Below are 115,343 nucleotides of genomic sequence, written 5' to 3' on the forward strand. Positions count from 1 at the left end.
GCGGCGTACACACCGTAGTTCCAGTTGAAGGACTGGTACACCAGGGGCATCACGGTGCTGCGGCGTCCACCGAAGATGAAGGCAGAGATCGGCACGCCTCTGGGGTTGTCGTACTCGGGGTCCACAGAGGGGCACTGGCTGAGGGGCGCAGTGAAACGGCTGTTGGCATGGGCGGCTTTGCGGCCACAGTCAGGGGTCCAGTCCTGTCCGGTCCAGTCGATCAGGTGGGCAGGGGCCTCTTTGGTCAGACCTTCCCACCACACATCACCGTCGTCGGTGAGGGCCACGTTGGTGAAGATGGTGTTTTCCTGGATGCTGGCGATGGCGTTGGGGTTGCTGTCCACGTTGGTGCCAGGGGCCACACCGAAGAATCCGGCTTCGGGGTTGATGGCGTAGATCTTGCCGTCATCGGCAGGTTTGATCCAGGCAATGTCGTCTCCGACGGTGGTGACTTCCCATCCTTCTTCCTGGAAGGCTTTGGGGGGAATCAGCATGGCGAAGTTGGTTTTGCCGCAGGCACTGGGGAACGCAGCAGCCACGTAGGTTTTTTCACCGTTGGGGTCTTTGACCCCCAGAATCAGCATGTGCTCGGCAAGCCAGTTCTGTTCGCGGGCAAGGACCGAGGCGATGCGCAGGGCGAAGCACTTCTTGCCCAGCAGGGCGTTGCCGCCGTAGCCTGAACCGTAACTCCAGATCATGCGCTCTTCGGGGAAGTGCACGATGTATTTTTCGGTGTTGCAAGGCCAGGGCACGTCTTGCTGGCCGGGCTCCAGGGGTGCACCAACAGAGTGCAGACAGGGCACGAAGTCGCCATCACCGAGGGTGTCCAGCACGGCACGGCCCATGCGGGTCATGATGCGCATGTTGACGGCCACGTATGGAGAGTCGCTGATTTCCACCCCGATGTGGGAGATGGGTGAACCCAGGGGTCCCATGCAGAAGGGAACCACGTACATGGTGCGGCCCTTCATGCAGCCATCAAAGAGGGGGGTCAGTTTGGCTTTCATTTCGGCGGGGGCCATCCAGTTGTTGGTGGGGCCTGCGTCGGCCTTGCTGAAGCTGCAAATGTAGGTGCGGTCTTCCACGCGGGCCACATCGCTGGGGTGGGAGCGGGCAAGGTAGCTGTTGGGACGTTTTTCAGGATTCAATCGAATGAAAGTGCCAGCGCGAACCATCTGGTCGCAGAGGTAATCGTACTCTTCCTGAGAGCCATCACACCAGTGAACAGCTTCAGGTTTGCACAGGTTCACCATTTCCTGCACCCATTGAGACAGCTTGCGATTTTTCACGAAGTCTGGCACTGGTAAGTTGGGTTTAACAATCATGGTCTGCTCCTTTGGGAGGGTTTGTGTGCCCTCGACACCCACAAAATACGGGGACCTGATTACTGAACCATTACCGGCGTAACTTTCTGGGAGACAGGTGGTCTGGACAACTTGACAGAAACCATCTCGGTGCCGATGCCTGAAGCAAGACCACCACAGCCCAACTCGACAGTCCATCATCGTGAAATCACACCCAGCAGCAGCTGAAGGGGGGATTGAGGCATGCCAGATGGGTCCACGTGTGTCCTGTCAGGCTCTCAAACGGGCAGGACACATCAAAAGACCCTGCAAATGCAGGGTCTTTCTGAAAGCCTTGATTCAGCGAGTAGGTTTGGTTTGTCCAGGGGTGAAAGACATGGTTTTGGCTGCCCCCTGCCTCAGGAATCCCGTCTGCCCCGGACAGTCCAGTGTAAAACTGGTGTAGGGTCCAGCGAAGTTCCCCACTTTGTTCACCAGGGCAAGCTGTCCGGTTTCACTGTCCAGGTTCAGCACATGCCACCAGGTCCCTTGCTGGTTTTCTGGCACCTTGATTTCGGCAACCATGCCCGTCTCGTCGATCACCTGCACCACTGCGTTGGTCAAAGGCCCTTCAAACCAGTAATAGTTGTTGATCCAGTACTGGTACTGGCCCTGCCCAATGCGCTTCGAGAGGTGCACCACTTCCGGACCGAACTGGTAGGTGTCGTCCACATCCAGCGTGGCCCCATGACAATCTCCTTCGGTGCCCATGTTGTTGTAGAACACCACATAAGGGTTGGATTCCGGGAAGAACAGGTACGAATCCAGGTCAGAAGGCCTTTCACCCCAGCGCAGGACCAACCGCACTTTGCCAGTGACTTGCAGGGTGGGTTTGCGCACAGTCACCGGAATGCTGGCCTGCAGGCTGTGGTCTTCCACCGAAGTGGCAGTCAGGGTGTAACTGCCCGGGGTGGAAGGGGCCGTGTACTCCACACTGTTGTCAGACAGGGTGTTGAGGGTTCCGGCGGTGGCATTCCAGGTCACCCTGCGGCTTTGCAGGTCCTTGCCGCTGACCACGGCCCCCACGTTCCATTTGCTGCCGGTGAGGAGGTCAAGTTTCAGGGGGTTCAGGGAGATCTGCCGCACATTCGGGTCCACCCCGGCCACGATGTAAGCCCACCCGGGATCTCCGGTGGTGGCCACATCAATGGTGCATTTGACCAGCAACACCTTGCTGATGATGCCTGCATCCACACAGGTCTGGTACGCAGCCTCCCGCTTTTCAGGATCGAGTTTGGCCGTGCTCATGTAATCCCTGGGGAACAGGCGGTTGGTGAACGTGTGGGTGTTCTCCCCTGCTTCGTAATCAAACAGAGATTCACCGTCCCGGACCCGCCAGCTTTCTCCAAACTGTCCGTAGAGTTCCTGCAGGGTGGGGTTGGAGGTAGCAAACGTCAATCCTTCGCGGGTCACGAAGTCGTTGTGCTGACCATCAAAGTTCCCCAGCAGTCCAGCGACCTTCCCTTTGCGGTGCCCGGGGAGGTTGACACTGACGCTGCCCCAGTTTCCGGCATACAGGTCGATTTCGGCGGAGGTGCCGTCCAGCCAGGTGACGGTGCCGAGTTTGTCTTTGAACACCACCAGGCCCCCGAAGTTCAGCGGCTGGTAGAGTTCATGGTTGATCATGTTTTGTACCCGGCCGTTGATCTTGACCACCGGGTAGCCGTCCTGTCCAGCATAAAAACCCACCCGGTCCTGGCCAACTTGCATGGCCACTGCGCGGGTCAGGGAGTAATCGAGGTTCCCGGCGAGGTAACGGGTCTGAATTTCGAACTGGTTTTCTGGGGTTTGGGAGGGATCGGTGGACTTGCTGAGGATAAACTCACCCACGGCCTGGAAGTCAAACACCCAGCCGTCGAAACTTTTCAGGTGTGGATCTCCGAAGCTGGCTCCCGTGCCTGCCTGTGGGGGGTCTTGCAGGGCAGGGTCCGGCTCTGCAGGGTTGTTGGGGTCGGCAGGTGGGTCACTGGGGTCGCCACCGCCTCCACCTGCTTTGGGTTCAGCACACAACTCAGGATGCACATTGCCAGAAAATCCGACGTTGGCAATGATCAGCAGGTATTCCTGACCGGGTATCAGGTCGCTGAAGTCCAGCCCATCCTCTCCCCCATCTGTGAGGGCGGAGCAGTCCACGTTGCAAGGCAAAGGATAGGCTTTGTACCGCAGGTTCTGACCGGCCACTTTGAAATTCACCCCTGCTGGCAGGGGGCCATCGATTTTGATTCGCACTGCGCGAGCAGAAAGGGCAGGAATGGTGAATGCGTCTCCCAGCAGGTTGCACTGCCTCTGCCCACTGGACAGGTTCAGACTCAGGGAAGTGAGCATCGGCTGGCCATCTGCACCTTTGCCGAGGGCCTTTTCATTGAGGGTGCATTTGCTGCCTCCGTGCACCGGGATGGTGTTCTCAAACAGCTGGTTCTTCACAAAATCCCAGTACATGCCCCCATAACCATCGGCAAATCCCAGGCCTTTGAAGAATCGGTCCAGATCGTCTGAAGTGACATCTGTGTTGGGATCTCTGGGTGAACATTCCTGTCGGGCAGATGCATTGATGCCCACCCAATGGCAGACGGTTCCCACGCCTTTCTCAGGGGAATAGAAATCCCGCAAGATCTGGGTGGGGTCGCTGTAAATTCCTGCCTCCTGAAGTTTTTTGCCCGCATACGTCCAGAAATCCTGGGTCTCATAACTGAAATCATCCAGACACTGGGCGGTTGCTGCATCGACATGACACCCTTTGTCCAGGGCGGCAGTCACTGGGAAAGGTTCATATCCTGGGTAAGAGCCCATCTCGCCATCTCTGGAGCGCATCATGTTTGAAGCGGTGCCTTCAACGATGGGGGTTGGGCTCCGGACTCCCGCAGCTTTCTGGTACTGGTGTCCCATCTCATGACGCATGGTGTCTTCCAGGGGGGGTTTCAGATCAGGTGGGAGTTCACCTTCTGCATTCAGACAGACAGCAAATCCATAGCCAGCAGCCACACCTCCTGTGTCCGCATCCCGACAGGGTGAACTGCCAAGTGGCACAAAATCGAGGTATGCACTGAGCGCATTGAATTCCCGCAGGACATCAGGATTTTGAATGCCCTTTGCATACTCCTGGCGAATCTGATCAAAGAGTTCCTGCGCCCTGGCCATCATGGCTGGATCACATCGCTCCACCCCGTCAACCATGTACCTGCATCTGACCCGGGAGATTGAGAGGTCCTGCTTCAGGACCTCAGCTTTTTTTTGGGGCGAAAGCGTTCTCTTTTCAGGATAAAAGGCGAAATACACCCCTTCCGCAAAGATGGAGTCCTGAGCAAGCACCATGAAACCATCCTGAATGTCTCCCAGGCCATACTCCTGTTTGAATCCAGAAGCGTCCCTGCCTGGCCCTGAGAAGTATTTTCTGGGGGACCAGGTCAGGTAGGTGTAGCCCAGGCCATTGCGGTCATCTCCTGCTGGAAGTTCAATGGTCAACCTGGGTCGAAAGTGGTACGTGTTGCCCATGGTGATTTTGTAAAAGACTTCCGCCTGTTCCCAGATGCTGCCAGCATCCCTGTCTGGTAAAAAAGCCACCTCATTGCGGGTGAAACGCTCAATCTTGATGGGCAGAGGTCCAGGGACATTTGCAGGCAGGGTGATGCGCATGCCATCTGGACCTTCAAAAGGCTCACCCTGTCTCAGAATGCCTTCGCTGACTTTCGGAGACAAATCAGGGTTCTGGGCAACCTCCAGAGGGGCATTCACCGTCAAGTCTCCACGGGTCATGATGCTGCCTTGCAGTTCCAATGCCTGATGCACAGTGGTGTTCTCTCCAGCCCACAAGAAAGCTTTGAGCGGTGCAGCGCTCTTGAAGTGCAATTGAATCGACTGGGGGGTCACCACCGAGAGCTGACCCTGCGGGGTGGAAATGGGCTGATTGAGCTGAATGGCTCCACCTGAAGCCAGCAGGCTCTGTCCCTGTGCGGTGATGGGGGCCGTGACATTGAGGGGTTGTTCTGAAATCCATTGACCCTCTTTCAGGTGCAGGCTTTTCCAGTTGCTCTTTTGCGTCCACACCACAGTGTCTTTCAGGGTGAGGCTTTCTCTGGCCTGAAGGTTTCCCTGCACAGTGATGTGGGTGTGGTCCAGGGTGAGGGGGACCTGAATGTCCAGATTGCCCTGAATCAGCACCCGCTGACCTGAACTGAAAAACTGGGCGGCATCTGCAGCGGTTTTGATCTGCAGGTTTCCTTTGATGGTCTGGGTGTAGGCAGAAGGTTGCAGCAAAGCCTTCAGTGAGGCAAAATTCAACACAGGCACAGCCTGTGTCCCCTGACTGACGGCTTCACCCTGAACCAAAGTGGGGTTCTTGATCCCTCCATTGATCTGTCCTCGCAGGGGCGAAGCCAGGGTGACCCTTTGCTGGTTGTTCAACTGTCCCCCCACAAACAGACCATGCCGTACAGCGGTGAAAGCTGCACGTTGTGGGGTGAGGTCTTGTGAACTGGCTGCCACCTGAATCCCTTCTGGGGTTTCCTGGCGATGGGTGGGCGAAGAGGGAACAGGTTGCGGTGAGGGGGCTTGGAAACAGGCAGTGAGCAACAGGGCGATAGGGGATATTTGAGCAAACGTTTTCAAATGGACCTCCTCCCTAAATGTATTCTGAAACACCTTTCAAAACCACTCTTGTTTAGATCTCATGACCCTTTGTTACAAAAATGACTCAATCACATGACTTTTCGTCTGAGAACAGGGAAAAGGGCAACGCTCAACCAGAGCATGAAGGAATTTTACAAATGGGCAGCTGCAGAACACTGTCAAGGGTCTGCAGCATCAAAACGGCTTCAAAAATGGCCCTCTCTGTGCAATCGAAAGGATTTTTGAGGCCCCTGGTTACAAAACGACCGCAAACTTCTTCCTCCAGCCGCATCAACAGTTGATCACTGAACGGCACACTGGACCCAGTGGGGAGGTCTTCTGCCACCAGAACCATTTTCTGGTGCTGATGAAGGTGTGGGGCGTGTCGAGAAAGTCAGGGGTTCAGCAAGGACAAAAGTGCCGTTGAGGGAGTCCACAATGGGACAGAACACCCTGCGCGAAGGAGCCCTTATGACCTCACCTCATCCCCTCAGCGAAATCACCCGCATGCTGTCCCTGACCCCCATCTTTCAGGGCTTGCAGGACAGCGACCTGATCGACCTTGCAAAAGCCATGCGGGAGCAGCATTTCGAGAAAGGCAGCCCAATTTTCCTGCAGGGAGACCCGGTGGAACGGGTCAACATCCTGATTCGTGGGTGCCTGAGGGTCTTCAAGGAGGGCTCCAGAGGCAACAAGCAGATCACCCTGCACCTCGAAAAACCTTACCGCGCAGTGGCCCTGGTGGCGGTTTTTCTGGACCACCCGGTTTACCCAGCCTCCTGCGAGGCCATTGAAGACAGCACTGTGCTGGTGATGGACCGAAAGGCATTCATGGAGATGGTCACACACAATGCTGTGCTGGCCCAGTCGGTGATTCGCTACCAGGCCCGCAAGCAGGGAGAACTGATGCACCTGCTGGACAGGCTGTTTTTCCGGGAAGTGGGTTCACGGGTGGCAGAAACCCTGCTGACCCTGCAAGAAGAACTGGGCAACGGTTTTGTCCTGCCCACCAACGGCATGCTGGCCGCACAACTGGGCACCGTGCCAGAGCTGATCAGCCGCAAACTGGGTGAGTTTTACCGCCAGGGGCTGATTCATCTGGAGGGCCGCAAGGTGTGGGTGCTGAAAAAAGAAGACCTTCAGGAGCTGGCAGTGGAGTAAACCATACATGTCCAGATGCCATATTGGATGGCAGGAATGAACGTGATCAGCATTCTGAAGTTCCTCATGGAGCAGCACGAGATCACCCAGCTGAAGCTTGCCGACGCCACAGGCATTGACCAGGGAAACATCAGCAAACTGTTCAGGGCAAACGGGAGTTCTCCAAAGATCACATCCGGGCTTTCAGTGCATTCTTCAAAGTTGACCCAATTGTATTTCTTTGATTTATCATCTTGAAGTCAAAGCAATGGAAATTGCACAATGCAGACAGAGGACACCTTCATCATTCAGTAATGGGAAGGACTTCTTTACCCAGGAACATCATCATTTGAGCGTGATATTGTTCATTCTGCACATCCATAGAATCTCTTTCTTTTAGTGTATCACCAGGACTTCGATTAAACCTCAGGGCATGCTCTGCGTTTTGATCTTTTTGATGGAAATAAAAAGGGGTGGCCAGAATATGCCTTCCTTCTTCTGTGACATCATGAAAATAAACAAATGCATTCGGATCTCCAGTCTGAAACACCAAAGGTTCAATAACCAAAAAATTCGCAAACAGCTGGGCTTTAAAGAGAATCTGTCGCTTATTGATTTTAAAAAGCACATCGGTTCCAAATGCTTCCTGATTGTAGGCCATAAATCCCAATTTGACCTGCAGAGCATCAAGAATATACCTGAATGCTTCATAATATCCCTCTTCAAGAACCTGTGGAGTTCTCTTGGAGTCTTTTGCCGTTTCCAGCCAGAGAAACGCCAGGTTTGTATTTTCATACATGAAATCATAGTAGTCCGCCACCAGACGGATTATTCCAGACACCTTATTGAATTGAAAGATCAAGATAATATTCAGGTCACCGGGAGAAGAAGTTGCCGACTGATCTTGAAACTCCCATCCCGTAAACCCCGGAGGAGATTCAGACAGGTTTTTTATCCCATTTCTGATGAAAGAGTGCGGTACCAGAAGACCCATTGCAGGTGTTGGACGCATGACATATTTTAGACTTCGGACAGATCCTCTGAACATGGCAATGGCTGATCTGCTTTGATCGCCTGGATTCCGTAAAACCATTGACAGTGTTTCAAGAAATCCCCAGATGGTGCTGGAGCCCCATCCGCATGCGACCTGCGGCTTCCATCAGGAAAATCGCACTCTGTTCTGGCAGGGTCTGTTCGCAGGTGTGTTCCCACACGGCAAGCCAGCGGTTGAAGTGGTCGCTGGAAAGGCCGAGGGGCATGTGGGCCATCGGAGGGGAGCCCCTGAAGTTTTTGGGTCCACCCAGCACCCCCACCCAGAAATCGGTGAGCTTCTGGATGTGTTTCTCCCACCATTCTGCTGCAGGTTCCTCGACCACCTGATCAAAGACGGCCTTCATCTCGGGAATCTGATTCAGGTTCACATAGAAGGTGCGGACCAGCTGTTCCACGGTGGCGCGGCCACCAATCATGGCGTAATGGTTTTCGAGGGACATCATGTTACCTCCATCCCAGCTGGCGTTTGCCTTCCGGGGTGATGCGCTCAGGGGTCCACGCGGGTTGCCACACCAGATCCACCTGCACCTCTTCAATGCCCGGCATCCGTTCCAGTGTACGCCGCACCGCATCGGTGAGGGTGTCGTGGAGGGGGCATCCCGGAGTCGTGAGGGTCATGGTGACCCTCAAGGTGCTTTCTTCGATGTCCACCCCGTAAACCAATCCCAGATCGACGATGCTGATGCCCAGTTCGGGATCGAGCACATTCTGCAGGAGCATACCAGCAAGTTCCTTAAGGTTTTCTGCGGACATACATGACCTCCGTGAGGACAGAGAGATAGGGAACGAGGCCCGCAGCGATCAGCCAGAGACCTGCAGGGTGAAACACTGTGGCCACAATCCCGAGGGCGAAGATCACCATCGCGGCATCTGCGGTTTTCTCGTTGAACATGTCTTTCAGGGTCGGGACCTGGGTTTTGCCCACCTGATCGGCATACCTGTGCAGCCACACCAGAAAAGGCAGGATCTTGTAGAGCATTCCGGTGATCACCAGCAGCAAAAATCCTGCAAAGAGGGTGAGGGCCATCGTCCACAGGCCACCCAGGGCCAGCAGAATGCTGGCGACCAGGAACCCCATCCCCAGCACGTAATGCCTGACCCCGACATCCAGTTGCTTCTTGACCCTTTTTGCAATGAGGTTTTTCGCATCCAGGGCCATCAACAGTGCAGCAAGCAGCAACAGGGGCAGGGTTGAGGCAGGCCAGATCAGGTCACTGAGAATGGCGATGTTGAGCACCCACAGGTTCAGGCCCAGCACTCTGGGTTTCACCCCGTGCGACAGCGTGAACATCCCCACCAGTTTGTGCCCCACCCCGGCAATGGAAATCAGAAAGACTCCGACCAGACCGAGCACTGCATGGGTCTGCAGCCTCACCGGGTCATAGTTGCCAAATTGCATGCTGAGGGCCTGAAGCATGCCCACTGCTGGCGTGGTCAGCAGGTGAAGCGTGACCCACACCAGTGAAGTGGCGACCACACTCCATTTCCGGGTGCTTCTGAAGACCAGGAACATGTGCACGGCAAACCAGATCAGGGCAACACTGACCAGACCCCCTCCCATGGCAATCAGGACAGGCTGATACTGCAGGAAGCCGAAAACCTGGATCGGCACCCCCACAGCCCACAGGCCCAGCACAGCGTAACCCCACCAGGCCCGCACCAGACCGACCTCCAGAATGACCGGAACGAGCTGGTGCATGCTGCCGATCAGAATGCCTGTGCCAAAACCCAGCAACAGCAGGTGGGTGAAAGCCAGGGTCACAGGATGGCGGTAACTGCTGAAACCATCCGGGTGCAGGGCAAGCAGCAAAACGGCACCCATCAGAAAGAGGGTGGAGGTCAGCACAAAACCAGCGGGAACCTGATAAGGAGCAGTGGTGCTTTTGGCGGCTAGGGCAATCATGGTTCCTCCTGCGTTCAGTCTAGAAAGGACCACCACCCCACAGCCATGACCCAGGTCATGGTCAGGGCCGGCATGGAAGGTGCAGACTCAGAGACAGGAGAAAACCATGCCAGAAACCACCCTGCAAGAACTCGATGTGCGCACCATCCACCCCAGAGAACGCCACCCCAGAATCTTTCATCTGTTTGACAGCCTGGAGAGCGGAAGCAGCTTTCAACTGGTCAACGACCATGATCCCAAACCCCTTTTCTACCAGTTCCAGATCGAGCGTCCCGGCACCTTTGAATGGGAGTACCTCGAAAATGGCCCCCGGGTGTGGCGGGTCAAGATTTCAAAAGCCTGAATCCCCTGGCCTGTGCAGCGTGCTGACAGGCCGGTCTTTTTTGGAGGCACCATGATCACCGCCCAGACCCGCATCAGCGAGGTGTTGCAGCAGCACCCGGAATTGCTGCCCGTGCTGATTTCTGCAAGCCCTGCCTTCGAGAAGCTCAAAAACCCCATGCTCAGGAAGGTCATGCCAAAACTGGTGACCGTTCAGCAGGCTGCGGGCATGGCGGGACTTCCGGTGGATGACCTGCTGGGAAAACTGCTCGCCGCCCTCGGCCATGATGCTTCTGAATCGCAGGGTGTTTCTGTTTCTGGCTCGCTGCTCGGGACCCCTGCTCCAGTGTGGGTGGATGCTGTTGTTGCTGCTGAACTGGATGTTCAGCCCCTGCTGCAACGCGGTGAAGAGCCCTTCAGCCAGATTCAGAAAGTGGCCGCTGCTGTGCCTGCAGGACAGAAGTTTCTACTTTTGGCCCCATTTGAGCCTGTTCCACTGTACCAGGCCCTGGGCAAGAAAGGCTTTGCCGCATGGTGTGAACACGCTGGAGAGTTTTTCAGGGTGCATTTTTACCGGGGGGCAGCAGTTCAGGGTTTCCCCGAGCAGGAGAAACCTTCTTCTGGTTCACCTGCAAACTGGACCTTCAATCTGGAAGTCACCATCCCGGAAACCCTGGAACCCCCGGAGCCCATGATGCGGGTGCTTGGTGCACTGGACCAGCTTCAGCCAGGACAGGCTTTGCTGGTGCACCATGTGCGCAGGCCCATCTACCTGCTGCAAAGGCTGGAAGAAATGGGCCATCAGGTGGAGGTCATGGAAGAAGGACCCCGTGTGGAGATCCTGATCCAGAAGAAACCCCCCCAGACTTCCGGGTCGGGCACTGCATGAGGCCATGAAAAACGTTACCCTGAGGCCATGAAAAAAATCATGCTGTTTCTGATGCTCGCTGGTGCTGCACAGGCCACCGAACTGCGCATTTATCCCGGATTTGCCGAGGTGCTGACCCCCATCCATCCCCAGAATCACCAGTTTGAATGGACGGTGGGGCAAGAGGACCTGTGCCAGGTCATTCCATCTTCACTGGCAGTGCAGGGGGCAAAAGTTGCGGAGTACACGCTGGCTTTTCAGCAGAAATCCTGGCTGGATCAGCTGATCGGGAAGCAGGTCACGGTCCGAATTGGGGATGAGCTGCGTGAAGGCACTGTGGAACGCATTGAGGACCAGACCCTGTTCGTGAAGGAGCTGGAAACAGGAAGGTACCTGATGGTGGGTGCAGACCAGCTTGAACTGCATGCCCTGCCTCCCCTCACCCGCAACCGATCAGAATTGCAATTCAAATTCACCCTGCAGAGTGAAAACAAACCCGTCCTGAGGTACTTCACCCGCAACATCCAGTGGACCCCCAGATACACCCTGGAGGTGAATGGGGGCACGGCACGCCTGACCGGATGGGCCGATCTGCAAAACAACTCCCGTGAGAAACTGACTGTGAGTGAGGCGGACCTGTTCAGCGGGAATTTCAATTTGCCCTCTGGACAGTTTGAGTTCTGCAATCCGGTGCAGAACCAGCAGATGTACAACATGGCACCCCCTGCACCCATCAGTCCAACGGCTGTGGCAGATGCATCAGAAAGCCGGGTTGCCCTCCCCACCCTGACCTCTGGAGGGCTTTACCGCCAGGAGGTCAGGCGTCCTTTTGAGATTCCAGCGCAGGGGCACCTCAATCTGGCCCTCAAGGATGCCCAGATGCCCATCAAGCAGGTGCTGGTGGGTGCGCAGGCTTTCTCCCAGTACAACAGTGCGAATCCTTTCATCCGGCAGTACCGCTTTACGGCACCGGAGTTTTTGCAGCAGGCTCCCATCAGCGTGCGGGATGATGGCGTCTTCGTCGGTGAAGCCTACCTGCCCGAAACGGCCAAAGGGGACAAAACCACCCTGAACATGGGCACCGCATCGGATGTGACCTACCAGAGAACCGTGCAGCTCCTGAATGAGACCAGAAAGGACAATGAGGTGACCTCCAGAACCTATCAGGTCAACCTCAAATTCAGCAATTTCCGCAGCAGTCAGGCCACCGTTGAATACACCGAAAGCCTGTTCCGGGGCCGAAAAGGGCAAATCACCCACCTGGATCAGGGCTGGGTGAAAACGGGCAATGACCTGATGTTCGCAGGACCCCTGAAAGCCGGAGAGGTCAAAACCCTGATGTTCAAGGTTCGTTTTGATGTGAATTGATGGAGGTCTGAATCTGGAGAGCATGCGGCCAGCACGCCCGTGCTCTGTTTTTTTGCTGTGTGTATTTTTTTGATGAAGGTGAGGCCCTCACTTCAGTAATGGGTCGGTAACTCCCTCCTCCTACCTTGAAGGCACCAGAAACCCACAGGAGGAACGTCCATGAAAGTTCGCGATGTCATGACGCCGCATCCCATCACGGTGTCTCCAGAAACGTCTGTGCCAGAGGCCATGCAGCTGCTCAAAAACCACGGTTTCCGCCGTCTGCCTGTTGTGGAGCACGGTGAACTGGTGGGCATCGTGACCGACAGGGACCTCAGGGAAGCCATGCCCTCCCGGGCCACCACCCTCTCCATGTGGGAACTGCATTACCTGCTCGCAAAACTGCAGGTGTCTGAAGTGATGACCGAAGAGGTGATCACCATCCGTCCGCACATGGAACTCCGTGCTGCTGCAGAACTGATGCTGGCCCACAAAATCGGGGGCCTTCCGGTGGTCAGTGTGCTGGGCCATGTGATCGGGATCATCACCATCACCGAGGTGCTCAGGGCTTTTGTGCAGCAGGACATTGCTGCGGTCTGACCCTCAACCTCCATCCTGAAAAGTCCTCGAAAGGAGGCCACCGATGAAAGTTGCTGACTGCATGAGCAGAAACCCCCTCACCGCCCACCCCTCCATGACTGCCAGCGAAGCGTGGTACAAACTGAAGACCAGTGTGCTGCATGTGCTTCCGGTGGTCGATGACACGGGCCTGATTGGCATCATCAAGCTGGCAGACCTTGAAGAATTCGCCCAGAAGCGCTCCAGCTACCATGCCCCGGAATTCCTGGTGGGTGAGTACCTGCTGGAAGGCCTGCTGGTGGGAGACGTGATGCGCGCTCCGACAGCCACAGTGCATCCAAGCGACGCTCTGGAAACCGCTGCCCAGGAGATGCTGCGCCACAAGATTCTGGGCCTTCCCGTGGTGGAAGACCACTGGCGTCTGGTGGGTGTGATCACCGTGTCAGACCTGCTGGAGGTGTTTGCCACCCACCGTTTTCTGTCCCTTCCGGGCTAACAGAACAGTTTGTGGGACCAGGGCAGAACATGTTGCAAAATTGAACCTCCAGAAAGATGTTCTGGAGGTCTTTTTGTGTTGCAAACAGAAAGAGGTCAGCGCACGAACACAAAACGCCAGCTCTGGGCCGGGTGGTTGTTCACGCTCCAGGTGCGCACGTCTGTTCCCGGAGCGGTGCCTGCACCTGCGTTGTCCATGGCGAGCCCTGTTTGCTGTCCGACCAGCCTGAAGTAACCTGCACCCATGTCGTCCAGTCGCCAGTTCTGGGAGAAGAGGCCATTGCAGGTCCACAGCCGGACATCTGCACCCGGGGTGCTGGAGCCGTTTTCGATGTCCAGGCACAGGTCTTTTGCACCAACCATGCTGCGCAGGCGGTAGAATCCGGAGGTCACACTTTCCACCTTGAATTCCTGGGCGGCATTGCTGTTGCAGGTCCACTGGCGCACGTTGGTTCCTGCAGTGGTCCCTGCATTCTCCACATCCAGGCACAGGCGGTTCACCGAGTTGATCAGCCTGTAGTTGCTGCCGACCTGCACGTTCACTTTCTGTTCGTTCTCCAGGGGCCAGCCGTCTGCCGTCCAGTCGAGCCTCCTGAGGGCCATTTTGGGGGCTCCTCCTGCTGTGGTGTCGTAATAGTGGTGCAGGAAGTAGTCCACACCCCCTTCCTGGTACACGTCACCGCCGCCCTGGCCGCGCTCGTTTCCCTGATCGGCCAGCAGCAGGGTGCCTCCGCCCTGATCGAGCCTCACGCCATTGCGGTCGTAATAAGGTCCAGTGATGGAGGTTGCGCGGCCCATTGCCGTTTTGTAGGTGCTGTCCAGCAGTTTGCAGCACAGATCCCAGGAGACAAACAGGTAATAGTAGCTGCCCTTCTTGAAAATGGAGCTGGCTTCCACAGGGTTTCCAGAGACGTTGGTGCGGTTGGCGATGGTGTAGACGCTGCCGGTCAGTGAGGTCATGCTGCTCATCTTCTGGATCTTGATGCCCGAAAAGAACGATCCCCAGGACATATACCAGCCCACACTGCTGTCCCAGTGCACGTTGGCATCGATGGCGTTGAAGTCGGTGGTGGTCTCCGAGGAGCGCAGAATGGCCCCGTGGTCGGTCCAGGAGGTGGGGCTGCAGGGGTTGGTGCTGCTGGCCACCCCGATGGCCGAATTGCGGGTCCCGAACTGGCTGGCGGAATAGTACAGGTAGTACCTTCGGTCGGTTCCGTTGTAGACCACTTCGGGGGCCCAGATGTTTTTCACCTGGTACTGGTCCCTGGTCCACTGGGGCACCGGGATTTCTCCGATGGTGCTCCAGCTTCCGGTCATGCCGCCACTGGAGCGGTGCACCAGCACCCCTCCGGGATTGCTGGTGGTGCGTTCAATTCCGGTGGAGAAGCTGCAATAGGTGCTTCCCGCCTTGATCATTCCAGGGTCATGGGAACCCAGGTCTCCGGTCAGTACCAGACCAGTCTGGGGGGTGATCTCCTGTGTGGAGGGGGTCAGGCTGGCGCAGGACACCAGTGCGGACGTCAGCAACAGTAGAGGGTGCAGTTTCATGTGGTCCTTTCTGAACACACAGGACCGTCCAGAGCAGAGGACAGCTTCATCTTCTGGAGGACCTGTTCAGGATGGAGGGGCTTCACGGAAACGGAAGTCCGGAAGCTTGAGGAGATTTTGTGAACGATAACAGCCTAACATGGCCTTTTAACAGTGTCAACAGTCCAAACCTTCATGGAAAAAAGTTGTTCCAAAGCATATTTTTTCAAACTGGCCCCAGAAGCAGATGGTTTGATTTTGCAAAAAATCATGTTAATATTGTGATCGCTCACTATCTGTCATCCTGAGACTTCAGGGGTTCAGTCCCCATTTCCCAGTCCTGTACGCTGGACATTTGCAAAGACCCCACATCCTGCAGGAAGGCATCCTGATCAGGATTTCCTGTTACACCTGCACCAGAAAGGAAAGATCATGCAAAAAAGAACACTTGGCCGCACCGGCCTGCAAGTCACCGAAATTGGATATGGGGCCTGGGGCATCGGACAGAGCATGTGGATCGGTGCCGAGGACGACGAAAGCCTCAAGGCCCTCAGCCGTTTCGTGGAACTCGGCGGCAACTTCATTGACACTGCCCTGGTCTATGGCGACGGACACAGCGAACGGCTGGTGGGACAGGTGGTGCAGCAACACCCCCATGTGCTGGTCGCCACCAAAATCCCACCCAGAAATTTCCTGTGGCCCGCCCGCAAAGACACCTCTGCACAGGAAACCTACCCTGCAGAGCATGTGATTCAGTGCACCGAGCGCAGCCTGAAAGACCTGGGGCTGCCCCACATCGACCTGCAGCAGTTCCACGTCTGGGATGATGGCTGGACCGATGAAGGCGACTGGAAAGACGCCATTGACCAGCTCAAGAAAGACGGCAAAATCCGTCACTTTGGCATCTCCATCAATGACCACCAGGCCAACAATGGGGTGAAACTGGTGGAGTCCGGGAAGGTGGACACGGTGCAGGTGATTTACAACGTGTTTGACCAGAGCCCGCAGGACCGTCTGCTGGACGCCTGTCTGGAGCACAATGTGGGGGTCATTGTGCGGGTGGCCCTCGATGAAGGGGGCCTGACGGGCAAAATCACTCCTGAAACCGTGTTCCCCGAAGGGGACTGGCGCAACCACTACTTCGGTGGGAACCGCAAGGCCGAGCTGCAGGAGCACCTGCAGGCCATTGAAAAGGATCTGGGCATCCGTACGGACCAGCTTCCTGAAACAGCCTTGCGTTTTGTGCTGTCCCACAAAGCGGTGTCCACCGTGATTGTGGGCATGCGCAGTGTAGGCAACGTGGAGCGCAACGTGACCATTGCAGATGGCAAGGGGCTTCCTGCAGATCAGGTCCAGAAGCTCTACAACCACCGCTGGGACCGCAACTGGTACATCTAGTGCATGTTCACAGCTGAGCGTTCACAGCAAAAAAAGACATTCTGAACGGGAAAAATCATCCAGAGTCACCCATCAAAAGGCAACAAGGTGCTCTGGGGTGAACTGCACAGCAGGAGGCTTCTTGTGAAGCCTCCTTTTCAAAAACCAGCTTGACCTGCCAAATGCTTCGTGCTTCTCTGCCAGCCCTCTGAAACGGACACAAAAAAAACCTGTTCCAAACCCTATAATCCCTGATAGGAGTGATCAGGCCATCCATGTCCATCCCAGAATCCCTGTCCGGTGAGGTGCTCCGAGCAGCCCTGCTTTCCCTGTTGACCCTGTGCAAAAAACCTGTGATTCTGCTGGTGGCCCCTGGTGGTTACGGCAAAACCGTGGCTGTGGCCCAGTGGATGCGCACCCAGAAGGACCCTTGCGTGTGGGTGACGGAGCGTGCCCTCAGCACAACCGGGGAACGTTTGCTGCAGGAAATCTGCAGGCAGTTGCGAGGCCTCCAGAAGTTGCCCCCTGTGGACTCCCGTGTCACCCTGGAAGATGTGCTTTTGCTGCTGGACAGGCAGCGGGATGTGCCTGTCAAACTGGTGTTTGATGGCCTGGATGGGGCCTCCCGAGAAACGATGCTGCTGCTGGCCAGACTGTGCAGGGGCATGCCAGCAGGGCATCAGGTGGTGCTGTGTTGCCGTTCTCCCAGGCTGGAGGGCTTCCAGCAGCTGTTCATCAAGCAGCAGGTGGAGGTCTTCACGGCAGAACACCTGGCTTTTTCTGTGCAGGAATGCACACGGGTGGTGGGACGGCCTTACACGCAGCGTGAGTACGAAAGAAGCCGGGGGTGGTGCCAGGAGGTCTGCCACCAGCATCAGTCCCAGTTTGTTTATGACCCGAAAGCCTACATTGAGGAACTGGCCCTGGAACTTGATGAAGCAGTGGCTCCGGCCCTGCCTTTGCTGCTGCAGAGAGACGTTTGGTGCGAATCGGATTTTCCGCAACCCGAAACCCTGTGGAAACTGCTGGAGTCTGGGGTGCCGCTGCTTCCTGTGGATCTGCTGCACTACCAGTTGCATCCCCTCTTGCAGGAATGGCTGCTGGACCAGCATCAGGGGGACGCGGACCTCCCCACCGGAGACCTGGATCTGGGGGTGGCTTTGCAGATGGTGCGACGTCTGGTGGCCAGTGACCAGCTGGAAACCCTGATGCCGTGGCTGGACCGAACCGTGCGGGAGTGGCTCAGGCAGGACCAGTTCGATGCCATCGTGACGGTGCTGGAAACCCTGGACGTGCAAACCCTCTCGCCTTTTTTGCGCACGGCCCTTGCAGAAGCCCACCTGAACCTGGCCCATGTGGACCTCAGTGAACGCATGCTGCTGGATCAGGTGCAAGATGGGCTTCCCACTTCACGCACCTTCGCCAATCTGGCCCTGATTGCCCTGCGCCGGGACCGCCTGGATGAAGCAAAGTCCATGCTGGATCAGGGAAAACTGGTGGCGATGGATGCAGAAGATGAACTGTGGGTCACCGGACTGGAAGTGTACCACCAGTTGCGCATTTCCAATGTTCAGCGGGCCGTGGAGCTGGCAGATTTCTGCGTGACCCTGGCCCGCAGCACCGGACTGCAGGAAATGCTGATCCTCAGCCATTGCCGCATGGCTTACGTGGAGCGCATCCGGCAGAACCCCAGAGGGGTGGAGTACCACACCGGAGAGGCCCTGCGTTTCGCCCTGCATCAGGGTCTGGTGCACAAGGCCGCCATTGCCGTGAATGCCCTGGCAGACCAGCAAAAAGACCTCGGGCTCTACCAGAAGGCCCTGGAGAACATCACCACCGCCATTGGGGGCATGCACAGCAAACACCCTTACACGGGGGTGATGTACGGCACCCGTGGGCTGATCTTCACGGAGATGGGCAACTTTGAAGAGGCCCTCAGGGACCTGCAGGAAAGCCAGCGGCTCCTTCACCTGCACCACAACCACCATGCAGCCATGCTGCCTGCGGCTTTCATCACGTACTGCCTGTACAGGCTGGGACATTTTGAGGAGCTGAACCGGCACTTCCAGGCTTTCGATGACCATGTGCAGCTCAATCCCAGCCCCAACAACCAGGATGGCAGGCTGGATTACCACCCGCTGGCAAGTTGCATCTGCCACTACGCCAACGGCAAGAAGCGTGAAGCCCTGCAGGCCCTGGAGGAAGTGGTGGTGTCGGAGCGCAACAGCTGGCTGGACTCGGTGCTGCTGGCCCAGTTGTTCCGCTGCAAGATCAAGCATGAATTGAAAGAGGTGCACCAGAAGGACGCGGACCTGCTCATGCGGATCATCGAAAGCCGGGACACCGGGGTGATGGTCGGCATGTACTACGATGAATTTTCTGGAGTGCTGGACCATTTCATTGAGCGGGGATGGCATGCCCGGACCCTGCAGGAACTGGTGCAGCACCGCCAACCCCACTTCAACCCCATCCAGAAGATCCGCATTGAAATGCTGGGCAAACCCCGCCTTTTGATCGGGGACAGGGAAGTCAAGATCCCCAACAATTATCCGGCCATGGCCCTGATCTACCTGCATTTGCACCGGGGGTCTTTTTCCACCACCCTGCGCATGACCGACCACCTGTGGCGCGAGGACCTGCAGGAACGCAAAGCCCGCAGCAACCGGGCGTCAGCGGCCTGTTCCATGCTCAAGAAAGTCCTGCGGGACTTTGACGCCACTTATGAAGACCTGGTGATCAAGGACCCCAGGGAGGGATTGCAGCTCAACGAAAAGTTCGAGGTCACCTCCGACCTTGATCCCTACCTTCACCCACAAAACCTGGGGCTTGATGAGCAACTGGAGTTGCTGCAAAAACTGGTGGAATTGCACAGGTTGCCTGGCATGTTCTTCGGGACCATCACCACCGACTGGGCTGAATCCGTCCGGGAGCAGATCCGCGAGGCGGCCACCGACATGGCCCGCATGCTGGCCGAGGACCGCGCCCTCAGGGGAGACCACCTTCAGGCCCTGGAGTTGCTGGAAATGGGCCTGCAGATTGATCCTCATGCCTTCGAATTGATGGAACAGGCCATCAACTACGCCCGCACAGCAAGACAATTCGAACGTGCTGCCGACCTCGGCCAGCGGCTCAGTGAGGTTGTGGGAAAGGACCTGTCCCTGCGTCATCAGCTGGTGCACCATCCTGTGGAAGTCCTTGGCACTTTCACCCTTCACCAGTTGCTGCTGGGGATGGACCTCCGGTTGCAACCTGACTGCAATTCAGGCACGCTGGTGTCCAATGAGCTGGAAAGTGCACCTTTCACCTCCATGATCCTCTCCTGGAATGGTGCAGCACCTGCAGGGTCCACCCTTGAAGTTGCAGTGCGGGTCAAAATCGCTGGAGAGTGGAGCGGCTTTTACTCTTACGGCCAGTGGAGTGAAGCCAACCGGGCCAGCACCCCCCCCAGAAAAGACCCGCATGGTCACATGGACACCGATGTGCTGAAACTGTACAGTCCGGCCACCTGCTACCAGTACCGGGTGACTTTCAACCGACTGGAAGGTGCTCCCTCCCCTGCCCTGTGGCAGATGACCGTGCTGACCACGGGGGAGGAGCCTCTCCCCTCCAGCCACACTTCCGACCAGACCACCTGGGGAACAGAGCTCCAGGTGCCCTCCATGTCTCAGTTGACGTTTGAGGAAGGGGCTGGATGGTGCAGCCCCACCTGCCTGAAAATGGTCTTTGGGCACCACGGGGTGAAGGTCAGCGTTCCAGAACTTGCCCAGCGGGTGTACGACAGCACCTACCGGGGCACAGGCAACTGGGTATTCAACACGGCTGCTGCAGCGGCGTACGGCCTGCGCGGGTATGTGCACCGCCTGACGGGCCTGCCTGAAGCCGAACACTTCATTGCCCGGGGCCTCCCTCTGGTCCTCAGCCTCAGCTGGAAAGAGGGGGAACTCACCGGTGCACCCCTCACCCGATCCACCGGGCACCTGATCCTGCTGGTGGGCTTCACCCGTGAGGGGCACCCCATCGTTCATGATCCTGCCGCACTGCGAATTGAGGACGTGCGCAGGGTGTATGACCGACTTGAGCTGGAGAAATTGTGGCTCAGACATTCACTGGGCATGTGTTACGTCATTGAACCCGTGGGGACCTCCCAGAACCAGAAAGCCCATCTGCTGCGCTGAGAAAGACACCATACGGATGCCTCAATTGGATGATCAGGTCATTCCCTCTGCGCTTTGAGACAGCAACAGACAAGGGAACCCAGAATCCACCCTGTTTAGAGGCCCCTGATGTCAGAACGGTCAGAGGTACAGTTCGCATTCATCTGGGAGAAACAGCAAGGTCTTCTTGCCTTTGGGGTCTGATTTGTTCCGTCTGACACAGCTTTGTGACCCAGTAATGCTCTCGTAATGCACACCCCTGAAACTCAATGCATCGAAAGAACCAATGTGGTGAGATCCCTGAGGTTCGGTTCGTGTTGCTCCACTGCCCTGTGCAGCAGAGCACCCAGGAGGCGAGAAACATGCTGGTTCGAGAGCGCATGACCCAAAATCCAATGACTGTTGCACCTTCCACCCCCGCTCTGGAAGCCGCCGCTCGCCTGAAGGTCAGCCGCCTGCATGTGCTGCCCGTGGTTGAGAACGGCCAACTGGTTGGGGTCCTCAAAGACCGGGACCTGGAAGAGGCTGCAGCAAAACGTGCACAGGAACAGGGCGACCACCTGCCTTATCTGGTGAGCCGCTTCCTGCTGCAGGACCTGAAGGTTCAGGACATCATGGCCCACAGCACCGCTGAGCTCTCTCCAGGCATGACCCTCCCTGAAGCTGCACGCCAGATGCTCAAGCATGGCGTGATGGGTCTGCCCGTGGTGCAAAACGGTGCGCTTGTCGGCGTGATCACCGTGACAGACCTGCTGGGTGCACTTGCAGAGCAGGAGAAAACCGAACAGACCCCCCAGGTGAACGCATGATTGCCACACTTCACGAAAGGACATCCAGAACCCCCATGCACAAGACCCTCTTGCTTCTTCTGATTGCCTCTGCCACCTCGATGGCCCTGGCCGCTGACCCCAAAGGCAACGCGGCCAGCGGAAAAAACCTGTACTCCTCCACCTGCCAGATGTGCCACGGAGACAAAGGACAGGGGATGGTGGGCCCCAAACTGTCTGGCCCTGTGTCCAAATGGAAATTTGCGGACTTCAAGAAGACCCTGGTGAAAGGGGTGAATCCCAGCAAGAAAACGCTGGCAGCCACCATGCCCAGGTATGACAAAACGCCTTTTATGGGCACAGGCAAACCCCCAACAGACCAGCAGATGGCCGACGTGCTTGCCTACCTGAAAACCCTGAAATAACGCCCCTGATGCCCAGAGACCCTGGGCTTTTCAACTGTGGAGGAAGAAATGGAAGAGAAATCCCCCAAAGGAACCCTGCTGGTGATCGCCGTGCTGCTGATCGCCATTGTGGGCATGTGGCTCCTGGTCTACACCCAGATGTTGAGGCAGGGGTAAGCCATGGACCACCGCATGATCGAGAAGTACGAGAAGGGATGGCTGTACCTGGCCTCCCTCCTGATCGCCCTGCTGGTCATCATCACCATTGTCAACGTGGTCAAGAGCACCATTCCCTCGGTGACGGCCCACCACGGACACGAAGTCAGGACCATCAACCTGCAGAACATTGCCAGCACCCCCTTTGCCACTCCCGGTCTGAAACAGAACGAGATGGGGCAGTACGAGCTGTACATGATCAGCATGGCCTTCATGTTCAACCCACCTGAAGTGAAAGTGCCCGCCGGCAAACCCATCACCCTGTACGTGACGGCAACAGATGTGCTGCACGGGCTGCAAATCGAGAACACCAACGTGAACATCCAGGTGATTCCTGGAGAGGTCGCCAAAGTCACTTACACCTTCAAGAAAGCTGGAACCTACCGCGTGGGCTGCAATGAGTACTGCGGTGCGGGCCACGCCAACATGATGTCCAAAATCATTGTGGAGGACACCAAATGACCACCAAGACCTTCACCCCATCCCAGGACCGGGCTTACGACACCCATCCTGAGAAGAAACTCGCGCTCTACTACACTGTCACGGGCCTGATTTTCCTGCTGGTCGGCGTCTTGATGGGTCCTCTGCAGGCCCTGAACTACGCGGGCATCGACATCTACAAGTACATGCCCTTCCTGAAGTCCTACTACCAGGGCCTCACCCTGCACGGCGTGCTGAACGCACTGGTCTTCACCACCTACTTCATCTGTGGGATTTTGCTGTACATTCCTGCCCGTGATCTGAAACTGCGTCCCAATCTGGGTTTTGCGTGGTTCACCTACTGGCTGATGAATTTCGGTGTGGTGCTGGCCGCCATTGCCATTCTGGGCAACAACGCCAGTGTGCTCTACACCTTCTATCCACCCCTCAAAGGATCTCCTCTGTTCTACATTGGTGCAGCCATTCTGGTCGCTTCCAGCCTGCTGGTGGGCGGACAGGTCATCTACATGTGGACGGGCTGGAAGAAAGCCAACCCCGGCAAGATCACACCCGTCACGGCCTACATGAGTGTGGCCACCTGGTTCATGTGGATGCTGGCCTCTCTGGGCATCGTGGTGGAAGTGGTCGTGTACCTGATCCCCTGGTCCCTGGGCTGGACCCCTGCTGTGGACCCCCTGCTGGCCCGCACCCTCTTCTGGTTCACCGGACACCCCATCGTGTACTTCTGGCTCCTGCCTGCTTACGTGAGCTGGTATGCCTTCATCCCCAATCAGGCTGGAGGCAAGATTGTCTCTGAACCCCTTGCCCGTCTGGCTTTCGCCATGTTCCTGCTGGTGAGTGTGCCTGTGGGGCTCCACCACCAGTTCACCGACCCTGGCATCTCCAACCTGTGGAAGATCATCCACATGGTCCTGACTTTCATGGTTGCCGTGCCCAGCATGTTGACCGCCTTCAGTGTGGCCGCCAGCATGGAGTATGCTGCAAGGCTGAAGGGAGGAAAAGGGCTGACCAAATGGATCGCCAAGCTGCCCTGGAACAATCCTTCCTTCACCGCCCAGGTGCTCGCCATGATCAGCTTCATCTTCGGGGGTGCAGGAGGCATCGTGAATGCCAGCATGTCCCTGGACTACGTGGTGCACAACACCGCCTGGATTCCCGGTCACTTCCACATCACCGTCGGTACCGCTGTGACCCTCACTTTCTTCGGAATGACCTTCTGGCTCCTGCCCCACCTGACAGGCAAGAAACTTTTCAACCCGAAACTTGCTGTGGCCTCTGCCTGGTGGTGGTTTGTGGGCATGATGGTTTTCGCTCTGGGCATGCACTGGGAAGGCCTGCTGGGCATTCCCCGCCGCGCCCACATCTCTGCCCTGCCTGTCGAATTGCTGGACCAGTACGCCAAAAACGCCCAGATTCCCATGGCCCTCACTGGCATCTCTGGAATGATCCTCTTGATCGCCTCCATCATGTACTACGTTGTGGTGGCCGGAACCCTCTGGGGCAACCAGCGTGATGTCAAGAACGCCCCTGAAATTCCCTTCAGTGAGTCCCTGGCTCCCGTGGATCACCGCAAGAGCGTTCGCGTCATGGACAACCTGTGGGTGCTGTTCCTCATCGCTTTCGTGATCGTGCTGGGCGTGTACCTGCCCGTGATCGTGCCGATGCTGCAAAGCCCCAACCTGGTGCCCGGAATGCGCCTCTGGTGAACCCCATCAACAGAGAAAAGAGGACCCGAAGGTCCTCTTTTTGATGCTTTTCCATCTGGATTTTCCATCAAAGAAGGCCAGGTTTTAAACCTGGCCTTCTGGCTTGCAGGTGAATTCAGTTCACATCTGTGCGACTTTCAGACAAATCCAGAAAGAACTCCGGGCACTGCCCACTGGGTGTGAACGGGCAGTTGCTCGTCATGCTGGCTTCCTGTGCGTCCCCTTCGTGTTTGCGTTTGCAGATGGCCTCGCCGTCCTTGATGCGCTGGGCCAGAGAGACCGTGTCTTTCATGGGGGTGTCCTGAAGTTCATTTTTCAAAAAGTGGATGAAGCGGCGGTAATGCTCGATGGCGGCATAGCGGTCTTCCACCACCGAGAGGCAGGTCATCAGCTTCTGGTGGTAATTTTCGCCGATGAACGGATCGGCTTTGAGGGCACGGAACAGTGCGTGCACAGTGTCCTCGCACTGTCCTTCGGTGCAGTACAGCATGGAGAGTTCCAGCAGGGCACGCACGTAAGCGGTGCGGTGTTCTTCTCTGGCCTGCTGAACCCACTCCTGGTCCATCCCTTCCAGGTAATTTCCGGTGTAGTACGAGAGGGCTTTTTGCAGCTCCTTCAGTCTGGGCTGTCCAGTGAGGTGCTCGGCCTGACTGAGGTGGGTGTAGAAGTGGAAGAGGTCACTAGATTGCAGCACTTCACGGGAAATCTGGTAGCGGCCATACTGTTCATGCACCCCATCAGAAACCCCGAGGGCGGTACGGATGCGGTGCAGGGTCACCCGGAAACGGTTGTTGACGGCGGGAGACTCCTCTTCGTCCCACAGGTCATGCAGGATTTCACTCTTGCTGCGCCCCTCCACGAAAGACAGCAGGTAGAACAGCAAAGCTCGAGCAGGTTCAGAGTGGAACTGGGCTTCCTGGTCTCCCAGTTGCACATGCACCTGGCCAAGGGTCCTGATTTTGAGGGTGTTTGGGTTCATGTGCGCTCCTGAACGGCAGAAAGGGATGCTGCCCGTATGAATGCATGGTCAGTGGAAGCCATTACCAGCCCATTACTGAAGTCACCCTGAAGTCCTCCGTAATGACATGGTAACACCGGTGCGTAGATTGGAGGTACAGATTCAGCATCTGGAAGGTCTGTGTGATCCTCCGGTGCTGAAGTGTAGATCTGCTGGATGAAAACCCGCCCCGCAGCAGGTCCTGCCGCCACGGAGGCTCGAAGTATGCTGAAGACTGTCCTTGTGCCTGTTGATGATGACCCATGCAGTGAACACTGCGTGCAATACGCTTTTGACCTGGCCCGGCTGCTGGGCAGTCAGGTGGTGATCTTGCATGTTGCCACCTGTGCAGACGGACTGGATCGCGGAAAAACCATCCTTGAACGGCTTGGTCATGGTGGGCGCTTCCCGGCCAGAATGCTGCTGATCCAGCACCCATCGGTCCCAGAGGCCGTCTTGAAGGTCATTGAAAAACACAAGGCTGACCTGCTCTTGCTGGGACGCTGTGCAGGAGATGCTTTCACGGTGCGGGAAGGCATCCGGGAAAAGCTCCTGGAGCAAAGCCCCATTCCCGTACAGGTCGTTCCCATCCAGATGAAAACCAGACCCAGTTATCTGGACCGCTTCCAGACTGGGGTGTAAACGGCCATCAGAACGGGCTGTCCCACGACTTCTCACAGTTCTGTCATATCATCCTGCACATGGATGGATGTCCCTGACAGTTGTCCTGCCTCCACACCCACAAAGAGAGAACCCGGCCTGGCCGGGTTCTCTCTTTGATACAGAGTTTGACTTCAATGCAGGAGTGTGGATTGGGTGTGTTTTCAGTTCATACGGCACTGCTGGTGGATCTGTGCTCTGCCTCTGTTCTTCGTGTCCCTGAAGACCAGCTTGCAAATGCCATTGGGTGTCCATCCATACCTACAGATTCAGTGAAAATGCAGAGAGGACCTTCAGACAGAGACCAGCGACAAAGCCCACCAGAAGCAGTATGCCATGAGGGTTTTAATTTGATTTAATGGTGGTCCTGCATGGTGTTTTTACCATCAGGAGTGAATGCATGGTCTTGAAATCGAACCCTTTTGACAGGTTTGAAGCAGCCAGTGTTCAATCAACACGACAGGCTTTTTCCAGGGTTCCATTTCATCTGGTGCTTTTGTGATTCTAAACCACCCCATCACAGGATGGGAAGCCCAGGGAAGTCACCTATCCGGTTTTCTTCGCAGCTCCGGCTACCCACAGGTAGACTGGAGGGCAGGCAGCTTGCCAGAATCCTATGTTTTTCGATCAGGAGACCCATGAAAAAACAAATCCTCACCACCCTTGCCCTTTTCAGCAGTGCCACTGCAGCCTCCCTTCCGGGGGTCCTCTCTGGCGCACAGATCGGGGACTGGACCACCTTTGATCCGGCCTATTGTTACGAAAACCAGTGCGGTGAAGTGCTGCAGAACACCCTGGACACCCTGATTTTCTATCAGGGGGAAAGCAGCAGCCGTTTTGTTCCAGCCCTCGCCCAGAGTGTCCCCAGCAAACAAAACGGTGGGATCAGCACGGATGGGAAAACCTACACCTTCAAAATCAAAAAGAACCTGAAATTTGCGGATGGCACCCCGGTCAGGGCCAGCGACGTGGCTTACAGCTTCAAACGCCTGCTGGTGCAGAATGGTGGAGCAGCGTACCTGCTCAGCGAAGCCCTTTTTGGGGACAGTGACGGCCTGTCTCCCGACAACAAAAACCTGTCTTTCCAGGATGTGGAACGGGCCATCGAGGCCCCGGACGATTTCACTGTGGTGTTCCGCCTCAAGCGGCCTTTTGCTCCCTTTCTGGCCATTCTGGCGTCTCCGTATGTGGGCTCGGTGTACGCAAAGGCAGCGGCCATCAAAGCAGGTGCCTGGGATGGGCAGGCCTCAAGCTGGCAGAAATTCAATGCCCTCGCAGACAAAGACAGCCCCTTCCAGAAGAACGTTCCTGTGGGCAGCGGTCCGTTTGTGATGGAACGCTTCGATGTGGGTTCCCTGGTGGTGCTCAAGCGCAATGCGGTCCACTGGCGCAAACCCAGCCAGATTGAACGGGTGATCCTGCAGGTGGTCCGTGACCCCACCACCCGCATGCAGATGTTCATGAAGGGGGATGTGGATTTTGCTTCCTTTGACCCCTCGCAGTTTGACCGGATTCTGGCCAGCAACCCGGACTTCAAGGCCACCAAACCTGTGCCTGCGCTGGGCATCGATGGCATTTTCATGAACCACAGGATCAATGGGCAGGGCACAGGTTACCTGGGCAGTGGGCAACTCGATGGCAAGGGCATCCCTGCTGATTTCTTCAGTGATGTGCATGTGCGAAAGGCCCTGGCCTACAGCCTGGATTACAAAACCATCATCAATTCCATCATGCAGAACCACGCCATCCAGATGAACTCGGTGCTGATCAAGGGGCTGTATTCCGCAGCAGGCAAACGGCTGTACACCTTTGACCGGGACAGAGCCACCCGGGAATTCAAGGCGGCTTTCGGCGGGAAGGTCTGGCAAAATGGCTTCACCCTGCCCATCTTCTACAACTCAGGGAACGATGTGCGCAAAAACATTCTGGGTGTGCTGAAGAGCAATGTGGAAAGCCTCAACCCGAAATTCAAACTGGAGATCCGTGAACTTCCCTCCAGCCAGATCCGCGCACAGCGTGCCCAGAACCAGATGACCCTGTGGCTGGGCAACTGGAGTGCAGACTACGCCGATCCCTACAACTTCATTCAGCCCCTCTTGCACTCACAGGGTACGCTCGGGTCGGTGCAGAACATCAAAAACAGCACCCTGGACCGCCTGATCGAGCAGGCAGGTGAGGAGACGAACACTGCAGCCAGAAACAAATTGCTTTCCAGCATCGAGAAAATCGCTTTCGATGAGGTGCTGGGCATTCCGGTCTTCCAGGGCATCAACATCGACATTGAAACCGGGAGGGTCTCGGGCATCGTGCGAAACCCGGTGTACGCGGGGTACTGGTATTACCCGATGGTCAAGAAGTAACCAGACAAAAAGACCTGCCTTCCAGCAGGTCTTTTCTTTTCAGCTGTTAATGGTCCAGCACGTTCTCAAGCTGCCCAAACTGTGCCCGGTGAAGCCTGCTGTACACTCCACCTGCATGGATCAGGTCCCGGTGGTGCCCCTGCTCGGTGATGCCCGACTCGGTGACCACCACAATGCGGTCTGCGTTGCGGATGGTGGCGAGACGGTGGGCGATCACCAGGGTGGTGCGGCCCTTGGCGAGTTCAGCAATCGAATGCTGGATGGCGGCTTCGGTTTCGGTGTCCAGGGCCGAGGTGGCCTCGTCCAGAATCAGGATCGGGGGGTTTTTCAGGAACATGCGGGCAATGGCAAGACGCTGTTTCTGGCCCCCTGAGAGCTTCACCCCGCGCTCTCCGATGAGGGTGTCCAGACCGTCAGGTTGTGCCTGAATGAATTCCGCAAGCTGTGCACGGCGGGCAGCCTCCCAGATCTGCTCTTCTGTGGCGTCAAGTTTGCCATAAAGGATGTTCTCCCGGATGGTTCCGGCAAACAGGAACACGTCCTGCTGCACAATCCCGATGTGACGCCTCAGGGACTCCAGGGTGAAATCACGGATGTCGGTGCCATCGATGGTGATGCGTCCTCCCTGCACTTCATAGAACCTGGGGAGCAGGCTGCACAGGGTGGTCTTCCCTGCACCAGACGGTCCCACGAAAGCAACGGTCTCACCGGCATGAATGGTCAGGTGAATCCCGGAGAGCACTTCACGTTGCCCTTCGTAGCCGAAATGCACATCCTCAAAGACAATGCTGTTTTTCAGGCCCTGCAGGGGTGTGGCATCTTTCCGGTCCTCGATGTCCGGGCAGGTGTCCATCAGTTCCAGGTAGCGTTTGTACCCTGCGATCCCCTGCGGGTACAGTTCAATGATGGCGTTGATCTTCTCGATGGGACGGAAGAACACGTTGGTCAGCAGCAAGAAGGCCACAAACTCACCGTAGGTCAGCTGGCCCTTGATGACGAAGTACGTGCCGCACACCATCACGAACAGGCTGATGAAGCGCATCATCATGTAGCTGATCGAGTTGTTTTTGGCGATCAGCTGGTAGGACCGCAGTTTTGCCGTGCGGAACTTCTGGTTGTTCACGGCGAACTTCTGCCGCTCGTGCTGCTCGTTGGCAAAAGCCTGCACCACCCGGATGCCGCTCACGTTGTCCTCGACCCGTGCACTGAAATCTGCAATGTCGGACATCAGTTGCTGGATGGCCTGGGTCATCTTGCCGTTGAAGTACAGGACCAGCCAGATGATCAGTGGGACCACCACAAAAGTCAGCAGGGCCAGTTGCCAGTTGATGCTCAGCATCAGCGCAAAAGCGCCCAGCAGGGTCATCACTGCAATGAACAGGTCTTCTGGACCGTGGTGGGCCATTTCCCCAATCTGCATCAGGTCGTTGGTGAGGCGGGAAATCAGGTGCCCGGTCTTGGTGTTGTCAAAATACCGGAAAGACAGTTTCTGGATGTGGTCAAAGAGTTTTGTTCGGAGGTCGGTTTCGATGTTGATGCCGAGCATGTGCCCCCAGTACGTCACCACATACCCCATGAAGGTGTTGAGGGCATACAGGGCCAGCAGTCCTGCAGCAGCCACCAGAATCCACCGCCAGTTCTCGGTGGGGAGGAGGGTGTCTACAAGATGGTTGATGACCATCGGGAAACTGAGTTCCAGCAGGCCAAAAAGCACGGCACAGCTGAAATCCAGCAGGAAAAGTTTGCGGTAGGGACGGTAATGGGTGAAAAAACGCTGGATCACTGGCTCCTCCGGGAGCCATGACTTTCAGGATGGTTCAAACGCATGTTGTGGCCTCTCAAATGGGGCAAAAGGAAACGGTTTGGGAGAGGCTTCCTTTTGACGGCTCAGGGTCGGAAAGTCAAATCGGTCAAAGGCAGGCTGAGGAGGGTTAGCACACTTTTCATGGGATTCATTGTGAAGGGGTGAACCCCAAAAAGAATCCGCCAAACAAACTACCTGAGACCTCTGGCCTGTGAACCCGGACCCTGAGCCAGATTGAGGAGCAGACACCTGAGGTCAGCGTGAATGGTTCTCCGGCAGGTCAATTTCCCGTTTGAAACAATTTTTTTCATGTTCATCTACAGTGAACATCACACAGAAATACACGGAGGTGCCTGTCTCCTTCTTGTAGGTGTTCAGGGGAACCCCAAAGTTGTAAACCTTTTTCCCATCCTCCGCATAAGCATCGACGCTGATCAGGCGTTCGGGCAGGGGCTTCTCACACCTGAACTCCAGTTCCATGTGATTGGACCGTTTCCACAGGACATCACAGGCTTTGATGTTGTGGTGCATGAGTGCGCCTTTGCCTTCCTGCATGAGGTTCACCTGGTAAGTCTGACATGCAGCAACGTCACAGGTGTACTTGCCAGCAAGTTGCAGGTCGGACACCCTCGGAGAATCAGGCGTCAGGAGGTCCAGCAGCAAGTAAGAACCAAAGTAGAATGCCAGAGCCAGCAGGGGACTGAACAGCACCAGCAGTCCACATCCAAAGCCAGGTCTGGCCCAGGCTTTTCGTTTGAGTTGCTCTGGAGTCACTGGGTGGACAGAATTCAGGTCATTGTTCATAAGATTCCTTTTTGTTGATCCATTGTGTGTTGGGTTCAGTGTTCTTCTGGGACAATGGACCTGTCGAGCACCCGAGTCTGTCAGTACTCTTGATCCCTTGAGCAGCGAGCTCGTTCACTTGATTGTACTGGCTCGGGTGTCTTTCCTCTCAGGTAGGACGTTATCCAAGGCAAAAAGCCTGCACACAAGACTGTACTGGGGTAAGACACGCTTGGCACAACAACACAGGAGGCCCTGCTATGACTGTGGTTGGAGTCGACATTGCATGTGACACCTTTGTGGCTTATCATCCCGCTGACAAACACCCCAGAAGTTTTGCTAACACCACAGCAGGTTTCAGAACCTTTCAAGACTGGCTGAACAAGCTTTCTGGAGACAGCAACCTCCATCTGGTCATGGAGGCCACTGGAGTGTAATGGTCGAAGTTGGCCACCCATTTTCACGCTCTGGGATTGCGAATCAGCGTGGTGAACCTCTCTCAAATCAAATATTTCGCCCGCACCAAACTAATCCGCACCAAAACAGATCCAGTAGATGCTCGTTTGATTCAGGATTTTGGGACCCGAATGAACCCTGGGATCTGGAATCCAGCCCCAGAGGTTGTCCAGCAACTCAAAAATCACTTGCATGAATTGGATCAGCTCAAAGAAATGGAACGCCTGGAGAAAAATCGACTTCATGCCCTGGAAAAACACGCTGAAAACACCGACACTTTGCAGACCCTCTTCAAAGAGCGCCTGGCCCTGCTCAAAACCCATAAAAAGATCGTTGAGAAGCAATTCAATGCCTTGCTGGACGACGAACTGTTAAAAGAGAAAGTGGAACTGCTGATCTTCATTCCTGGCATCGGCAAACGGACGACGGCCTTCTTCATGGCTGAGACCAGCTTGTTTATGGGCATGACCTCAGGGCGTTCTATTGCTGCTTATGCAGGGCTTTCTCCAGCCCTGAAGCATTCTGGAAACAATACACCCAGAGCACGATTGTCCAAGATTGGTAACCCACGTCTTCGACTGGCGACTTTCATGGCTGCTTTGGGAGCAAGCCGGACAGCATCGCCGATGGGGGATTATTACAGGCGGCTGCGCGCACAGGGCAAACCTGGAAAAGTTGCCCTGTGCGCGCTGGCCAGGAAGCTTTTGTGTGTGGCGTTGGCGATTTTTCAATCCGGTCAAGCTTACGTTGCTGAAGCCCACCAGTCCACATGGCCTGGTGATTCAAAATCAGCAATCCCTGGGTAGAACCAGCGGATCACTTCGACAACGCCATCAATTGTTGTTGAGTGTAAGACAGTTGAAAAGGGGCCTGAGGCTGCTGGGGTTGCCAGCCACCCTGCAGGGCCTGTTGCAGAATTGACCCAACAACACCTGGAGTGATCTGGAGAGGTTGATTGCGCGTCCCTTCTCCAGGGCTTTGGAGCCAGGGGTCCGTCCAATCGGTCAGGGTGACCTGCAAGGTTTGTCCTGCTGTTTCTGGGATCACTTTGAGGATGCTTTGTCTGGCACCTGGGAGCAAAATCCAGCGATAAGCCTGTCCCTGATGGGAGATCTTGCGGTAACCTTTGAGCTTTTTGGGCAAGGCCATGTTTTCAGTTTAAAGGATAGGGACCATCGTTACGGCTTTCCCTTTACAAGCGCGTCAAAACACGTTATCTGGTGACGTCCCTTTCAACAAGGTCTGCATCACCCCTTCAGGGTGCTTCAGATCAAATGCAGGTCTGTTCATGGGGGTTTTCGTGGAGCGGTAAAGCATCAGGCTCCACTTCCGGGTATGATGGTTGTACTGTGCACAATTCTCCTTCACCGTTTCCCCCTCGGTCAGCAGTGGTGCCCCCTCTGGCCCAGGTTCACTGCAACAGGAGCAGAAACCCATGTGCAGAGGTCCATCCATGACGCACACGCCTGATCCAGAAGCGCACATCCCTTCCTCTCTCTTTTCTGCCATGCTGGACCAGCTTCAGGACGGCATCCTGTTGATTCACCTGGGTGCTGAACACCCCACCCCTTCGTACGTCAATCCAGCCCTGCAGGAACTCACCGGACTGGACCGGGAACAGTTGCTGGGCAGCAGACCCCACTGCCTGGAAGGCCTGAACCTGTCTCCAGCGGTGCAGACAGAGTTCCAGCAGCACCTGTGTCAGCACAGGCCCTACGCTTATCAGACATTGATGCCCCATTCCACTGGTCCTGCTTTCTGGGCCGATGTGCGCTGGACGCCACTCGAAGGATGCTGGTGGATGGTGACCCATCGGGACATCACCCAGACGTTGCACCTGCAACGGGAACACATCATGGACCAGCACCACCTGCAGGCCCTGATGGAGCACGCAGACGCAGTGGTGCGGGTGATTTCTCCGAGTGGGCAGACCCTGTATGTGACCCCTTCCATTGAGAAGGTGCTGGGGTACAGCCAGGATGAATTTGCCCGCATGGTGTTTCAGGATTACATTCATGAGGCAGACCTGCCTCCCCTGCTGGACGTCTTTCATCAGATTTCCAGAGGGGGTGAACGCACCCAGTTCGGGCCTTTTGAGTACCGGGTGCGCAAAAAGGACGGGGAGGAACGCTGGATGTCCACAGTGTCCCGCAAAGTGGACACCGAAATGGGCCTGCAATTCCACCTGTACTCCAGGGACATCACCCTGCGCAAGACCATGGAGCTCAAACTGGAAGAACAGGTCCGGCGCTACCGCACCCTGCTGGACCTCACGGCCCGCATTGAATCGGTCAGTGCGCCAGATGAACTGGCTGTGGAGGCCCTCACGTTTCTGCTTCCCCTCACGGAGTACACCTTTGCAGCCTTTGTGAAACCGGAAGAGGACCATGTCAAACTCGCCTGCTGCATTGGTGAGGACTGCGAAACCGCAAGACTTCTCATTGAGAAAGAACTCCCCAGCCTCAGCCCAGATGGTCTGGTGAGGCGGGTCGGGACCTTCAAAGCCATGTTCTTCCAGCACCACACCGAACACCTTGAAATCACCGACCTGGGGCAGTTCAGCCCCTCTCTGGCTGTCTTGCCTTTAAGCAGTGAAGGCCAATTGCACGGCCTGTTTGTGCTGGGGCAACCCGCCTCTCTGGAGGTGAGCCTTGCCACCCGCAGGCTGTGCATTGCCGTTGCAGACCGGGTGAGTCTGGCCTACAGCCGCCTGCTTGACCTGGAGAAGCTGCAGCAGGCCAGAGAGGAAACCCTGCGGGCCATGGGGGTGGTGCTGGAATACCGGGATTTTGAAACCAAAGGCCACACGGACCGGGTGGTCCAGCTCTCCCAGGCCCTCGGGCAAAGGCTGGGGCTGGATCAGGAAGAACTGGAACACCTGCGCCTCGGGGCTTACCTGCACGATGTCGGCAAGGTGGCGATTCCAGACCATGTGCTGCTCAAGCCCGGAAAACTGACCCCGGAGGAATGGGAGTACATCAAAAAACACCCCGGAGTGGGCTTCGAGATGCTGAACCACATCCCCACCCTCAGCCGCGCTTCGCTGGATGTGGTGCTGTACCACCAGGAACGCTGGAATGGCACAGGCTACCCTGCAGGACTCCGAGAACAGAAGATCCCCCTGCTCGCCCGGATTTTTGCAGTGGTGGATGTGTACGATGCCCTGACCAGCGAAAGGCCCTACAAGAAGGCCTGGTCCGATGAAGAAGCACTGGCACAGTTGAAAATTGAGGCAGGAACCCTGCTTGACCCAGAAGTGGTGTCAGCGTTCCTGCCTCTGGTGGTGCAAGAAATGGGGACCTGAAGGTGCAGGTCCCCTCAGACCCCTGAGGATCTCGAATCTTCAGGGGTGCTGTGGTCCCCGCACGGCAAAAACCTGCACTTTCACCTGCCCGGATCGGGTGTAAAGGGAAAGTCTGCTTTCGCCCTGGGGAGGAAAAAAGACCTCTGTGAAAACCTGTTTTCCATCGTTCAGGAAAACCTCCAGCGTGGAGTGGTCAACAATCAGACGCACATGCTGTTCCACAGACTCCAGGGGAGCACTGTGTTCTCCCTGAAATCCAGACTGTTCGATGCTTCCCTGGCGACTCACGGTCACCTTTCTGTCTGGAACATCAAATTCCAGTGTCCATTCCAGTTGTCCTGCAACAGAAAAGGCGATTCCCAGAATGCTTTGCTCTGTGCCCACAAAATGGGCTTGCAGGTCCAGGGCTGCCTCTGGAAGCACCAGCAGGTCATGTTCCTGGTCTGCTTTCACGAGGAGCTCCTGCTGGCAGGGCAGGGCACGCCAGACCTCCTCCCACTCCCTGATGGGGGTCTGGCAGAGGATCAGTCCATCTGCTGTGCGTTGCAGACGGATTTCTCTGGGCAGGGACATCACACCACTGTACTCGCCCTGCACGTGGTTTCGGGCGTACTCCCAGTTGTTCATCCAGCCCAGCCAGACGGTGCGGTCCTGCAGGTTGGCGAAAGTGATGGCAGCGTAAAAATCCTTGCCGTGATCCAGCCACCTCGCCTCCTGGGTGGAGGTGAAGCTCCAGCCATCAAACTGGCCCACAAAGTACTGGCAGCCCGATCCACCAAAGGGGCCTCCGGGATTCAGGTCCACTTTCAGGACCCAGTGGCTTTCTCCAGCGTCGTCCTGCAGCTCCAGCAATTCTGGAACCTCCCAGATGCCTCCAGTGTGTCCCTCGGGTCCGAAAACACTGCGTTTCTCCCAGCTTTTCAGGTTCTGAGAAGCATAAAACACCACCTGATGGTGCGCTGCGAGGACCACAGCCATGATCCAGCACCGGGTCTTTTCATGCCAGAAGACCTTGGGGTCGCGGAAATCAGGAATGCCCTCATCGAGCACCACCCCGTACCTGGTCCAGCTCTGGCCTTCATCGAGAGAATACGCCAGGTTCTGGGTTTGCAAGCCGCTGTCATGGTGGTGTCCGGTGTAGAGTGCAATCAAAGCTGGCCCATCCACAGTGCCAAACCCAGAGGTGTTGTTGGCGTCCAGCACGCAGCATCCCGAAAAGATCATGGTGGTGTCGTCTTCTGCAAGGGCAACTGGACGTTCCTCCCAGTGCAGCAGGTCTTTTGACACGGCATGCCCCCAGCTCATGTGGCCCCAGTCGGTGCCGTAAGGGTTGTGCTGAAAAAACAGGTGGTACTGGCCGTTCAGAAAGACCAGACCGTTGGGGTCATTGATCCAGTTTCTGTGGGGAGCAAAGTGCAACAGTGGACGGTGATGGGGTGCGTAGGGCTGCAGGATGTGCGTGAGCGTGTCAGGATTCATGGGCTTCCTTGTGAAATCGGAGGAGGGGGGGCATAACGCATTGTGGATGACAGATGGCAAAGCCCTCATCCCTTGACGCCAGACCCCACCACGGAGGCGACGAAGTGCTTCTGGAAGATCAGAAAAACGATGATGATCGGGAGCGTCATCAGGACCGCAAAGGCCATGATGTTGCCCCAGTAGGCCTGCTGGGTGCCGAAGAATGCAGCCATCGCCACACCCAGCGGACGGAACTCGGTGCCACGGGTGACCATCAGGGGCCACAGGTAGCTGTTCCAGGCGTCCAGGAAGCCCAGAATGGAAATGGTGGCCACCACCGGGGCACTGAGGGGGAAGGCGATGCGGAAGTAAATCTGGAACAGCCTGGCCCCGTCGATTCTGGCAGCCTCGATGAGTTCCTGGGGCAGTTTCGAGAAGAACTGGTAGAACAGGAAAATCGAGAAGGTGCTGGCAATGAAAGGAACGATCTGCACCTGGTAACTGTCGATCCAGCCAAGTTTGCCGACCAGCAGCAGGAGGGGAATGGTGAGGGCCTCACCGGGAATCACAAAGACCGCGATGATCACCATCAGGTAGATCTTTCGGTACCCTCCCTGACCCCAGGCCAGCGCAAATGCAGCTGCAGAATTGATGAAAATGCCCGCTCCGACGGTGCAGAACACCACCAGCAGGGTGTTCAGCAGGTAGCGGACAAAAGGCTGGTAGGGGTCTTGCAGGACTTCTTTGTAGTTCTGCAGGGACACCGTCTGTGGAATGAAAGCGTGAATGGTGCCCATGCTGATCTGGATGTTTTCCTCACTGGGATTCAGGCTGAGGGTGACCATCATGGAGAGTGGGATGAGCACGCAGAGCAGGATCAGGATGGCCGCCAGGGTTCTGAGGGTTTTGAAGGCACGGGAAGTCATGGCAACTCCTTTACTCATTTTTGAGCAGCACACGCTGCAAGATGGCAAGGGCTCCCACCAGGATCACGAAAACCACGGCCACTGCAGAGGCGTACCCGACCTGTTGTGCGGTGTACCCTTCCTGGACCATGTAACGAACCAGGGTGTTGGTGGAACCGAGTGGACCCCCCCGGGTCAGGATGTCCACCTGGGTGAAAAGCTTGAAGGCCTGCAGGGTGGTGATGATCAGAATGAAGATGTTGGTGTTGCGAAGTCCCGGCAGGGTCACGTAACGAAACATGTGCCAGGGGCCTGCGCCATCCATTTTGGCAGCTTCATAGCGTTCCATCGGAATGTCCTGCAGACCCGCCAGAAAAATCAGCATCTGGAAAGGAAAAGTCGCCCAGGCGGAGAGCAGCACGATGGCAGGCATGGCGAACCTTGCATCTCCAAGCCAGTCCACATAACCCTGAAACCCGAACAGGTGCAGGATGCTGTTCATGAAGCCGTCCGGAATGCGGTACAGGGCGGCCCAGATCACCACAATCACGGTCATGGGGGTCACGAGGGGCAAGAGGCTCACGCTGCGGAACATCGACCTGAGGGGCAGTTCGCTGTTGAGGAGCAGGGCGCACATCAGGGAGAGGGTGCACTGGAACGGCACCACCAGGATCACAAAATAGGCGGTGTTGCGGAAAGCCTGCCAGAAATCGGGGTCCTGCAGCACCTGCAGGTAATTCTGCAGGCCCACAAATTCAGTCGGGATGGGTCTGGGCACCAGCCGTTCATCGGTGAAAGAGAGGTATCCGGCCATCAAAAAGGGCAGAATCAAAAAGGTCAGGAGCAGAACGCTTGCAGGGGCAATCAGCAGGAGTTCGTCCAGCCATTCCTGGGTTTTTCGGGAACGCCGCCGGGGCCTGCTTGCAGCCTGCGCGGCAATGTTGGGGGGGGTTTGCATGGGTCTCACGGCCCCTTTCTGAGAGGGCCAGGGGTGGGAAAGGGAGGATCACCCCTGGCCGGACAGTGGATTTACTTGTTGAAGGGGGGGTAGCCCTTGTTGGAGGCGATGTCCTGATCGATGGCCTTTGCGGCCTTGTCGAGCTCAGACTTGATGCTGGCTCCGCTGAGGATGTTCAGGACGGCATCCCCGAAGGATTTGGAGATCACCGGGTAGGCAGGGTGCACGGGGCGCACCAGGGCAATTTTGGCGGACTGTTCGGCCATGATGGCCCCCTCTCCCCCTTTGCCGTACAGTTTGCTCAGGCGAATGGCGGATTTGCGTGCAGGCACGTATCCGGTGGTGTCGGAGTACAGGGCGACCTGCTTGCTGGACATGGCGAAGTTGATGAAAGCCCCGGCCTCGTCTTTGTTGGGGCTCACTTTCGGGATGGCGTAACTCCAGCCTCCGTTGGGTGAGACCTGCTTGTTGCCGCAGAATTTCGGGGCAGGGATCAGCACGAGATCGTCTTTGAGGCCTTCTTTGTGGGCCCGCCACATCCAGTTGCCGACCCACACCAGGGCTGCAGTTTTGTCTCCATAGAAGCGGTTGTCTCCGGCACTTGCAGGCACGATCCACTTGTTTTTGGCCCAGCTTTGCAGGTGTTCCAGGATGTTCACAGCGGCTTCACTGTTGACGGTTCCGGTGGCCTTCCAGGTTTTGCGGTTGATCAGGTCGGCACCGCAGGCCTGCAGGAACGGAGAAAATCCGTAGCTGAGCCATTCACCGGAGTAATTGAGTTTGAGGTCCAGGGGCCAGGTGACCCCTTTGACTTTTGAGAGTTTCTGCAGGGCGTCTTCAAATTCTTTGAGGGTCCAGGCCTCTTTGAGGGTTCTGGGAATGCGCACTCCGGCTTCCTGCAGGTACTTTTTGTTGCCCCACAAGAGCACCGAGGAGTCGTAGGGGCTCATTGCGTAGAGCTTGCCATCAGGGCTGTAGGTGCCCTGGTCTTTGATGGCAGGCAGGATGTCAGAGAGGGTGCTTTTGCTGAAATAGCTGTCCAGAGGGGCCAGCTGGCCGGACCAGACGTAGTTGGCCATGTTGGGACCGTCCAGCATGAACACATCGGGAAGTTTGCCGCTCAGGAAGCCCGATTGAATGGCGTCGTTGATGCTGGGCACGGGCACGATTTTGGCGGTGAGGCCTTTTTTCTCGTTGGCTTTGTTGAAGGCATCCTGCAGTTGCAGGAAGTAGGGCCTTTCGGAATCTCCATCAATCACCCAGACGGTGATCTGTTTGGCCTGTGCAGAAAAGCTGAGGGCGAGGGTGGTGGCGAGCAGGGCAATGGGCATTTTTTTCATGGTTTCCTCCAGAATCAGGGGCGAGCTTTGAGAAATCGTTATCTTGGGTGGTAGATGACTACTGCATGCAAAACCCTCCAGATGCTCTGGCATGAACCTGTCCAGAGCAGATTTTTGTGGAAGACCTGGGATCAAACCCCAGAGATTTATGTCTGTTTTACTGATCTTAGCATGAGATAACGTTATCTCAAAGCACCCTGTTCAAGAAACTTGCCCAAAATCCCCCCAATCAACCAGAAAGCCTCGGAGGTGCTGTGGATTCCCGCACCACCAGTTGACCCGGGATGCGGTGCAACCAGGGGGTGTTCCCTGGCTGCCCCTCCACACACTGAATGAGCAGGCGGCAGGCCTCATACCCCATCTCGTACGGGGTCTGGGCCATCACGGTGAGGGCCGGGGACATCATGCGCACCCAGCGTTCATCGTCCATACCGATCAGGGAGATGTCCTCCGGGATGCGCACCCCCAGCTGACGGGCTGCACCCACCACACCGGCCAGCATCTCGTTGGTGGTGACCACCACAGCAGTGACAGGCAGGCCACTTCCCACCAGACGCTGGAACGCCCGGTGTCCGCCCTCTTCGGTGAAATCATCGCTGATCAGGAACCTGGGATCAACAGGAACCCCCCCTTCTTTCATGGCCCGCATGAAACCCTGGTAACGCTCCACTTCTGTGCTCACCAATTCGATGCCATACAGGAGGGCGATGTTTCTGTGTCCCAGAGAGATCAGGTGGCGCACCGCCTCCCCCATCACCTCTGCGTTGTTGAGGAGCACCGCATGGCGGCTGTATTCCCCCACTGTGCGGTCCACTTCGATGATCGGGATGCGGGAAGACAGGGTCTCCAGATAAGGATCAGGCGTGCTGGAGGGCACCACCACCATGCCATCCACCCGGTAGCTGTCAAAGAGTTTGGCATAGGTGAGTTGACTCTGGCCGTTTTCCAGGTGGTGGCTGGACCCCAGAATCATGGTGTACCCCAGATCAAAAGCCGCATCCTGCACCCCTCTGGCAAGGGTGGCGTGAAAATTGGCATTCAGTCCGGCGGTCAGGTGGGCCAGAATCCCTGTGCGCTGCTCACGCAGGCTCTTGGCCATGCGGTTGGGCTGGTATCCGAGTTCCTCCACGGATTTCATGACCCGTTCCCTGAGCTCAGGGGCAACGGTCTGCACTCCATTCAGGATGCGACTCACGGTGGGAATCGACACCCCGGCGTGGCGGGCCACGTCTGCAAGGCGAACAATGGATTTCATGGCTCCTCCAGATAACGTTTTCTCAAGAGTAAAGGAGGGACAGCAGGTTGTCAAGCCTGTTCTCTGTTTAGACCTTCATCCCAGACTTCCAGCATCATGAAGACATGGAAATTGACCACTGCACCCGCATCAGAAAACAACACCACCATTCACGCTTATGGTTTTGAAAGCAACCTCACCCTTCCTGTTCCGTCTGGTCACAGCCCAGTCACACCTCCTGCAATACCCTGCCTTCTGGAGGTCAAACCATGAAAGTCCTGATTCAAAACCGTGTGCCTGCACTTCTTGCCCTGCTGTGCGTTCTGGGCCTGGTGGTGCTCTCTTATGGCATCTCCACCCACACGAACAACCTTGAGGACCTGCAGTCCCGACGCATCATCCTGTATTACACCGACACTGGAGAAGCCATATACGGTGAAGAGCCAGCAGCGGGCAGCATCTGAACTGGATGTGCCCCATCCATGTTCCAGAAGGTCAAGAAACACCCATCCTGCAATGCTCACTGCTTTCAGCAGACCTGGGTTGAAGCCAGGTCTGCTTGAGCAAAGCGGCCCAGCACGAAGGAGGCCGTCCTCCAGGCGCGGAGTAGAGCCAGGAAGCGATTATGAGAACCGAGGTTCAAGCAACTTCTGCTGAGATCAGCCATGCCTTAAAATACCAGAGCTCGATTGCAACCAAAATGTTGTTCTCCAGTCTCTAAACCCGTTCAAACAAGGAAAGCAAGCGTAAATCACACCTCCTGTCCCTTTCAAAGACAAATGCATCGTTGTAATTACCTTTGAGAAATTGAAACTTATAACACATGACCCACTGCCCATATCTCCTGAGTTTTCCCCCGAGTTCCACTTCAACAGGGCTTTTCAAACCTGTAGAGGTGAGTCAATGGGAGTCGGTCTCTCCTTCCTGATATCCGGCCTCTCTCAGGAGGTCCTGCAGTGTCCAGACCTGATTGGAAGTGGGCGCGCCATCTGTGTGCAGCTCGGCTTTATCCACAATAAGGGGGACTTTGTGGCGGTACCTTTTGACTGCGGCTTCAGCATAGAGGTGGGCCATGTGTGCTGTTTCTGCCATCCCCTGGGCGATCATTGGGGTGCCAGGTGCGCCCTCCCAGACCTGATAGTGGGTGCGGCTTCCCCCGTGCCAGGCATGGGATTTCTGCAGGGTCTGGATCTGGATGGTGCAGCCGGACAGGGTGTATTGTCTGGTGTATTGTTTCATTTTGGGACCTCACGGTATGAATGGAAACGAAATCACCCGACGTGCTGCTTTTGGGTGCAGCACGCTGATTTGATCCGGGTGTGTTGCCTTCAGCCTAGGTCACCGTGGCTTCTGCATTCTGTGGCATTGATCCCATGACCTGGATTCATGCCTTTATGTTTTCTTTCAATTGTTGCTGTGGTCCGCATCTGGTCCTGAAACCATAAAAAAGCAGTCTGGACTCTCGCGGCCCAGGCTGCTTTCGGTTCCTGATGGCTCAGGGATAGTATCGGATTTGCACGTTGTGGTACCTGCCGTCCTGCTCAGGTTCTGGAAGGGTGATCGGGTACTTGATGCGGAAGGCTTCCACGGAGGTCCAGTCTCCATTCATCCAGGTCTGGTACTCCACGGCAGATTTGCGTTTTTCCATGTCTTGCAGGAGCTTCACCTGCCCATCGGTCAGGTCCACGGTGAAGGTGCCTCCAGCTTTCACCTGAAATGCAGGGGAGGCAGGCATCTCAAAACCCAGTCCGGACACATCGACAATGCGGTCTTTGAAAGGAGGTTCCATCATCCCATGATGGAGCGGGAAGGTGAGAATTTCTCTGGTTTCTGTTGGCCGCTGTCCTTCCTGCGTGCATAACCCTGATACCCAGTGCAGCCAAATGAACCCGTCCCACCCAGGCCCTGGCAGTCCCTCTCCGTCTCAAAGGGAGTCACCTCTCAATGCATCAACCATCGTGAATCGGTGGGTGATGTGCTCTTCTGGGGTTTTCGGATGCCCTCTTGACCCTGACACTGGTGTCAGGGTTTACACTGCTTGCATGAAGATCGGTGCCCTCTCCAGACAGACCGGAGCCAGTGTGCGGTCCATCCGTCATTATGACCGTCTTGGCCTGCTGGCTTCCAGCCGCGAGGAGAACGGTTACCGCACCTTCAGTGATGCAGACGTGCAGCGGGTGCACCTGATCCGTCTTTTTTTAAGTGTCGGCTTTCAACTGGAGGAGATCCGCAATTACGGTCCCTGCTGGCGTGGGGAGGTTTCTCCTCTGGATGACACCCCTGTGGAACTGACCCTGGCTTTCTATGAGCGCAAACTCACCCACATTGACCAGCAACTCCATGGCCTGCAACAGATCCGGGACCGTCTGCAAGACCAGATCGACACCTTGCGCCGTCTGAAGTGACTCCAAACGCCCTTTTGCACTGCTGGCCATCAAGGCCAGGAGGAGGTTGACCCATGCAGCTGAAACTGATTCGAAACGCCACCCTGCGTCTGTCCTATGCTGGACATGAGATCCTGATCGACCCCATGCTGGGGCCAAAGCACAGCCTGCCCTCTTTTGCCGGAAAGGAAGCCAATCCCACAACAGACCTGCCTGTCCCTCTCCTGGACGTGCTACAGGGAGTGGATCTGGTGGTGGTCTCCCACCTGCACCCGGACCATTTTGACGAGACAGCCCAGCAGGTGCTTTCGCGGGATGTGCCTGTGCTGGTGCAGCCTGGAGATGAAAGGACCTTCCAGACAGCTGGGTTCAAGGAAATGCATGTGCTGGAAGACCGGTTCATCTGGCAAAACCTCAGGTTCACCCGCACGCCTGGCCAGCACGGCAGCGGACCCATCTTGCAGCGGATGGGAAACGTGATGGGTTTCATTCTGGAGGCCCCGGGCGAGCCCACCCTCCACTGGCTCGGTGACACCATCCTGACCGACGATGTGCTGAAGGTGGTGCAGGACCAGCAGCCTGAGGTGATCGTCACCCACTCTGCAGGGGCCATGATTGCGGACACCCTGCTCCTGATGGATGCAGAGCAAACCCTGCACCTTGCCCAGGCTGCACCCCAGGCGGTGGTGGTGGCCGTGCACATGGAGAGCCTGGACCACTGCACCGTGTCCAGAATGGACCTCAGGCAGGCAGCAAGAGATGCCGGTTTGAGAGAGGGGCAGCTGATCGTCCCTGAAGATGGTGAGGACGTGCAGGTGGAGGCAAAAGAAGCTGTAAGGGCGTAAACGCAGGTGGGAAAACACCCCTCACTTTTACAGGTGAAGGGTGTTTTCACTTGAAGGTGTTTTGACTCACTGGGTGAGTTTCATGGCTTCAAGGAGTTCTTCGATGAGTTCCTCGGCGTCCCCGCGTTCGCTGGCGGTGGCAACGTGGGCTTCCAGGTGGCCCCGCAACACCACACCTGCGGCACCCTGAAGTGCGCCCTGCACGGCCTTGATCTGTCTGAGCACATCCATGCAGTACACGTTGGGGTCTTCGAGCATGCGCTGGATGCTTTCGAGGTGACCTCTGGCAATGGCCAGACGACGGTTCGCCCGTTTGCGTGCGTCTTCGGGCATACACAGGTGGGTGTCTGTGTGCGTGGGGTGGCAACTGGCAGCTTCGGTTTTCTTGTCCGTCTTGGCGCGGGTCATGGTTTCAGTTTAGCCCCTGACGGTGGCCCCGTAGCCCTCTTCGGTGACGGCGGCAATCAGGGCTTGCACGTCTGCGTTGCCTTCCACGGTGGCGGTGCCCTGGGACAGGTTCACTTCGGCATTCTCGACCCCAGAGACACTTTTCAGGGCGTTTTTAACGGCCTTCTCGCAGTGGCCGCAGCTCATTCCGGTGATGTTCAGTTCGATGGTCATGGTCTTTCTCCTTCCATCCCCTCTAGGGGGATATGTCCACAGTATAGGTCCTTGGTGGCCGTTTCGCAAGAGGTTTTCCAACATAAGAATGGAGACAAATGTCACTATCGCATGGTTTTCTGGTGTGAATCAGGCCCTGTGGATCTCCATTCAGCCCCTTGACCGATCCCCCCCGAGGGGATATAGTGAGGCATACCCCCTCAGGGGGACAGGAGGCAAGCATGAGCACAACCATCGAACTTGGCGTTCAGGGCATGACCTGCGCCGCCTGCGTGAACCGGGTGGAACGCGGCCTCAAAAAAGTGGATGGGGTCGAAGAAGCAAACGTCAACCTCGCCACCGAGCGGGCCGTGGTCACTTTCGATCCTGAAAAAACCACCCCGCAGGCCCTGATTGAGAAAGTCAAAGACATCGGTTATGAAGCGGTGGTCAGTGAACTGGAACTCCCCGTCTCAGGCATGACCTGCGCCAACTGTGTCTCCCGCGTGGAACGTGCCCTGAAAAAGCAACAGGGGGTGCTCTCTGCCTCCGTGAACCTCGCCAGTGAGCGGGCCACCGTGCAGTACCTGCCCACCACCGTCTCCCCTGCCCAGCTCAAACAGGCCATCCGCGATGCAGGTTATGAGGTCATTGAAGCCCAGAGTGGAGCCCAGCAGGAAGATGCCGAAAAAGCCGCCCGTGAACTCGAAGTCAAAAAGTTGCGTTCCAGCCTGACAATTGCAGCCGTGTTCTCTGTCCCACTGTTCTTCCTGGCCATGGCCCCGATGCTCTACATGCCTTTTGAGATGTGGCTCATGGACACCCTGGGTCACTGGGGTGACATCATGGTCATGAATGTCCTGATGCTCCTCCTGGCCACCCCTGTGCAATTTGGCCCTGGTATGCGTTTTTACCGTGGCGGCTGGAAAGCTTTAAAACACAGAAGCCCCGACATGAACACCCTGGTCATGATCGGCACCACCGCAGCTTACGCATACAGCGTGGTCGCCACCTTCTTCCCTGCCATCTTCCCTTCCAACACCGCCCACGTGTATTTCGAAGCTTCTGGAGTGGTGATCACGCTCGTGCTTCTGGGCAAATACTTTGAGGCCATCGCCAAGGGCAAATCCAGCGAGGCCATGAAGAAACTGCTCTCCCTGCAGGCCAAAAGTGCACGGGTGATCCGTGGGGGTCAGGAGATGGAAGTTCCTGTGGACGATGTGCGCCTGATGGAACAGATTCTGGTGCGCCCTGGCGAGAAAATCCCGGTGGATGGTGAGGTGCTGGAAGGCCAGAGTTTCGTGGATGAGAGCATGATCACCGGAGAGCCCATCCCCGTGGAGAAAACGGCAGGCAGCAAAGTGACAGGTGGGACCATCAACCAGCACGGGGTGCTGACCTTCAAAGCCACCCGCATCGGGGCGGACACCGCTCTCGCCCAGATCATCAAACTGGTGGAACGTGCCCAGGGCAGCAAACCCCCCATCCAGGGTCTCGCGGACAAGGTTGTTGCTGTTTTCGTCCCTATCGTGCTGGGCATTGCAACCCTCACCTTCCTGGCCTGGCTGATCTTTGGTGGAGACAACGCCCTTTCTCTGGCCCTCGTGCACACCGTGGCTGTGCTGATCATCGCCTGCCCCTGCGCCATGGGCCTCGCCACCCCGACCTCCATCATGGTTGGAACGGGCAAAGCTGCAGAACTCGGGGTGCTGTTCAAGAACGGTGAAGCTCTGGAGATGCTCCAGAAAGCCGACATTGTGGCGGTGGACAAAACCGGCACCCTGACGATGGGCAAACCCACCCTCACGGATTTTGTGGTGCAACCTGACTTCAATGAACGTGATGTCCTGGCCCTGGTCGCCAGTGCCGAGAAACCGAGTGAACACCCTGTGGCAGAAGCCATTGTAAAAGGGGCCGAACTGCGGGGGGTGGACCTGATCAAAGCGGATGCATTTCATGCAGTTCCTGGGTTTGGTCTGGAAGCCACCGTTTCTGGCCATAAAGTGCAGGTGGGCGCAGACCGTTACATGGGAAAACTCGGGCTCGATGTCTCCAGTTTTGGCGGGCAAGCCCAGGGTCTGGGATCAGAAGGCAAAACCCCCCTTTACGCCGCTGTGGATGGAAAACTCGCCGCGATCATTGCAGTCTCTGACCCCATCAAAGCCAGCACCCCGGAGGCCATCAAAGCTTTACACAGCATGGGCTTGAAGGTCGCCATGATCACCGGAGACAACAAAAACACCGCTGAAGCCATTGGCCGCCAGCTGGGCATCGATCAGGTGCTCGCAGAAGTGTTGCCCTCTGGAAAAGCCGACGCAGTGAAAACGCTGCAGGAGCAGGGCAAAGTGATCTTTGTCGGAGACGGCATCAACGATGCTCCGGCACTTGCTCAGGCGGATGTCGGACTGGCGATTGGCACCGGGACGGATGTGGCTATCGAAACTGCAGACGTGATCCTGATGGCCGGGGACATGCGCGGGGTGCCCAATGCCATCTCTTTAAGCACGTCCACCTTGAAGAACATCAAGTTCAATTTGTTCTGGGCTTTTGCCTACAACATCATCCTGATTCCGGTGGCTGCTGGAGTGCTGCAGTCCAGTCTCGGCTGGTCCCTTTCTCCGGTGCTTGCGGCAGCAGCCATGGGTCTGTCCAGTGTGTTTGTGCTGACCAACGCACTGAGACTGCGCAGTTTCAGGCCGCCTGTAAAAGTCCAGGACGCTCAAAAAGTCCAGAAGGCAACTCAGCCTCTGCAGGTGTAAAGTTTGATTCCCTGAAAATCCATGCAAAAGACCAGAAGACATGTCTTCTGGTCTTTTTTTGACTTCATCACTCTTCCAGGCTGATGGGGAGCCGGACCACGGCCGTGGTGCCCACCCCGGGTTCACTTTCCAGGTGGATCTCTCCGCCGTGCCCTTCCACAATCCATCTGGCAATGGGGAGGCCCAGACCTGTTCCACCGGGGTCCTCGCCACGGTATCTGGAGCGGTCTGCACGGAAGAACCTCTCAAAGACCCTGGGCAGGTCTTCTGCAGAAATGCCCATGCCGTTGTCCTTCACCCGGATCACGGCCTGGTCTGCTTCGCAGTTCAGGCTCAGGGTGATTTCCCCTCCGGGCGGGGTGTATTTCACGGCATTTTCCAGCAGGATGATCCCGACCTGCTTCAGACGGTCGGCGTCGCCAATGAGCTCTGTCGGGCAAAGCCCTTCAAGCTTCAGGGTGTGTTTTGGACTCATGCGTTCAATGTCCCGGAAGGCTTCGAGCAGCACCTCATGCAGCTCCAGGTGGTCCTCGTGCAGGGCCGCACCGGCGTCTCCTCGGGCGAGTTGCAGCATGTCGTGCACCAGACGGCTCAGGCGGTTGGCTTCTTTCTGAACGTCCCGGATGATGTCTCTTTTTTCCTCTTCTGGGATGTTCTTGAACCGCACCAGCAGGTCCATGTTGCCCTGAATGGCGGTGAGGGGGTTGCGCAGCTCATGGGCCGCATCCGCCACGAAGCGCTTCTGGGAGTCCATCAACTCCAGCAGGCGTTTTTCACTGTCCTGCAGGGCCGCCTCGGCCATTTTGCGGTCATGGATGTCGATGCACGCCCCGATGAAGCCCTGAAATTGCCCATCTGGTGTGAAGCGCCGGATGCCCCGGTTGACCAGCCAGCGGTACACCCCGTCATGGCGAAGCATGCGGAACTCCATTTCGAAGTCCGCAACGTCTGCATACGCCTGCTTGCACACCTGTGCGCAGTGGTTCAGGTCGTCCGGATGAACCAGGCTGAACCAGCCGTATCCGAGGTCTTCTTCACGGGAGCGTCCGGTGTAATCCAGCCACACCTGATTCAGAAAAGTGGTTTCCTGTTGCAGACCAGACATCCAGATCATCACGGGGGCACGGTCTGCTATGCGCTGGAAACGGAAGTCGCTTTCCATGAAGGCCTGTTCGGAGAGTTTGCGTTCGGTGATGTCCACCGCTCCCGTGAGGGCCATCAGGGGTCGTCCGTCTGCATCTCTGGAAAAAATGGTCTGCCTGCTGTAAAGCCAGTGCCAGGAGCCGCCCCTGTCCCGGAGGCGGTATTCGCGTTCGATGGTTTCGCCGTCCTGCAGCTGCATGAGTTGCTGGTGGTGGGCTCTGGCCTGGGCAAGCTCATCAGGGTGCATGGAGGCCACGAGGTCCTGCACGGGCATCTGGGTGATCTCTTCCGGGGTGTACCCCAGAATCTCCTGGATGTGCCGGTTGGCGTACATGATCCGCCCCTCATGGAGGTGGTTCAGGTACAGGACGGTGGGCATGGTGTCTGCGATGCGTTGCAGGAAATGCTGGCTTTCCTGCAGTTTCTGCTCGGACACTTTCAGGGCCGTGATGTCCTGCACAGTGCATCCAATGCCCAGCAGTTGCCCTTCCGGGGTGCGAACCGGGTAGTAGCTGCAGAGCCAGGTGAGGTCTTTGCGCATGCCTTCCACATTTTTTCCCGAAATTTCCAGGTTCAGCAGGGGTTCCCCAGTGTCCATCACCTTTCGCATGTGTGCTTCAAGATGGGGACCCGCCTGGGGGAACAGGTCGCTCAGTCGCTGCCCGAGGTGCTCACTGATGCTCTGATGGTTGCTGCGGGCCAGGGCAGGGTTCACCATGCGGAACCTCAGGTCGGTGTCCAGCAGGGCCACCCCGATGGGAACGTGGTCCATCATGCTCTGCAAGGTGGCAAAAGCCTCTTCCCGCTGCTGGGTCAGCAGTTTCTCGCACTGCTGCAGGCGCAGGCGTTCAAGGGCCTGACCGGACTGCTGGGCAAGGGTCGCCATGAACACCCGTTCCTGCGTGGCGAACGTTCTGGGCTGTTCAAACCCGAACATGATCACCCCCAGGGTCTGGTCCTCGAAGGGGATGGGACAGTAGGCCATCGCAGACACCTGGGACCGCAGGTTCATCTCCTTCAGGTGAGGGTAGGCTTCCCAGAAGGCTTCACGGCTCTCAAAGAAGAGGGGTTTGTGGGTGCGAACCACCTCCGACGCTGGAAGAGGAGCAGCCACTGGGAAACGCTGCATCGCCTTCATGGTCTGGGAGGTGAGCCCCTGGTAGGTCATGACCTCCAGTTGATCCCCATTCAGCAGCATCACGGTCGCGGCCACAGTCCCCAGCAGGGGGCGGCTGTGCTGCAAGATGACCTCCGAGAGTTCTCCCGCAGTCTGCACATGCATCAGGCCATTCAGCGCGGCCTGCAAAGTGACACTGTTTTCCACCACCACCTGGGCCTGCAGGGCCGAAGGCGCTGGATGCAGCACGAAAAGTCGGCATGGCTGGTCCTGCAGGCGCATCACGGAAGCCTGCAACTCAAACCGCTGGTCCTGCCCATTCACCTGCACCCTGAGTGGGGTCTGGTGACCGTGTGCAGGATCTGGGTCGTGCAACCAGGATTCCAGACCCTCCCGGCCTGCCACATGCAGGAGGTCAAGGAGGTTTCCTTCCAGGCCAACATGCTGAGACCACAACCCATTGCAACAGATCCAGGTTTGCTCGCCCCACAGGGCGCAGGGCAGTGGGAAGGCATCCAGGAAAGCTTGTGCAGTGGATCGAAAGGCATCTGTGGTCACAGTCATGGGGTCTCCCCTTCCAGTGTAAGCACTGCATGAGGAGAAAACTGTAGTTTCACTGGACAGATGATCAGGCAGGGGGTTCCTGGTCCAGAAGGGCAGTGTGAAAAATCCATTCCAGACCTCCGCGTGCTTCTGCGTGACCCCGCTCCAGCAGCAAGGATGGCGCTCTCGCTGGATGCCAGGACTCCAGGAGTTGTGCCTGTTCATCTCTTCCAAGGGCACGCAACACCACCAGGGCCCGTTCAATGGCTCTGGTGGCGAAGTGCAGCACGCCACTGCTCCCTGCACACTGAATGGCCTCCTGATAGGCTTTCAGTGCGGCAGCGGGCTGGTTCAGGGCTTCATAGACTTCACCAAGTGAGTGCAAGATGTCAACGCCTGCCCAGGTGTTTCCTGCCTGCCCACTCAACTGGAAACCTTCTTCCAGCACCCTGCGGGCCTCCATGTGGTGGCCCAGCACCAGCAGGGCATCTCCCAGGTCTTTTTTGATGTGCAACAGCAGGGTGTGGTACCCCATGTGCTGCGCAAGTGTGGCTCCGGTCCGCAGGGCGTCCAGGGCATGGGCGGAATGCCCTGTGCGGTGTAAAATGCGGCCTTCCACCCAGTAGAGGTAACACCAGTAGGGGGAGCGGCAACCCTTCAAGACCCGCTGGGCGTCCTGCAGGTGCAGACGGGCACGCTCCCAGTGCTCCAGGTCAATCAGGATCAAAGCCATGCCAATGTGGGAAATGGCATTTCTGAAGCGGGCCTGGTCCTGCAAGGCAGGGGCCTTGCTGAAGTGCACATCGTGTCTGGAGAGTTCTTCAGCCTGACCGTACCACTCCAGTGCACGGCCCATGTGGCCTTTTTGCATTTCACAGGAGGCCAGCCCTTGCAGCAGGGTCCAGCAGGCCCAGTGGCTTTCCAGGTCGGTCATGCCCAGCAAAGGGGTGACTTCAGACATTCCCGTTTCCATGCTTGCTGCGATCCATCCGACACGCATGTACAGGTAGGACAGGGCACCCCTGATCTGGGACCTCACCCTGCCATCGGTCTGCCGCAGCAGGGTCCCTTCCAGCAATTGAATGGCTGACAGAAACTGGCCTCGCAACTCTGCATGCTGGGTCAGCAGCCAGCATGCGGTCAGCACCAGGTTTTCCTGACCGTCCACTTGTGCAAGTGCAGCCCGCAGGTTCAACCATTCCTGCTCGATCTGATCGAGGGCTGCTTTGACCTGATGCTGGTCCAGCATGGGCACCTGAAGTTGCTGCAGGGCCTGCAACTGGGACACACAAAACCCCTGGCGGAGGGCTGCTGCATCAGGGTGCTGGCTCAGGTGCTGCTCGCAATACAGGTGAACCAGGGGCTGCATGTGGTACCTGCCATGCTGGTTGAAATGGATCAGGCTTGCATCCATCAGTTGCCTGAGGTCCCGCAAGTGAATCCCCAGGGGAGCTGCGCCCTGCAGGGTCCAGCCTCCCTGGAACACGCCAAGGCGAATCAGGTGGTCTTTCAGGGGAGGGTCCAGCAGGGAAACAGAGTGTTCAATGACATCCTGCATGCTGCGGTGTCGAACTGCAGCGTGGTGTGAAGCAAATTCCAGTTGCATGCTGCCGGTCTGCAGCAGGTGCACAACATCCTCAGCGGTGAGGCACTTCAGCCAGCCCGCCACCATTTCCAGAGCAAGCGGATTGCCTGCCAGGAAGGTGCAGATCTGTTGCAGGGGTGCAAAGTTGCTGGGAACAGCTTCGAGACCCGATTGCTCCAGGCGGGTCTGCAGGAATTGCAGTGCTTCTGAAAGAAGGCCTGTCTGGGCTTGCAGACCCATGCCTTGCAGGGAGTAAATGTATTCCATCTCCAGGTTGAGCACCCGTCTGCTGGTGAGGACCACCTTGAGGTGTCTTGTGGCTCCAAGCAGCACCCTGATCCATCCACGCAAAGGCTCCTGGGGCAGGTGTTCTGTGTTGTCCAGCACCAGCACCACCTGCCGGTCCTGCAGGTACTGCACCACAGGCTGCATCAGGTCCCCGGTTTCGGAGCTCACCAGGGACAGGGCACTGAACAGGGCAAGCTGCACTTCTTCCACTGTGGTCAGGTTTTCCACAGGAATCCCCAACCAGGTGTAGCCTTCCAGGGGCTGGTCCTGCAAGAGCTTTAAAACCAGGCGGGTTTTTCCCACTCCCCCTGATCCGTGCACGGTCAGGAGGCGGCAATGGGGCCGACCCAGCAGGTCCCTCAGTTCCTGCCTCTCTCGTGCCCGGCCCACAAAGCTGGTCATCGGTTCAGGAATCCACTGGGGTCCTTCGGTGGGGACAGGGGCAGGCTTTGCGGTTGAAACCTGAGCGGTCAGGTGAGCAGCCTGCAAGGTTTCCCAGCCCTGTGGATACTGGAGGCCCAGTTCCTGTTGAAAACGCAAGGTCAGTTCCTGGTGCACCTGACGGGCTTCTTGCACATGGTCCTGTTGCAAAAGCAGGTCCATCCATTGCAGGTAGGCATCTTCCAGCAGAGGGTCCAGTTTCAATCTGCATTGCAGCAGACGGATGGCTTCTTTCAACCTTTTCTGTTCCACCTGGGTGGTCACATGGTGTTGCAGGCGGCTGTCCAGTGCCCGGTGCACCTGAACCCGCCGGACCTCCAGCAGTTCTTCCAGGGCACTTTCTGTGGGCATGGAGAAGCCCTGCAGAAAAGGGCCTCTGATCAGGGCCTCCACCTCATCCAGCCCTGCAGGGGTCAGGAGGTGCTGTTGCAACAGGGCATTGAGTCGGTCCAGATCGGTTGAGGGCCTCACGCTCGAATTCCATTGCACCTGTTCGCGGGTGGCAAGCACCAGGGGTTCGCTGTCTGCAGGGATGGCCCGCAGGTGCCCGATGGCCTTGCGCAGCGAAGTGCGGCCCTGTTGCACAGAACCCTGGGGCCACAGCAGGTCAGCCACCTGCTCACGTGCATGCCATCCCGGGTGCAGGGACAGGTACAGCAGCAAAGCCCAGCATTTGCGGGTGGGCACCCGGATGTCCTGTTGTGCGATCTTTGCATTGAAAGGACCGAGATATTGCAAATCGACTGTCATGTGACCTTTCCAGCATTCCTTAAGGATTGTGCACAAAATTGGAATGCAGAGATTCAAATGAAGGTTTGAAGTTGCAGAAGAAAAAGGCACCTCAAAGGGTGTGAGACCATGGTAATCCTTTTCAGGCTGCCCATCAATTGTTTTCGGAAAATTCAAATTTTTCTGCACCCCGTCCAATACAGGTTCACAATTCAAGTCAATGTTGGCAGTTCAAATCAAAAGAGGCAGGGTTTCCCTGCCTCTTTTGATTTGTTCATGGTCCAGATCAGGGCTGCGCCTGAATCTCATCCAGATACACGGTTCCGGTGTTTCCCCCACCGACCTCTGCCTTGTTGACGTAGATTCCAAAATTGCGGATGTCTTTCAGCAGGTCGGCACTGAGGGTTTTTCCAGCGTTGCTGGTGTCCCACGGTGCCACTTTGAAGCTGCTGAAAGGCAGATCCAGCCACCCTGCAGCGGCTGAAGCCAGAGAGGGATAGGCCTCGAAAGCGATGCCACTGGCGTTCACCTGCAAAACCAGTTTGTTGTTGCTGCCATCTGGTTGCAGCCACAGGCGCAGTTTGCTGGCACTGGACCAGTTCACCCCACCCAGATTTTTGACCTGACCGGTGTACCCCTGACTGCCCAGCGTATAAGCAAATTGCAGTCCGTACTTGCCGCTCCCTTTGCGGGTCTCATTCAGGGTGATGGTGCTGGGGTCCCCTGCAGGGCTGTACGCGGTGTCCAGCAGGGCATTGCTGCCCTTGTATCGATCAAAGGTGTCCACAATCAGGGGGTCGGTTTCTCCTGCGCTGTCTCCCACGTACACCGGAATGCTGGTTTCCAGAGGGGCACCCCTGGTGGGGTAAACCTTCACGGTGAGGGTGGTTCCTGTTTCGTCGAGGGCTGCGTCGGGTTGCCACTCGGCAGTGTAATACTTCATCGGGGTGGAGGGGTCCAGAGCCATCTCAAACTCGGTGGGATCATTGCCAATGCGGTAAGTGACCTTGCTCACCCCCACATGCAGCACCTTCACCCGCAGTGTGGTTTGCGTCTTGCTGGAGAGGATGTCCTGCGCATTGGGTGTGGCAATGTGCAGCAGGGGTTTCTCAGGGGCGGTCTGGACGCTTCTGCCGTACACGTTTGCAGCGGTGACTTCCTTGCTGAATGCTGTGGCAGGATCTTTGTGGAATTCGGTGAAATCCATCAGCAGGTCATGGTCCCCCAGGCCTGCTGCGTTTTTGTAGGGCACAAAGAAGTTGCTGGTCCCGAAATTGGCCCAGGTGAGCATGTAGGCCATGCGGCTCGCGTCTCTGTCTGCTTGCAAGGCAGCAAGCAGTTTGGTGAAGAAATTCAGGTCCTGGGTCCCGGTGGGCCGCAAATTGGAATACCCAAACTCGGTCAGGGCAGCGACTTTTCCGCGCTGATCGGCAATTCTGGAAACAAGTTTGGCATCCTGCGCAGTACCGGAATACCACGCTGGAGATTTTCCGTCGTAGTAGGCATCGAGGCCCAGAATGTCCACGTATTCATCGCCGGGGTAGGTCTCCAGGTAGGTGGCTTCACTCTGGTTGAAAGGGACGTTGGGGGAGTAAGCAAAGAGGAAGTTGTGCACCCCCTTCACATCCCGCAGGTATTCCACCGTGTAGCGGTAGATGGCTTTGTACTGGTCTGCAGTGCGGTACGGTGCGCCCCACCAGAACCAGCCGCCGTTTTGCTCATGGAAAGGCCGGAAGATCACTGGGATGGGTTTGCCACTGTCGTCTTTGAGGTTCAGGGCAAAATCGGCAATCATGTCCAGAAACTGGTTGTACTCGGTGTGTTTGCTTCCTCCAGGCAGGATGTGTGAGACCACGTTCCCCTTGGTGTCGTAGAAACTGCCTCCCGTCACGAAATTGGGCATGTGGGCACTGAGGGCCAGCACCCCTCCTGCCTTGTAGGCTTTTTTCATGACCTCAATCAGGTTGTCGCGGCTCTGGGTTTTGTTTCCAGACACACCGGGTTTTTCAAACCCTTCCAGGCTGAGGGTGTCCCATCCGAACATGCCCGGGAAGTCTCCCACGCTGTTTTTCACTTCGGACTGGCTGCCGTCCTGTGCGGTGAGGGTCATGCCTTCGGTGGTGGCATGCTGGTGCCCGAAAATCACTTCTTTCCCCCGAACACTTTGCAGATAATCAAACAGTGATCGGGTGCGTTCATCGGCCTGGGGGTCCACCAGGTTCACTGCAGCTTTCGGAGGGGTCAGGGTGTTGCAGGCTGAGAGGGCAAGCAGGGCAAGCAGGCCAGTGAGGTTCAGGGAGGGGCGCATCAGGGGTTTCACAGCAGGTTTCCTCATTTCACCGAGACGTTGTCGATGTAAAAATCACCTTTGTTGAAATACAGGTGAAGGGCGTGCACTTCACTGAGGTCCGGGGCACTGCCATTGCAACTGATGGTGGACAGTTCAAGGGTGGCCGTGACGGTCTTCCCGGCATCCACCCAGGGCCAGTTTGCCCCTTCGCACCACGTCCAGGCGGTTCCGGTCTGCAGGGCAATGTTGTAAGAGGTGCCAGAGGTGCCCGTTTTCAGGTCGAAACTCAGGGTGGTTTTTCCTGCGAAGGACATGTCCCTGTTGACGCTGAACCAGTCTCCGTTTGCCGTTGTGGAGTGAATCAGCAGGGACTTTGTGCCCTGCGTGTGGAAATCACCTGACACCTCCACACTGCCCCCTCCATCATTCAGGGCCTTCCAGCCTTCAGGGCCGCTCTCGAAGGAGAACAGGGTGTCTCCTGCAGGGGCTTCTTTCTCGGTGAGTTTCACGGTGATGGTGGCGGTTTTTGAGGTGCCCCCACCTGAGTCCCGGACCGTGTAGGTGGCCACCGCTGTTGCCGGGTCTGCCGTTTTCGCGGTGAACTGCACCTTGCCTGCTTTGACCTCGAAGGCGCCTGCAGTGTGCTCCCAGGAGGTCTGGATTCCGGCTGTCTGTGCATCAAGGTCGATGGTGGCAGCCTCCAGGGTCTGGCCTGTGCTTGCAGTGTCGTTGGCCAGCACATCCAGCATGACGGACCCTCCCGTTTCTGCAGTGAGGCTGGCATTGTCGTTGCGGGCGGTGGGAGTGGCGGGAGGTTGTGGCACGGCGGTGTTGCAGGCCACCATCAGGCACATCAGGGTGAGCAAGGCAGGAAAGGTGCGGGACACGGGATTGATCCTCCTGAAACACGACATGAAACGCTGGTTCCAGCAGGCAACCCTGGAGGTTGCCTGCTGGAAGGACAGCAAAGGGCGGGAGGTGGCTGCCCATCAGCAGACCACCCGAACACGACCCGCAGGTGCGGGCTCCTCAGGTTCAGTGAATGTGTCCTGACTATAGCTTTTGTTTAGCAAACTGTCAAACCTCTACCTCAAAAATCATCGAGCCAGCAGGGGCATCATTTCCAGATCCAAAATGTATGTAGCTTTATTCCTCATCCCAGAAGACGAATTTCTCTTTTTACTTTCAGCTGCAGTCAATACGAATTGTCATCATTGTTCACTAAACACTGCAAAGCCAGCAGGTGCAACAGAAAGGCACTGGAAATTTCCAGTGCCTTTCCTCCACACCCCTGTGGTGACGTGATTCAAGGAATGATTTTTGTTGCAGAGATGGTGTTGCCCAGCGCAACAATTGCACTTTGCTGGGTCGCCACCAGCAACTTGCCCTCCAGCGTCTTGTTGAGCCTGCCAGGAGACAGCGCCTGACCAAAACGTGACAGCTCAAAATCTCCGAAAGTGCCATCGAGCACCCCACTCGCACTGTAACGCTGAATGGTGGCCCCACTGAAACGGTAAATCTGGTCATCCAGCACCTGAAAGTTTGAAGTGGCAGGGATGCTGAAGGCCACCACCCGGGCACCCTCTGCCAGATACTTCTGCAGGTCCCCGGCATTGTTGGTGACGACCACACTGTCGTCTGAGAAAGCTTCCAGAACCCCATTTCCAGAGAAATCATTCCCTGCAAAACCGTCGGTGCTGAAAGCGGTGTCCAGGGTTCCTGTGGCGTCAAAGCGGACCAGGCTGTGGTAATTGGTGTCATCTGGACTGAAGAAGCGCTGTCCAGCCATCACGATCTTTCCGGTGGACTGGATCACATGCTGGAAACCATAACTGTCCAGTGCCCCGTCACTGATGTTGCGAATGTCCCCAAAAGCAACATCTGAACTGCCGTTGGCATTCAGACGGCTGAGGAAGGGCAGCGTGTGGGTGAGGGTTGCACCAAGATAAGGCTGCACCGATCCTGAAAGGGTGATCTTGCCATCCGACTGCACATTCATGTCTTCAAGGAAATGGTGGTCCAGGGCAGAGTAACTGAGCAGGGCCAGTCCATCCCCATCAAAGCTGGTGTCGGGTGTGCCATTCGAAAGGAATTTCTCTACGAACACCGTGTAATTGCCATTCACAGCATCCTGACCGTGTCCAGCCACCAGAATGGCATCATCTGCCAGAACCATCACTTTTTTGACGGTGACACCGGTCAGTGCATTTGGAGCAGACAGCACAGGGGTGAACGTCGTGTCCACGGTTCCATCTGCCTGGAGGCGGTACAGGTTGCTGTCGGTCACGGCCACCAGTTGCCCTGTGGACTGGAGCACAGCGTCACGGTAATTTCCAGTGACATTGGGCACCACAGCCCAGCCATCCCCGAGCACATCCGCGTTCCAGCAGGCGTCCCTTTGTCCGGTGCTCAGGTCGGGATTCACCAGGTCCACTGTGGGAGACAGGGGATTCGTGCCTGCCACCCGCACCTGACAGAACTCACGCACATCTGCTGGAACAGCGTATCCTGCAGTGCCATAATTCGTGTTCACCCTGTTCAGGGCACTGGTGTAGTCCTCTTCTGGGCTGATCGCCACCTGGGTGCGGGTGTTTTCCATCACCTCAAACATCAGGCTGAAACTGTAAGGATCATCTTTGGGGTCGGTCTGCAGCGGGTACTGCACCCCCAGGGTGATGACCCCATCGTACTGTCCAGCTGCGGGCAGGGCAGGGAGGGTCCGGCTGCCATCGGTGTTGCGCACCACATAACCGTATGCAAGTGCTGTCTCCCCTGCAGGCAGGGCAGGAAGGGTGGTGAGTTCCTGTTCGGTGTACACCTGAAAGTCTGCCCGGTTGGACTGGACAACCACACCAGAAATCGGATCATGGATGAGGCCGTTGATCGGCAGGATCTGCTCTGCGAGGGCAGAATTTGCCGCAGAGTCGTCGAATTTTTTCAGGCTGGTGACTGCTGTCTCGTTGATGGTGGAAGGGGTGTCCACAGCCACCAGAGACAGGTTGGTGCGGTCCACCGGAGAGGGGGTGCTGCCATCCTGACTGGCATTGCGCACCTTCCAGGTGGCGGTGATGTAACGCTTGCCACTGGGCTGGCCTCGCGTTCCCAGGGTGAAAGAGGAGCGAGACAGCAGGTCAATTTCAATGCCCATGCCATCCACATTTCCGAGGTCCTGTTTGCTGATTCCTGAAGCTCCATTTCGGGGCACAAACCGTGCAGTGACGGTTGGTGTGGCCGAACCTGCATCCTGGAACCGCACTTCCAGCAGCCCCAGCGTGCGGGGTTGGATGGGCTGTGTTGTGGGGATGGAAGTGTGCTGGGCACAGGAAGACAGCAGGACCGCCGTGATGGCACTGTAAATCAACCAGTTGCGTCGTTTCATCACATCACCCCTCTCCCAGTGGAAAACTCTGGGCCAGCATGACCGTTTGCCAGTTGCCGTGACGCTGCAGCACGGGACGCTCATAAGGGAGCTTTTCTGAACTGGGCTGAATGGGGCGATCTTGAGTCTGCTGCATGATTCCCTCCTGAATTGCAGAACCTTCAGAAAAAAACGAATTCTGGCTCATGCATTCAGCGTAAGAATCCAGCGTCCCAGCACCGTGATTTGACCGAACCCTTTTGAGGTTGTTTTTTTCACGATGCAGGTACGCTGCAGAGATGCGGTTTCAGGCCACCACGATCTCAGGCACCAGATCCTTCCAGCCTTCCACTTCCTGGTCCGTCACCAGCACATCAATGTCCGAGGTGGGAGCAATGAAACTAGAGGAAACCAGACCGAGTTTGGTGTAATCGGTGAGCACCATGCGCCTGACACTGCTGGCAAAAATGGCCCTTTTCACGAGTGCATCTTCCTGATAGGGGGTGGTGTTTCCGGCGGTGGGGTGCAGGGCTGCTGCCCCAATGAGGGCCACCTCTGCCCGGAATTCCTGAATGGCCTGCACGCAGGTGTGCCCGTAAAAGTGGGCCAGGGTGCGGTTCCAGATCCCTCCGGTCACAATGAGCCGGACTTTCTCGCTCCCATGAAAGATTTCGGAAACCTCCAGGGAGTTGGTGATCACGGTGAGGGGAATGTCTCTGGCATGCAGGCTGCGGGCCGCAGCGAGGGTGGTGCTTCCGGCATCAATGAACAGCGTCTGGTCCGGGTGAATGAGGGCGGCAGCAGCGTGCCCGATGCGGATTTTGTCGGTGTTGAGCACATCTGCCCGTTGCTGGTAGGTGAGCCTCGGGGTGTCAAGCATCACGGCCCCACCGTGGGTTTTTTGCAGGTAGCCGTGGTCGGCAAGGTGTTTGAGGTCGCGCCTCACGGTGTCTTCGCTGACCTCAAGTTGCTCTGAGAGGTCCTGCACGGTGACCCGGCCCTGACGGATCAGGCGGTCCAGAATGATTTTGCGGCGTTCTTCGGCAAACATGGTCACAACCAGTATACAAAACCGCAAAAGGTCGCAATCTGTTTGCGGGATTTGTCGTACAATCCAGATTATGAACGAATTCGTGCCAATTTATGCGGGTTTGAAGGCGGTGCTGTTCGACATGGACGGGGTGCTCACCCACAACGCCCAGTTCCACAAGCAGGCCTGGAGGGAGTGTGCGGGACAGGAATACGGCGTCCTGATCGAGGAGGGAAGCCTGGTCATCCATGCAGGCCACACCTGGGAGATCCTGCAGAAACTGCTTGGGGGTCCTGTTTCCAGAGAGGAAGTGCGGCGCTTCCATGACCTCAAAGAACACCGGTACAGAGAGCTTGCCCGGGGCAATCTCACCCCGGTTCCGGGTCTGCACCGCTACCTGGAATGGCTCAAAGAGCAAAACCTGAAACTGGCCCTGGTCACGGGCTCCGACCAGATCAATGCGCGTTTTGTGCTGGAATCGCTGGGGGTGGAGGAGGTTTTTGACCTGAAAGTGACCGCTGAACACTTTCAGGCAGGCAAGCCCAGTCCAGAATGTTATGTGCTGGCCCTGAACAAACTGGGCCTCACGCCCGGTCAGGTGCTGGTGCACGAGGACTCACCCGGTGGGGTGCAGGCCGCAACAGGTGCAGGCTGCAGGGTGATGGCGCTCGAAACCACCACCAGCGCCCGGAACCTGCTGCAGCACGGAGCCCGATGGACCATTCCCGACTTTGAAACCCTGCTCTCCTCCCTGCAAGCCACCCCTGTGCAGGCCCACTGAAGGAACCCATGACCTCAAGTGCCCAGACCCCCATCCTTCCAGAACTGAAAAACGCCCGTTTTGCTGTGTCCACCGTCTTCTTCCTGCTGGGGGTGCTGTTTGCCACCTGGGTTTCCCGCATCCCTGCCGTCAGTCACCGCCTGCAGCTCAATGAAGCCGAACTCGGGATTGCCCTGCTGGGCCTTGCGGTGGGAGCCCTGCTGGCCTTTCCAGTTGCCGGGTGGGCCACAGCAAAATACGGCTCCAAAATCGTCACCACCATTGGGGTCATCCTGATGGCCCTGTCCCTGCCCCTGATTCCCCTGGCCCCCAACATGGTGGGACTGACCCTCATGCTGGTGCTGCTCGGGGTGGGAAACGGCGGCACCGATGTCGCCATGAACAGCCAGGCTGTGGATGTCGAAAAAGAATACCAGAAACCCATCATGTCCAGTTTTCACGCCCTGTACAGTGTGGGAGGCATTGCTGGCTCCCTGATGGGAGGCCTGATGGCCTCCCTGCAGATGGCCCCCCTGTGGCACTTTGGTCTGGTCACCCTGCTGACCCTGATCACCGTGTTCCTGGTGGCCCCAAAACTGCTGAATGTCCCTGGGACCGGAGAGCACGGACCTGTTTTTGCCCTCCCTTCCGCGAAACTGCTCGGGCTGGGTGTGGTGATTTTCTGCGTGGCAGTCGGAGAAGGGGCCATGGCAGACTGGTCCGCCATTTACCTCAAAGACTCCCTGAGCACCACCGACCAGATGGCCACCGCAGGATACCTTGCCTTTTCGGGTGCCATGGTGCTGGGGCGGGTTTTCGGGGACAGCATGCGGGCAAAACTCGGGGCTGTGGTGCTGGTTGGTACAGGAGCGTTGCTTTCGGCAGCGGGATTGTTGCTGGGCCTGATCTTCCCTTACCCCTGGGCGGCTTTGCTGGGTTTCGCCTGTGTGGGATGGGGCCTGTCCAGCGGTTTTCCGGTGGCTTTCAGTGCGGCAGGAAACGTCCCTGGTGTGCACCCGAGCCTCGCCATGGCCGCCATTGCCACCATGGGCTACACCGGGTTCCTGCTGGGACCTCCCATCATCGGGTTTGTGGCCCACGCCACCACCCTCACCTGGGGCCTGGGACTGGTGGTGGTGCTGTCCCTGATTGCGGCAGCCTTCTCCAGAAACGTCAAAATGGCAGATGTGAAGGGCTAGAAGTCTTCTGGAAAAATCCAAGGGGCCAGAGGCCCCTTTTTTGATGCTGTACCACTGAAACCTGTGTTTCAGTGGTACAGCCCGGTTGATGTTTGTGCACAATGTGTAATACGTGAAAAGGTATGCTGTCAAGCTGAGCATGCCCTGAACATCATCCTGCTTCACCACCCTGCCTGTGCGACCATCCCCGACAGGGTGCACTGCCACCCACCCTGTTCTGGCCTCAAACCCCTCTCCCGACAAGGATGTCCATGAAAAAAATCACCCTGCTGAGCTGTTCCCTGCTTCTGGTGGGTTGCTTCCAGAACACCCCACCCAAGGCCCCTGCCCCTGTCCCCCCTCAGGCCAGAGGGACCCTTTATGAGCTGACCTTCACCGACATCAACAGTGAAAAAGCCAGTGCACAGCTCAGCGTGTACCAAAAGGGAGCGCAGGGATACACCCGCATGGCACTCACTGAAAGCCTGACCGGGTTCAGCCTGCAGCGGCTCGGGGTGCAGTCCTTCAGTGTGGACAGCGCCGGGAGGCGGTACCTGCAGGCCAGATACAAAATCACCAACAACACCGGAAGGGCCATCGAACAGCTCACCTTCGTTCCTGTGGACACCAATGATGCCGACAGCAATCCGGGCAACAACACCAGTCAGCCCACTGTGGGGAACACCCCCTTCAAGGGACTCAAATTCTTTGATGGCTCAGATGCCTCAGTCAAGGCGACCGACATCACCCTGAACCAGGCCAAAAAGTATGACCTCGGAACAGACAGCGCAATCAATGATCCAGACGGCACCCCCCTCATCACTGGACTGGATGTCAGTGGCCTGAACCCGACAGCCCCGGATGGCCTCACCATTGCACAGGTGATGAACTACGGGTACCAGACCTCTGGAATTCTGCCCATTGGTGGATCTGTGAATGTTTCATTCGGGGCCAGCTATGACATGGCCATCGATGAGAACGGCAGGTTCGACTCCCGAAAAGACCCCTACAGCTTCACCATGCTGTTTGTGATGAGTGAAGACCCCATCAGCTCTGGCCTCACCCGCATCCATGACATTCAGGGCAGCACCGCCAGTGGAGATGCCGACAGTCCGCTGGTCTCCCAGACGGTCACCATCGAGGGGATTGTGACCCGTGACCTGCAGCAGACCAGTGAGCTGGGTGGTTTTTACGTGCAGGAGGAAACTGCCGATCAGGACAGCGATCCCAATACCAGTGAGGGCATCTTCGTGGTGTGTGACACGGCCTGCGGGACCGTCCAGCAGGGGGACCGCGTGCGGCTCACCGCCATGGTGGAAGAGGTGGGCGAGGCCCTGCGGGAAACCCGTCTGATCAACGTCAGCAACCTGGTGGTGATGCGAACCGGCCAGACCCTGCCTGCCCCGGTGAATGTCACCCTCTCCCCCACCCTGAACTGGGAGCCGTTTGAGGGGATGCTGGTGACCACCAGTGGGGTGGTGACGGACAACAGCGAACTGGGGCTCGGAGGTCTGGTCACCATTGCAGACCAGCGCAGTGCTTACTTCACCCAGGTGAATGCCCCGGATGAGACGGGCTTTGACACTTTCCTCAAACAGTCCGCAGCCCGCTCTGTGGTCATCGATGATGGTTCCCTGGGCCTGAACCCGGCCAGCCTTTTTGGTCGAGGAGGGAACCCCCTCAGCACCACCAACACCCTGAGGAATGGAGACTCCGCCACCGTGACGGGTGTGCTGGGTTCCACAGAATCCGGGTGGGGAGATCTGGAACGCTACCGCCTGCATGCCACTGCAGCCAGCACCACCTTCAGCGGGTCTGCCCGACCTGCCGTGCCGGGAGTGGGATCTGCTGGCCTGAAAACCGCCCATTTCAACCTCGGAGAATTCTTCAATGGAGATGGCAGTGGCAGCGGATTCTATCCAGCCCCCGGAGCGAACAATGCTGCAGAATACCAGCGCCAGACCGACAAACTGGTGCAGGCACTCGCTGCCCTCGATGCCGACATCATCGTGCTGACCGGGCTTGAAGACGACTTTGATGCCGCAGCCCCTGCCCTGATTGACCTCAGAAACAGCCTGAATGCCTTCACGCCCAGTGTGGGTACGTATGCAGTGGTGGGCAGTGAACCTGCAAACGGTACAGGCCTGGGCATCCTGTACCGCAGCGCAGACCTTGTTCCCCAGGGTGCTGCTGCCACCTATTCCCTGAATGGCACCGCCCTCGCCCAGACCTTCAAGCAGACCTCCACCAATGGAACCTTCACGGTGGTGACCACCGAGTTGCGCGGACGCCAGCAGATGTGTGAGGTGGGAGACGACTGGAGTTCTGGACAGGAGATGTGCGCAGAGACCCGCCAGAGCCAGGCACAGGACCTGATGGAGTGGATCGGCACCAACCCCACGGGCACAACAGATCCGGATGTCCTGCTCATGGGCAACTTCAACGCCTACAGGCAGGAAGGCCCCATTCTGACCGTGCTCAAAGGACCCGATGGCAATGCTTCCAGCGGAGATGACTTCACCGCCGTGCTGAACAGCAACGAATACACCTCGGTGGTGTGGGGTTTCACCGGAACACTCGACAGCGCTTTTGTCAGTTCGACTCTGGCTGCACAACTCAGTGGGCATGGGGTGTGGCACATCAACAGTGATGAGCCCTCTGTTTTTGACTACAACACCGAGGACAAACCTGCAGGTGTATACGCTGCAGACGCCTTCCGTTCCAGTCCCCGTGACCCCATCCTGATTGGCCTCACCCTGAACGCCAGCAACAGTGCACCTGTCAATCTGGTCCTTTCAAACAACACCCTGGCCGAAAATGCAGGTTCAAATGCCACAGTGGGCACCCTCAGTGCGCAGGACCCGGACGCAGGAGACACCCTGACCTACACCCTGGTCGCGGGAACAGGGGACACCGACAATGCCCTGTTCACCATCTCTGGAACCACCCTGCAGATGCTGGCCAGCGCAGATTTCGAGAACAGATCCAGTTACAGCGTGCGGGTGCGGGCAGCCGACCAGCACGGGGCCGAAGTGGAACAAGCCTTCACCATCACCATCACCGATGTCAATGAAAACACGGCTCCCACCGACATCACCCTCTCAAACAGCAGCGTCGCTGAGAACAGCACCCCCACTTTGACGTTCAGCACTGTAGATTCGGACTCTGGAGACACCTTCACCTACAGTCTGGTCTCTGGCACAGGCAGCACGGACAATGGTCTGTTTTCGCTGACCTCTGCTGGAGCTCTGACCTTCAACAGTGCACCCAATTTTGAGGTCAAAGACACCTACAGCCTTCGGGTGCAGTCCACCGATTCTGGAAATGCCACCGTCCAGAAAGCCTTCACCATCCAGATCACCGATGTGAACGAGGCTCCCTCTGCCCTGTTCCTCACGGGCAACACTGTGGATGAGAATCAGCCTTCTGGCACCACCGTGGGGAACTTCAGCAACAATGACGTGGATGCGGGTGAAACCTTCAGCTACAGTCTGGTCTCGGGGACAGGCAGCACAGACAACAGCAGTTTCTCCATCACCGGAAACCAGCTGAAAACTGCGGCCAGCTTTGATTTTGAGACCAAATCCAGTTACAGCGTCAGGGTGCGGGTCACCGATGGGCAAAACCACACCTTCGAGCAGGCATTCACCATCACAGTCAATGATGTGACAGAAACAGCCATGCCTTCCCAGGGTGCACTGTCCACAGGCACCTCTGCGGCGTCTCGACCCCACATCATCGCCGGGCCCAATGGACTGCCCGTGCTCACCTACCATGAAAGTGCCACTGGCCAGTCGCAGAACGTGTATGTGAAGCGCTGGAATGGCACCTCCTGGGATGCGCTGGGGGGAGCCCTGGACGTCAACGCCACTGTTGCGTCCAACAATGCCCGTCTGGTGGTGGACTCGGGCAACACCCCTTACGTGGTGTGGCAGGAAAACTCCGGCGGAACAGAAGGCACCAACATTTTCGTCAAGAAGTGGAACGGGACCTCCTGGGATCTGCTGGGCAGTGCTCTGGACACCACCGTCACCAACAGTTCCAGTGTTCCTGCCATGGCGATGGGACCCAACAACCAGCCTGTGGTCACCTGGTATGAGAGTGTCACAGGTGAAAGCACCAACATTTATGTGAAGCGCTGGAACGGCACCTCCTGGGTGGCTCTGGGCGGAGCACTGGACACCACCGCCGCCCTGAACGCCACCAACTCCCGCATCGCTGTGGACAGCAGCAACCGTCCGATTGTGGTGTGGCAAGAACAGGTGCAGGGCACCAGCCCCAGCAACTACAACCTGAAGGTGAAACGCTGGAATGGCACCACCTGGGACGTTCTGGGGGCTGAACTTGATGTCAGCCTTTCCAACACCACCAATCTTGCCGACATCGCTGTTGGTTCCGATGACCATCCAGTGGTCACCTGGCAGGAAACCGTCTCGGGCATCACCACCATCTATGTCAAAAAGTGGAATGGCACCTCCTGGGATGCCCTCGGCTCCTCCCTCAACATTTCAGGCAGCACCAGCGCTGTTTCACCTGCGGTGGTGATCAAACCCAATGGGCAGCCTCTGGTGGCCTGGAGTGAAGGGAGCACCGGTCAGATTTACATGAAAGAGTGGAATGGAACGGCGTGGTCCCAGATTGGCTCATCCCACAACCTGGACAGCGCCCGCAGTGCGGCCAATGCTTCTGTGACTTACGGCAGTGGCAATGTGCTGGTCCTCGCCTGGCAGGAAGCGAACGCCAGCGGTATCAACACCATCCTGGTCAGCAAGAAATAACCATTGAAAAATCCAGGACCCCTCCAGATTGGAGGGGTCTTTTGTTGCACAGCGGGGCCATTTCAGGACCTGCAGTCCCAGATCGGGTACAATCCCTGTGTCGGGTGTCCACCTGCGTAGGGTGGACTTAAAGTGGGGAACTCCGGTGAAGTCTCAATTGCTGAGACCATTCCGGGACTGACGCGCAACGGTGACTGCCCTTGATGTGAGATCAAGCAGAAGTCCGAATGCCTGCCTGACGCGAAGCTTTGTTTGCTTCAGCCTCGCGATTTGGGCGTGTCCCTGCTGTACCAGACGGTCATTGCAAGGTCATCTGGGTCTGCATCAGAACACCAATTCCACCAGATTGCGTCAGGGGTTTCATGACTTCACGCACCAGGGTGACCCGCGCCGATGGCCGGACCGTGCAGGTGATCCAGCGCAGGGGGCACCTCAGTTACTGCTTTACCGGATGTTGTTGTGGACACGTGAACCGGGGGTACGCTCCTGTTCCGGTGGACACTTTCAAAAACGAATGGATCAGGCGCAAGCTGCGTCATACCGTGCACCTCACCAAAGCCGGATGTCTGGGACCGTGCACCCTCGCCAATGTGGCTTCGCTGGTGTTCGATGGGCAGTCGGTGTGGTTCCACTCGGTGAATTCCCCCGAGATGGTGGTCCTGATCTTCGATTACATCGAGGAGATGGTGAGAGAGGGCCGTTTTCTGGCCCCTCCTGCGGAACTTCAGGAATACGTGTTTCAGTTTTACGACTGGCAGGACCGCACTCTGGCTCCCCTTCAGAAGCCCCTTGCAGAGAGGGAACACTCTGGTGTGGCTTTTGTCTCCCACGCCGACACCGACCTGATCACCGTTCAGGAGGCAGCAAAGCAGGTTTCAGCATTTCAGGTGACAACCTACAGCATGCCCCGGGGAAACCTGGACACCACCCGACAGGTGCTGGAACGTGCGGTGGGCAGGCATGAGCTGGTGGTGCTGAACGTGCTTTCCAGCCAGGACCTCACCGATCTCCTGCTGGACCTGGAAAAAGAGGCACAGGCTCAGGGGGTGACCCTTGTGGTCCTCAAGGGCACCTTCGAGGTGGGACCGGACACCCTGCAAATGAGCACCGTGGAGGCAAACCACCTGCTGCAGGTCAGCCTCTACATGCAGGCTGGAGGGGTGCAGAACTTCACGGAGATGCTGCATTACCTCGGGGCGGAGGTTCTGGGGTTTCCTCTGTCCTGGCAGGCCCCCACCCCTCTGCCCGAACTGGGGATCTATCATCCGGAGTTTGTTCATGCCCTGCAGCTTTTGGAGTGGCAGGACCTGCAGTCAGCTGGGCGGCCTGTGGTGTCCGTGGTGTTCTACCGGGCGCACTTCCTGAGCGGCAACACCCATTTCGTGGATGTGCTGCTGCAGAAACTCGACGATGCAGGGCTGTCTGGTCGGGCCATTTTTACCCCCAGCCTGAAACATCCTGAGTTGCAGCACTGGCTTGCTGGCTCAAACCTGATCGTCAGCACCCTGAGTTTCGCTGCGGGTGAGGGGGCGATTCAGGCGTTCAGGGACCTGAATGTGCCTGTGCTGCAGGCCATCACCTCGGCGTCGAGGCATGCAGTCTGGTCGGTGTCTTCAAGGGGACTTGGGGCACTCGACACCCTCATGAATGTGACCCTGCCCGAGTTCGATGGCAGGCTGATGGGCGACGTGGTGGCCTTCAAGGACCATGAGCGCTTCGAACCTTTCACGGAGGGCATCTCGCAACTGGTCCAGCGGGTGCAGAAGTGGCTGAACCTTCAGCAGAAACCGAATGCAGACAAAAAAGTGGCATTCGTGCTCACCAACTCTGGTGCGAAAGCCTCAAAAGTGGGAAACGCCGTGGGGCTCGATGCTCCAGCCAGCCTGTTGAACCTGCTTCAGGCCATGCGTTCCCAGGGCTACACCGTGCCAGAGCTGGATTTTTCGTCCGATGAACTGATCCAGTCGATCATTGGGCTCGGGACCTATGACGGGGAGGTTCCCGTGCACAGCCACACCCCCTTACAGGTCAGCAAGAGGGTGTACCAGGGCTGGTTTGAGGGGTTTCCAGAAGCGGCGCGCCAGAAAATGCTCAAAAAATGGACACTGGAACAGGAGCCGTACAGCACCTACAGCCACCTGCTGTTCTCTGGCCTGGAACTGGGCAACACGGTGATCTGCCTGCAGCCCCCCAGGGGTTACGGGATGGACCGGGATGCCATCTACCACCAGCCAGACCTGCCGCCCACCCACCATTACGCAGCGTTCTACCAGTGGCTCACCCGCCCTGAAACCGAAGGGGGATGGGGGGCAGATGCCATTGTGCACGTCGGGAAGCACGGCACCCTGGAGTGGCTGCCCGGCAAGGGGGTGGGGCTCAGTGCGGCCTGCTTTCCGGAATTGCTTCTGAATGGCACACCCCTGCTCTATCCGTTCATCGTCAATGATCCTGGCGAGGGCACCCAGGCCAAACGCAGGGGCCATGCGGTGATTGTGGACCACCTGATGCCCCCCCTCACCCGAGCAGACACCTATGGGCATCTGGCGCAGCTTCAACAGTTGATTGACCAGTATTACCAGCTGGAAGGCACCGATCCCAGCAAGCTTTCTGCCCTGCAGAAAGACATCTGGCAACTGATCGAGAAGACCCACCTGGACAGCGATCTGGACCTGCAGCAGTTCCTGAGCCAGGACCACGGAGACCACAAGCACGACTGGGATGAAACCCTCACACCCGAAGGGGTGCCCGTCACCCTCACCGAGATGGGCAGCTTTGACCTCAAGCACCTGCTTGAAGACATCGACGGTTACCTGTGTGAACTCGGCATGCTGCAGATCAGAGACGGCCTGCATGTGCTCGGCGAACTTCACCAGCTTCCAGACACCCTGCGTGCCCTGACCCGGCTTCCTGCTGCCGGAAAGTCCAGTGTCAGCCAGCTCCTGGCCCGTCATTTCGGTCTGGACTGGGAAGAATTGCTGGCCCACAAAGGAAAGCGGTTTGATGAAACAAAGATGATTCTGGACATCACGGTCCTGAGCCATGCAGATGCCCTGGAGGTGCTCGATGACCTGAACTTGCAGCTGCACCAGGGTCTGGAAGCAACTGGATTTGATGCAACTCAGGTGCCTGAGGTGGTCAAAGAGACGCTGGGGACAGCCAATCCAGAGCTGGAGGAAGCATTCCGCTGGGTCTGCACCGACCTCCTCCCCCGACTGGAAGGGGTGGACCAGGAAATCTGGGGGGTGTTGGGTGCCCTGGATGGACAGTTCACTCTCCCTGGCCCGAGTGGTGCACCTTCCAGAGGGGCCTTGCATGTGCTGCCCACAGGCCGCAACTTCTACGCCATTGACCCGAAATCGGTCCCGGCACCCACTTCACATGAGGTCGGGATTCAGCTGGCAAAAGCGACCTTAGACCGCTACCTGAAAGAAGAAGGCACATACCCTGAGATGGTGGGGCTGAGTGTGTGGGGCACCTCCAACATCCGCACGCATGGGGACGACATTGCGCAGATCCTGGCTTTTCTGGGGGTAAAGCCTTTATGGAACGTGCACACCCGCAAAGTGGAAGGCCTCACGGTGGTCCCCCTGGAAGAACTTGGACGGCCCAGAATTGACGTGACCGTGCGCATTTCGGGTTTCTTCCGGGACGCTTTCCCGCACGTCATTGACCTGCTCGATGAGGCGTTCGAGCGGGTGATGGAACTCGATGAGGACCCTGAACTCAATTTCCCGAGAAAACACTATCTGGAAAACATCCAGCAGGACGCTCCTGAACTGTCTCCAGAGGAACACGAGGTGCAGGCCCGTTACCGCATCTTCGGGGCGAAACCCGAAAGTTACGGGGCAGGCATTCTGCCCCTGATCGAGGAAGGCAACTGGAAAGATGAGCAGGACTTCCTGAAGGCCTACCTTGCGTGGGGTGGGTACGCCTATTCCAGAGCGGCCTCTGGTGTGGAGGCGCAGGAGAGCTTTCAGGAACGACTGTCGCAGGTGCAAGTTGCTTTGCACAACCAGGACAACCGGGAACATGACCTGCTCGACAGCGACGATTACTTCCAGTTTCACGGGGGCATGGTGGCCAGCATCCACGCCCTGACGGGCAGCAAACCCAGAGCATACTTCGGGGACAGCAGCAACCCCGAACAGGCCCAGGTGCGCGACCTCAAACAGGAAATCCTGCGGGTGTACCGTGCCCGTGTGGTCAATCCCAAATGGATTTCCGGCATCCAGAGGCATGGGTACAAGGGGGCACTCGAAATGCTGGCGACTGTGGATTACCTGTTCGGGTTTGATGCCACCACCGGAGTGATGGAGGATTTCATGTATGAGGAGGTGGCGCAGCAGTACGCTCTGGACCCGGCCCTCCAGGATTTCTTCCGGGCGAGCAACCCCTGGGCACTGAAAAACATCACCGAAAGGCTGCTGGAAGCTGTCAGCAGAGACCTGTGGGAAAACCCAGATCCTGAAACCCTGCAGCGCCTCAAAAACACCTTGCAAAACAGCGAAACCTGGCTTGAGGAGGTGCAGGAATGAAGGTCCTCTACCCCTTCACCGCCATTGTGGGCCAGCAGGACATGAAACTCGCCCTGCTCCTGAATGCCATTGATCCCTCACTCGGAGGGGTGCTCCTCAGGGGAGACAAAGGAAGTGCCAAGAGCACCGCCGCGAGGGCACTGGCAACACTGCTGGGTGAGGTGCCTTTCATCAACCTGCCTCTGGGCGTGACCGAGGACCGCTTGCTGGGGGGTCTGGATCTGGAACAAACCCTGAAAGGTCACCCTGCCCTGAAACCTGGACTGCTGCAACAGGCCCACGGGGGAGTTCTGTACGTGGATGAGGTGAACCTGCTGCCAGATTTTGCAGTGGACGCCCTGCTGGACGTTGCAGCCTCTGGCACAGGCCATGTGGAACGAGAAGGCTTCAGTGTCACGTACCCGGCCAGGTTTGTCCTGATTGGCAGCATGAACCTGGAAGAAGGGGAGTTGCGGCCCCAGTTGCTGGACCGTTTTGCTCTCTCGGTGGAGGTGAAAGCCCCACTTGATCCAGCAGAAAGACAGACAATTCTGCGTTCCCGGCTGGCTTTCGAGCAGGACCCTCAGGCTTTTGTTGGGGTACAGCAAGAAGCGCAAAGTCAGCTCTCACAGCAGATTCTGTCTGCAAGGGTGCGGTTGAAAGACCTCCAGACGCCAGAAGGCCTGTTGCACCGCATTTCTGAAGTGGTGTGCCAGCATCAGGTGACCTCCCTGCGGGCAGACCTGGCCCTGCTGAAAGCCTGCAGGGCCCACGCCGCATGGCATGGACGCACCGAAGTGGGGGTAGAGGACGTGGAGCAGGTGATGCATCTGGTGCTCAATCACCGCAGCCACCAGAAACTTCCCCCTCCCCCCCAGCAACCTCAGCAACCCCAACAGGAACAGGAGAAGCAGGAACGTTCTGTCCCTGAGCAGGTGTTTGAGCCCGAGAAAAACACCAGGGTCAGGTGGGATCTGGAGCCCTCCAGAGGCCCTTCTGCTGTGCAAAAACGAACCCAGATCCAGGCTGTGAGAACCGACCACCCTGAACGCCTGCACCTGCGCAGCACCCTCACCCATGCCGTGACCCGCACCGGGACCCTGCAACCCTCCCGGGAAGACCTGCATGAGGCCAGACCCACTGTGCGCCCCGCCCAGCGCCTGATTTTTGTGGTGGATGCCAGTGGTTCTCTGGGCGCACAGGCCCGCATGGCTGCTGTAAAAGGGGCCTTGCTGCAGGTGCTTGAAAAAAGCCAGGAGGAGGTGGCCCTTGTGACTTTTCGGGGCACCCAGGCACAGGTGGCTCTGAAACCCACCCGCGATCTGGAAGCTGCATGCAGGGTGCTGTCCTACCTGCCCACCGGAGGCCGCACGCCCCTCTTGCATGCCCTGCAAGTCAGTCAGGAACTGGTCACTGCGCAGAGCACCCTCGTCCTGATCACGGACGGCAAGGCCAATGTGGGGGCCTGGGAAGAAACCCTGCAGGCCGCTGCACGCATTTCGTGCCCCGTGCTGGTCCTCGGCACCGATCCGGCCACACGTGAACGCACCCTCGAACTGGCCCGGGTGATGCACGGCAAACACCAGTTGCTCCCTGAAACCAGCACCGAAAGGCTGCTGGAACACCTGCCTCTGGGTGCTGCCCGTTGATACCAGATCCCATTTTCTGCCTTTTGAAAGGACTTCCATGAACTTCAAAGAACCTTATGTGCCCACTGTTGTTGGGCTGCACCTGCTGGGTCTGGCCCTGCTGGTCTTCGGTGCGCTGGAACATCCCCTGATGTGGGGCCTGGGGCTGGCGGTGTATGGTCTGGGCCTGCGTCACGCCTGGGATGCAGACCACATTGCTGTCATTGACAACAGCAGCCGCAAATTCCTGCAGGAAAACAAGAATGCCCGTGCGGTGGGCTTTTACTTCGCTGCCGGACACGCTCTGGTGGTGCTGCTGATGAGCATCGGGGCGGCATTGCTCGGACAGAACCTCACCGGAGAGCACAGTGCCCTCACCCTGGTGGGAAGCTGGGTGGCCCCTCTGGTGGGCGGGCTGTACCTGCTGTTGCTGGCCCTGGTGAACCTGCGTTCCTGCCTGCAGATCATGAAAGGTCAGCACACGCATGGTGGGCTGCTGGCCCGAGTTCTGCTGCCCCTCAACCGCATGGTCCGTGAACCCTGGCACCTCCTGCCGGTGGGTTTCCTGATGGGACTGGGCATGGAGACCGCCTCCGAAGTGACCTTGCTGGCCTTCTCGGGTTCTGCTGCACAGCAGGGGGTGAACTGGTCGGCCATTCTGTCTTTGCCCCTGCTGTTTGCTGCAGGCATGACCCTGATGGACACCCTGGATGGCCTCCTGATGACCCGCGCCTACCAGCAGACCCTGGTCCAGGGGGCAACCCGCAAAAAGTACAACCTGCTGCTGACTGCAGTGTCTGGCAGCATTGCCCTGGTCATTGGACTCTGGACCGTGCTGGGCTGGGTTTCTGAGCATTACCATGCGCTTCCCTTCATTGACCGGGTGGATGTGTCCAGCCTGGGGTTCGTGCTTGCCGCTTTCGGTCTGGGCAGCCTGATCCTGCTGACGTTCAGACCAGACCGAAAGTTCTCGCAATAACAGCACGCCTGATGGTTGCAGCGGCCCACTCCGGGGCAGGCAAGACCACTGTGAGCAGCCTGATCTGTGCAGGACTGAATGCGCAGGGCCTCAGGGTGCAGCCCTTCAAACTGGGGCCAGACTACCTGGACCCCACCCACCTCGGCCATGCGGCCAGGGTGAAAGCCAGAAACCTGGACAGTTACCTGTTGCCTCCTGAACGCCTGAAGCAACTGTTTCATGCAGGTGCTGTACAGGCAGAGGTCAGTGTGCTGGAAGGGGTGATGGGCCTGTTTGACGGCAAAAGTCCTCTGTCGGATGAGCATTCCACAGCAGATCTGGCCCGCCTCCTCAAATGCCCGGTGGTGCTCGTGCTGGACGCTTCGGGGACAGCCAGAACCATTGCAGCCATTGCCCAGGGCCTCATGCAGTTTGCCCAGGACATGGACATCTGTGGTGTGATTCTCAACCGGGTGGGATCGGAGCGTCATGCTGAACTCTGCAAGATGGCCCTTTCCCAGCAGGGCATCCGCTGCTTTGGTCACCTGACCAGACAGCCTGAACTGCACCTTCCTGGCAGGCATCTGGGCCTGCTGGGCGCACAGGAACATGCCCTGTCACACGAGGTGCTTTTCCAGACCTGCAGCACCCTGGATCTGGAAGGTCTGCTGGAGGTGGCCCGGTCGGCGCTTCCTCTTGAGGTTCCCCCAGAAACCACCAAACCCATGGGACAGGTGCGTCTGGGCATCGCCCAGGACGAGGCCTTCAGCTTCTATTATCAGGATGCGCTGGATCTGCTGGAGCGGCTCGGGGCCACCCTCGTGCCGTTTTCTCCACTCAGGGACCCGGAGCTTCCCGTGTGCGATGGACTGCTGATCGGTGGGGGTTACCCCGAGGTGCATGCTGCAAAGCTCAGTGAAAATCAAAGCATGCAAGAAAGCATCCGCCAGTTCGCAGCACAGGGCCATCCTGTGGTGGCGGAATGCGGGGGATTGATGTACCTCTCAGAGCAGGTGACCACCAAAGAAGGTCAGGTGTTCGGGATGTGCGGGGTGGTGCCCTACCGGACCGCAATGACTGGCAAATTGACCCTGGGGTACCGGGAAGTCACCTTCCTGCAGGACACCCCACTGGGTCTGGCAGGCACGCAGGTGAGAGGACATGAGTTTCACCACTCCAGCCTGACCCATGAGGCTTTTCAGCCCGCTTACCGAACAGAACATGGACCCGAAGGATATGCCTGTGGAAATGTTCTGGCAAGCTATGTGCACCTGCATCATGCGGGTTTTCCAGCACTGGCCCGGCACTTTGTTCAGGCCCTGATGGAGAAATCATGTGTTCCCATGAACAGGTGAGGGATGTCCTGCTGATGTTTTCACCCGCAGGACATCCCTCACCCCTGTCTGGAGGTATGAATGTCTTGTCGGCATCTGGACGCACAGGACACGCCACCTTCACCGATTTCTCATTGGGCCCATATAAGGTCAGAAAAACCTCTGACCACCAGGAGACCATGAAACCCACCCTCTTTTTGATCGTGACCAGCCTGCTCCTCACGCAGGCCCTTGCCCAGCAGACCTACACCGTGAAGCAGGGAGACACCCTGAGCCGCATCAGCCAGAAACTCGGGGTGAGCCTTGAAGCCCTGCAGACGGTGAACCCGCAACTCAGCAGCCCACACAGCCTCAAGATGGGTCAGGTGCTGAAGCTGCCCACCAGAACCAGCCGCAGCAACACAGCAAAAGCCACGGTGAAAAAGGCCTCTTTTGACCAGCGCAGCTGGACCTGGCCTGCCCAGGGCAGGATGGTCAGCGGATTCGGGTACCGCAAGATGGTGGTGGCCGGCACCAACTGGCACCCGGCCATTGACATCATGGGCAAAACCGGAAGCCCCATTCTGGCCGCCCGTCCCGGGACCGTCACCGAGGCCAGATGGGACGCCACCGGATACGGTTACATGGTGCTGATTGACCACGGGGACGGCCTGAAGACCCGTTACAGCCACAACAGCAAACTGCTGGTCACTCCGGGACAGCAGGTGCAGCAGGGCCAGACCATCGCCCTGATGGGCCAGACCGGGTTTGCCACCGTGCCCCATCTGGATTTCCGGGTGTATGTGTCTGGCAAGGAAATCAACCCGATGACGCTGTACTGAAAAGAGCAGCAGGACGTTCCCAGGACGGGGCAGGACAAAAAGACCAGAAGCGAATGGCTTCTGGTCTTTTTGTGGAAGGGGTCAGGCCTGAGGGACCTTCTGCTGGAATTTCTCCCTGTGGTGTTCTGCGTAGTCCTGCAGTGAGTAAGGGGGTCTTCCGGTCAGTTCCTGCACGTGCGGGGTGGGGGCAGCGAGCCAGCCCTGGACCACAGCTCCGAAAATGAAGGCGAGGTTCCGGGCGTAGTCTTCGGGCATGCCCCTTTTGACCATGGTCTGCACGAATTCTTCAGGGGTGCTGGCCTCATAGCGGATGGTGCGACCTGCAACTTTTGTGAGGACCTGCGCCGCTTCTGCATAGCTGAGGCCTTCAGGGCCGGTGAGAATGAAGGCCCGGCCATCGAATGCACTGCTGGTGAGGGCTGCAGCGGCAGACCGGGCAATGTCGCGGGCATCGATGAAGGAGGTTCTGGCGTCTGCTGCGGGAAGACGGATCAGCCCTGCTTCGACATCCTGGGCCCAGTAGGTGTGAAAGTTGTCGGAGAACCAGTTGGGACGCAGAATCACGTACGGCAGCCCTGAACCCTCAAGGAGCAACTCCACCTTTCTGAGGGGGATGTTGTCGTCTGCCTCCACCCCGATGGCCGTTTGCAGGACGATCTTGATGCCACGCTGCTGGGCGGCTTTCAGGACCGGGGCGAGCAGGTCGTAAGCTTGCAGCACCCCTGCTGGAGCCACCGTGAACAGACGGTCCACCCCTTCGAGGGCAGCATCAAAGGTGGAGGGGTCGGAGAAGTCAAAGGCCACACGCTCAAGCCCGGTCAGGGCAGGAAGGGTTTCAGGGTGGCGGCTGGCGGCTTTCACCTGTTCGCCTTTTTCAAGCAGGATGCGGGTGAGGTGGTGGCCTACGGTGCCGGAACTTCCAAGGATCAGAATCTGGTGTGTCATGGTGGTGCCTCCTTTGTGCTTTAGATTCTATAGTGCAAACCAAAGACAGTCTATGCCAGAAAAGCTTGGTTTCTTTGCAGATCGTCTCAAAAGGTGTACCATCAGGACATGAAGACTGGTGTGGATGTCCTTTCAGACTGGGTGAGGGTGATGGAAACCCAGAGCACCCTCCTTGCCCGCAGCAGCATGAACCCAGGGTGGGGCATGCAGGTCCCGGCCACCCGCAGCATGGTGCTGCACCTCATTCAGGGAGGGAACTTCTGGCTGCACCTCCCAGACAGAGAAGCTTTTGAAGTGAAAGACGGAGACATCCTGCTGCTGACCCGGGGCAACGCCCACCTGCTCACAGGCGAAATAGACAGCAAAGCCCTCACCCTGGATGAATTTGTCAGACAGCCTGCCCCTGATCCTGCCCTCCCCCTGTCCACCCTGATCTGTGGGGAATTCCTGCCCGACATGAGGCTGGGAAAGCAGGTGGTGCAAGGGCTTCCAGAATGCATTCACCTGCACCATCATGACGTGGAACAGAACCCCCATCTGCTCCTCACCACCCAATTGTTGTGGATGGAGGTGGGCAGCCTCGGCGCAGGGAGCGAATTGCTGATCCATCACCTGTTTGACACGCTGTTTCTCTATGTGCTCAGGGCCCACATGGAGCAGTCCCAGACCCCTGGGTGGCTCACAGCCACCCGGGACCCCCAGGTGTCGCGGGCGCTCGGCAGCATGCATGCTGAACCCCATGCCCCCTGGACCGTGGAACAGCTGGCAGGAATTGCAGGACTGTCCAGAGCAGCATTTGCCCGGCGCTTCACTGAGGCGGTGGGACAGAGCCCTCTGGCTTACCTCACAGATTGGCGCATGCATCTGGCCGCCCGACTGCTGGACCGGGGCGAGGCTTCCATGTATCAGGTGGCAAGCCAGGTGGGGTACACCTCGGAGGCGGCTTTCAGCCGGGCTTTCAAGAAGCACCACGGCATTGCCCCGGCAGCATTTCGCAAAGGAAAAACGCCAGCCCTTGCAGCAGACTGAAGCGACTGAAACGGACCTGACCCAGGTCTTCTGGTCGCCTGATGAAAACCTGTGGATGCTGCCTCCCGTGGTGAGCTGAAGCCATTCAAAAGGTGTGATGAAAATGCCCTTTGCGGTCAAAAGTGGATGAAGGTCAAGGTGTCCATGGATCGTCTTGATTGGGTTGACAGAAACCCTGCCACCCCTTACTCTGAAATCGGAGAAAGACGATATGATGAGCTGGAACACCCTCTCAGATCTGCTGAAAGCCCTCAGTGGCGAGACCCGCCAGAAAATCCTGCTGGAGCTTTTCAGGGACGGCAAGGAGCGCACCGTCAACCAGGTTGCAGAAGAGATGGGTCTTGGACAGAGCACGGCCAGCGAGCACCTCACCCAGATGAAACGGGCTGGAATTCTGGCCTCTCGACGGATGGGCAAGGAAGTGCTGTACCGTCCTGATCGGGAAATGTTGCTGTCTCAGCTGCAGGGTTTGATCCAGCTGGTGGAGGAGTGTTGCCCTCCAGAGCCGTGATTCCTGCTTCTCATATCGTCAAATCCCGAAACAACGAAAGGATAACATGCTCGACACCCTGATCATCGGCGCAGGACAGGCCGGACTCGCCACCGCCTACCACCTCAAAAAAACAGGCCTTGAATACCTGCTGCTGGAAGCTGCAGACAGACCTCAGGGCAGCTGGCCCACTTATTACCAGAGCCTGAAGTTGTTCTCCCCAGCCGGATTTTCTTCCCTCCCTGGTCTGCTTTTCCCGGGAGACAAAAGGCGCTGCCCCGGCCGGGATGAAGTCAGCCAGTACCTGCAGGATTACGCAAAGCACTTCCAGTTCCCCATCCAGACGGGAAGCAAGGTGGTGAGGGTGAAACCTGAGGACAACGGATTCCAGGTGCTCACCCGTGCAGGTGAAATCTTCCACTCCCGCAGCGTGGTGGTGGCCAGTGGACCTTTCAACCGCCCCCATGTTCCCTGGTTTCCAGGGCAGGAAAATTACACCGGGCACCTCCTGCACAGCAGCCAGTACCAGCATTCACAGCCGTTTGCAGGAAAGCGGGTGGTGGTGGTCGGTGCAGGAAATTCTGCAGTGCAGATTGCCTGTGAACTCGCTGAGCAGGCCACAGTGACCCTGGCAACCCGTGAGAGCATCCGCTTTGCCCCACAAAAACTGCTGGGTCTGGATTTCCACCATTACCTGTCCCTGATTGATCGCCTGCCTCTGGGGCACCTGCTGCCTCTGGGGAACAGCAGTCTGGTTTTTGACACAGGAAAATACCGGCAAGCCCTTGAAGCAGGCAGGCCCGATCAGCGTCCGGTGTTCCGGTCCTTCTCGTCCAGCGGGGTGCACTGGGCAGATGGCCACACCGAACAGATCGATGCCGTCATTTTTGCCACCGGATTCCATCCGAACCTGCCCTTTCTGAAAGGCACTGCAGCACTGGATTCCAATGGTTTTCCCATCCAGAAGCATGGGGTGAGCCTGAGTGTTCCCGGCCTGTATTTTGTGGGGCTGTCCGGTCAGCGCACCCTGGCTTCGGCGAGTTTGCGCGGGGTGGGACGGGATGCACAGGCAGTGGTCAGGTCACTTCTGCGTGGGCTGCACCTGTCAGTTGCAGTCTGTTCTGATATGGATCAAAGGGATTTTGCAACTTGTTCTGATATGGACCAGGGTGCAGTAAGCTGAAACATGACCCCCCAGAAGTACGCCCGAGCCACCCACGCCCTGGAGCACCTCCTCCCGTACTTCCGGGAACGGGCCAACAGTGGTATCCCCGTCGAACATGAAATTGAGCAAAGCCGCAAAGCACACATCTCCATCCCCACCTTGCGCCGCTACTACCGCATGTTCCTGGACCTCGGAGGAGACCAACATGCGGTGAGCACCCAGGACTTCTTGGAACGCCGCAAGAAACAACTGCGAAAACACACCCTCCGTCCAGAAGTCGAACAGCTCATGCAGGCCCTGATCGACCGGCACTGGCTGATCCCCAGCGGCAGCCCCACCTTCCGCCCGTACACCCTGCAGGCCCTGCTGGACCTCATCCACGACCACTGCCGTGAACAAGGCCTGGAGAAGCCCAGCTACAACACCCTCAAAAACCGCTTGAATGCCCGTGAACAACAGGACCCTCAAAGGTACGCCCGCCTCCGGGAAGGGGAAGAAATCGCCAGGGGACGAGAGCCCCGACTGGGTGTGAGCCCACAACGGCATTTCGGTGAACGCATCCAGATGGATGGCACCCTGCTGGACTTCTTCGTGAAAGACGGCAAACTGCAGGTCAAACGGAGCAAAAACAAAAAACCACAGGCCCAATCCGTGCACACCCGCTTCTGGATCACCGTCGCGGTGGACGAAGGCACCTCCCTGTTCCTGAATTTCAGCCTCACCAGCCACACCAAATCCGCCCATGAATCCCTGAGAACCCTAAAGGGCATCTTGCTGGACCAGCAAGAACACCACCAGGCCCTGGGGGTGGAAAACACCCTCCCCCCACTGGGTGTCCCGAGGGAACTCTTCACGGACCGGGGCAGTGAATTCTTGAACCACTCTCTGGAAAGGTTCTGTGCCCAGTACGGGGTGCACTTCCAGGCCATCCCGTCCAGCCCTCACCTCAGGGGTCGCATTGAGCGCCTGATCGGCCTGATCAACGAAGCCCTCCGGCACCTCCCCGGCTCCACCCTGGGCAGGCACCGGGCGAGGGGCATAACCGGACGGGATTACGTCTTTTTTGGTGCAAAAGACCTGGAACGCTACCTCACAGGGTATTTGCTCGACCGCATCAATGTGCAGGTGAAGAGGGGAGAAATCCTCAGCCGCCTGCAAAACGCCTGGGTGCAGGTGAACGAAGGCAAAAGCCAGTTCAAACCCCTGCCCAGAGAAGACCACAGTAAGGTCCAAAAAATGCTGAGGCCCAGCTTCACACGCACCCTGCAAAGGGGCGGATTGCAATGGCAGAAGCGCCATTACGTGTCCTTCCATCCGGACTTCCTGAACCTGGTGCGCCGACGAAAAGCCCTCGGGGAGGTCACGGTGCTCTTTGACCCCCACAACATCCAGACGGTGTGGCTCATTCACCCCGAAACAGGGGACGTGCTGGAACTCTTCTGCAAGGACCTCCCCAGACCCACCAGCATCTGGTCGTGGGAGGAAGCCAAGAAGCAACTGGGGCTGGAACTGAAACCGGCCCGCAGCGCCCACCAAATTTATCAAAAAGTCCTGCAGATGCGGGATGGGGACAGGTTGGAGGAACAACCCCATGCAGGGCCACCATCCGAAAAACCTCTGGAATGTCCGGTCTCAGGGTGGCCCAGGTTTGCCATAGAGCAAGCACCTCCAGAGCCGGGCAGGAGGGGACATTGAACTTCACCCGTGAAGACCTGATCCGCTCCCGGGAGTCCGCCTGGTTCCTGATCCCAGAACGGGAAAAGTTGCTGGAGCGCCTCTCGTTTCTGGTCACTGACCCTCCCAGGCACCGGGAACGCAGCCTGAGCCTGCTGGGCCCAGCCAACTCCGGGAAGAGCCGCCTCATCACCCAGTTCATGAAACTGCACCCACCCGTGTTTGGGGAGGAATTGGACCAAAAACCCATCTTGCTGCTGCGCATGTCCTCACTTCGCAACACCTCCCAACTGGTGGACCGACTGCTGGCCCTGCTCACCCCCGTGCACATCAATGGAAACGAGGATGCCCGCACCGAGCATTTGCTGAACCTCCTGGAAGTGGTCGGCACCAAAGCGATTGTGCTGGATGAATTCCACGATGTGCTCAGTGTGGGCAGTCAGACCCGCCACCACATGCTCACCAAAATCAAAGACCTCAACAACGCAGGGCTGCGCATCATTCCGGTGGGCACCGACCGCATGGTGGACGCGCTTTCCATCAACCCGGAGCTCTCCACCCGCTTCACGACCTGCACCCTGGAAGCCCTGTCCTTTACGGACAGTCTGGGTGTGGCCGGGGCGTTTTTCACCCACCTTGGTCTTGAGGACTGGAAGGCAACCTACCAGAGGTCCGCGGAGATGGTGTACGTGCGCACCTCAGGCATCATTGGCAACCAACTGGACGTGCTCGAGGAAGTGGTGTTGACCGTGACAGCTCTGGACGGTCGGGTGACCGGCAAGCGGTACCAGGATGCCCTGGACCTGCTGAGGTTTTGAAGGCATGCACAATCGGGGAGGGTCCGTTGCCTGGGCACTGTGGAGGGGTGACAAGCGCACCACACAAAAAGTCCTGTCCCGAGAACATGTTCTGTAATGTGATGTTTGAGCAAAACCATGATATGGGTCACTGGAGTCCACTGACGCGTTTGGCTTGACTCAGCATGAACTGAAGTGACGGCCGAATGCCAGTTCAGTCTCCACAGTCAGGAGGGACGTTGTGTTCAGGGTCCCTCCTGACAGACTGGTGATGCTTCATTGCAAGGCGAAATCAGTGCGAATCGGAAATCAACTGAGGCTGTTGATTGGGGAGGCTGTTGCAGTTGAATGTCCGCCGTGCTGTTGGCAGCCACATTCACGCATTCCCCAGATGAACGGAAGGCAAACGTCCATTTCCCACCGGCCACTTGGTGGCTTTCACAATCTGGTTGCCTGCTGTGGGGTCGCTTGCACAGGCGTGAACCTCCTGTCGAGTTGGGTTACTGGAAGGTCATTTCAGCAAAGGACACCCGCAGCACCACTGGCCTGGGAACAGCGCTCTGAAAACACAGGACATCCAGAGGCATGGAACCCACAGGTGCACCTGTCAAGCAGGTGTCCTTCATGTTCAACGGGGTTGAAGCTGAAGAAACCTCAACCTTGTTGCCTGAAGTTTTTTCAAGGGTGACCTGGTGTGTGCTTCAAAGCACCATGGCTTCCACTGAGAACTCCCCTTTGCAAGGGCCTGCCCAGCGCTGGGGTTGTGTTGCTCAGCTTTTGCTCAGGAACCGCAAAGCGTTCATCAAGGTTCATGGCCTATGGTGCCGGCATGGACCTCCAACTTCACCCCCACCGCACCCTCCAACTGGCCCTCATCCCGCAGGAGCACCCTTCATGCAGGTCTTGATTCTCAACCCGAACGTGGGTGGGAACGCCCCGGTGGTGCGCCTGTGGGCGGTGCACCTCGCCCGGCAGGGCCACCAGGTGCACCTGGTCACCAACCACCACCCCAACCCCCATCAATTGCCTGTGGACGTGCGGGAGAACCTGCACCTGCACCCCCTGGAGGTGGATGAGGACCACGGGGCAGGAAACCCGGCGCTTTCGTTTTCCACCCTGCACCAGGTGGCCACCCTCACCCTGGAGCATGACGTTCAGGTGGTGCACACCCATGACGTGCTGCTCTCCACCCAGGCGGCGGTGCAGGCCCGGAAACTCACCGGGCAAGCCCACCCGGTGGTGGTGACGGTGCACGGCTCTGAACCCCAGCTCATGGACCCCAGGCACCTGCCAGTGGTTCGGGATGTGCTGGGGATGGCCGATCATGTGACGGCCCGTTCCCGCTTCCTGGCTTGCACGCTGGCACAGCATGTGGGGCGCACAGCGCAGGTGACCCCATCGTGGGTGGACCTCCAGCGCTTCACCCCTCAGGCATTGCCCCCGGAAGAGCCGGTCACCCTGCTGCACTTTGCGGGGGTGTCCAGCAAAGCCCGCTCCGTGGACGCCTTGCTGGTGTTGCAGAGGGTGCTGGAGCAGCGGAGTGCGATCCTCAGGATGGTGGGTCAGCCAGCAGCTTTGCAGCTTTGCGAGGACCTCGCCCGGAGCCTTGGGGTGCTCCCGCAGGTGAATCTGGTGCACGGCACCCAACTGCAGGAGCGTCACTTTCAGGGGGTGCACCTGCAACTGCTCACCCGTGAAGGCGAAGCGCACGGTCAGTACCTGCTGGACGGCCTGGCCTGTGGGGTGCCTGCGGTGGCTTCCCGTTCCGGGGCCCACCTGGAGGTGTTGCATCACGGTCAGGGTGGGGTGCTGGTGCCCACCGGTGACGTGCAGCAGATGGCGGGTGCCGTCCTGAACCTCATGGAGGACCGACGGACCTACCAGCAGCTGCGGGCCCAGGCGGTGCAGCGCAGTTTGCATTACGCCGAGGACCGCCTGGGCTTCCTGTACCGCCGGTTGCTGTACCACCTGCCTCACTTGGACCACCCGGCAGCCCCGGAGTCCCCCCGTGCTCCGTTGCCGTGGATGAAATGAGAGACCTCCGGTGAATCCGCAACGCATCCGTTCACGCAGCCGCTTTCTGGTGGCGGTCAGCATCCTCTTGTTCACCCCTTTGCTGTACCGCTATGCACAACTGGAATTCCACCTCCCCCACACCCCTGCCCTGAATGCCGCACCTTTGCGGGGGCGCCTGATCACCGAGGATGGCAGCGTCCTCGCCCAGAGCCTGACCCTCCCGGACGGCTCGCAGGACAGGCGGTACCCACAAGGGAGGCTTGCCGGGGCGTTGATCGGGGTGCTGGGCACCGACGAGGGCCTCTCCGGTCTCGAAAGGTCCCACCAGCAGGACCTGCAGGCCGGACGGGACGTGATCCTCACCCTGCAGCCGTGGATGCAGGCCTCCCTGGAAGCCCACCTGGACCGGCGTGCCCGGGCCCACCTCGGGGTGAGTGGGGCCGGGGTGATCCTGGAAACCCACACCGGCAAAATACTCGCGGCGGCCTCGTGGCCCCCTCTTGAGCCTGCCCGCTGGCGCGACCACCCCCGTGAACGCTGGAAGAACCGTCCCTTGGTGGATTCCCTGGAGCCCGGGAGTGTCATCAAGGCCCTCACGGTGGCGTCCCTGCTGGATCAGGGCCTCACCCACCCGGAGGAACGGTTTGACACCCCCATGACCCGCCGGGTGGGACGGCACACCCTGCACGATGCGGTCTCACACCCCCCATCCCTCACCACCCGGGAGATTCTGAGGTACTCCAGCAACGTCGGCATGAGCCAGTTGATTGAGCGCGTCTCCTCCGAGCAGATGCACTGGTTTCTGCGGCAGGTGGGCTTCGGACAGGACACCCCCCTGGACGGGCTTTACGCCGAAGACGGGGTGCTGCACCCCTGGCAGAAGTGGAGCGACATCCAGAAAGCCAACATCAGCTTCGGGCAGGGTTTCACGGCCAACACCTTGCAGGTCGCTGCGGCCTTCAACGTGCTGGCCAACGATGGGCGTTACGTCCCCCCTCACCTGGTGACTGCAGAGCGGGTGTGGGACCACCGGCAGGTGATTTCCCCCCAGACCTCCCAGACCATGCGGGAGGTGCTGCGGCGGGTGGTGGAAGACGGCATCCAGAAGAACGCCGGCATCCACGGGTACGGCATTGCCGGGAAGAGCAGCACCGCGCAGGTGGTGGTGAACGGACGGTACTCCAGTGAGGTGTACAACAGCCTCTTCGCGGGTTTCTTCCCCAGCAACCACCCGAAGGTCACGGTGGTGGTGATGGTGCACGGGGCACAAAAAGACCATTACGGCTCCCAGCTGGCCGCCCCGATCTTCCGGGATGTGGCGGCGGACCTGATGTCCCAATGGGGCCTGCCCCCCGAGGCTCAGGAAGGGCAGGTGGCAGGAAGGTGAAAGGCTTCAGGTTCACCCTCCCTTCCCCTCAACCGGTGCCTGAGCCTCCTGCAAGCACCTGGGTGGAGCGGATCCAGGGGCATTATGGCAGCAAACTGCGCCCGGTGCCCCTCCCACAACTCCCCCTGGAAGAGGGCACCCGGCGGTTCCTGGAGCACCCTGGACTGCCCGCCCCGATGTTCGGCAATGGTCCTTTCGGGGTGTTCGTGTTGCACGACCCGTTCGTGCGCACCTTCAGACAACAGACGCTCCTGGTGCTCGGTCAGGTGTTCACCGGGGGGCAACTGGTGGTCCACCTGCAAGACGGGCACATCTCGGTGTTGAAACACAACACGTTGCTTTTCCTGAACACCCACCTGCAGCACTTCGTGGTGTTCCACCTGCTGTACGAGAGATTGCACGTTCACGCCCCCCTGGACGTGCGTGTGCCGTTCGAAGTGCAACTGCAGATCCGGGCAGAGCGCCTGGAAAGGCAGTTCTCGGAGGTGGACCGACCCGCCCTCACCGGCCAGCACGGCTGGCGCAGGTGCCTGCAGGGTGTGCTGGAGACCAGTGAGGAAGCCTGACAGTTGGGAGGTGCACACGCCAGGGGAAGCTTTTGACCTCAGAGGCAGCACCTGCAAGCAGAGCCCTGAAATGAACCTTTCATGCCGCAACGATTGTGACCTTTCGCTCAAAACACATTGGCGGTCAATGACCATAATGAACCTGATCCAAAGACAACTGGAAATCCCCTGAAGCGGACCTTTCCGGTTGCCCACAGGAGGCCCCATGGCCTTTTCTCCATCCCCAGCATCCTCTCCCCTTCCCGGGACCAGGACACCCTCCGACTACCAGAAGCCCCGCCTGCACAAAGCCGGACAGTGGCAGAACCTCACCTTGCAGGCCGGCTCTGTGGGAATCTGCAATCCCTACGTGGATCCGGATTGCTGATGAACACCCCACGCCTCTCCTCGATCCTGGCCCTGGGTGTGCTGCTCTCGGCTTGTGGCACCTCCGGCCTCCCTGAAAACCCCCAACGGTTTGAGGTCCTCGGCACCCTGGACCTCACGGTGGGTGAATCCACCCGGGTCTCCCCGCAGGACCTGACGGTGACCGGCATTCAATTGCGCGCAGTTCGCAGTTCCACCGTGGACTCGGGCGGGTACCGTTACATTTCCACCACGTACCAGGTCCGCAATGCCAGCCTTGCTGGCGAACCGAGCCCCACCAGCAAGACCAACGTCACGTTCGTGGCGGTGGACACCCAGAACACCCTCCTCAACACCGCGGTGCGCACCCTCAAGAAGGCCGACGGCACGGTCGCCAACCCCGCCCTGGCCCTGCAGGTGCTCCCATCCGGGCATCTCGCACCGGACGGGTCGGTCAGCGGCACCCAGAGCTTTCAGGCGTTCACCTTCAGTGAAACCAGCACCCTCAACGGACTCCCAACCAGCATCGAGAATGTGCTCCCCTACGGTTACGTGGTGGACCGTACGGGTGGAGGCCGCACCCTGGATGCCAACCCGGCCACGGGCGATTACCAGGGCACCGTGACGGTGTCGGTGAAGGTGCCCCTGCAGACCCCCATTGAGAACACCCCCACCAGTGTCACCCTCTCAATGATTTACGTGGAGGACAGTGTCACCCAGGTGACCGAGTCCCTGGAAGAACAACCCGACCCCACCCTCCTGAATTCCCGGGCCTCCACTGCCGGAGCGGAGCGCATCAACGTGCTGGCAGGCAGCACCTTCACCGGAAGCTACACCCGCACCCTCTGTTACGTTCCCACCGCAGGGGACGGCAGCAGCACCCTGGTGCATCAGGCGCCGATCGTGGGTGGCCGCATGGCGTGCTGTGCTGTGGACTTGCCCCGATCCTCTTTGCTGCAGGGGCAGGATTTGGCCTGAGCAGTTTCCTCGCCTGGGGCAAGAAATACGACCTGCTTCTGCTGGGCATCGGTGGCCTCATTGTCCTCTTCGCCCTGTGGTGGAGGTCCCGCCGGAACCGGATCTGAATCCAGCAAAGCTGCGATAACCAGCACATGCTGAAATCGATCTTGTTGTTCCTGCGGCAGGCCTCGCCGAGATAGGTGGCGGGTACCTGGTGTGGATTTGCATTCGGGAAGGCAGGCCCCTGTGGATCGGCATCCTCGGTGGCTTGATCCTGGTCCTCTACGGTATCCTTCCCACCCTGCAAGAGGGTTGGCAATGATTCGAGAGAAAGCCTATTTTTTTGGAGGAATTTTACGTCCCACAAAATGTTTTTTAGCCCATGAATTTGGGATGATGAAGCCTCGTGGTGTTTTGCCCTCTACAAGTGTTCTCTGCCTCTGTAGTGGCCACGGCTGAGGAACTCAACCTCCGCATTTCCTCTGTTTTGATCCCAGATGGCGTGCTGCTCCATGGAACCTCTGCCTTTTTGCCTCTTCAGGTCATGCATCCAATCGCCTTCATCAACCATCAGGCTGCGCGGCTTCAAAGCCAGAGCCTTTCGTGCGCACCTGTAGAACTTCAGGTGAGGCCCACTTTCAGCACCGGGTCCAGTTGCAGGTGACGGACAGGCAAGGTGGGGTTGGCGATGCGTTCCATCAGCATCTCCGTGGCCATCCGACCCATGTCCTCCACGGCCTGGAACACACTGGCGAGGCCCAGATGGTGGGCGCGAAGTCCGTGGTCGTAACCCACCAGCCGCACGTCTTCCCCCAGGGTCAGGCCCCCCACCTGGGTCTCTTCGATGATGACACGAGTGAAGTCATCACACACAGCAAAAACGTTGATGGCTCCCTTCCTTTGTCCCAGCACTGCCTGGGCCGCCTGATGGATCTGGTCTTCATCAAAATTAGAGGACAGCACGTTCTCTGCAGGCAGGGGTGCTCCTGCCTCCCTGAAGGTGTCCAGGAATCCCTGCAGCCGTTCTTCAAAGACCCCGCTGTTGGGCACCCCTGCCTGTTCAGGTGAGGCCGCATAGCGGATCACAAAAGTCTCGGTTGGACGCTCCAACAGGTGCCGGGCGGCCAGTTTCCCTGCCAGTGCATTGTTGAGGGTGACGCTGTCAAAGTGCCTGGAGTGTACTTCCAGCACCACGGTGGGCAGCCCCTGAATGGTCAGGAGGTTGTCGTACAGTTGCTCCGGATCCAGGGAAGCCAGGATCAACCCGTCGGTCTGATAAGGGAGCGCACTGGGGTTCTGGTAGCGGGTCAGGCGACGCTCGGAGAGCAGTGGGTACACCCCGGCATCGTAATCGTGCTCCTCCAGGGTTTCATCGATGCTGTTGATCAGCCGGATGTAGAAATCGTTGCCTGAGGAGGGCAGAATCACACTGACCGATTGGGTTTTGCCGGTCCGGAAACTGCGCGCAGCCCGGTCAGGGATGAAGCCGAGTTCCTCAATCGTCTGCAAAATGCGGGCGCGTGTTTCTGGTTTGATTTCAGGGTGGTTGTTGATGGCCCGGGAGACTGTGCTGGGGTGCAACCCGGCATGCCTGGCGACATCCTTGATGGTGATTTTGGTCATGCTGCTTTCATACTAAAGGATGGGCAACCCGTGGGCTTTCAGGGGGCCTGGTTTTCCATCTCTGGCTGGAAGAGGTGGATGAACCCCCACATGGAACACTTTGTTTTGCCGCCCTGGCGTGTGGGGGATGATTTGATACCTGAAAAGAGCACCAGCACTTTCCAGTTTGAGCTGTTGTGCTTCCACATGGATTTTTCAAGTTCCAGCAGGAAACGCTGTTCAGCATTGTACAGGGCTTGCTTCGCACAGCCAGCCTTGTCAGAGCAAGGCTGGCCTGAACCGTTTAAAGGGAGAAGGGAAGACTTCACAGCCTGCGGTGGGCGGTCGGCCTGGGTTCCTCCATTTGAGGATGTTTCCTGACCACAGGTGAGTGGGTAGGCCTTGCTGATCGGCCTGGATGGCGGAGAAGTACTGTTTTGCACGTTCTCCTGCTTTGATGGTCTCACCTCGGCAGTGCGACTTTGCCAGGATGTGGGGCACCTCACTTCTGGATGGATTTCAAAGATTGAAATTTCCTTGAGAACAGGCCCATGCTGTCAAGGACGCTCCTCGAGATCTTGCTGGAACATCTGAATGACACCCTGGTGTTTGGTCCAGATGCTTCAGGACATCCGGCAACAGTGGGCTGGCATGTTATATTGCATGGGATGCAATGACCGAGCACCCTTCTTCCCGCAAACGCCCCTACCACCACGGTGACCTCCGCAATGCCCTGTTTCAAATCAGCATGGACCTGCTCACAACCGAGGGTCTGGCTGCCTTTGGCCTGCGGGAAGTGGCCCGCCGTGCCGGTGTGAGCATCAGTGCCATCTACCGGCATTTTCCAGACCGGGAGGCGTTGCTGGCCGAACTGGCTGCGGAGGGCTTTCGCATGTTGATCCGGGCCCATGCCGAGTCCGGTGAGCTGGAGGAGCCGGACGCTGTGAAGGCCATTGAACAGAGTGGTCTGGTGTACCTGCAGTTTGCAGACCAGCATCCCCATTTGCTGAAGGTAATGTTCGGGGAGGTACTGGCCCGGCACCAGTCGTTTCCCCAGGTGGCGCAGCTGTCCATGGAGGCTTTTGCTCAGCTGGAAACTCTGATCCTCAGGGGACAGCAGCAGGGGGTGTTCCGGGACGGTCCGGTGGGTGAGAAGGCTTTGATGTGCTGGGGCATGGTGCATGGGATGGCCCAGATTCGCATGGAGGGCATTGTGCTGCCCGGGGTGGAACGGTCTTCGCTTGAGGACCTGGCCCGCATGGTCTCTGACCAGCTGGTCGAGGGTTTGTGAGGCTTCAACCCTTGCAACGCATGTCTAAATGTTTGCACTGATCACAATGTTGTCAGTGATCTGTTTTTCTGCTACATTGACCTCAGCCAGGCAAGTGGTCCGAGAAGGACCATCCAGGACACATTTCCATGCCTGGCGGAAGAGGCCCCATGAAAAAGTGGATCACATTGACCCTGCTTGCACTGTCCACCGTGCACGCCCAGACGCTGCAGACCCTCAACCAGACCATCACCACCTACGGTCAGATCTGGCAGGAAAGCGTTCCGGAAAAAAGACTTCCCCTGATGGAAAAAGTGCTCTCTGCAGACTTTGACTACGTGGACGATTACGGTCAGTCTGTGGGCCACCAGGGCCTGAGTGACATCATCACCGGCATGCACAATTCCTACCCGGGTTTCACGGTGGAATTTGGCCCGGTGGCCCGGCACCACAATGTGGCCCGCATGGCCTGGGCCATCTACCGCAAAGACAAATCGCTGCTGGTCAAGGGCTTTGATGTGGTGCGGTTCAATGAAGCAGGTCAGCTCACCTCCCTGGTCGGTTTTGTGGGGAATTTCAGCACCGATGCCCTGGATTGACAGGTGTGTTGACCGGTTCACCTTTCCTGCAAAACAAGTGGGCCCCTGACCCACCAGCCCTTCCAGATGGAAGCGCTACCAGTTGTCAGGCCACACCAACCCTGCCTTTTTCTGCATTTCAGAGGACCTCCATGTGATTTCTTTTAAACCCACCCTGCTGACCCTCCTGCTGATCGGCTGCGCCCAGGCCCAGCACCTCCCCAGGCCCCCCTTGACTGAAGCCGTGCAAAACAGCTGGTACGCCAACACCACCTTCTACCAGGTTTTTGTGCGGTCTTTTCAGGACAGTGATGGAGACGGTATCGGAGACCTGAGAGGTGTTGCCTCCCGGCTGGAGTACCTCAAAAACCTGGGGGTGGGGGCCATCTGGCTGATGCCCATTTACCCCAGCCCCTCCTACCACGGTTACGATGTCACCGACCACCAGAACATCCAGCCGGAGTACGGCACCCTGCAGGACTTCAAAACCCTGCTGGAGGAAGCCCACAAACACAACATCAAAGTGATCCTGGACTGGATTCCCAACCACACCAGCGACCAGCACCCCTGGTTCAAAGACGCCCGCAGGCCTGGCTCCAGCAAAAGGGACTGGTATGTCTGGAAAACCACCAACCCCGGCTGGGGAAGGCCCTGGGACAACCAGGGGCAGACCTGGCACAAAAGCGGAGACCAGTTCTATTACGGGGTGTTCTGGGGTGGAATGCCCGACCTCAACTGGAAAAATCCCCAGGTCAAATCGGCCATGGATCAGGCGGCCCAATTCTGGCTGGATCTGGGGGTGGATGGTTTCCGTGTGGACGCCTCCCGCTACATCCTGGAAGGCGAAACCGACAACCGTCCAGACAGCGCTGAGACCCTGAACTGGACCCGGGAATTCACCCAGATGGTCAAAGCCCACGGCCCTGACAAGATGGTGGTCACCGAAGCCTGGATCGAGACCCCCACCGTGGCAAAGTACTTTGTGGATGGTCAGGGACAGGACCTGGGCTTTGATTTTGACCTGCAAACGGCCCTGGTCACAGGCATCCAGACGGCAAATGCCACCCCCATTCTTGAGACCCTGGATGGGGTGACCCGCCACTATCCAGAAGGGGCCGTGGACGGAATTTTTGTCAGCAACCACGACCTCGGAAGGCCCAACTTCACCCCAGGGCAGTGGCGGGTGGCGGCAAGCCTGCTCCTCACCCTCCCGGGCACCCCCTTTCTGTACTACGGGCAAGAAATTGGCATGCCCAACGGAACTGGACCCTCGGACGAGCAAAAGCGTACCCCTATGCGCTGGACCTTTGAGAGGCGGACCGGTTTCAGCACAGCTGCCCCCTGGCAACCTTTCAGCACCCAGGATCCCCTGATCTCGGTGCAGTCCCAGCAGGAAGAGCCCACTTCGCTCCTGAAACACCACCAGACCCTGCTGCACATCCGCCAGCAGCATGGGGCCCTTCGCACGGGAGGCTACCTGCCCCTCGCTGCCCCTGACGGGGTGATCGGCTTCATCCGCCAGCTGGGAAAAGAGCGTGTGCTGGTGGTGGTCAACTTGCAAGACACCGGGCAACAGGTGCAGTTGGACCTGGGTTCCGTTTCAGCAGGGGTGGACACCGCACAATCCCTGCTGGGCTCCCTGGAAGTGAAAGCAGGAAAAGCCGTGGGAACCATTCCTGCCCAGGGCCTGGCTTTGCTGTTGCTGAACTCCCCATGACCGGGTGAAACAGGTGACGGGTTCTTCACGGTCAGAGCTTTTGACTGAAACACAACTGTCTTAAGCAATGGGCTTGTCAAAAGAAACCGTTGTCAGCAATCTGCGATTCATGCTTGTCATTTGGGGCAACAGATCGCTGTGCAGGACCCATCATCATGGACCATCCAGGGAAACAAAGCTTCACATGATAAACATGAAGAGAGAAAAGCCCTTTGCCACTTTCCGAGAACGATTGTGCAATCGTTCTCGGAAAGTCATTGACATCAGAAGTCCAGTCGACTTTAATCAGAACAGCCAAAAGAAAACCCCTGTGCCCGGTAGTGAACTGCCACTGGGCACCTGGAATCACACCCTGAAAGGAACCTCTGGACGCCACCCCAACCCCCCGTGCGTTTGTTCGTCACATCAGGCATTCTGTGGCCCGGTGTGACATGAAGGCGATTTACACTTGCACCTCCTCCACTGCTCAGGAGGCCACATGTACCCTCATCCATACCCCTCTGGTTCACCCTTTTTCCTTCCTGACCCCTTGCCTCAAAGCCACCAACCACCCGTCTCGTGCCCAATGCACCCATCTCCGGGCCTGACAGAGCAAAAACTTCCTGATTCAAATCCCCAGGGGAACCCTGGGAGTGGTGTTGCGTAAGGTACAGGACCACCTGCAGATCATGGAAGTGCGACCCGACGTCGGAGGGTGGCTTTTGCTGTCCAGCCTGCGAAAATTCCCTTCGCTGGAGGCTTTTAAAACCCTTCCCTCAGAACAAGGCCCCCCTCTCGAACCAGGCACACTGGTGACCACACCAGAAGGCAAAACCGGGGTGGTGGGAGGCACCTGCGAGGGTGGCTTTCAGGTGCTGGAGGTGGATTTCACCCGTGAACACTGGATGCCAGCTCACCTCGTCCCTTCAACTTCCCCACGTCCCCTGCTCTCTTGCCCTGAAACCTGAATTGGCCTCTGGACCTTCTCACACCTGCGCCATCCAGCATCCCACAGGCACATCTCAACTTTTTGGAGTCCCACATGAAAAAAACCTTCTGGCTTTCCCTCTCCCTTCTGCTCAGTGGTGCTTTTGCCCAGGGTACAGACCCCCAACCCCGCCTGTCTCAGCTCATCGACACCCTCCATGACACCCAGGCGTTCATGGGCACCGTGATCATCACCCAGAAAGGCAAAACCACCTTTGAAAAATCGGTCGGTCTGGCCAACCTGGAAAAATCCATCCCCAACACCTCAGACACCGTTTACCGGGTGGCTTCCATCACCAAAAGCTTTGTGGGGGTCGCGGTGCTCAAACTGCAAGAGGAGGGCAAGCTCAAAGTCACCGATCCCCTCAGCAAGTACCTGCCCGATTACCCAAATGGAGAAAACATCACCTTGCATCACCTGATCACCCACACGTCGGGCATCTTCAACTATTTTGAACGGACCGACCTTGCCAGCCTGCGCAAAGAAAGGCCCAGCCTGGAGGAGTTCACCAAGAAGTTTGCAAATGAACCGGTCAATTTTGCACCAGGTGCCATGTACCGTTACAACAACTCGGGGTACATCCTGCTGGGCCGGGTGATCGAAAAGGCTTCCGGGATGCCCTTTGAAACCTACATGCAGCAACACGTGCTTGCTCCCATGGGCTTCGAGAAAACCCGGTTTTACAAGGATGACCAGGTGGTGGCGGGCCGTGCTGAAGGCTACACCCCCTCAGGGGAGGGCTTTGAAAAAGCAGACCTGTTCAATTACGAAGTGGTGCATGCTGCAGGCGGCCTGTCCGCCACCCCCCGGGAACTGGTCCAGTGGCTTCCAGGCATCCTCAGTGGCAAACTGCTCTCCCCGGAATCTGTTCAGGCGTTCATGGCTCCCCATGTGGTCCTGCCTGGAGCCCACTACGGGTATGGGGTGGTGGTGGCCAAACTCCTGGGCAAAGATCACCTGAACCACTCGGGTGAACTCCCCGGAGGCAGTTCATTCATGGCTTATTTTCCAGAAGAGCAAATCAGTGTGGTGATGCTCTCCAACGTGACCCGCCATGACCTGCCTGCACTGTTCACCCGGGTTTACCTGGCCTACAACCGCAACCCGTGACTGTGCTTCCCTCTGCTCAGGCAGCAGTAGACCATCCCACTCCGGGACCTGACAGGACTTTGATTTCAGGCCACTGTGCAGGGTCTGCAGGCCTCGTGGCTTTCTCCCTGTCGGATGTTTTGCCACCCGAAGCATCCTGCCTGTCAGCCCAGTCTTGCAAGCACACCTCAACTTTTTGGAGCCGCACATGAAAAAAACCCTCTGCATGTCTTTGACCGTGGTTCTGACGGTTGCTTGCGCCCAGGGCATGGACCCCCAGGCCCGCCTCTCTCAGCTCGTGGACATCTTCCATGACACCCAGGCGTTCATGGGCACCGTGATCATCACCCAGAAAGGCAAAATCACCTTTGAGAAATCGGTCGGTCTGGCAGATGTGAACCGGTCCCTTCCCAACACCTCGGACACCGTCTACCGGGTGGCCTCCATCACCAAAAGCTTCACGGCTGTGGCCGTACTCAAACTGCAAGAAGAGGGCAAACTCAAAGTCACCGATCCCCTCAGCACGTACCTGCCCGATTATCCCAACGGACAAAACATCACCCTGCACCACCTGCTCACCCACACCTCCGGGGTCTTCAATTTCACCGAGCGGGCAAACCTGCTGAGCTTTTCCGGGACCAGACCCAGCCTGGCGGAACTCACACGGACTTTTGACCAGGAGCCTGTGTATTTCAAGCCAGGCGAAGGGTTTCATTACAGCAACTCGGGGTACATCCTGCTGGGCCGGGTGATCGAAGTGGCTTCTGGCATGCCTTATGAGACGTACCTGCAGCAAAAGGTGCTCTCACCCCTGGGATGGAAAGCTTCCGGTTTCCACCGGGATGATGTGGTGGTGCCAGCCCGGGCAGAAGGCCATCAGCCTTCAGGGGAAGGCTTTGAAAAGGCGAACCTGTTCACCTATGAGGTGACCCATGCTGCAGGCGGGTTGTCTGCCACCCCCCGGGAACTGGCCCAGTGGCTTCCCGGCATCCTCAGTGGCAAACTGCTGGCCCCGGAATCCGTCCAGAGGTTCACCTCCCCTGTGTTCACCGATCCCCGGGGCAATCCTTATGCTTACGGTGTGACGGTGGGCAAGTTGCTGGGCAAAACGTATGTGGGTCATGGTGGGGCATTGCCGGGCTACACGTCATTCATGGCTTACTTTCCGGATGAGCAGTTGGGGGTGGTCTTGCTCTCGAACGTCACTGGACGGAATGTGGAGGGCATGCTCAGTCGCCTTTACCTCGCTTACCATCAACAACATTAACCCTGATCGACCAGGAAGCACCTTCAGCGGGTCTGCACCCGGGAAGCTGATCAAGTCCAACCTGATGGTGGCCAACTGCCTGGTGTTTCACACGGTGTACCTGCTCACCAGACAGATCAGGGAACTGAAACGGACCGGAAAGCTGGCGCTGGAGGAGATGTTAAGGCATCTCAATCCTTACTGGATGGGGCTTCTGAACCGGTTTGGTCGGTATGACTGGGAGGTGAAGCGCATGCCAGATCCTGTGATGCTGGATCACAAAGGGTAATCAAGGAAAGAAGGTCTGGGAGAGTAAAATTTGATGAAAAAATAGGTTTTCTCACGAATCATTGCCTACCCTCTGCAACCTCAGGTGCTGGATTTCGGGCGGGTGTACGCCGCTTACGGTGGTCTGTTCATCGTGCTGTCCCTGTTGTGGGGCTGGATCGTGGAGGGTGAGTCCCCAGACGCACCCAGCATGGTGGGGGCTTTGATTGCCCTGATTGGCGCCGCCGTGATCATTTACTGGCCCAGAGCCGCCTGAGCCCGCCTGGATGAGGCTCTGCTGGAGATCCTGTGCCTCAAAACACCTTCTGGCTCAGCTTCTTCTGGCTTTGCACCACAACAGATCGTACACATCATTGTGTTTCTGAACCAGGTTGGGATTGAACAATGCCGCATACACCACAGCAGTGTTCCGGGTGAAAAGGTAATGCACCCTGGGACCGGCTGTACCCACAAACTTGACCTTCCAGCCTGCAGTTCTCAGGTGGGTGAACAGCTCACTATAAGCCTGTTGAGGCACACCGGATCTGGTGCTGTACCACATCAATTCCATGTCCTGGGTGCACAGAAAACCATCGGCTTTTGCGCTGTCCATCAAAATGCTGGCGGTGATCTTGTAGAAGGTGCTGTCTGGGTTGAGTTGACGGGCAGGCCGAATTTCGATGCTCAACACTTTGCTGGAGGTCACCTCAAGGTCCTCGTGGCTTTCCAGCACATGAACGGCCTGAGCAACGCCACTGGCCACCAGCCAGAAGACAACAACCCACCGAAAAGCACAGTCCATGCCCTCAGCATACCCTTTGCTGAAGGCATCAATTCAAAACCTGCCCGACCGCAGGGAGGTGGACCCAGAAATACACAAAGGAAAACCTGAAAGCATTGAGGGACACCGATTGGGGATGGTCCAGATCATCCATGATCAATTTGGGCATCCAGAAAGGCAAAAAAGGCAGGCCATAACTCAATGGCCAGAAGAGGGGTGGAAAGGCCCTTCGTCCCAGGGGGCCGGGGGGACCACCATCCACCATCATGCCCCAGGTCTCATCTGGAGTGACCCAGTGAAACGCCAGCAGGGTGAGGGTCAGGAAGGAGACCACCATCAAAACCAGGAGTGCAACACGCTGTTTGGTCGTTCCCCTGTTTCGTCCCGAGGTCCAGAACACCCACAGTGAAATGATTTCAAAAGACACCAGGAGCATGAAAATGGCTGTTCTCACTTGGACCCCTTCGCTTTCAGTGTAAAGGCCTGCTGCAAGACGACCTCGCCTTCCCATCAGGTGGCGATGAACCTCAGGTCGGCAACAGAAAATCCTTGATGGCCTGAACAAACCGAAGGGCCTCTTCCAGATCAGGAAAATGGGCGCTGTTCTCAAACACCACCCCCTTGCAGTTGGGGATGCTGGAAGCCAGCGTCAGGGTCTGGGCCACAGGAATGTTGCGGTCGTGCTTTCCCAGCAAGACGAGCGTGGGGCATGACAGTTCACCCAGTCGGTGGTGGATGGGATCAGGGGGGTGCTGCAGGAGGAAGTCATGCATTTCTCCGGTGTTCACCAGTCCACTTTCCTCCCAGAGTTGACGGTTGAGGGCGGCCACCTGAAGGTCCTCAAACAAAAAACGGTCGGCCACATCACCCTCGATCTGGCTCCAGATGAATTCCAGGGTGTCCCGGGCTGGTTGATGCAGCAGGAGGCTTTGCACTTCTGTTCTCAGGGCTGGAGGAAGAAGCGGCAGGAAACCGGAAATCTGGTGGGAGGCCACATCCATGCCAAACCACCAGGGGGCCTGCAGGATCAGGGTTTTCACCCGCTGGGGTCTGGTCAGGGCATAGGTGGTGGCCAGTCCACCCCCAAAGGAATTCCCGAACAGCGTGACTTCTGGCAGCTCCAGTTGCGTGAGCACCTCATCAAGGTCTGAAAGCAGGGCGGGGATGCTCCAGTCCCCGTTGGTGGGCCTCTGTGAACGGCCACAGCCCCGGGATTCCAGGTAGATCAGCTTTCTGAACTTTTCCAGCATTGGACCGGTGGTGTGCTCAAACACGAAGTGGTTGCCGCCCGGGCCGCCATGCAAAGCCAGAATGGGAGGGCCTTGCCCGGCGATTTTCACCCAGTGGGAGATGCCATTGACCTTCAGGTTCAGGGTGGGCATGGGTTGTGGACAGCATACCCTGCTCGTGACCTTCAGAAAAGTCATGGGACCCTGAGAGACTGTTTTGAGAGGCCAAAAAGAACCGCAGGGCTGTTCTGTGGTCCTCAGAGACCTCGAAAACACAATGTCAAATCCAGTGTGGCGTCGTTTGCTTCAGGTGCTCGGGGTCCAGTGCCCGTCCGGTGTGGAGGGTGGGGGTGATGCCTCTGGCCATCAGCAGGACCACGCCACCAATGAGACATCCGAGAATCAATCCAATTGCATGTCGGGTAGGTGGATGCCTGTGCGGTCTGTAGGGACCCGGATCGCCTGAAGCAGTTGCTGGTGATTTTGACCAGCAACGCCATCAAATACACACCGGATGGGGGTTCGGTGTCATTCCGCCTGAGGTCTCGGAACGGCAAGGCGGAGTTGTGCATTCGGGACACCGGGGTGGGCATTGCTGCTGAGGAGCTGGGAAGGGTGTTTGAGCGGCATTACCGGGCGAAACAAGAAGGCCTCACGGATCCAGGGGGGAGTGGGCTGGGGCTTTCCCTGGCGAAGTGGATTGTGGAGGAGCACAAAGGGGAGATCCTGCTGGAGAGCACGGTGGGGGTGGGAACTGAAGTGCGGGTGAGGTTGCCGTTGCTCATCAAGTGAAGGGCTGGAGCAACATCTGACTGAACAGCAAAAGTTTTCTGCCAAGGAAAAACAGGGAGCTGTTCTTAAGCGCCCACTTTGGAGCCTGGTTTTTTGCCACCAGGCTCCACCTGTGGTCTGGTGTTCTGGTGGTTCTCAGGCCAGATTCCCGAGAAAATTGTTCAGAGCAAGAAAAAAGGGGTGCATGATACCAGCTGACAGCAATGACACCTTAACCCCTCATACATTGGCAGAAACTTGACACCTCCCAGGGAGGCCACAAGCTTCTCATCCAAATGCCCCACGGTCTGCAACCCGTGGGGTGCGATGATTAAAAAATCAAAAGACGGCTCACCTTTCACTTCCAGAAGGCAGTGGGCCCCCACACTGGCAGGGAGATGCCCTGTGTTTTCATGGTCTAGCTAAAGGTTTCTGGGTCAACACGGTAGACCACCGAACCTGACCTCCACGTTGCTGCAGGGTGGCTCTGACAACATGGCAACCCAGGCTTCAGCCTCCGGGTCCCAGGTGAGGGTGCACCGATCGACATCCTCAAAAACCCTGTTGAGGTCACAGCAGCGAGAAGCATGGGGAGTTCAGGTGCACAGAGCCTCCTTCGAGGTTCCTCTCCAACCCAGCATCAAAACCACATTCTGGTGTTCATCAGGTAGGGTGAGGCTACGCCGAATCTCTAATCACCAGCTCCTGTCCGGAACACACCTGCTGTGCTCCTCTGCGAAGCCTTTTCAGCGAGCATGAAGGGGCTTTTGGGACAGTTCGCATCCCTGAGCAGGGTCCATTTTGAGTCTGCTTGTTGTGCATCAGGTTGGCTCCTTGAGGTTTTGTTGTGTCATCAGCTCACAGTTTCTGTTGAGTGCTGCAAGTGACCCGAGGAGCCAACCTGCCCTTGAATTTCCCTCATCGAACCGAACGCAGGTGGATTTCCAGCCCAGAGGGGTCTGTTTCCCGCATCCCCGACGGGTCGGTCAACCCAGCAGGGACAACACAGGGGACCCTTCCTTGAGGCCTTCCTGCCTGCCTTCCCCGGTCAGGCTGTGCTGGTACACCTGCAGGTACTGTGAGGTGAGCCGGTCTGGATGGAAGGAACCACTGAAAGCAAGGGCTTCCTGATGGTACTGGTCCCACTGCGAGAGCACCTGCAAAACCCCCCGGGCCATGCCCTGCACGTCCCCCACCGGATGCAGGGTGCCGGTGCGTTGCGGCAAAACCACTTCAGGGGTGCTGCCGGCCTGCGCAGCCACGATGGGCACCCCCCACTGCAGGGCCTGCATGGACAGCAGATTTGAGGTTTCATGTTCTGCGGGCAGCAACAGCACCTGCCCCAGCCTCAGCGTAGGACCGAGGTCTCCGGGCAGGCTCAGAAACCGCACATGGTCCTGCACCCCGAGATGTTTCGCGAGGCGTTCGCAGGCCAGACGGTCCGGCCCGGTTCCCACCATCAGCAGGGTGACATTCTGCTCACCGAGCACCGCTTTGAGCACAAACAGAGCGTCCCTGGAGCGTTTCATCTGCCGGTAGTTCGTGACGTGCACCACCACCGGGGGACCAGCAACCCTGGCTCGCTCCGGGGACGTTCCTTGCTGGACGAACGGTGGAACCACCTGCACCCTGGGCAGGGACTCCAGGCGCAGGTGCTGCCCCAGCTGGGTGGCCACGTGCGAGGACACCGCCGTGAGGGCATCTGAACGACTCAGCCCGTACCGGAGGGCTGCCCGGGTCTCCCCGTCCCACACGGTGGAGGGGAGGTCACTGCCGTGCAGGGTGGTGACCAGCCGGAAAGGCAGGCGGGTGAGGTCCCGGTTGAACGCTGCATTCAATCCCGCCGGGAGCAAACCGTGGGCGTTCACCACATCAATGTGCTTTTCTTTCACCAGCGCAGAGAGTTGATGGAGGGTCGACGGGGAGAACAGGCGCAGGTGCAAACCCATCCCTCTCCCCTCAAACGGGTGCACGGTCACCCGTGCATCTTCCGGGAACGTCCACGGGCAGGGGGAAAGCAGCTGCACCTCCACGCCCTTTCGGGACAGGTGGCACGCCAGGGCCCTCAGGTGGTGGTCCACTCCCCCCAGCGCGTGGGTGTGAAACAACAGCACCCGCATTCAATGCCTCCTTGTGGACGTTCCCCGCTCATCTGCAGGCCCCTGGGGGAGGTAACGGATGCTGTAGTACACCACCTTGCCGGTGATCTCATCGAATGTGAGGTCCTCCAGGGTTCCGGCCACCCGGCCCTGCGGGTCCAGCCAGGGCCTTCCCACCACCTGCCCGTGCTCGGAAAGCAATTTCAGTCGGGGCAACTTGCCCAGCGGCAGCACGTCTTCGGGAGAGTGGATGGTCACCTGCACCCCATCATGGTCCAGCACCGCATCCAGCATCACGGCTTCCAGGGGCCTCTGCGGTCCGAGGCGGGTGAGGTAAGCCAGCACCACCCCCTGTTCGTGGTGCACCACCACATCGACGATGGGTCCCAGGGTTCTGGTGCGGGTGCGGATCTGTCCAGTTTCAATGAGGTTTCTCAGGCTCAGCATGGGAATCTCCTTCAGGTGAGGGTAGACCTCCCAACTGGGCAGGACCTTGCTGAAAGCTGAGCAAACGCTGAGCACAAGGGATCACTCAGGCATTTGCATGTCCAGCGGTCCACATGGGGAGGGTGAAGGTGACCTGGGTGCCTTTGCCCACCTCACTCTGAACGTCCACCGTTCCCCCGTGCTGCTCCACAATCCAGTGGGCGATGGGAAGTCCGAGGCCGCTTCCTGTCGGGTTGTGCTCACGGGCATGCTCGGCCCGGAAGAAGCGCTCGAACACCTGCCGGACCTCCTCTGGGGTCATCCCCACTCCGGTGTCCTGCACCACGGTGGTCACCCATCCCGCCTGCCCGGTCACCTGCACGGTGATGTGCCCCCCTTGCGGGGTGTACTTGAGGGCGTTGTCCAGCAGGATCAGCAGCAGTTGACTGAGGCGGTCCCGGTCCCCTTTCACCCAGAGGTCCGTGTCCTGAATGAGACTGAGGTGCTGTTCAGATTTGAGTTTCTGGGCGTTTCGCACCGCCTCCACCACCACCTCCGAGTAGTGCACCTGACCCAGCAGCAGTTTCAGTCCGGCGTCCTTTTTGGCCACCGTCAGCAGGTCCTCCACCAGGCGTCCCAGCCGGGACATTTCGAGCAGGGCGTCATGCAAAATGGCGTCGCGCTGTTCTGGCAGCATGGTGGGGTAGCGTTGCAGCAACTCCAGGTTCCCCCGCACGATGGTGATGGGCGTCCGGAGTTCATGGGACGCTTCGGCCACAAATTGACGCTGGGCTTTCACCGCCCACTCCAGGTTGTCCAGCATCTGGTTGAGGGTGCTGGACAGGTCCCCGAGTTCGTCCTGGTGGGGAAAAGACGACACCCGCTGGGACAGATCGCGTGACCGTGCAATGCGGTCTGCCGTGCGGGTGAGGTCCCGCAGGGGGGCGAGCACCCTTCTGGTGGTCCGCTGCAGGATCACCCCCATCAACACGCACATCAGGAGGGTCAGCGTCAGCATCACAACCAGCAGGACCCTCTGGGCCTGTTCCATCTGCATCAGGGGAAACCGGACCTCCAGCACCTGCTGTCCTGCAAAACTCCAGGTGAGGGAACGCCACCTTTCCCCCTGCACCTCCAGGGTGCGCAACGTTGCGCCCTCAGTCAGCACGGGTTTTTTCTGGAGTGAAGGAAGATGTTCCATCCACCAGGGCAAAGCCCGGATCAAACCCTGCTGTGGACGGGTGGGTCTCAAGGTCGGGTTGGGCGAAGGGCCTGACCTGGCCACCACCAGGCCCTCAGGGCCATACCACAGGACCTGCAGGTCCACAGCAGGCAGGTGTTGAAGGTACACTGGTCCAGCGGTCTCGAGTCCTGCCTGCACCTGACTTGCGGTGAGGATCAGCAGACGGTCCATGTCCTGCCGCTGGTTCTTGGCGTAAAGTCCCCAGCACAGCAGCGAGAACAGCAGCAGCGCTCCGCACAGCATCCCCTGACGCAGCAGGAGAGGGGAGAGGGAAGCACGGGGCACCTCAATCCTCCCGGAGGATGTACCCGGCCCCGCGAATGGTGTGAATGAGTCTGCTGGCTCCACCCTCCTCCAGCTTTTGCCTCAGGGCACTGATGGCCACCTCGACCACATTGACATCTCCGAAGTAATCCATGCCCCACACCCGGTCGAGCAGCATCGGTTTGGTGAAGACCCGCTCGGGGTTCTCCATGAAGCACTGCAGCAACCGGAATTCCAGAGGAGAGAGGCCCAGGATGCGGCCAGAGCGGGTCACCTGGTGGCGTTGCAGGTCCAGGTGCAGGTCTGCATGGCGCAACTCCTGTTTGGTGTCCGGCTGGAAACGCTTGAGGATCAGGCGCACCCGGGCCAGCAGCACATCAAAGTAAAAGGGCTTGGTGATGTAGTCGTCTGCACCAGACTCCAGCCCGTACACATGGTCGTCCGGGTGGTCTTTGGCGGTGAGTAAGATCACCGGGATGTGCTCACTGGACGAGCGCACCTTCTTCAGGACCTCGAGTCCGGAGAGGTCTGGCATCGTGATGTCGAGGATCACCAGCAAGATGTTGCGGGTCCGCAAGAGGTTCAGGGCTTCACTGCCGGTCTCGGCTTCGAGCACCAGGTGGCCTTCGAATTCCAGGCCACGTCGGAGCATCATGCGCATGCGGGCATCGTCATCGACCACCAGAATGTGAGACATGCTCCCCATCCTGACCGGAGTTTCATGAGAATGTTTTGAGACTGGTAACCCTTTCTTCACTCAGCTTTTGCTCAGGTTCTGCTGGGGTTCCAGACAGCAATGTGCCCTAGAGTGCTGGCATGACCCATCATCCTTTTGCTTTGCTGCAAGGCAGAAAGGCGATCTTTCCATGCCTGATTCTGCCCTGATGACGGCCATTTTCGCCAGTGGACTCGCTGCAGGCAGCGTCACCCTCTCAGCGACCCTCTTTCTCTATCTCAGGGGCTTGCTGCACAGCCTGCACCACAAAAAGAGCCTGTGGGTGCTGCATGTGCTGGTGATGATTCTGAGCATCTTCCTGGCGGTGCAACTGCAGATTCACGGTCCTGACCTCGGCCTGGGGCACACCTTGCAATTCTGGGTGTGGTGCTGCCTGACCCTGGTGGGGGTGTTCACCGTGCAGGAATGGAAACCCGGGCCAGCCAGGGATGTGCTGTTGCTCTTGTGCTGTCTGCTGGGAGGGTTGTTTGTGGGCAGCATGATGTTTTTGAACCTCCCAGTCACGCCCTCTGGGTGATCCCAGCGTGGTCTGGCTGACTTTGCAGGGTGTGCAGGGTGCGTTTGAGCCACTCAAGGTCCGCCTGAAGCAGGTTCAGCTGTCTGGAGACCGTCAGGTCCACCCCGATCAGTCCCCGTCCGATGTGGCCTTCATGGGTGGGCACTTTTTGCAGGGTTTCAATCTGTTGCTCCAGCAGCTTTGCCCGTTCTTGTAAGAGCAACAGCACTTCCTGCTGGGGCAGTTCGTTCACGAAGAGCATCCCGAGGTTGCCGTATTCCGGCAGGGGGTCCGGCTGGGACAGGTGGATGCGCAGCAACTCCAGGAAGTGTTTTTCCCCCTGCAGGGTGAGGCCATACACCTTGCGGGTGGGCCGGTTGCCGGCCTGTTCGTTGTGGGACTGGATCAGTCCTGCTTTTTCCAGCCGGTCCAGGGCGGCGTACGCGGTGGCTTTTTTCAACTGGGTGAAGTGGGCCAGGTTTTTTTCGATGAAGTCGTGCAGCTGGTACCCGTGTTGCTGTTCTCCTTTGAGGAGGCCGAGCAGCAGCAACGCGTTGGGGTCATGGATCATTCCATCAGAATAGTCCATGCTTGACTATTTCTCCAAATCCCTTTAGAGTCAACTTTAGATTAGTCAAAGATGGTTTCATGGACGGCAGCAGCGGCAGCGGCAGCGGACCCACAGGATTCGACACTGCGCAATAAAGGAGCACCGTGAACCAGCACCAAGTGGACCTGCTGTTGCAGGAATGGCATACACTGGCCGAGCAACTCCAACAACACATCGCTCAACCCGAAAAAAATTACCCTCAGATCAACCAGGAACTGGAAGTCATTCTTTTCAAAACCATGCGCATTCGCTCGTTGCTGGAGGACCGCTCTGGGTCCTCCGGGGTGGGCCAGTACACCATCACACCTGAAGAGTAAACCTGGGGCCGCTGTTGAGCGGCCCTTTTGCTGGTTTGCTGGACAACTTCAATCAGGTTTTGGGTTGCTGTGGTCTTTGAAGAAATAACCCAACAGGAACACCACCACGGACCGGATCAGGTCAAAAATGCCGTGGGTGAGGGTGGCCCGTGTGGTGCTGTCATCAAACCAGGAACCGAGGTACAGCATCAGGGTGAGGGCGGCAGCTCCGAAGAGCATGTGGTGGCCCAGGGTGGCGGGAGTGGTTTTCTTTCTGGGTGACCGGGGTCGCTGTGCAGACCGACGCGCCATGTCACACCTCCATTCCAGGGCTGTTGCCCCACAGTGAAAGTAAGATCAGGGAGACGATGAAGGCCCTTGGCCAGCACCGTAGCGCGTCAGTCCCGGATGGTGCCCTTGGCACTCCACCGGTCTTCGTCCCACATTGAAGGTGCAGTTGCTTCAACCACACATTGCTTTGATTTGTGCAGGACTCCTTGAGCCTGCGCCACCCGACAACTCCTTGAGTTGTACCACCTCATGATACACCCTGGGTTCCACAACTGTAAGGGGTGATCAACAGCTGCTCCTTTTTTATCGTTGTTGTGTGTTTACACAGCAGAAGCAAGCATTCCATTCGATTTGCTTCTCTGACATGCATTTTGTTACCACAGCACAAACACATACGGATTTGCCAGTCTTTCACTGTGCAGCCTGACACGGGCAATTGTCCACCGTTCTGCCCCAAAACGGGACATCCGAGGTGTACAGGGGCCTTTTTTGCTCCATCTGGAGAACAGCACTGTGGCCCAGCCCAGGGCCTTCAGACTGGGTGCCTTGTCATTCGGCTGATCTGCAGCTGGCGCAAAACAGGGTCTGGGTCATCACCTTAAGGTTTTTCTCTCAATGCCCGTTCGATTTCGGTGCGCAGGGCCTGAGTGGAGCACAGGTCCAGGGGGGTGTGGCCTCGCTGGTTTTTCACGCTCAGGTCTGCCCCACGGGCCACCATGCGGGTCACCGTTCTGGCGGTCTGCTGCCGGGCTTCCACAGCTTCATTCCGGGGCCATTCCAGCCGCACCAGAAATTCCAGGGGGGTTTCGCCCTGCCGGGTTTGCACATTGGGATCCGCTCCGGCCTGCAGCAGGTGATCGATCACCTCAAATGCGCCTCTGGCACAGGCGAAGTGCAGGGCGGTGCGACCCAGACGGTCCTTGCTGGCCACCTGTGCCTCGTGGTCCAGCAACAGCCGCACCAGTTCAGGTCTGGCATGGTTGGCGGCGTGCATCAAAGGGGTGATGCCTTCCGGGTCTTTGCCGTTCACTTTTGCCTCCAGGTCCAGCATCTGCTGGACCCTTTTGGGTTTTCCACTTTCGATGGCTTCAAACAGGGCTCCGTTATGCTTGCCGTGCACGCCCCCCCGGCTTCTCAGGTGCTCCAGGATCTCCTGATGGGTCACAAAGTCCAGTGGGGTGTTGAAATCTGCGTTTTTCAGGTTGACCTCTGCACCGTGTTCGAGCAGCAAGTCGATCAGTGCAAACAGTGCTTGCAGCTGTTCGGGCCTGTGGTATGTGCTGCTGGCCTTCACCACCTTGTGCAGGGCACCATCCCCATAAAGGCTTTCCGGGTGGTTGGGGTTGGCCCCTTTGCTGAGCAGTTTGTGGATCACCCGGTGAAAGTCGGAAATCTCAGGGAAGCCGGGCTCCTTGCCGAAGCGTTGCAGGCGGTAGGTGACCCTGAGCAGTGCGGTTTCTTCGCTGTCAAACGGGCTGGTGTCCAGGTGCTGCACGTCCTGTGGGGTGGCCCGGTCCAGCACGGCTTCGAAGGCGGCAAGCCCGTGGACCGTGTCCACCTGGTCGGCGAGTTCAAAAAGCTCTCTGCCCACCCCTGTGGCATTTTCTGCTGGCCCGGAGGGCGGCTCTGTTCCAGTGATGTGATGGACCATCCCCTGAATCAGGTCCGTGTAGTGGTCTTGCAGGGTTTGTTGCACCTCATGTTCTGCCGAGAGGGGTTGTGCGGACCCTCCATGCTGCATGGCAGCCGTGAGCCGCTCGGAAACCTGTTTGCTCTGGGCGTCCGCGAGGGGGGTCCTGCCGTGGTTGTTTTCGGCCTGCACGTTCGCCCCGAGGGCAATCAGGCGGTCCAGCACTTCGAGCAGTTTTTGCCCTTCGGGGGTTTTGAGGGTGCGGGACTCCATGCGGTCCACCAGCCAGTGCAGGGCGGTGCCTTCATACCGGTTGCGTTCATTGATGTCTGCCCCGTGCTGCAGCAAGAGGTCCAGGGCTTCAGGACTTCTGACCAGCCCCAGTGGGAAATAGAAGTATTCGTAGGGTGCGTCCCCTTTGCGGCTGATGCCCCGGGGCAGGGCCCCGTGGTCCAGCAGCAATTGCATCATCTTGAGGTCGTCTTTGGAGACCGCTTCGCACAGGGCCGTGGTGTTGGAAGAGTCGTTGATTTCGTTCACTTTTGCGCGGTGCTGCAACAAAAGCCGGGCCACTTCCAGGTGACTGTGGGAGACCGCCATGTAAAGGGGGGTCTGGGTGTGGCGGATCAGGTCACTGAAGTTGGTTTTCACGTTGACTTTCGCCCCGTGTGCCAGCAGCACCTTCACCACCTCGAGGGTGCCGAGTTCTGCAGCCCAGTGCAGGGGCCGCTGGTTGCTGTGGTTGCGGCTGTTGACGTCTTGCCCCACGGAAATCAGCCACCCGACCATGTCCGGCTGGTCTCGCACAGAGGCGTAATGCAGCACCGTGTTTCTTCCCAGGTCCGTCACCGTGAGGTCCTCTCCCCGTTCGTACAGGTGCCTGAGCAGCGGAAAGTGGCCCCTTTCGGCCAGCAGGTGCACGAAGCACCTGCCGTTCTCGAAACGCGTGTTCACGTCCTGGTCCGGGAACAGGGAAAGCAGGTGGTCGAAGACCTCCACGGTGGAACTGTGGTGCAGGGGCAGGCGACCCAGGTGGTCTTTGACGGTGAGAGGAAAAGCCGTGTGTTCCAGCACCCGGTCCACCATCTGGGGGTTCCCGGACCATGCCGCCCAGTGCAAAGGGGTCATGCCGTGCTGGTTCTGGTGGTCCAGAAGGAGGCCTTTTTGCAGGAACATTTCGAGGTGTTCAAGGTTGCCGGACGCCACCACCACATCCAGCACCCGGGTTCCGGCGGTGTTCTGGGTGTCCATGCTCGCCCCCATCTGCAAGAGTTCGAGGGCAAGATCAACGTGTTTCCCTGCGTAAGCCAGGTACAGCGGGGTGCGCTGGCGGTGGTCTCTCAACTCCAGTCTGGCCCCTTTTTGCAGGAGCAATCGTGCCACGTCAAGTTTGCCCTGCAAGATGGCGTGATGCAAGGGAGGCAGGTGTTTTTCACTGCCCTGCCAGCCCAGCACCTCGGGGAGTTGCTCTCCCCAACTGTTCATCAGGGTTTCCATGGTTTCCAGATCTGCGGTGTCCATCAATTGATTCAATTGTTGTGCTGCTTTTTTGATGTGTGGGGGCATGAATCCATCTTAAAAAACATCCTTTACATGGAAGCGCTTCCGTCTAGACGGTAGGGGCCGGAGCCCATGCACATGAACGTCCAGGTGGTGCATGAACTCGCCTCTGTTGGAAGGAAGGACGTACTCAAAGGTGAGCTGAAAAGCCCTTGATCCGAACCCCGCACCAGGCACCTCCACCATCTCGGTGACCAGGTGTTCCCTGCCCATGAACATCGCCCGCAGGGTGCCGGTGGCCATGGACAAGAATTCATGTTCGGTGAGCAGATCTGAAAACACCACCCGGACCGTCCCGAGGGTGTGGGTGATGGAGGTGATTTGATCCTTCGACACGTGAAGCACGGCAGGTTCAGGTGGGGTCATGGCTTCCAGTTTACTTGCTGGCGCTGCCCGCCTGAAAGACAACCCACAGGGCATGCAAGGCCCCTGGACGGCTGCATGCCCAAAGCACAGCCCTTGACCAGTCGCAACTGCGGGTGACATCCAGGCTGCCCCTGAGGGAACGATGGTGCCCCGGACCGGATCAACCTTCGACTCCACCACCTGCTGACCTTCACCCCGGATGCCTGGGAGAGTCCTCCCAACTGTCCGCTTCCCGTTTCTTTGCTGCACCTGACCGGTGGTTGTGAGCACCGAGAGGACGTCGTGCAAGGTCCGCAGAAGGGTGTCCGGGAACCCTTTCAAGTCAACGCTTTTGAGGCACAAGCACATCCATCAGGCCATCAAACCAGTCCCTGGGGGTGGCCCGGCCTTCCAGGTCGGTGAGGGTGCACAGGTCAATCAGCCCACCAGGGAAGACCACAAGAGTCGTCTGAGCAAGACGTCGGCCCGCCGGAAAGGCTGATCAGGGATTGTGCTTCCACAGATGCTTCAAACAAGGTGGCTGAAAGGCATGGTCAAAGACCTGAAAATGCTGTTGGACATGGCCCATCTTGTCAGCAATTCATTCAGATGTCATGAAAGCAATCAAATCCAACATCGAGCAGCAAACGCATCGCGGTTTCAAACATCCTTGAGGCCAGGCCAAAAAGAAAAAGCCCCTTGTCTGCAAATCTGGCACCATTGTCCTGCTGTGGGTCTTGAACAGCTTCAAATGCTTTCGGCGTCAGACGGTCAGGTGCAACGTTGATCCGGTGGGGACATGGATGCCTGCGGGTTGCTGCAAGAACCGTCAAAATCCAGGTGGCGGTGGGTGGTAAGCATCCTCTTTCAGACGTGGAATTTTTGTTTCCCCCTGGTACAGTTTCAAGTGTTTTGCCCATGGGCTTTCTGAGCCTGGCTTTGAAGGCCCAAGTGAGTGGACCCGGGGGGTTCAACAGGTGGGGTCCACCGGAAGTCTGGAGGCATTTGCCAGATTCAATCCGAGCATGAAAAGTTCTTGTTTCCTGTGCCCCTTCCTGCTGCCCGGTGTACCTCCCTCAAAAAGCGAAATGGATTCACTTTGCACTTGATGTCACTTTGCTTTACCATGAACCATGTTTTCCTCCTCTCCAGGTCGCCGGGAGCGCAAGAAGGCTGCCACCCGCGACGCCATTGCCAACGCCGCCCTGAAATTGTTCCTGGAAAAAGGCTTCGATGGGGTCAGCATCAAAGACATTGCTGACCTGGCCGATGTCTCCACCACCACCGTGTTCAAACACTTCCCCAGCAAAGAAGCCCTGCTCTTCGACCAGGACGCCGACCAGGAGGCACAGCTCCTCTCTGCCGTGCAAAACCGCCCGGCAGGACAGTCGGCCCTGCAGGCCCTGTGTGGTTTCTTCGTGGCCCACACCCAGGCCATCCACCAGGACCCGCGCATGGAGGACTTCATCCAACTGGTCACCCGCACCCCTGCCCTCATGGAGTACGGGCGCCGCATGTGGACCCGCCATGGGGCTGCGCTGGCACGGGTTCTTGCCCTGGATGCTGGGCGACCTGCAGGGGACTTCACTGCGGCAGCCCTGGCCCATTTTGTGCTGGAAATTCCCCACCTGGTCCGGGGCCATCCCGACCCCGCAACGGCGTTCAAAGACGCCTTCGAGGTGCTCGAAAAAGGCTGGGGCAGCATGCATGCTGCCCCAGCCTGAGAGGTGGTCTCGGTCACTCCAGCGGTGCGGGACTTCCATTCCTCAGCGCTGATCCAAGTGTTGCGTGTTCCGGTGAATGGGAGGGACATCCTGGCGGCCTTGATGGTGCCCTGGAAGCCCTCCTGACCGGGTTTGGTTGTGAAGCGCACCTTCATCTGGGTGAGGTGACCCCGGTTTTGATGCTGAAATGGGGGCCTTCCACGGTGCCCTGCTCGATGGGTGCCCCATCAATCGTCCGTGTCACCTCCTGACCCCGGGGGCTCGGCACCCGTGTGGCGTGCGGGTCTCCCCTGGGGACATGAAACCGTTCAGCTGCCTTCCACCCCCAGGCCCTGCGGCATTCCGGAATCGCGTTGCCGCTGGCGGTAGAGGGCCGCGGCCTCCTGGTACTGCTGGTGTTCGGCATGGTGATCGGGCACATCCAGGGGGCCTTCTTGCACCCCGAAGAAACCGGCCAGACCTTCATTGGCGGCCACCGCCAGGGGGCCAGAGCGTTCGAACATCACCCGTTCGTACTGCCGGATGGCCTGGTCAGGGCTGGGGTGTTCTGCAATGCAGCGGGCCAGTTCCGCGCCTTCCAGCAGGGCCAGGTTGGCCCCGAATCCACCGAAGGGGGCCATCAGGTGGGCGGCGTCCCCCAGCAGGGTCACCCCGGGGACATGCGCCCAGCGCATTGGGGCCGGCAGGGCGAACAGGGGCCGCACCACGAAGACACCTTCGTTGTGACGGATGACGGCCAGCAGGTCTTCGCTCCAGCCTGTGAAGGTGTCCAGCAGGTGCTGGCGGACCTGGTCCGGGTCTTTCAGGTTGAGGCCTGCCTGGGTGTGCCAGTCGAGGGGGGTTTTCATGCCAATGTAGACCCGCACGTGGCAGTGGCTGTTGCGCTGCCCGATGATGCCCAGCCTCTGTCCGTCGGTGGCGAACATGTCCCCTTCCCCGACCAGGCGGGCGATGTCCGGGTGGCGCCGGTCCACGTCATCAAATTGCACCTCCAGAAACGTCACCCCGGAGTATTGGGGCACCTGGTCGGTGAGCAGGGGGCGGACCCTGGAGTGGGCACCGTCCGCCCCGATCAGCAGGTCCACGTCTGCCGTGCTGCCGTGCTCGAAGTGCAGCCGGTGGGTGCCTCCCCCGAGGGGGGTCACGTGGAGGAGTTTGTGGTTCCATTGCACGATGCCAGGGGCGAGGTGGTCGGTCAGCAGGGTGCGCAGTTGACCCCGGTCGATTTCCGGTGCAGCGGTGTCAGAGCGTTGTGGGACAAATTGACTGAGCACGTTCCCCTGGGAATCCAGCCGTTTCTTGGCCTGGCTTTCCGGGCGGGCGAGTTGCATGAAGGCAGCGAGGAGGCCGGCATCTTCCAGGGCGATCTGACCCTGGTCGGCGTGCATGTCGAGGGTGCCGCCCTGGTTTCGTGAGGTGGCCGAGAGGTCCCCTTCATAGACCGTGACGGGGATGCCCCGTTGTTGCAGGACGCGGGCGCACAGCAAGCCACCGGGTCCTGCCCCGATGATGGCGATGCGAGGGGTGGGGGGCGTGTGAGGGTTGAGTGGTTGTGACATGTTTTCTCCTTGAGGTGAACGGGAGAGGCAGCCGTCAACACCTCCCGGCCACCTCTCCAGTTGTATGGGTATTAAAGCATATTCGATTCAAAAGTGCAATGACTAAACTTTTTTATCGTTTCACCTTTAAGGTCTGGCGAGACAGGATGCGCCAGCTGGACTCACCGACCCTCAAACCCCCACCAGATGGCCCTGGCAGCAAAGCCAGAACCGAGCCCCACCTGTCGGACAATGTCAGTTGAACAAAAACCCGTGTAGGTTCATTGCCGTACAGATCGAGTTCAGCGCCGATGTTCGCGTGAGCACTCACAATACATGCGCACAAAGCCCCCTCTGGTTTTCCCAGGGATTCTTTCAGGAGCTGTGCCAAGAACCCCACAAGCCCCAACCCCACATCTGAATTCAGACGCACCCCGAACATCAGGCCCACTCACACCATGACAGGGAATCGCATGACAGGGCTCCAGGCAGGGGCAGAACAGCCGTCCAGGGGTCAACCTGTTGACTGTGCTGGCAGGTCAGGCATTATGCTCAGGCAGATGCCCATGGTCAAACTGCTGTCGATTGGTCAATTTGCCCGGCTCGCAGGCCTCACCCCCCGGATGCTCAGGTGTTACGAGCAGCAAGGTTTGCTCGTCCCCCACCGGACCGACTCCGGCACCGGGTACCGGTACTACCAACCAGAGCAACTGTCAACCGCCGTGTACATCCGCACACTCAGGCGCACCGACCTGGGCCTCAAGCAGATCCAGCGGGTGCTGAAAGCCCCGATGGTGCACCGTCTGTCCTTGCTGCAAAAACACCAGGCGAACGTGGAACAAAAAATCATGGTGTTGCATCAGGCCCTGGAGGAACTTCGTCACCTGCAAGGCAACAACGCCGAGCTCTACCCGGTCACGCAGGCCACCCGCCCCACCCACTTTTCCCTGAGTTTGCAACTGGAGGTGACCATCGACCAGGTGGATGCAGCCCGGGTGTTCGCCCTCCACCAGTTGCAAAAGCACCTGCAAGAACAGCAGCTGCAAGCCGCAGGGCCCCCGTACGCCCAGTACCTGCTGCCTTCCTCACCCGGCTTGCCGCCATCTTTTCCACAGAGATGGCAAACGCCTGTGGTTTACCCCATGACTTTCGGGGTGCCGGTGGAGCAGGTGGTGCTGGACGAGCCGCCTCTGGTGTTCAAGCAGCACCCTGAAGTGCAGGTGCTGTCCACCCTGCACTTCGGTGGGTACGAACCGATCCACCTTGCCTTGCAACACATTGCCCTGCAAGCCTCCCAGCGGGACCTCCAGCTCACCCGGCATGTGCGGGAGGTGTACCACCTGCATGCCCTTGCCACACACAACAGCAATGCTTACCAGACCGAACTGCAGGTGGAACTGCCTTCCTGACCCGTGGTCTCCCATGGGTTTGGTCACCCAGAACCGTCCAGATGGGTTTTTTCGCATCCTGCAGGCAAACCGATTGCTTGCAGGAACCCCGAACAGCCCACTTTCTCGCTGGATTCATCAGGCCACCCGGGTCGGTTCACCACACTGCGGACGGGAACACTGAATTTTCCTGCGGAGCTGCTCCTTCAAGGCTGCACTCTCTGGGGTGCATCTCCCGGACCTCTGGGCACCAGAGAACCCATAGACCTGTTTCCAACGTCCGCAGTGCTGTGTGGGAGGCCAGCCCTCCGGGCAGAAAGCCACCTCATCGACAGCCAGGTGACCGTGAGGTGCCTTCACCTTAATGTCTGACCCAGTGTCAAAGTCAGGGGTGCTCGTTTTCGCAGAGGTGTGTTACGTTCACCCCATGCCCCCCTCCACCTTGCGGTTTCATCACGACGGCACAATGCATTTCCTGGAAGTGCACCCCGAGCACCTCAACATCAAAGTGGAAGCCCCTCCTGAAACCACCCACGGGTGGGTGGTGACCTACCTGGGGGGTGATGAGCAGCAAACCCCCCTGCACAAGGAAGGGCCCTGCTGGACCGGGAGGTTGCCCCGCAGCAACCTGCACTACCGGTTTCGGTTCCTGGTTCAAGGCAAGGTCTGGTGGTACAACCAATCCGGAGTGTCCAGCACCTCACCGGCGTTTCACACCGATTTCAAGCACACCGAACAGGCCCCACCGGAATGGGTGCATGGGCGGGTGTTCTACCAGATTTTTGTGGACCGCTTCAAGAACGGCAACCCCGCCCTTTCGGTGCGGGAAGGGGAGTACCTGTACGAAGGCCACCCGGTCAAAGCCCGCAGGTGGGAGGACTCCCCCACCCGGGAGCATGGCGCCAGGGAGTTTTACGGTGGGGACCTCGAAGGCATCCGGCAAAGCGTCCCCTACCTCAAGACCCTCGGGGTGAATGCCCTGTACCTGAATCCCATCTTTGAGAGCCCCTCCTCCCACAAGTACGACACCCAGGATTACCACCGCATCGACCCGCATTTTGGCACCAACCAGGACTTTGCACGGTGGATGAAAGACATGCACGAAAACGACATCCGTGTGGTGCTGGATGGGGTGTTCAACCACACCGGGGACCGCCACATGTGGATGAACCGGGAACAGGTGTACGGCTTCCGGGGGGCCCACCAGGGAGGAGACACCCGGAGGCATTACACCTACCACGGTCCCGGTCCGGACGATTACCTGGGGTGGGCCGGAATCAAAACCCTGCCGAAACTGGATTACCAGCACCCGGAGGTCAGAAGCAAAATGTACGGGCAGCGGCACTCGGTGGTGCGCTACTGGCTGAATCCCCCCTACAACGTGGATGGGTGGCGGCTGGATGTCAGCCCGATGATCGGCAAGAACGGCACCGATGAAGGCAACCAGGAGATCCTCTCAGGCATCTGGCAGGCCGCCCGGGAAACCCGTCCGGACAGCTTCATTTTTGGGGAGCACGTGTTTGACGCCACCAGGTGGCTGCAAGGCGGGGTGGAAGACGGCAGCATGAACTACCACGGGTTCACCCACCCCACCTGGGGGTTCCTCGCCGGGGTGGAGCACCGCATGCAACCCGCGCAGGTCACCGCAGAGGATTACGCCCAAAGGCTCACCACGTCCCTCTCCAGCCTGCCCCACCCGCACCAACTCGCCCAGGTCAACTTGCTGTCCTCCCATGACACCGTGCGTTTCGCCACCCTCTGTCCGGACCCGGACCTGCAAAAAATCGGAGCTGCCTTGCTGCTCACCTTCATCGGGGTGCCCTGCATTTACTACGGGGACGAGATCGGTTTGCAAGGGGGAGAGGACCCCGACTGCCGCAAACCCATGCCGTGGGGCAGCCCGGCCTTCCAGGGGGACTTGCACCGGTGGTACCGGACGTTGATTCAATTGCGGCACCAGGAACAGGCCCTGCAACGGGGTGCCTTTCAGGTCCTGCACGCCCAGGGGGACGAGTTGGTGTTCGAACGCAGACTGGGCCCCGAACGGATCCGGGTGCTGCTCAGCCGGGGAGAAGGGTTTTTGTCGCCCCTGGAAGGCCAGTGGCTGGACCCTGTCACTTCACAACTGCACCGCAAGCAGGTGAGAATCCCTTCGAAAGGGGTGGTGATCCTCAAAAGCACTTGCAAATGAAAGGTGAAAGCCCGGCAACAGGTCCAC

97 protein-coding genes and 1 riboswitch (1 of these 98 cut by a window edge) are annotated in these 115,343 nt (G+C 58.1%); of the genes, 55 read left to right on the top strand and 42 right to left on the bottom strand.

The annotated features are described in order from the left end of the window. Positions 1-1,325: the 5' portion of a phosphoenolpyruvate carboxykinase (GTP) gene (locus tag DC3_RS05665; protein WP_146882972.1), read on the bottom strand. The gene continues 526 nt to the left of window position 1, outside the view; the window shows 1,325 of its 1,851 coding nt (coding positions 1-1,325); the start codon lies at positions 1,323-1,325; its stop codon lies beyond the left edge, outside the window. 318 nt (positions 1,326-1,643) lie between these two features. Further along, positions 1,644-5,825, bottom strand: coding sequence for a VWD domain-containing protein (locus DC3_RS05670; RefSeq protein WP_146882973.1), 4,182 nt, complete (start codon positions 5,823-5,825; stop codon positions 1,644-1,646). Between the two features lie 594 nt (positions 5,826-6,419). Between DC3_RS05670 and DC3_RS05675 the strand changes: the two genes are divergently transcribed. Next, positions 6,420-7,109: a Crp/Fnr family transcriptional regulator gene (locus DC3_RS05675; RefSeq protein WP_146882974.1), complete on the top strand. Its 690-nt coding sequence runs from the start codon at positions 6,420-6,422 to the stop codon at positions 7,107-7,109. Between the two features lie 283 nt (positions 7,110-7,392). On the opposite strand, the gene DC3_RS05680 is transcribed toward DC3_RS05675, so the two are convergent. The 4 genes from DC3_RS05680 to DC3_RS05695 form a co-directional block, all read right to left on the bottom strand. Then, positions 7,393-8,100, bottom strand: coding sequence for a hypothetical protein (locus tag DC3_RS05680; RefSeq protein ID WP_146882975.1), 708 nt, complete (start codon positions 8,098-8,100; stop codon positions 7,393-7,395). 91 nt (positions 8,101-8,191) lie between these two features. Continuing rightward, positions 8,192-8,584 carry a truncated hemoglobin gene (locus tag DC3_RS05685; RefSeq protein WP_146882976.1) on the bottom strand — a complete coding sequence of 131 codons (393 nt, stop codon included), beginning with the start codon at positions 8,582-8,584 and terminating at the stop codon, positions 8,192-8,194. A 1-nt stretch (position 8,585) separates the two neighbouring features. Further along, on the bottom strand, positions 8,586-8,894 hold the full coding sequence (locus DC3_RS05690; protein ID WP_146882977.1) for a metal-sulfur cluster assembly factor: 309 nt from the start codon (positions 8,892-8,894) through the stop codon (positions 8,586-8,588). Then, positions 8,875-10,044 (bottom strand): hypothetical protein, encoded by a 1,170-nt coding sequence (locus tag DC3_RS05695; RefSeq protein WP_146882978.1) that lies wholly within the window; start codon positions 10,042-10,044, stop codon positions 8,875-8,877. Before DC3_RS05695 ends, DC3_RS05690 begins: the two co-directional genes overlap by 20 nt. A gap of 106 nt (positions 10,045-10,150) precedes the next feature. On the opposite strand from DC3_RS05695, the gene DC3_RS05700 reads away from it, so the two are divergent. The 5 genes from DC3_RS05700 to DC3_RS05720 all read left to right on the top strand — a co-directional run bounded on the left by DC3_RS05700 (position 10,151) and on the right by DC3_RS05720 (position 13,655). Then, complete coding sequence (locus DC3_RS05700; RefSeq protein ID WP_146882979.1) at positions 10,151-10,387, top strand: DUF2249 domain-containing protein; 237 nt, start codon at positions 10,151-10,153, stop codon at positions 10,385-10,387. Positions 10,388-10,438: 51 nt separating this feature from the next. After that, positions 10,439-11,254, top strand: a complete 816-nt coding sequence (locus tag DC3_RS05705) for a DUF2249 domain-containing protein (RefSeq protein WP_146882980.1) — start codon at positions 10,439-10,441, stop codon at positions 11,252-11,254. A 27-nt stretch (positions 11,255-11,281) separates the two neighbouring features. Then, entirely contained in the window at positions 11,282-12,601 is a 1,320-nt protein-coding gene (locus DC3_RS05710) for a hypothetical protein (RefSeq protein ID WP_146882981.1), read from the top strand. A gap of 159 nt (positions 12,602-12,760) precedes the next feature. After that, positions 12,761-13,180, top strand: coding sequence for a CBS domain-containing protein (locus DC3_RS05715; protein ID WP_146882982.1), 420 nt, complete (start codon positions 12,761-12,763; stop codon positions 13,178-13,180). A gap of 43 nt (positions 13,181-13,223) precedes the next feature. Further along, entirely contained in the window at positions 13,224-13,655 is a 432-nt protein-coding gene (locus DC3_RS05720) for a CBS domain-containing protein (RefSeq protein WP_146882983.1), read from the top strand. Positions 13,656-13,750: 95 nt separating this feature from the next. Here the strand turns inward: DC3_RS05720 and DC3_RS05725 are convergent, their stop codons facing one another. Beyond that, entirely contained in the window at positions 13,751-15,202 is a 1,452-nt protein-coding gene (locus DC3_RS05725) for a family 43 glycosylhydrolase (RefSeq protein ID WP_146882984.1), read from the bottom strand. Between the two features lie 411 nt (positions 15,203-15,613). Here DC3_RS05725 and DC3_RS05730 point away from each other — a divergent pair, with 411 nt between their 5' ends. From DC3_RS05730 to DC3_RS05760, 7 genes are all read left to right on the top strand, one after another. Continuing rightward, positions 15,614-16,579 (top strand): aldo/keto reductase, encoded by a 966-nt coding sequence (locus DC3_RS05730; protein WP_146882985.1) that lies wholly within the window; start codon positions 15,614-15,616, stop codon positions 16,577-16,579. A gap of 254 nt (positions 16,580-16,833) precedes the next feature. Next, complete coding sequence (locus DC3_RS05735; protein ID WP_146882986.1) at positions 16,834-20,733, top strand: C39 family peptidase; 3,900 nt, start codon at positions 16,834-16,836, stop codon at positions 20,731-20,733. 341 nt (positions 20,734-21,074) lie between these two features. After that, positions 21,075-21,521, top strand: a complete 447-nt coding sequence (locus DC3_RS05740; RefSeq protein WP_186815852.1) for a CBS domain-containing protein — start codon at positions 21,075-21,077, stop codon at positions 21,519-21,521. Continuing rightward, positions 21,518-21,904 carry a c-type cytochrome gene (locus DC3_RS05745; RefSeq protein ID WP_146882988.1) on the top strand — a complete coding sequence of 129 codons (387 nt, stop codon included), beginning with the start codon at positions 21,518-21,520 and terminating at the stop codon, positions 21,902-21,904. Before DC3_RS05740 ends, DC3_RS05745 begins: the two co-directional genes overlap by 4 nt. A 48-nt stretch (positions 21,905-21,952) precedes the next feature. Next, positions 21,953-22,060 (top strand): cytochrome c oxidase subunit 2A, encoded by a 108-nt coding sequence (locus DC3_RS05750; RefSeq protein WP_146882989.1) that lies wholly within the window; start codon positions 21,953-21,955, stop codon positions 22,058-22,060. A gap of 3 nt (positions 22,061-22,063) precedes the next feature. Beyond that, complete coding sequence (locus DC3_RS05755; protein ID WP_146882990.1) at positions 22,064-22,561, top strand: cytochrome c oxidase subunit II; 498 nt, start codon at positions 22,064-22,066, stop codon at positions 22,559-22,561. Then, positions 22,558-24,246 carry a b(o/a)3-type cytochrome-c oxidase subunit 1 gene (locus DC3_RS05760; RefSeq protein ID WP_146882991.1) on the top strand — a complete coding sequence of 563 codons (1,689 nt, stop codon included), beginning with the start codon at positions 22,558-22,560 and terminating at the stop codon, positions 24,244-24,246. The genes DC3_RS05755 and DC3_RS05760 overlap by 4 nt, the downstream gene beginning before the upstream one ends. Positions 24,247-24,361: 115 nt before the next feature. On the opposite strand, the gene DC3_RS05765 is transcribed toward DC3_RS05760, so the two are convergent. Next, complete coding sequence (locus DC3_RS05765; protein WP_146882992.1) at positions 24,362-25,225, bottom strand: AfsR/SARP family transcriptional regulator; 864 nt, start codon at positions 25,223-25,225, stop codon at positions 24,362-24,364. 243 nt (positions 25,226-25,468) lie between these two features. Between DC3_RS05765 and DC3_RS05770 the strand changes: the two genes are divergently transcribed. Both DC3_RS05770 and DC3_RS05775 read left to right on the top strand, forming a co-directional pair. Further along, entirely contained in the window at positions 25,469-25,885 is a 417-nt protein-coding gene (locus DC3_RS05770) for a universal stress protein (protein ID WP_186815853.1), read from the top strand. A 656-nt stretch (positions 25,886-26,541) separates the two neighbouring features. After that, positions 26,542-28,263 carry an ABC transporter substrate-binding protein gene (locus DC3_RS05775; protein ID WP_186815854.1) on the top strand — a complete coding sequence of 574 codons (1,722 nt, stop codon included), beginning with the start codon at positions 26,542-26,544 and terminating at the stop codon, positions 28,261-28,263. Positions 28,264-28,309: 46 nt separating this feature from the next. On the opposite strand, the gene DC3_RS05780 is transcribed toward DC3_RS05775, so the two are convergent. Both DC3_RS05780 and DC3_RS05785 read right to left on the bottom strand, forming a co-directional pair. After that, on the bottom strand, positions 28,310-30,046 hold the full coding sequence (locus DC3_RS05780; protein ID WP_146882995.1) for an ABC transporter ATP-binding protein: 1,737 nt from the start codon (positions 30,044-30,046) through the stop codon (positions 28,310-28,312). Between the two features lie 276 nt (positions 30,047-30,322). Further along, entirely contained in the window at positions 30,323-30,871 is a 549-nt protein-coding gene (locus DC3_RS05785; protein WP_146882996.1) for a hypothetical protein, read from the bottom strand. A gap of 239 nt (positions 30,872-31,110) precedes the next feature. Here DC3_RS05785 and DC3_RS05790 point away from each other — a divergent pair, with 239 nt between their 5' ends. Further along, on the top strand, positions 31,111-31,287 hold the full coding sequence (locus DC3_RS05790; RefSeq protein WP_146882997.1) for an IS110 family transposase: 177 nt from the start codon (positions 31,111-31,113) through the stop codon (positions 31,285-31,287). 9 nt (positions 31,288-31,296) lie between these two features. Further along, complete coding sequence (locus DC3_RS05795) at positions 31,297-32,112, top strand: transposase (protein ID WP_146882998.1); 816 nt, start codon at positions 31,297-31,299, stop codon at positions 32,110-32,112. 10 nt (positions 32,113-32,122) lie between these two features. Here DC3_RS05795 and DC3_RS05800 read toward each other — a convergent pair whose 3' ends face one another. After that, positions 32,123-32,455: a hypothetical protein gene (locus DC3_RS05800; RefSeq protein WP_146882999.1), complete on the bottom strand. Its 333-nt coding sequence runs from the start codon at positions 32,453-32,455 to the stop codon at positions 32,123-32,125. Between the two features lie 304 nt (positions 32,456-32,759). On the opposite strand from DC3_RS05800, the gene DC3_RS05805 reads away from it, so the two are divergent. After that, on the top strand, positions 32,760-34,610 hold the full coding sequence (locus tag DC3_RS05805) for an HD domain-containing phosphohydrolase (RefSeq protein ID WP_186815855.1): 1,851 nt from the start codon (positions 32,760-32,762) through the stop codon (positions 34,608-34,610). Between the two features lie 39 nt (positions 34,611-34,649). Here the strand turns inward: DC3_RS05805 and DC3_RS05810 are convergent, their stop codons facing one another. The 5 genes from DC3_RS05810 to DC3_RS05830 form a co-directional block, all read right to left on the bottom strand. Then, the gene (locus DC3_RS05810) at positions 34,650-36,089 is read right to left on the bottom strand and encodes a glycoside hydrolase family 32 protein (RefSeq protein ID WP_186815856.1); all 1,440 of its coding nucleotides are present in this window, start codon (positions 36,087-36,089) and stop codon (positions 34,650-34,652) included. Between the two features lie 65 nt (positions 36,090-36,154). Further along, positions 36,155-36,994 carry a carbohydrate ABC transporter permease gene (locus DC3_RS05815; RefSeq protein WP_146883002.1) on the bottom strand — a complete coding sequence of 280 codons (840 nt, stop codon included), beginning with the start codon at positions 36,992-36,994 and terminating at the stop codon, positions 36,155-36,157. 10 nt (positions 36,995-37,004) lie between these two features. After that, a complete protein-coding gene (locus tag DC3_RS05820) occupies positions 37,005-37,931 on the bottom strand; it encodes a carbohydrate ABC transporter permease (protein WP_146883003.1) in 927 nt (308 codons plus the stop codon). A 71-nt stretch (positions 37,932-38,002) separates the two neighbouring features. Then, entirely contained in the window at positions 38,003-39,271 is a 1,269-nt protein-coding gene (locus tag DC3_RS05825) for an ABC transporter substrate-binding protein (protein ID WP_146883004.1), read from the bottom strand. A 229-nt stretch (positions 39,272-39,500) separates the two neighbouring features. After that, on the bottom strand, positions 39,501-40,526 hold the full coding sequence (locus tag DC3_RS05830) for a LacI family DNA-binding transcriptional regulator (protein WP_146883005.1): 1,026 nt from the start codon (positions 40,524-40,526) through the stop codon (positions 39,501-39,503). 248 nt (positions 40,527-40,774) lie between these two features. On the opposite strand from DC3_RS05830, the gene DC3_RS05835 reads away from it, so the two are divergent. Continuing rightward, positions 40,775-40,969 (top strand): hypothetical protein, encoded by a 195-nt coding sequence (locus tag DC3_RS05835; RefSeq protein ID WP_146883006.1) that lies wholly within the window; start codon positions 40,775-40,777, stop codon positions 40,967-40,969. Positions 40,970-41,405: 436 nt separating this feature from the next. Here the strand turns inward: DC3_RS05835 and DC3_RS05840 are convergent, their stop codons facing one another. Continuing rightward, the gene (locus DC3_RS05840) at positions 41,406-41,744 is read right to left on the bottom strand and encodes a hypothetical protein (protein ID WP_146883007.1); all 339 of its coding nucleotides are present in this window, start codon (positions 41,742-41,744) and stop codon (positions 41,406-41,408) included. Positions 41,745-42,000: 256 nt separating this feature from the next. Continuing rightward, positions 42,001-42,297, bottom strand: a complete 297-nt coding sequence (locus DC3_RS05845) for a hypothetical protein (RefSeq protein WP_146883008.1) — start codon at positions 42,295-42,297, stop codon at positions 42,001-42,003. Positions 42,298-42,547: 250 nt separating this feature from the next. Here DC3_RS05845 and DC3_RS05850 point away from each other — a divergent pair, with 250 nt between their 5' ends. Together DC3_RS05850 and DC3_RS05855 are read left to right on the top strand one after the other, a co-directional pair. Further along, complete coding sequence (locus DC3_RS05850; protein ID WP_186815857.1) at positions 42,548-42,910, top strand: MerR family transcriptional regulator; 363 nt, start codon at positions 42,548-42,550, stop codon at positions 42,908-42,910. A gap of 53 nt (positions 42,911-42,963) precedes the next feature. Next, a complete protein-coding gene (locus DC3_RS05855) occupies positions 42,964-43,734 on the top strand; it encodes an MBL fold metallo-hydrolase (RefSeq protein ID WP_146883010.1) in 771 nt (256 codons plus the stop codon). Positions 43,735-43,800: 66 nt separating this feature from the next. Here the strand turns inward: DC3_RS05855 and DC3_RS05860 are convergent, their stop codons facing one another. Next, positions 43,801-44,142, bottom strand: coding sequence for a metal-sensitive transcriptional regulator (locus tag DC3_RS05860; RefSeq protein ID WP_146883011.1), 342 nt, complete (start codon positions 44,140-44,142; stop codon positions 43,801-43,803). 9 nt (positions 44,143-44,151) lie between these two features. After that, positions 44,152-44,355, bottom strand: coding sequence for a CopZ family metallochaperone (locus DC3_RS05865; RefSeq protein ID WP_146883012.1), 204 nt, complete (start codon positions 44,353-44,355; stop codon positions 44,152-44,154). A 221-nt stretch (positions 44,356-44,576) separates the two neighbouring features. Between DC3_RS05865 and DC3_RS05870 the strand changes: the two genes are divergently transcribed. Beyond that, positions 44,577-47,093, top strand: coding sequence for a heavy metal translocating P-type ATPase (locus tag DC3_RS05870; RefSeq protein ID WP_146883013.1), 2,517 nt, complete (start codon positions 44,577-44,579; stop codon positions 47,091-47,093). 67 nt (positions 47,094-47,160) lie between these two features. On the opposite strand, the gene DC3_RS05875 is transcribed toward DC3_RS05870, so the two are convergent. The 7 genes from DC3_RS05875 to DC3_RS05900 form a co-directional block, all read right to left on the bottom strand. Next, complete coding sequence (locus DC3_RS05875) at positions 47,161-49,917, bottom strand: PAS domain S-box protein (RefSeq protein WP_186815858.1); 2,757 nt, start codon at positions 49,915-49,917, stop codon at positions 47,161-47,163. A gap of 64 nt (positions 49,918-49,981) precedes the next feature. Further along, positions 49,982-52,960, bottom strand: coding sequence for an ATP-binding protein (locus DC3_RS05880; protein WP_146883015.1), 2,979 nt, complete (start codon positions 52,958-52,960; stop codon positions 49,982-49,984). A gap of 265 nt (positions 52,961-53,225) precedes the next feature. Beyond that, positions 53,226-55,259 (bottom strand): glycosyl hydrolase, encoded by a 2,034-nt coding sequence (locus DC3_RS05885; RefSeq protein ID WP_222594703.1) that lies wholly within the window; start codon positions 55,257-55,259, stop codon positions 53,226-53,228. Between the two features lie 11 nt (positions 55,260-55,270). Then, positions 55,271-56,116: an Ig-like domain-containing protein gene (locus DC3_RS05890; RefSeq protein ID WP_146883017.1), complete on the bottom strand. Its 846-nt coding sequence runs from the start codon at positions 56,114-56,116 to the stop codon at positions 55,271-55,273. Between the two features lie 419 nt (positions 56,117-56,535). Beyond that, on the bottom strand, positions 56,536-58,608 hold the full coding sequence (locus tag DC3_RS05895; protein WP_186815859.1) for an NHL repeat-containing protein: 2,073 nt from the start codon (positions 58,606-58,608) through the stop codon (positions 56,536-56,538). Positions 58,609-58,612: 4 nt separating this feature from the next. Next, positions 58,613-58,744, bottom strand: a complete 132-nt coding sequence (locus DC3_RS29930) for a hypothetical protein (RefSeq protein ID WP_281292439.1) — start codon at positions 58,742-58,744, stop codon at positions 58,613-58,615. 150 nt (positions 58,745-58,894) lie between these two features. Further along, positions 58,895-59,638, bottom strand: coding sequence for a DeoR/GlpR family DNA-binding transcription regulator (locus DC3_RS05900; RefSeq protein ID WP_146883019.1), 744 nt, complete (start codon positions 59,636-59,638; stop codon positions 58,895-58,897). A 70-nt stretch (positions 59,639-59,708) separates the two neighbouring features. On the opposite strand from DC3_RS05900, the gene DC3_RS05905 reads away from it, so the two are divergent. From DC3_RS05905 to DC3_RS05940, 8 genes are all read left to right on the top strand, one after another. Then, entirely contained in the window at positions 59,709-60,398 is a 690-nt protein-coding gene (locus tag DC3_RS05905) for an HAD family hydrolase (RefSeq protein ID WP_186815860.1), read from the top strand. A gap of 8 nt (positions 60,399-60,406) precedes the next feature. Further along, the gene (locus DC3_RS05910) at positions 60,407-61,576 is read left to right on the top strand and encodes an MFS transporter (protein ID WP_146883021.1); all 1,170 of its coding nucleotides are present in this window, start codon (positions 60,407-60,409) and stop codon (positions 61,574-61,576) included. A gap of 251 nt (positions 61,577-61,827) precedes the next feature. Beyond that, complete coding sequence (locus DC3_RS05915; protein WP_186815861.1) at positions 61,828-66,333, top strand: ExeM/NucH family extracellular endonuclease; 4,506 nt, start codon at positions 61,828-61,830, stop codon at positions 66,331-66,333. Between the two features lie 85 nt (positions 66,334-66,418). Beyond that, a riboswitch (cobalamin riboswitch) is annotated at positions 66,419-66,586 on the top strand. 109 nt (positions 66,587-66,695) lie between these two features. Beyond that, positions 66,696-70,868 (top strand): cobaltochelatase subunit CobN, encoded by a 4,173-nt coding sequence (locus DC3_RS05920; RefSeq protein ID WP_146883023.1) that lies wholly within the window; start codon positions 66,696-66,698, stop codon positions 70,866-70,868. Then, a complete protein-coding gene (locus tag DC3_RS05925) occupies positions 70,865-72,496 on the top strand; it encodes a VWA domain-containing protein (RefSeq protein WP_146883024.1) in 1,632 nt (543 codons plus the stop codon). Before DC3_RS05920 ends, DC3_RS05925 begins: the two co-directional genes overlap by 4 nt. 37 nt (positions 72,497-72,533) lie before the next feature. Beyond that, positions 72,534-73,454, top strand: a complete 921-nt coding sequence (locus DC3_RS05930) for a HoxN/HupN/NixA family nickel/cobalt transporter (protein ID WP_146883025.1) — start codon at positions 72,534-72,536, stop codon at positions 73,452-73,454. 11 nt (positions 73,455-73,465) lie between these two features. Beyond that, positions 73,466-74,788: a cobyrinic acid a,c-diamide synthase CobB gene (locus tag DC3_RS05935; RefSeq protein ID WP_146883026.1), complete on the top strand. Its 1,323-nt coding sequence runs from the start codon at positions 73,466-73,468 to the stop codon at positions 74,786-74,788. 158 nt (positions 74,789-74,946) lie between these two features. Further along, positions 74,947-75,588: a LysM peptidoglycan-binding domain-containing M23 family metallopeptidase gene (locus DC3_RS05940; RefSeq protein ID WP_186815862.1), complete on the top strand. Its 642-nt coding sequence runs from the start codon at positions 74,947-74,949 to the stop codon at positions 75,586-75,588. A gap of 81 nt (positions 75,589-75,669) precedes the next feature. On the opposite strand, the gene DC3_RS05945 is transcribed toward DC3_RS05940, so the two are convergent. After that, complete coding sequence (locus tag DC3_RS05945; protein WP_146883028.1) at positions 75,670-76,533, bottom strand: SDR family oxidoreductase; 864 nt, start codon at positions 76,531-76,533, stop codon at positions 75,670-75,672. A gap of 108 nt (positions 76,534-76,641) precedes the next feature. On the opposite strand from DC3_RS05945, the gene DC3_RS05950 reads away from it, so the two are divergent. The 10 genes from DC3_RS05950 (at position 76,642) to DC3_RS05995 (ending at position 87,284) form a co-directional block, all read left to right on the top strand. Next, positions 76,642-77,562, top strand: a complete 921-nt coding sequence (locus tag DC3_RS05950) for an AraC family transcriptional regulator (protein WP_146883029.1) — start codon at positions 76,642-76,644, stop codon at positions 77,560-77,562. Between the two features lie 211 nt (positions 77,563-77,773). After that, positions 77,774-78,073 (top strand): ArsR/SmtB family transcription factor, encoded by a 300-nt coding sequence (locus DC3_RS05955; protein ID WP_146883030.1) that lies wholly within the window; start codon positions 77,774-77,776, stop codon positions 78,071-78,073. Between the two features lie 46 nt (positions 78,074-78,119). Then, positions 78,120-79,235 (top strand): flavin-containing monooxygenase, encoded by a 1,116-nt coding sequence (locus DC3_RS05960; protein WP_146883031.1) that lies wholly within the window; start codon positions 78,120-78,122, stop codon positions 79,233-79,235. Between the two features lie 3 nt (positions 79,236-79,238). After that, positions 79,239-80,912: a TnsB C-terminal domain-containing protein gene (locus DC3_RS05965; RefSeq protein ID WP_146883032.1), complete on the top strand. Its 1,674-nt coding sequence runs from the start codon at positions 79,239-79,241 to the stop codon at positions 80,910-80,912. Next, on the top strand, positions 80,909-81,709 hold the full coding sequence (locus tag DC3_RS05970) for a TniB family NTP-binding protein (RefSeq protein ID WP_186815863.1): 801 nt from the start codon (positions 80,909-80,911) through the stop codon (positions 81,707-81,709). The genes DC3_RS05965 and DC3_RS05970 overlap by 4 nt, the downstream gene beginning before the upstream one ends. Positions 81,710-82,582: 873 nt before the next feature. After that, positions 82,583-83,722, top strand: coding sequence for a glycosyltransferase (locus DC3_RS05975; protein WP_186815864.1), 1,140 nt, complete (start codon positions 82,583-82,585; stop codon positions 83,720-83,722). Positions 83,723-83,732: 10 nt separating this feature from the next. After that, on the top strand, positions 83,733-85,091 hold the full coding sequence (locus tag DC3_RS05980) for a peptidoglycan D,D-transpeptidase FtsI family protein (protein ID WP_146883035.1): 1,359 nt from the start codon (positions 83,733-83,735) through the stop codon (positions 85,089-85,091). After that, positions 85,088-85,657: an SUKH-4 family immunity protein gene (locus tag DC3_RS05985; RefSeq protein WP_186815865.1), complete on the top strand. Its 570-nt coding sequence runs from the start codon at positions 85,088-85,090 to the stop codon at positions 85,655-85,657. Before DC3_RS05980 ends, DC3_RS05985 begins: the two co-directional genes overlap by 4 nt. Positions 85,658-86,023: 366 nt before the next feature. Then, positions 86,024-86,980 carry a hypothetical protein gene (locus DC3_RS05990; RefSeq protein ID WP_146883037.1) on the top strand — a complete coding sequence of 319 codons (957 nt, stop codon included), beginning with the start codon at positions 86,024-86,026 and terminating at the stop codon, positions 86,978-86,980. 196 nt (positions 86,981-87,176) lie between these two features. Continuing rightward, complete coding sequence (locus tag DC3_RS05995) at positions 87,177-87,284, top strand: YnfA family protein (RefSeq protein WP_246130566.1); 108 nt, start codon at positions 87,177-87,179, stop codon at positions 87,282-87,284. A 299-nt stretch (positions 87,285-87,583) separates the two neighbouring features. On the opposite strand, the gene DC3_RS06000 is transcribed toward DC3_RS05995, so the two are convergent. Continuing rightward, positions 87,584-88,585: a LacI family DNA-binding transcriptional regulator gene (locus DC3_RS06000; RefSeq protein ID WP_146883038.1), complete on the bottom strand. Its 1,002-nt coding sequence runs from the start codon at positions 88,583-88,585 to the stop codon at positions 87,584-87,586. Between the two features lie 652 nt (positions 88,586-89,237). Here DC3_RS06000 and DC3_RS06005 point away from each other — a divergent pair. The 8 genes from DC3_RS06005 to DC3_RS06040 all read left to right on the top strand — a co-directional run bounded on the left by DC3_RS06005 (position 89,238) and on the right by DC3_RS06040 (position 95,975). After that, complete coding sequence (locus DC3_RS06005) at positions 89,238-89,855, top strand: TetR/AcrR family transcriptional regulator (protein ID WP_146883039.1); 618 nt, start codon at positions 89,238-89,240, stop codon at positions 89,853-89,855. Positions 89,856-90,004: 149 nt separating this feature from the next. Further along, entirely contained in the window at positions 90,005-90,433 is a 429-nt protein-coding gene (locus tag DC3_RS06010; RefSeq protein ID WP_146883040.1) for a hypothetical protein, read from the top strand. Positions 90,434-90,566: 133 nt separating this feature from the next. Further along, positions 90,567-92,129, top strand: a complete 1,563-nt coding sequence (locus DC3_RS06015; protein ID WP_186815866.1) for an alpha-amylase family glycosyl hydrolase — start codon at positions 90,567-90,569, stop codon at positions 92,127-92,129. A gap of 635 nt (positions 92,130-92,764) precedes the next feature. Then, positions 92,765-93,076, top strand: a complete 312-nt coding sequence (locus DC3_RS06020) for a hypothetical protein (protein WP_146883042.1) — start codon at positions 92,765-92,767, stop codon at positions 93,074-93,076. 74 nt (positions 93,077-93,150) lie between these two features. Continuing rightward, on the top strand, positions 93,151-94,206 hold the full coding sequence (locus DC3_RS06025; protein ID WP_146883043.1) for a serine hydrolase domain-containing protein: 1,056 nt from the start codon (positions 93,151-93,153) through the stop codon (positions 94,204-94,206). A gap of 187 nt (positions 94,207-94,393) precedes the next feature. Beyond that, positions 94,394-95,452, top strand: coding sequence for a serine hydrolase domain-containing protein (locus DC3_RS06030; RefSeq protein WP_146883044.1), 1,059 nt, complete (start codon positions 94,394-94,396; stop codon positions 95,450-95,452). Next, complete coding sequence (locus DC3_RS29935; protein ID WP_281292440.1) at positions 95,400-95,720, top strand: Tn3 family transposase; 321 nt, start codon at positions 95,400-95,402, stop codon at positions 95,718-95,720. Before DC3_RS06030 ends, DC3_RS29935 begins: the two co-directional genes overlap by 53 nt. A gap of 84 nt (positions 95,721-95,804) precedes the next feature. After that, the gene (locus tag DC3_RS06040; RefSeq protein WP_246130568.1) at positions 95,805-95,975 is read left to right on the top strand and encodes a YnfA family protein; all 171 of its coding nucleotides are present in this window, start codon (positions 95,805-95,807) and stop codon (positions 95,973-95,975) included. A gap of 54 nt (positions 95,976-96,029) precedes the next feature. Here the strand turns inward: DC3_RS06040 and DC3_RS06045 are convergent, their stop codons facing one another. The 3 genes from DC3_RS06045 to DC3_RS06055 form a co-directional block, all read right to left on the bottom strand. Further along, positions 96,030-96,500 carry a hypothetical protein gene (locus DC3_RS06045; RefSeq protein WP_146883047.1) on the bottom strand — a complete coding sequence of 157 codons (471 nt, stop codon included), beginning with the start codon at positions 96,498-96,500 and terminating at the stop codon, positions 96,030-96,032. A 28-nt stretch (positions 96,501-96,528) separates the two neighbouring features. Further along, positions 96,529-96,933: a hypothetical protein gene (locus DC3_RS06050; RefSeq protein WP_146883048.1), complete on the bottom strand. Its 405-nt coding sequence runs from the start codon at positions 96,931-96,933 to the stop codon at positions 96,529-96,531. A 73-nt stretch (positions 96,934-97,006) separates the two neighbouring features. Further along, on the bottom strand, positions 97,007-97,861 hold the full coding sequence (locus DC3_RS06055; protein ID WP_186815868.1) for an alpha/beta fold hydrolase: 855 nt from the start codon (positions 97,859-97,861) through the stop codon (positions 97,007-97,009). Positions 97,862-98,134: 273 nt separating this feature from the next. Here DC3_RS06055 and DC3_RS06060 point away from each other — a divergent pair, with 273 nt between their 5' ends. After that, positions 98,135-98,500 (top strand): sensor histidine kinase, encoded by a 366-nt coding sequence (locus tag DC3_RS06060; RefSeq protein WP_146883050.1) that lies wholly within the window; start codon positions 98,135-98,137, stop codon positions 98,498-98,500. Between the two features lie 965 nt (positions 98,501-99,465). Here DC3_RS06060 and DC3_RS06065 read toward each other — a convergent pair. The 4 genes from DC3_RS06065 to DC3_RS06080 form a co-directional block, all read right to left on the bottom strand. Next, complete coding sequence (locus tag DC3_RS06065) at positions 99,466-100,599, bottom strand: glycosyltransferase (protein WP_146883052.1); 1,134 nt, start codon at positions 100,597-100,599, stop codon at positions 99,466-99,468. Continuing rightward, positions 100,600-101,025: a hypothetical protein gene (locus tag DC3_RS06070; RefSeq protein WP_146883054.1), complete on the bottom strand. Its 426-nt coding sequence runs from the start codon at positions 101,023-101,025 to the stop codon at positions 100,600-100,602. 85 nt (positions 101,026-101,110) lie between these two features. After that, positions 101,111-102,532, bottom strand: coding sequence for a HAMP domain-containing sensor histidine kinase (locus DC3_RS06075; protein WP_146883056.1), 1,422 nt, complete (start codon positions 102,530-102,532; stop codon positions 101,111-101,113). Between the two features lies 1 nt (position 102,533). Further along, positions 102,534-103,208, bottom strand: coding sequence for a response regulator transcription factor (locus DC3_RS06080; RefSeq protein WP_146883058.1), 675 nt, complete (start codon positions 103,206-103,208; stop codon positions 102,534-102,536). 169 nt (positions 103,209-103,377) lie between these two features. On the opposite strand from DC3_RS06080, the gene DC3_RS06085 reads away from it, so the two are divergent. After that, positions 103,378-103,764, top strand: a complete 387-nt coding sequence (locus DC3_RS06085) for a hypothetical protein (protein WP_146883060.1) — start codon at positions 103,378-103,380, stop codon at positions 103,762-103,764. Here the strand turns inward: DC3_RS06085 and DC3_RS06090 are convergent. After that, entirely contained in the window at positions 103,748-104,332 is a 585-nt protein-coding gene (locus DC3_RS06090; RefSeq protein ID WP_222594704.1) for a PadR family transcriptional regulator, read from the bottom strand. The two genes, DC3_RS06085 and DC3_RS06090, sit on opposite strands and share 17 nt — an antisense overlap. Positions 104,333-104,457: 125 nt before the next feature. Here DC3_RS06090 and DC3_RS06095 point away from each other — a divergent pair, with 125 nt between their 5' ends. Further along, complete coding sequence (locus DC3_RS06095; RefSeq protein WP_146883062.1) at positions 104,458-104,670, top strand: hypothetical protein; 213 nt, start codon at positions 104,458-104,460, stop codon at positions 104,668-104,670. A gap of 48 nt (positions 104,671-104,718) precedes the next feature. Here the strand turns inward: DC3_RS06095 and DC3_RS06100 are convergent, their stop codons facing one another. From DC3_RS06100 to DC3_RS06115, 4 genes are all read right to left on the bottom strand, one after another. Then, the gene (locus DC3_RS06100) at positions 104,719-104,961 is read right to left on the bottom strand and encodes a hypothetical protein (RefSeq protein WP_146883064.1); all 243 of its coding nucleotides are present in this window, start codon (positions 104,959-104,961) and stop codon (positions 104,719-104,721) included. Between the two features lie 577 nt (positions 104,962-105,538). Continuing rightward, the gene (locus DC3_RS06105; protein WP_146883066.1) at positions 105,539-108,136 is read right to left on the bottom strand and encodes an ankyrin repeat domain-containing protein; all 2,598 of its coding nucleotides are present in this window, start codon (positions 108,134-108,136) and stop codon (positions 105,539-105,541) included. Between the two features lie 9 nt (positions 108,137-108,145). Then, positions 108,146-108,496, bottom strand: coding sequence for a hypothetical protein (locus DC3_RS06110; RefSeq protein WP_146883068.1), 351 nt, complete (start codon positions 108,494-108,496; stop codon positions 108,146-108,148). Positions 108,497-109,080: 584 nt separating this feature from the next. Next, complete coding sequence (locus DC3_RS06115) at positions 109,081-109,395, bottom strand: hypothetical protein (protein WP_146883070.1); 315 nt, start codon at positions 109,393-109,395, stop codon at positions 109,081-109,083. A gap of 213 nt (positions 109,396-109,608) precedes the next feature. Between DC3_RS06115 and DC3_RS06120 the strand changes: the two genes are divergently transcribed. Further along, complete coding sequence (locus tag DC3_RS06120; RefSeq protein ID WP_146883072.1) at positions 109,609-110,199, top strand: TetR/AcrR family transcriptional regulator; 591 nt, start codon at positions 109,609-109,611, stop codon at positions 110,197-110,199. Between the two features lie 308 nt (positions 110,200-110,507). Here the strand turns inward: DC3_RS06120 and DC3_RS06125 are convergent, their stop codons facing one another. Beyond that, complete coding sequence (locus tag DC3_RS06125) at positions 110,508-111,758, bottom strand: FAD-dependent oxidoreductase (protein WP_146883074.1); 1,251 nt, start codon at positions 111,756-111,758, stop codon at positions 110,508-110,510. Between the two features lie 98 nt (positions 111,759-111,856). Between DC3_RS06125 and DC3_RS28990 the strand changes: the two genes are divergently transcribed. From DC3_RS28990 to malZ, 3 genes are all read left to right on the top strand, one after another. Further along, entirely contained in the window at positions 111,857-112,000 is a 144-nt protein-coding gene (locus tag DC3_RS28990) for a hypothetical protein (protein ID WP_186815870.1), read from the top strand. 297 nt (positions 112,001-112,297) lie between these two features. Continuing rightward, positions 112,298-113,146: a MerR family transcriptional regulator gene (locus tag DC3_RS06130; RefSeq protein ID WP_186815871.1), complete on the top strand. Its 849-nt coding sequence runs from the start codon at positions 112,298-112,300 to the stop codon at positions 113,144-113,146. A 406-nt stretch (positions 113,147-113,552) separates the two neighbouring features. After that, positions 113,553-115,316: a maltodextrin glucosidase gene (malZ, locus tag DC3_RS06135; protein WP_186815872.1), complete on the top strand. Its 1,764-nt coding sequence runs from the start codon at positions 113,553-113,555 to the stop codon at positions 115,314-115,316. Positions 115,317-115,343: the final 27 nt, after the last annotated feature.

The sequence above is a fragment of the Deinococcus cellulosilyticus NBRC 106333 = KACC 11606 genome (assembly GCF_007990775.1).
GTDB lineage: Bacteria > Deinococcota > Deinococci > Deinococcales > Deinococcaceae > Deinococcus_C > Deinococcus_C cellulosilyticus.

Bases quoted from the DNA above. Each gene is read 5' to 3' on its own strand.
- DC3_RS05700 (WP_146882979.1), top strand. From the start codon at position 10,151: ATGCCAGAAACCACCCTGCAAGAACTCGATGTGCGCACCATCCACCCC.
- DC3_RS06005 (WP_146883039.1), top strand. From the start codon at position 89,238: ATGACCGAGCACCCTTCTTCCCGCAAACGCCCCTACCACCACGGTGAC.
- DC3_RS05875 (WP_186815858.1), bottom strand. From the start codon at position 49,917: ATGACTGTGACCACAGATGCCTTTCGATCCACTGCACAAGCTTTCCTG.
- DC3_RS05675 (WP_146882974.1), top strand. From the start codon at position 6,420: ATGACCTCACCTCATCCCCTCAGCGAAATCACCCGCATGCTGTCCCTG.
- DC3_RS05915 (WP_186815861.1), top strand. From the start codon at position 61,828: ATGAAAAAAATCACCCTGCTGAGCTGTTCCCTGCTTCTGGTGGGTTGC.
- DC3_RS05860 (WP_146883011.1), bottom strand. From the start codon at position 44,142: ATGACCCGCGCCAAGACGGACAAGAAAACCGAAGCTGCCAGTTGCCAC.
- malZ (WP_186815872.1), top strand. From the start codon at position 113,553: ATGCCCCCCTCCACCTTGCGGTTTCATCACGACGGCACAATGCATTTC.
- DC3_RS05715 (WP_146882982.1), top strand. From the start codon at position 12,761: ATGAAAGTTCGCGATGTCATGACGCCGCATCCCATCACGGTGTCTCCA.
- DC3_RS05765 (WP_146882992.1), bottom strand. From the start codon at position 25,225: ATGAACCCAAACACCCTCAAAATCAGGACCCTTGGCCAGGTGCATGTG.
- DC3_RS29930 (WP_281292439.1), bottom strand. From the start codon at position 58,744: ATGCAGCAGACTCAAGATCGCCCCATTCAGCCCAGTTCAGAAAAGCTC.
- DC3_RS05790 (WP_146882997.1), top strand. From the start codon at position 31,111: ATGACTGTGGTTGGAGTCGACATTGCATGTGACACCTTTGTGGCTTAT.
- DC3_RS05805 (WP_186815855.1), top strand. From the start codon at position 32,760: ATGACGCACACGCCTGATCCAGAAGCGCACATCCCTTCCTCTCTCTTT.
- DC3_RS05755 (WP_146882990.1), top strand. From the start codon at position 22,064: ATGGACCACCGCATGATCGAGAAGTACGAGAAGGGATGGCTGTACCTG.
- DC3_RS05945 (WP_146883028.1), bottom strand. From the start codon at position 76,533: ATGACACACCAGATTCTGATCCTTGGAAGTTCCGGCACCGTAGGCCAC.
- DC3_RS05750 (WP_146882989.1), top strand. From the start codon at position 21,953: ATGGAAGAGAAATCCCCCAAAGGAACCCTGCTGGTGATCGCCGTGCTG.
- DC3_RS06010 (WP_146883040.1), top strand. From the start codon at position 90,005: ATGAAAAAGTGGATCACATTGACCCTGCTTGCACTGTCCACCGTGCAC.
- DC3_RS05710 (WP_146882981.1), top strand. From the start codon at position 11,282: ATGAAAAAAATCATGCTGTTTCTGATGCTCGCTGGTGCTGCACAGGCC.
- DC3_RS05785 (WP_146882996.1), bottom strand. From the start codon at position 30,871: ATGAACAATGACCTGAATTCTGTCCACCCAGTGACTCCAGAGCAACTC.
- DC3_RS05845 (WP_146883008.1), bottom strand. From the start codon at position 42,297: ATGATGGAACCTCCTTTCAAAGACCGCATTGTCGATGTGTCCGGACTG.
- DC3_RS06065 (WP_146883052.1), bottom strand. From the start codon at position 100,599: ATGCGGGTGCTGTTGTTTCACACCCACGCGCTGGGGGGAGTGGACCAC.
- DC3_RS06025 (WP_146883043.1), top strand. From the start codon at position 93,151: ATGAAAAAAACCTTCTGGCTTTCCCTCTCCCTTCTGCTCAGTGGTGCT.
- DC3_RS05745 (WP_146882988.1), top strand. From the start codon at position 21,518: ATGATTGCCACACTTCACGAAAGGACATCCAGAACCCCCATGCACAAG.
- DC3_RS05735 (WP_146882986.1), top strand. From the start codon at position 16,834: ATGTCCATCCCAGAATCCCTGTCCGGTGAGGTGCTCCGAGCAGCCCTG.
- DC3_RS05925 (WP_146883024.1), top strand. From the start codon at position 70,865: ATGAAGGTCCTCTACCCCTTCACCGCCATTGTGGGCCAGCAGGACATG.
- DC3_RS05990 (WP_146883037.1), top strand. From the start codon at position 86,024: ATGAACACCCCACGCCTCTCCTCGATCCTGGCCCTGGGTGTGCTGCTC.
- DC3_RS05910 (WP_146883021.1), top strand. From the start codon at position 60,407: ATGACCTCAAGTGCCCAGACCCCCATCCTTCCAGAACTGAAAAACGCC.
- DC3_RS05820 (WP_146883003.1), bottom strand. From the start codon at position 37,931: ATGCAAACCCCCCCCAACATTGCCGCGCAGGCTGCAAGCAGGCCCCGG.
- DC3_RS05950 (WP_146883029.1), top strand. From the start codon at position 76,642: ATGAAGACTGGTGTGGATGTCCTTTCAGACTGGGTGAGGGTGATGGAA.
- DC3_RS05825 (WP_146883004.1), bottom strand. From the start codon at position 39,271: ATGAAAAAAATGCCCATTGCCCTGCTCGCCACCACCCTCGCCCTCAGC.
- DC3_RS05905 (WP_186815860.1), top strand. From the start codon at position 59,709: ATGAACGAATTCGTGCCAATTTATGCGGGTTTGAAGGCGGTGCTGTTC.
- DC3_RS06125 (WP_146883074.1), bottom strand. From the start codon at position 111,758: ATGTCACAACCACTCAACCCTCACACGCCCCCCACCCCTCGCATCGCC.
- DC3_RS28990 (WP_186815870.1), top strand. From the start codon at position 111,857: ATGACTAAACTTTTTTATCGTTTCACCTTTAAGGTCTGGCGAGACAGG.
- DC3_RS05920 (WP_146883023.1), top strand. From the start codon at position 66,696: ATGACTTCACGCACCAGGGTGACCCGCGCCGATGGCCGGACCGTGCAG.
- DC3_RS05760 (WP_146882991.1), top strand. From the start codon at position 22,558: ATGACCACCAAGACCTTCACCCCATCCCAGGACCGGGCTTACGACACC.
- DC3_RS05720 (WP_146882983.1), top strand. From the start codon at position 13,224: ATGAAAGTTGCTGACTGCATGAGCAGAAACCCCCTCACCGCCCACCCC.
- DC3_RS05940 (WP_186815862.1), top strand. From the start codon at position 74,947: ATGAAACCCACCCTCTTTTTGATCGTGACCAGCCTGCTCCTCACGCAG.
- DC3_RS05935 (WP_146883026.1), top strand. From the start codon at position 73,466: ATGGTTGCAGCGGCCCACTCCGGGGCAGGCAAGACCACTGTGAGCAGC.
- DC3_RS05975 (WP_186815864.1), top strand. From the start codon at position 82,583: ATGCAGGTCTTGATTCTCAACCCGAACGTGGGTGGGAACGCCCCGGTG.
- DC3_RS05725 (WP_146882984.1), bottom strand. From the start codon at position 15,202: ATGAAACTGCACCCTCTACTGTTGCTGACGTCCGCACTGGTGTCCTGC.
- DC3_RS05730 (WP_146882985.1), top strand. From the start codon at position 15,614: ATGCAAAAAAGAACACTTGGCCGCACCGGCCTGCAAGTCACCGAAATT.
- DC3_RS05965 (WP_146883032.1), top strand. From the start codon at position 79,239: ATGACCCCCCAGAAGTACGCCCGAGCCACCCACGCCCTGGAGCACCTC.
- DC3_RS05815 (WP_146883002.1), bottom strand. From the start codon at position 36,994: ATGACTTCCCGTGCCTTCAAAACCCTCAGAACCCTGGCGGCCATCCTG.
- DC3_RS06110 (WP_146883068.1), bottom strand. From the start codon at position 108,496: ATGACCCCACCTGAACCTGCCGTGCTTCACGTGTCGAAGGATCAAATC.
- DC3_RS05800 (WP_146882999.1), bottom strand. From the start codon at position 32,455: ATGGCCTTGCCCAAAAAGCTCAAAGGTTACCGCAAGATCTCCCATCAG.
- DC3_RS29935 (WP_281292440.1), top strand. From the start codon at position 95,400: ATGTGGAGGGCATGCTCAGTCGCCTTTACCTCGCTTACCATCAACAAC.
- DC3_RS06120 (WP_146883072.1), top strand. From the start codon at position 109,609: ATGTTTTCCTCCTCTCCAGGTCGCCGGGAGCGCAAGAAGGCTGCCACC.
- DC3_RS05690 (WP_146882977.1), bottom strand. From the start codon at position 8,894: ATGTCCGCAGAAAACCTTAAGGAACTTGCTGGTATGCTCCTGCAGAAT.
- DC3_RS05855 (WP_146883010.1), top strand. From the start codon at position 42,964: ATGCAGCTGAAACTGATTCGAAACGCCACCCTGCGTCTGTCCTATGCT.
- DC3_RS05810 (WP_186815856.1), bottom strand. From the start codon at position 36,089: ATGAATCCTGACACGCTCACGCACATCCTGCAGCCCTACGCACCCCAT.
- DC3_RS06055 (WP_186815868.1), bottom strand. From the start codon at position 97,861: ATGCCCACCCTGAACCTGAAGGTCAATGGCATCTCCCACTGGGTGAAA.
- DC3_RS05685 (WP_146882976.1), bottom strand. From the start codon at position 8,584: ATGATGTCCCTCGAAAACCATTACGCCATGATTGGTGGCCGCGCCACC.
- DC3_RS05740 (WP_186815852.1), top strand. From the start codon at position 21,075: ATGCTGGTTCGAGAGCGCATGACCCAAAATCCAATGACTGTTGCACCT.
- DC3_RS06080 (WP_146883058.1), bottom strand. From the start codon at position 103,208: ATGTCTCACATTCTGGTGGTCGATGACGATGCCCGCATGCGCATGATG.
- DC3_RS06070 (WP_146883054.1), bottom strand. From the start codon at position 101,025: ATGCTGAGCCTGAGAAACCTCATTGAAACTGGACAGATCCGCACCCGC.
- DC3_RS05680 (WP_146882975.1), bottom strand. From the start codon at position 8,100: ATGCGTCCAACACCTGCAATGGGTCTTCTGGTACCGCACTCTTTCATC.
- DC3_RS05960 (WP_146883031.1), top strand. From the start codon at position 78,120: ATGCTCGACACCCTGATCATCGGCGCAGGACAGGCCGGACTCGCCACC.
- DC3_RS06030 (WP_146883044.1), top strand. From the start codon at position 94,394: ATGAAAAAAACCCTCTGCATGTCTTTGACCGTGGTTCTGACGGTTGCT.
- DC3_RS05695 (WP_146882978.1), bottom strand. From the start codon at position 10,044: ATGATTGCCCTAGCCGCCAAAAGCACCACTGCTCCTTATCAGGTTCCC.
- DC3_RS05775 (WP_186815854.1), top strand. From the start codon at position 26,542: ATGAAAAAACAAATCCTCACCACCCTTGCCCTTTTCAGCAGTGCCACT.
- DC3_RS06090 (WP_222594704.1), bottom strand. From the start codon at position 104,332: ATGGACTATTCTGATGGAATGATCCATGACCCCAACGCGTTGCTGCTG.
- DC3_RS06085 (WP_146883060.1), top strand. From the start codon at position 103,378: ATGCCTGATTCTGCCCTGATGACGGCCATTTTCGCCAGTGGACTCGCT.
- DC3_RS06045 (WP_146883047.1), bottom strand. From the start codon at position 96,500: ATGGACTGTGCTTTTCGGTGGGTTGTTGTCTTCTGGCTGGTGGCCAGT.
- DC3_RS05895 (WP_186815859.1), bottom strand. From the start codon at position 58,608: ATGAAACGACGCAACTGGTTGATTTACAGTGCCATCACGGCGGTCCTG.
- DC3_RS05830 (WP_146883005.1), bottom strand. From the start codon at position 40,526: ATGAAATCCATTGTTCGCCTTGCAGACGTGGCCCGCCACGCCGGGGTG.
- DC3_RS05870 (WP_146883013.1), top strand. From the start codon at position 44,577: ATGAGCACAACCATCGAACTTGGCGTTCAGGGCATGACCTGCGCCGCC.
- DC3_RS05840 (WP_146883007.1), bottom strand. From the start codon at position 41,744: ATGAAACAATACACCAGACAATACACCCTGTCCGGCTGCACCATCCAG.
- DC3_RS05930 (WP_146883025.1), top strand. From the start codon at position 72,534: ATGAACTTCAAAGAACCTTATGTGCCCACTGTTGTTGGGCTGCACCTG.
- DC3_RS06130 (WP_186815871.1), top strand. From the start codon at position 112,298: ATGCCCATGGTCAAACTGCTGTCGATTGGTCAATTTGCCCGGCTCGCA.
- DC3_RS05865 (WP_146883012.1), bottom strand. From the start codon at position 44,355: ATGACCATCGAACTGAACATCACCGGAATGAGCTGCGGCCACTGCGAG.
- DC3_RS05880 (WP_146883015.1), bottom strand. From the start codon at position 52,960: ATGACAGTCGATTTGCAATATCTCGGTCCTTTCAATGCAAAGATCGCA.
- DC3_RS05955 (WP_146883030.1), top strand. From the start codon at position 77,774: ATGATGAGCTGGAACACCCTCTCAGATCTGCTGAAAGCCCTCAGTGGC.
- DC3_RS05850 (WP_186815857.1), top strand. From the start codon at position 42,548: ATGAAGATCGGTGCCCTCTCCAGACAGACCGGAGCCAGTGTGCGGTCC.
- DC3_RS05900 (WP_146883019.1), bottom strand. From the start codon at position 59,638: ATGTTTGCCGAAGAACGCCGCAAAATCATTCTGGACCGCCTGATCCGT.
- DC3_RS06115 (WP_146883070.1), bottom strand. From the start codon at position 109,395: ATGGGCAAAACACTTGAAACTGTACCAGGGGGAAACAAAAATTCCACG.
- DC3_RS05705 (WP_146882980.1), top strand. From the start codon at position 10,439: ATGATCACCGCCCAGACCCGCATCAGCGAGGTGTTGCAGCAGCACCCG.
- DC3_RS06100 (WP_146883064.1), bottom strand. From the start codon at position 104,961: ATGGCGCGTCGGTCTGCACAGCGACCCCGGTCACCCAGAAAGAAAACC.
- DC3_RS05835 (WP_146883006.1), top strand. From the start codon at position 40,775: ATGAAAGTCCTGATTCAAAACCGTGTGCCTGCACTTCTTGCCCTGCTG.
- DC3_RS06000 (WP_146883038.1), bottom strand. From the start codon at position 88,585: ATGACCAAAATCACCATCAAGGATGTCGCCAGGCATGCCGGGTTGCAC.
- DC3_RS06105 (WP_146883066.1), bottom strand. From the start codon at position 108,136: ATGCCCCCACACATCAAAAAAGCAGCACAACAATTGAATCAATTGATG.
- DC3_RS05770 (WP_186815853.1), top strand. From the start codon at position 25,469: ATGCTGAAGACTGTCCTTGTGCCTGTTGATGATGACCCATGCAGTGAA.